Genomic DNA, 114649 nt, shown 5'->3' with positions numbered 1-114649 from the left:
CGGGCCGCCCCGGCCGCAAGGCCTTCGTGTCCGGCAAGAAGAAGCAGAACACCATCAAGACCACCACCTTCAGCGACGGCCAAGGCCGCACCCTGTTCAGCGGCGCGGTCCGTCCCGGCCGCATGCACGACCAGACCGCCGTTCGCACCGAGGGCATCGCCGAACAGTTTCGGCAATACCCCCAGGTCAAGGCCAAGGTCGACGAGGGCTACCGCGGCCTGGCCAACGAGTTCCCCGACCAGGTCGACGCCCCGCCGAAGAAACCGAGGGACGACGTGCCGTCGGGCGAGCACCACGCCTGGCGCGAGCAGCGGCGCCGCCAGTCCTCCGCGCGGATCTGCGTGGAACACACCAACGCCGAGTACAAGCAGTGGCGGCCGCTCCAGCGGTACACCGGACGCCGGAAGACCTACCCCGAGACCCACCTCGCCATCGCCGCACTCGTCTCTGACCGCTCCGCCCGCCGGGCGACCCGACGCAAGCCGAGCACCGAACTGGTCCTCGCCCGTCCGGCCGCCTGCTGATCACCCACCAGCCGCACCGCCAGGTCAGCACGCCCCAACGTCAATTTCTCCCGAGGTCGTAACACGTCCTGCGGTTTACCATTCGTATTCCACTCGTATACCATGGCCTTATGGCTGACACGACGATCAAGGTTTCGACCGAAACAAGGGATCGCCTAGCGACGCTTGCAGCCGAGAGCGGCACGAGCATCGGGCATTTGGTGACCCGCCTGTCCAAACAGCAGTTCACTGCCGAAGAAGTCGCCGAGCGGGTTGCCCGGACCCGGCAGATCTTGCGTGAATCGTTCGGGATGACGCTCACCGACGAGGAACTCGACGCCGGGCCGAACGTTCTCACCCGCGTGTACGAGATCGCCGCGGAAGATGCCCGCGCCAAGCTCATGCCGCACGGGGACGCAGCGTGATCATCCTGGACACCAGTGCCGTGACTGCCTTCGCCACCGGACACCGCAAAATGCACCGTCTCATCAGTGACGCCGCAGCCTCCCCATTCGAGCACCTGCTCATCCCCGCGCTGTGCCTGATGGCCGCCGAAGTCGCGGATGAAGGAGCCGCCAGACGCATCCTGGCCCTCCCAGTTGTCGAGATCGAACCACTGGACGCTGCCCAGGCCGCCGCCGTCGGCACGATGATCCGTGACGGATACGGCAGCCCGGAAACCTGCCACGCCATCGCAGCCTGCCTACCAACACCCCTGCGCCCAACGCAGCAACTGATCCTGACCGACCACCAGGAAAACTACCCACCCGGGATCGTCACCGTTAGCATCAACGACCCACGCCTCAAAGGCTGACGTCCGCCCGCCAGGGAAGCCCACGCGTCAGTGGACGCAGTCACCCACCACTGCGACGTCGTCCTCACTGCGGCCCCGGCTTCGACACCTGGCTCGTACCACCGTCCGGGACCGGCGGATGATCCGCGTCGTCGCGTGCCCCGCCGCCGCATCATGACACGACGTTTCCGGCTGCGCTGATCACCGCTGGGCTGGTGGGCCGCCGGCAGCGAGTCGCCAGGCCGGTAGCGCAGGAGCTTCCGCGGTTCCGCGCCACCGCGCACCGCACCATCGGGCCCCCAGACCTCCGGTCGGCGGCGAGCACCACGATGCGGGCGCCCGCCCCGCTTGTCAGCACCTCGTTATCGCCATGCGATGCGTTTACCCAGGACTGCGGGCAGCCGGGGAGCCTGTACGCGCAGTGCCAGCACCTCTACGGCTGACGCGCACGAACGCGCAGTAGGCCGGTGCGCATGCGCAGCGGGCCTGCCGCGCACCGCGCGCTCAAGGGTTCGCGCTACCGGCTGTCGGCGATGTGTGCAATCAGGATCAGCGCGTAGGTCGACGCGTACCTCGTGATGACGCCCAGGGCGACGGTTCTCACGGAGTCAGTCCAGCGCGAGCCAGGCCGGTTCCGGGGGCGGGGCAGCGGACGGCTGGGCGCCTTCTTCGCGTTCGACTTCTTCGGCTTGGACATGGCTGGCCTCCACGGATCGTGACTCCAGGTCACGTCGGCCCGAAGGCACCGCGCAGGAAGCCGCCCGCACCGGAGCCCAGTCCCTCAACGCCGCAGGCGCGCTGACCGGGCACGGCTTCACCGTCGACAACACCGCGGCGATCGCGGCCGCGAACGCCTACCTCAAAGCGGCCGGCGTGTCCGGCACGGTCACCACGGTCGGCAACCGCATCGAGGTCACCGTGAACGCCCCGTTCACGCCGCTGTTCCCGCTGCTCGGCGCCGGGACCGTCACTGGCCACGGCAGCGCCCTGCTCCTCTACCAGCCCGGAGGCTGAGATGGCTGCCACCAAACTCGTGCGCGCCCTGGCCGCCCTGACCGCGATCGCCCTGCTGGAACTCGGCATCCCCGCAGCCCTGCTGGCCGTCGGCATGCTCCCGACCTGGGCACAGGCTCAGGGTGCGTTGACCGGGCCGGACAACGGCACCCTGTTCCTGGGAGCGCTCACCCTCCTCGGATGGGGAGCCTGGGCCGCCCTGACCCTCAGCTTCGCCCTCGAGGCCGCGGCGGCGCTGCGGCACCGCAGCGCACCCCGACTCCCCGTCCTCGGCGTCACCCAGCATCTGGCCGCGTCCCTGGTCGCCGCGATCGTCGTACTACTCCCCTCCACCGGCGCATTCGTGATGCTTCACCTGGATGCGCCCGGCGCGACTGCCCTGCGGCGGGTGCCCGCGAGCGCACCGTGAAGCCAGGACCTGCCGCTACGCCCCCCGGTGGCTGGTCCGCCCCGAGGGCCCGACGGTGGAACCGGGCCCGGTCCGGGGCCCGGTGCCGTAGGCTCACCGCGGCCCGGACCCACAGTTCGGCCGGGCCGTTGCCTGATCTGGGCGCCGCAGTCGCTGGATGTCGAGGTGCCCCGAAGCCTCCCAGCACGGGGCACCGCCGCTGGGGCCTGGTCGGCGAGAGAGCTGGCGGCACGGGCGTCTGATCGGGCGCCCCGGGTCGCAAGCGCCGCAGGTCAGGCCTACGGCCGGTCGGCGGGTGGGCTGGTCGGTGACAGCGGGGATCGAGTCGGGATCGGCGCCCGGCCCGGGACGCCTGGCGGCCGGAAGGGTCCCGTCGTCAAGGGCCGGGCGGGTAGCGGACGGAGCAGCGCACGCACAGGTCACCGCGGGGCAGGCGGTCGAGGTCCGTGATCGGGCGGGTCTGGGTGGTCGGCGCGAGCGGGGCACCACACAGGGACGCGCTGCCTCCGGCCCAGACGATGTGCCACAACAGCACGGTCCGCCACTCGTACTCGGCCTTCAGCTCGAACCGCACCCCTCCACGCTACGGGCAGCCGCCTCCTGCCCGCGCGCGATGACACCTTCAGCAGCCGGGCCCGCGGGTCGTGGGTGGCGCCGAGGATGTAGAGGGCGTGTTCGAGGAGCGCGGGCTCCATTGTCGGCATGGCGATCGCCAGCGGTTCGACGAGGTCCAGGGGCAGGCGGTGGTGGTTGAAGGCCTCGCTGATGGAGTTCAGGGCGGACTCGCGGACCTTGGTCTCCGGTTCGTTGAAGGCCAGGCTGATCAGGCGTCCGACGACCAGGTGGGCGGTGTCCGTGTCGAGCGCGGTGTCGCGCAGGAGGTCCCCGAGTGTGTCGGCTGCGGCATCCCGACGGTTCGGATCGCGGTCGGTCAGCGCTTCAAGCGCCGTGATCATGTCGCTCATGCTGCCACCTCGGACCGCTCGACCAGGACGCCGTTCTCGAAGCGAGCGCCGGCGCGGACCAGGGACACCAGGTGAGCTCCGGTGATCGCGCGCCATCGCGCCTGAGCGGACTCGACCAGCTTGAACACCATCGCCAGCGCCGCCGCCGGGCTGCCCGCACCGCGGGTGACCTTGGTGCGGAGTTTGACCGTGGAGAAGGTCGACTCGATGGGGTTCGTGGTCCGCAGGTGGATCCAGTGCTCGGCCGGGAAGTCGTAGAACGCGAGGAGCTCGTCCCGGTCGTCGGTGATCTTCGCGACAGCCTTCGGGAACTTGGCCCCGTAGGCCTTCGCGAACGCCTCGATCGCTTTCTCGACATGGCCGCGGTCCTCGGCGTTGTAGATCTCCTGCATCGCCTTCACAGCCCCAGGCTGTGCGGACTTGGGCAGGCAGTTGGTGACATTGCGGGATTTGTGAACCCAGCACCTCTGCGGCCTCGCCGCCGGGAACACCTCGGCCAGCGCCCGCCAAAGGCCCATCGCGCCCGTCGCCGACCACCAGCTCGGGGTCGCGCATGCCCCGTCGGCGGCAGTCGCACAGCAGGTCGGCCCACGACTCGGTCGACTCCCGCAGGCCCTCGGCCAGCGCGATCAGCTCCTTCGTGCCGTCCAGGCGGACGCCGAGCAGGACCAGGACACACGAATGGGCCTGCCCGAGTCGGACCTTCGGGTGCACGCCGTCGGCCCACACGTAGACGAAGTCGCGATCGGACAGGTCCCGGGCCTGGAAGGCGGCGTGGTCCTCGCCTTCCGCGTGCCTGCTGGCACCGATCCACAGGTCTCCAGCATCGCTCCACACAGGCGGCGATCACCTACCTGCGTGCTTGTGCGATTGCTGCGGTCAGGGCTTCACGTATGCGGGATCCGAGCCGCTGGAAGCCGAGTTCGCGCATGGCCGCGCGGAGCAGTTGAGTGTCGTCTAGCTCTGCCTGCTCTTTGAGAAGGCAGCGGATGAGCTCGGCAAGTTCGTCCGGGCTGTAGGTGGTGATGCGCCTAGGCGCTGCTTTGGGCGCGGCCTTCGGAGGAGCAGTCGGACCGCTTGAACGAGAGATGGGGTTATGGGGAGGTTGCGCCGCTGTGGGCGTGGGCCCGCGGAGTGCCCGTGACTGCGTGGGGACCGGGACTTGGACTCGAACGGTGCGAGGAGTCTTGGTGAGAGTGCCGAGCATGACTGCGACGGTGGTGGCTGCAGCGAGACTACCAATGATCAGTGCCGCGTTGAGTCGCTGGTGGCTGACGGAAAGGAGCACGAGTACCAGACAATCCAGGCTGAGGCTGAGGACGGCCGCAAGAGCTGCGGTGTAGGCCGCCATCGACCGTCCCGAGAGGTGGGCAACCCTCTCTCCATGTCTTGTCTTATCGATCGCGTGCAGCAGGGCGAAGCCGGGACAAAAGGCCAAGAACACGACGCTGCCGACCACCCGTACCGGATGCGCGTCGGGAAGCAGCAGGAGACTCATGGCGAGCCAGCCCGACAGCGCCAGCGTGACGGTCCGAGCGATCCGACCTCGCTGCGAGAAATCGATCTGCGGCTTGTACGGCATCCATGAGACCACACGCCACCGCCTCTCACCGAGCTAGTCCCGCTGTACCCTGGGAGACCTCCTCAAACAACCCTCCTCTTGACAGTCCAAAGATGCCACCACAGTCCAGAGAAGCACGCATTTCTGTCCTTCCCCTCGTAGATGGAGTCGTGGCCAGAGGGGAAGTTGAGGATCATGGCGGGGGCAGCGAGCTACAACGCGGAGTTTCGGGAGGGAGCCGTGCGAATCGTGCAGGAGACCGGGAAGTCGGCCGCGCAGGTCGCTCGGGACCTGGGGCTCCACGAAGACACGCGATGCAGAACTGGGTCGCTGCCGCCCGGCAGACGGCCCAGGCCGGAGCTCGCACGGCTGCGCTTGAGGGAAAAGGAGCAGCCCAGGGGCCTTGTCACGTTATCGGGTGCTTGATCGTTTGAGGCTGTGTCGGGGTGCTGGGTCCGGGTGGACGCTCCTGGTCAGGCCGGTGGGTAGGGCGGTGCCAGCGGTGATGACGTGGTCCCAGACGGTGAAGCGGAGGATCATCTCGAGGGGGTGCCGGGTGGCGATCATCGGGTGGCGGCCGGGCCGGAAGTGGGGCTGATGCCGCTCAACGCGGACAGGAACCGCTGCGCGGCGCCAGCACTGCGGAATCCCTCATCGCGCGTTCCTGCTGCCTCGTCGGTTGGTGGCTGTTCTCGGCTCTGTTGTTGAGGTACTGCGACTGCGGGTGCTCCACCGAGACCATTATCTCCCTGGGGGCGGCGCCGTACGGAGTGGAGCTTGTCGGCGACGACGACGCGTGGCACGCTCTGGGTCTTCTTCAGGAGCTTCCAGAAGAAGACCCTGACCGCGGCCTTGTCCGGCGGGACTGGACCAGGATGTCCAGCACGTTCCCCGTACTGGTCGACAGCCAGCCCCAAGTAGTGGCGCTCCCCGCTGATCTTCACGGAGACCTCGTCGAGGTGCCATTTGTCGCCCGGTCGCGGCCTGCGTTGGCGCAGTCGCAGCTTTCCCCGCCGACCATAGCGGTCCGCACCCCGCAACCTGCGCTGCGCAGTAGACCAGGTGGGTGGGGCCCACCGGCGCGGCGCGTGCGCGTCAGGTCGACGGTGCGCGGGTCAGCGGAAGATGCCGGTGTGCCCGAGCGAGTAGCGGCCGGGCTGCGGGTAGACGCAGAGACCGTGCGGGCCGTCGCCGACCGGGATCTTGGCGAGCAGCTTGCCGTCGGCCGTCGACATCGCGTAGACGACGCTGTTGTAGCGGCCGGTGAGCCAGAGCACCTTGCCATCCGCGGAGACACCGCCCATGTCCGGGCTGCCGCCGCCGGGGATCCACCACTTGTGGACGAGCTGCCCGGTCGCAAAGTCCAGGACCGAGACGGAGCCCTCGCCCCGGTTGGAGATGTACAGGTCCTTCGAGTCACGGCTGACGTAGAGGCCGTGCGCTTCGGCCCCGGTCGGCAGCAACTGCGGCTTCGAGAAGACCGCCGCCTGCCCCCGGCAGAGCGCGGTCAGGGCCGGATGGCCCTATCCGCGCCACACCCCAAGCTGGATCACGCACGCATGGACGCACTGGACCGACCCACCCCGCCCGGGCCTGCCCGGGACGCCGGACCGCGCGCCATGCGTCGGCTGGAGAACTCACAGGCCCACTATTGGCCGGTGTGTAGCTGGGACGAGTGGTGTACACGCGCGACGCGCTGCCCGCGATCCGGCCGGTCAACCACCTCGTGGAGAACGGCGAGATCATGATCCGCACCCACGAGGGCGCACCCCTGACCAGCGCCGCCAGCCGGGCCGGCGCGGACGGCGCGTTGTCGCCTACGAGGCCGACCAGATCGACCCCGACACCCACACAGGCTGGAGCGTGGTCGTCACCGGCTACACCCGCCTGATCACCGACCCGGCCGAGACCGAACGGTATGCCTGGCTGCTGCACATCCATGGGTTGACCAGGCCGTGGACTACGCGATCCGCATCCACCCCAACACCGTTGCGTTAAGCCTGTGACCTGCGGCGCAACCCCGCTGTGAACGTGGAACGGGACCCCTGATAGATCATCTTGTGACCAAGCGCGAAGATCATCAGGAGTCCCGTTGCAGGAGCAGTCTGCCATCATGCCCGCGGCCGGGAGTGCACCGGGGGTTCATGCTCCTGGACATCTGGGTGAGTTGACCCAATGCCGTTGCTTGAGCCAGTGAACTATCTCGGGTGAAGCGTGATGACCTTGGGTCCGACGCGCCTGGTCGGCTGCCGGTCGCGGGTTTTGATCCGGTAGGAGAGCTTGGAGGAGTACTTGGAGTCCGGCCGTTTGAGGTGTCGGTCCGCCTCGCGCAGTCTCCTGGCGCCGTTGTCGAGCTTCCGGCGCGCCTTCGCCGCCAAGGCGGCCAGGAAGGTCTTGATCTTCTTGGGTGTGTCCGCGCACTGGCGGACCACGCTGCGCCGCGCGTGCTTGAGGACTCGCACGAACGAGACCCGGTCCGGATCGATGCCGTTGTCGCCGGCCAGCGACATGATGATCCGCGTGAGGCAGTGGTGCACGACCAAGTGCGCCCACACTTCCTGCCGCACCAGATCCGGGTCCCCCGAACGCAGGACCTCGGCCGGACCACGCTGGAAGGTCTTGATCTGCCGGAATGCCGACTCCGCCTCCCACCTGGCGTGATACAGCAGGGCCAGCTCCGCGGCCGGATACGCCTCCGGGTCCAGCAGGTCGGTCAGCAGCCTGACCACCTCGCCGCCGTCCACGCGGTACTCGATGACGCGCACCAGCACCCCGCCGGGATGCGCGCCCTTCTGCCCGCCGAGGTTCATCCGCGCCAGGTACGTGCCATCCGGCAGACGCTCGACCGGACGGGCCGCGACGCACGAACGGGCCCGGATCAGCAGGTGCGCCCCGGCTCCGGTGTAGGCCTTCCACAGCGCTACCCCGGGAAAGCCGCGGTCCATGATGACCAGTATCCCGGCCGCCGAGCCGGCCGCGGTGAGCGCCAACTCGGGCTCACCGCCGTTGAAGCCGCCCACCGCGGCGTCGATCTGCGCGTGCGTGCCGCACTCGGTCAGCGTCACCACCCGCACCTGCGGGAAGCCCGCCGCCTGGCCGTTCTTGGTCGGACCGCCGAACGCGACGCGGTTCGCCCTCGTGTCCGGCGCGTCCAGCACGAACCCGTCCACCGCGGCCAGACGCATCCCACGGTAGAACGAGCCCTCCAAGTCGACTGGGGCCAGCGGGCCGGCCAACTCGCGGAACAAGGTCTCCAGCACCAGCGGACCCAGACGCCTGCGAGCCCGGGTGATGGAGGACTTGTTCGGGATGCTGGCGCTCAACTGCGGATTGCTGCCGACAAGTTGCTCGGCTACATCGTCATAGGAGTCCTGCTGAAACAACGCCAGCGCAAGCGTGTAGTAGACCATGAACCCGGCCGGCAGCGCGCCAGGCTTCTTGTCCCGCACCCCGCACCTACCCAGCACCTCGGCGACCAGCTCCGGAGTCACCCACCGGGTCACCACCCCCAGACGCACCTGATCAGACAACCCCACCCACGGATGCATGCCAGGCCCAACGACCATGCGGCCCCGATGTCACGGACTACTTGATGGCCTCAAGCAACGGGATTGTGAGTTGACCAGATCGTGGACTTCGCGCTGGTGGACGCGGTACTCGCCGAGACCGGTGCCCGGGAGAAGCGGGTGCGGTTGCTGCCCGCGCGTGTCATGGTCTACTTCGTCCTCGCCCTGGCGCTGTTCGAGCACGGCTCGTACCGGGCGGTGTGAGGCAAGCTGACCGCGCACCTGCCCGCCGCGGCTCTCGTCCGCCCGGCCGTCTCCTCTCTTGTCCGTGCCCGTCGCCGTCTGGGCGCGCGCCCGCTCAAGCTGCTGTTCCAGACCCTGGCCGGCCCCGTCGGCGCGCGGGGCCGGCCAGGCGTGCACTACCGGGGCTTGCGGACCGTCGCGGTGGACGGCACCAGCCTGCACCTGCCCGAGGACGAGCAGATCACCTGGCGCTACCCCAAACGGGTCGGGGAGAAGAAGGAGTGCGGCTATCCGCTGCTGCGCTTACTGGTGGTCGTCGAGTGCGGCGCCCGGGCCCTGCTCGCGGCCGCCTTCGGTCCCGAGGCCGACGGCGAGACCGCCTACGCAGCCCGGCTCCTGAGTTGCTTGGACGCCTCGATGCTGCTGCTGGCCGATGCCGCCTTCGACTCCCGTGACCTGCTCGAACAGGTCCTCACCACCGGTGCGCAGTTCCTGGTGCGCTCGGGCGCCCGCCGCTGCCCGGCCATCGCGCACCGTCTGCCGGACGGCTCCTACCTCTCCTACCTGCCCGGGCCCCTACCGGCCAGGACATGGCTACCCGTCACTGCCGGTCCGAGTCGTGGAGGCATGGATCACGGTCACCCTGGAGGACGGCACCGTGCGCCGTGAGCGGTGGCGGTTGATCACCAGCCTGCTCGACCACCAGCGATACCCGGCCTGTGAGTTGGTGGACCTGTATCACGAAAGGTGGCAGGCGGAGACCGTCTATTTCTCGATCAAGGCCTCGTTGCTGGACGGCCACGTCCTGCGCTCGCACAGCATCGACGGCATCGACCAGGAAGTCTGGGCCCTGCCGACCACCTACCAGGCGCTGATCCGGGCCGCAGCCGACGCCGTCGCGGACCAGCCCCGCCTGGACATGGACCGCCTCAGCTTCACCGTGCTGCTGCAGACGGCCGCCGACACCGTCACCCGCGCCTCCGGCATCGCCCCGAGCGGCCCCACCGACCTGGTCGGAGCCATCGGCCGGGCAGCCCTCGCCGCACTGTGGCCCGCCCGCAGACGCCGACGCACCAAAGCCCGCAGCAAGAAGAACGCCACCAGCAAGTACCAGCCGAACTACGGCAAGCACCCCCAACAGGCCCAGCACTACACCATCCACGCCGAGATCCAGATCATGGATGACGGAATCGCCGCCCGACCCCGCCACTGAACCCGGTTGCGCCGCAGGTCACAGGCTTAACGCAACGGTGTGACTCTGTTGGCGATCTTGTGAGGGGGGCTGACGGCGGGTCGGTTTTTGCGGTTCGCTGGTCGGAGCGGGGTGGTGTCTCGGGGAGGGGCCCGGGGATGTCGTTGCGGCCGAGGAGTTATCAGCGGATTCCGACGCGGACGGTGTTGACGGCGTGGGCGGCGTGTCCGAAGGGCACGGCGGCGATGCTGATGCGGGACCGGCTGGATGTGGTGTTCGAGGACGAGGACTTCGCGGAGCTGTATCCGCGTGATGGGCGGCCGGGTCTGTCGCCGGGGCAGTTGGCGCTGGTGAGCGTGCTGCAGTTCGCGGAGAACCTGTCCGATCGCGCTGCCGCGAATGCGGTCCGCACGAGGATCGACTGGAAATACGCCCTCGGCCTGGAACTGGACGATCCCGGCTTCGACCACACCGTGCTGTGCGAGTTCCGGGCCCGGCTTGCCGAGGGGGACGCGGCCGACCGGCTGCTGCAGGTGATGCTGAACCGGCTGGTGGAGGCCGGGCTGCTCAAGTCCGGCGGCCGCCAGCGCACCGATGCCACGCACGTGCTCGCCGCCGTGCGCAGGCTCAGCCGCCTGGAACTGGCCGGCGAGAGCCTGCGGGCCGCACCCGAGCAGCTGGCCCAAGTAGCCCCGGACTGGCTGCTGCCACTGGTGGAGCCGGAGTGGGACAAGCGCTACGGCCGCAAGGTCGAGATCGGTAAAGTCCCCGGTGGGAAGGTGGGAGTCACGGCCCTGGCCGAGACCTTCGGCCGGGACGGGCAGAGGCTGCTGACTGCGCTGTGGGCACCCGACGCCCCGCCCCGCCTGCGCGTGTTGCCGCAGGTGGAGATCCTGCGCCGGGTCTGGGTGCACCACTACTACTGGGACGCGCGCGGGAAGCTGCGCTGGCGCGACGGCCACGCGCTGCCGCCAGCGAGCCTGCGGTTCGACTCCCCGTACGACACCGACGCGCACTACTGCGTCAAGCGGGACACCGCGTGGTCCGGCTACCGCACCCATTTCACGGAAACGTGCACGCCAGACCTGCCGGAGGTGGTGGTGCACGTGGCCACCACGATCGCCCCGGTCCAGGACGGCGAGCTGACCGACCAGATCCACGACGACCTCGCCCAGGCCGGCCTGGCGCCGGGCGAGCACGTGGTCGACGCCGCATACGTGACCGCCCAGCGGATCGAACGCGCCCAGCGCATCCACCGGATCACGCTGCTCGGCCCGGTGGCCCCCGACCCCAGCCACCAGACCAAGGCCGGAAACGGGTTCGACAAGGCCTCCTTCGCCGTCGACTGGGACCACCACCAGGTCGTCTGCCCCCGCGGGCAGACCAGCCGGACCTGGAAGCCACTGCGGATCTCCGGCCACGACTACATCCAGGTCCGCTTCGGCGAAGCGGAATGCCGGGCCTGCACGGACCGGGCCCAGTGCACCAACTCCGAGGCCCGCCCACGCTCGCTCGCCCTGCTGCCCACCCGCGAACTGCACGAGATCCAGCAGGCCAACCGCCTCGACCAGCGAACCCACGACTGGCAGCAGCGCTACGCGATCCGGGCCGGCATCGAGGCGACGCTTTCCCAGAACGTCCGCACCTGCGGCCTCCGCAGAACCCGCTACCGAGGCCTGCGGAAAACCCACGTCCAACACGTCCTGACCGCTCTGGCCTGCAACGTCACCCGGATCGCCGACTGGATCACCACCCCGGCAAGAACGGTGCGGCCACCGAGCCACTTCCATGCCCTCTGCACCGACACCAGCTGACCCTCACAAGATCACCAACAGAGTCACGGTGTTGGCATCCACCCCCCAACTGATCACCGGCTTCCAGCTCACGACCGGCCCACCGAACATGCGATAGCCGGTCCAGGCAGTGCGTGGAGCAGGTGGTGCAACCGCCGCGGGACCAGCGGCCCGAACGGGCGACCCGCCAGCCCTCCCAATTCTCGCCGATCCGGACCTGCCGGTTGTCCGACGGTGGCCAGCCGGCGTGCGCTCAAGGTTCGGCCTGTTCGGGCCCCCGGGGCGGAAACCCCCGCCGGTGCCGCAGGCGGTTCAGCCTCACGCAAACCAGAGCGCGTGCGCATCGCACGCCGGAGCCACCCGGCTCACCCGGTGGTGTATCCCTGGGAGTACACGACCAGCCTTAGGGAGCGCGATGCGCGACGCGTACCACCAGGAGCTCGCCGCGCTCACCGACGGCCTGGAGGCGAGACCTCTTCGCAGCCTCCGCGATCGGCCGCGTGCCGCGCCCGGGGACGTTCTCGGCGTCACATCGCAGGCGATGGCCGCCACTCGGTCGGGTTCCATGGCGCCATCGCGCAGCAGGGCCAGTGCCGCGGACAGGTCCTCCGAATTCCGACCAGATCAAAACCTGGCAGCCGCGCCCGAGCAGTTCATGGGCGATCAGCAGCGCCAGGCCCCGCAAAACACCCTTGACCAGCGCAACCCGTCCTCCACCGCCGAACGGTGTGAGGTTCCCCCGATGACATGGACAGCCTGATACTGGGACGGATGGTCCCGGAGGAAGCAGTCCAGCGTAGTGAGTAAGCAGAGCTCCCTGCGTTGTAGATGGCATGGGCTTCAGGCAGGGTCACGTCGGGGCATTTGAGGTTCAGCTGCAGCGTCAGCGAGTCCAAAATCTTGATGTTGTTCAGATCGACTGCCGGCAACAGTTGAGCGAGACCCTTGGGATCCGCCGGGTCGAGGATCCGCCGGAAGGTGTAGACGACGTCGTCGGCGGTGACGGGCTTGCCGTTGTGGAACTCCAGCTCGGGCTTCAGCCTGATCATCCACGCGGCGGCGTCGACGGACGATTCGATCGATTCGGCCAGCGCGAACTCGACTTCGCAGTTCGCGTTGAAGACGGCGAGGATGTCGTACAGCTGGATGACCCGCGCGATGTCCGGGTAGGACACGGTGGCGTGCGCGTCAACCACGTCCGCGGTCGATCGGCCGGTCACACCCACTCGCAGACTCCCACCCCTGCGTGGCGCGCCCCGCTCGCCCCTGCGCCGGAGGGAGCATGAGAGGTGCAGCCGGCCACCCGCTGCCCGCCGCCATCGCCGCGCCGACGGCCAACCCCAGCACCCCCCCGACGCCGCACGCCGGTCTCCGCCCCAGGCATTTGCCCATCTCGTTCTTCACCGACCTGCTCCCGACCGTTCCAGGGAGCCTCAACATGATCCGCCCCTCGGGGCAGGAACACCGGAACAGACACGCGCTATGCCATCCGACGGAGACCGGGCTTGGGTCGGATGCACGATGCGCATTCGCGGTCGCCCAGGTCCGCGTGCCGCCCCCACCGTCACGTGTAGTTGTGCGTGGGGGGCTTGTCGTTGGCCCTCGTGTCGCCGTCATGACCTTGCCTCCGCGCGAGGCGCGGACCGGTAAGTTGTTGGTCGTTCCGGGACCGCCTCAAGGGCCTGACACCCGAGAACGATCAGGCGCTCCGCCTCGTCGAGGACCCACCTGAGCCGGCCGACGTCCGGTGATCTGGCCCGGCGCTGCGCCGACGGACTGGGTCACGTGGCGGACACGGGCGGCCCGCAAGCGCTGTCCAGTCCGGCCAGCTCTGATCCGCCCGGCAAAGATCGCGCGAGTGGCCCGGCAGGTCGCCGGCCCCGCAACCGTTGGATGACCTCCGCCCAGCCGAACGGGCGGCGCAAGGACTGTTCCGCCGTAGGGCACAGGTGCCCTGCTTTCGCGGTCGTAGTCCCGCCCCACGGAGCGGGCACCCCACCGCATCAGCGACCAGGTCCAGCGCACACCCCGATTGACGTGCCGTCCGCTGCGCGGCGCCCTCCAGCCGCAAGGCCTTACAGTCGGTCCCCCTCCTGCTCCAAGTGTTCGACGCATCCCCACACCTCGGGCTCGACGCGTCCACCGACACGCACCCAGCGGCTGACGGAGGTGTTCGCCACGTCCAACTCGCCCCGTCCAAGCATCGCCAGGAAATCCCGGTCCGGGGTCTCCTCCAGGACGTACCGCAGCAGCATGATCACCTGATGGTGGGCGAATACGAAGACCGGGCACCCTCGGGCCCGCCGGTCCAGGTCGCCAAGCCAGGAGCGCAGCCGCAACACGACATCCGTCCAAGCCTCCCCGCCGGGTGGCCTGTCGTAGAAGACCGCCAGAGCGTCCGCCGGCCCCTCCTGTGGATCGTGAGCGAAACGGAGCAACTGTCCCCCGGACTCCCTTTCCCGGAGCCGCTCGTCGACCCGGTACTTAGGGCAGGCGAGCGAAGGGCGCTTGAGTTCCGCAAGCGCCAGGTCCGCGGTCTGCCGGGCCCGCAGGTAGGGAGAAGTCCACAGCATGGCCGAGTCGTTCCAGCTACGCGCCAGACGCTGCCCCAGTGCGACCGCCTGTACGCGTCCGCGGGTGCTCAGTGCGAGATCGGCGTCAAGCGCGTTTGACCACGCTCCACCCGTTGCGGCTTGGGCCGGAGCGGCGTTGGCGGAGGACTCACCATGCCGGACAGCTGTCAAACTCGACCAGCCGACCGGTGCACCCCATGTACGACGCAGCCAAAGCCGCTTTGGCAAAATCAACACGCCTCCCAGTCCTGCATCTCGCTTGCCGCACAGGGTGCCCGCACACGCTGCCGCGCGGCACGGCCGGGGGAGACGGAACCCCGGGCAGACCCCAAGCCCAGACGGGCATACGCAACGGTCCAGGCGTGACGCCCCAGCCTCAGCTTGAAATTTAACCTCGCAGGTCACCCGACCTGCTGGTTTGCGGTTCTTCCCGGGACAACGAGGGCGACCGTTCTCCACGCTTCGAGATGTCGAGTCATGAAGCACGAGAGAACGGCCGCCGCATATGAGTCTGCCCCTCGTTCCGTCCGCTGGTGACGCGTTGGGCCTGTTGTCCCGCTTTCGAGTTGAGTTCTACGACTGCTTGTACGCCCGTGCGGACTCGCTCTTCGAGCTCACCGACGCAGTGCTGTGCGTGGACAGTCCGGTGAAGACCCTGGTCGAGCTCAGCCTGGCGGTCGAGCACCGGCGCGGGCATGGCGCGTTGTACGCCGCGCTGGACCGGGGCTGGCTGGAGCCGACACGGCTGCGCCGCACCCTCGCGAACCTGCCGCTGCCGAGGGCGGCCGACGGGCGGATCGTGCTGGCTGTGGACGTGTCCAACTGGCTGCGGCCCGACACCCCCACCAGCAGCGATCGGCTGTTCTGCCACTGCTACGGCCGGGGCGGCCGGGCCAGTGACCAGTTCGTGCCGGGCTGGCCCTACTCCTTCGTCGCAGCGGTGGAGCGCGGGCGGACCTCCCCTGGGTCGCCCTGCTGGACGCAGTGCGCCTGGGGCCTGCCGACGACGCCACCGCCGTCACTACCACCCAACTACGCGACGTTGTCGAGCGGTTGATTGCCGCTGGCCACTGGAAGGAGACCGAAGGGGACATCTTGATCGTCATGGACGCCGGCTACGACGGCGCACGCCTGGCCCACGTGCTGGCGGATCTGCCGGTGGAGATCGTGGTGCGGCTGCGCTCGGACCGCGTCATGCTTCGCGATCCGGGCCCGCCCCGCTCCACCGCCCGCGGCGGGCGTCCGCGCCGCCACGGCGGCGTGCTCACCTTCGCCCGCCCCGAGACCTGGCACACTCCCGATGCCACCAGCCGGACCGAGACCACCCGCTACGGCAAGGCCGAGGCGCTGGCGTGGGATCACATGCACCCCCGGCTGCAGCGTCGCGGACCATGGTTGGAGTACACCGACGCCGAACTCCCCCTGCTGCACGGCACGTTGATCCGACTGCAGGTCGAGCGCCTGCCCGGTGAACGAGAGGCCAAGCCGCTGTGGCTGTGGTCCTCGGCAGCCGCCCTGACCAGCGCGGAGATGGATGTGCGGTGGCAGGCGTTCTTGCGCAGATTCGATCTTGAACACACCTTCCGCTTCCTGAAACAGACCTTGGGCTGGACCGCACCCAAGATCCGACACCCCGACGGCGCAGACCTGTGGACCTGGCTGGTCATCGTCGCCTACACCCAGCTCCGCCTGGCCCGCCCCCTCGCAGCCGACCTACGACGCCCCTGGGAGCGGCCGGCGCCGCCGAACAGGCTCACGCCGGCCCGGGTCCGACGCGGGTTCCGCCACATCCACGCGAAGACCGTCTCTCCGGCGGGTGTGCCGCAACCGACACGCCCCGGCCCGGGGCGCCCGCCGGGCTCAAAGAACCGCAGGCCAGCACCCCGCTACGACGTCGGGAAGACCGTAAAACGCGAACTCACGCTCGAGGCTCATCTCGCGAAACAAACGGCCGCCGGTTAAAGATCAAGCTTAGAGAACTCACATCATCGCAGGCCACAAGGCATCTCTTCGTTCGGGCAACCCTCCACTGTGCAGATCACCCGGTAGATTCGAGCTCAGTGCCGGTGGTGTGCGCCCTGCACCGGCTTCGAGAGCGGTTCCACCTCTTCGGCCTGCAGGCCTTTCTGCCCTCGGGTGATGAGGAACCTGACCCGCTGGCCGTCGACCAGCTCCCGGTACTTCCCCGGCTCTACAATGATGGCGCTGTAGTGGACGAACACATCCGGAAGCGGCTTGTCGGGCTCGGAATCCTGGGCGATGAACCCGAATCCCTTCTCCGAATTGAACCACTTGACTTGGCCCTCAGCTTTGTTGTCGTAAGACATCTTTACTCCTGATCGGTCTGCGCACGCCTTGGCCTGTTCGCTTGCACTCACTCCCATGGGGCCCGCGAACCAGCCAGCGGCTGCGGTTGAGGAGAGCCCCCAACCGGATGCCTCCATGGGACGCCTTCCTTCCCGCCTTTCGGAGGAACATCCCGCCGTCCGCGAGCGACGGTGTCTTTGCCCCGATAGGTGTCCTTTCGGACTCGAGGACGCGCAGCGACGCCGGAGGGCGGCCACCTCTCACGTGGGCAGGCGCAGGATCGCGCGGTTCGTCGGGGCGCCCCACCACACCCGCTCAGAGCAAACGTCAGGAGTAGGCATGACCTTCCCCTTCATCCGTGGGAGGGTCGGCTGGCGACGCTGACTCCTCTACCTCCTCGTTCGCAACGACAATGTCGTTGTCCTCCACATCAGTTTCGTCCGCATCCGAAACTTCTGGTGTCACGGAAGGGGAAGGCCCCATTCTGTGAACGCGGGACGTGAGGGGCCTCTTGTTCATGACGCGGAGTTCTTCGTCGTCCTCATTGTCAGAATATTGAGGGCCGGCGTTCGGCAGCCTGTTGCCGCGGAGACTCACTTTGGCCCCGGGCAGCATCTGACATTCCCTGTCGGTGAGGATCGTGGACATCGCCATCCCCTTGGATCGCATCTTCGCCGCCCAGGCCTCTTTGAATGCGTCCAGGTCGATACTTTCGGCTGCCTCCAATGCGCGCATGTATATAGCAGGGGAGGCACCGTACAGTTCGATGCACCGTTCGTAGAGCGGCAGGAACTGCTTCCTCGCTTCATGCTCCGTGAGCTCGTTCGCGCGGTGGTAGAATATTCTGGCGAGCTGGATTTCGGCGGCCATGCCGGTGTGTAGGAATCCTTTCTTGGCTGCCTCGCGGGCCACTGCGTTGCGCGTGCTGAGTTCGGCGTAGGGCACTGGCCCCCCCGCATGGTCCACGGTGTCGGCAACCATACCCGCCAGTGGCTGCTCGTCCCGGTATGTGGTCTCGCCCTCCGAGCGGTCGGTTGCGATGAATTTGACCTGGCTCGAGCGGCGCATGAACTTTTGCCTGACCAGCTCCTGGACCGCGTTCTGCAGGTTCTCCACGAGGGGCCTGTAGTGGCCGCTGTCATTGTCGCAGTCCGTCAGAACGTGGTCCGTGGAGTACACCTGTTCCCATTCCGGTCCGAATTTCTGGGGCGGATCGCTTTCGACCGTGTAGGGGGCTTCTGGCTCGTTCTTGTTCAAATAGAGAGCCTTTCCGTCTCTGGTCGCGGGAACTGTGACAGTGTCGACCCGACATATTCCTGCCCCCAGAACCGGGCCTCCGCCGGTATGACTGCTGTGCCGTAGGACGACGCTGGTCACGTGCGGCACCTCTGCGCCGACTTGATTGTCCTTGAGGAATTTGAGGAGGCTGCCAATATTGCCGAATTTGTCCATCCCGGCGCCTGTGATGCCGGTGAGCGTTTCGGGAATGGTATGCGATACGACCTCTCCTCCCCTGGTTACGATCTCAAACTTCAGTTGGAGGTCACAGTCGAACAGGTAGAGTTGGTTGTCGAGGGTCATCACCCAACCATACTTTCCCACTGGCACCTTCTCGGCGCCTTGCCTGAAAACCCGCTTCGGCGGCCTTTCCTTTGCTTGTACACGTGTTACTCGGCGGGCTTCCGCTGTGTCGGCCGGGAAGTAAAGGACAAGCTGGTTCGCCCGAACATCCGACTCCGCGTAAGAGTCGCCCATGGTCACGCTTCTCTTGACCTTTTCCCTCTCTTGCTTCTTGCTCCTTATAGCCGTGATGCCTTGAGCAAAGAGAATCCCGACATCGCTGAAGTTCTCATCCCCGGAGTACTCCAGTTCGCTCCCGCCTTGACCGTCCGCGACCCGCCTGACCCAGAGCGTCGGTTTCCGGCTGGCCACCTTCCGGGCTCTGCGCAGGACAGTTCCCTTCGCGGGAGCCGGCTGCGGTTCTTCCGGACTACTTTCTGCGGCGTTGACGATGGCCTGTGCGCGGGCCCGGTCCTCCGGGCTGAACGTGGAGTCCAGTGAATATTCCCACTCCACCGTCCCGTACTTGCCGGTGGATTCCCGGTAGAACACCGTTGTGCCGCCGACGTTGTACTCGCCGACTACAGGACCGATGGGGGGAACGGACAGCTCATAGGAGTCTTGGGCGGTCCACAGGAGCGGCACGTCTTCCTCGTAGGCGGTGTATCGCCTGTGCTGTCGGTCGAAACTCTCCAGGTACGGTCTTCCGTGAATACGATCCCCAAACGCTGCGGCGCCGAGGGCCAACTCTTCCAGCAGAGATCCCTCGCTTACGCGTTCTTCCAGTCCCTCGGCGTTTTCTCCCGGATCGGCGCCGGTTATTTCCCGGATGAAGGCCCGCAACCCGCTGCCGTTCAGATCTCCCCACAGCACCGACGGATCCGGAATCCCGTAAGCGGCGCAGAAGTCCTTGTAGAAGACGCTCCATGAAGACGGAGCGACCATGCCGTTGATGAGTGACCTGATCTTCTCGTACTTCGTGTCCAGGACGGCCATGCGTCTTCTCCTCAGCGTAAGGTTCCGCGTCCAGGAGGCTACGGACAGCCGTAGGCCCTGCGTCTCTATGGCGCACCCGGCCGCGATGGGCACGGTAGGGCGGCGCGCATTGCTGCCACCGGGCCTTCGGGCAGCAGATGAGGCAGATCCGATGGCCCCGGTTTTCCTCGACGCGTCAACGGCCCTTGCTAGCTGATCGGCCAGTCGCCGGGCCACAGTGAGCCTTTTCAGCGTTGCCTCTCGAGAGTGAGGACGGCCTTGGCCGCTGACTGGAGCCAGCCTGGGCTGCAGCGTGCATGGCGGAAGATTCGCCGGCGTTTGACGGTGCCGACGCCGCGTTCGACCGGGCAGCGCAGCCGGGCGTGGGCCTTGTTCAGCGACTTCTGCTTCGCGGTGAGCTCCTGCTTGGGTCGGCGGCGGACCACCGGGACGGCGACACCCGGGCCCGCTCCGGTGTACGCCAGGTCGGCGAGCACGGGGACCCGCAGACGCGCGCAGGTGGCTGGGATACGGTGCTGGCGGGCCGCGGTGAGATCATGGGTGCGACCGGGCAGCGGCCTGGAGATCCACAGCAGATTGCCTGCGGCACCGGTAATGACCTGCAGGTTCACGCCGTGGCGGCGGTGTTTGCCGCTGTAGTCGGCGCGGCCGTCGCCGACCCGGTCGCACGGTGCGAGGGTGCCGTCGACGAGCACGTACTCGCTGCTCTCCTCGCGCAGGGCTTGGGTCAGGCCGGGCGCTCTGCGGGCAAGGAGGTCGGTGACCGCATGCACGTAGGCGTGGGCGGTGCCGACACTGATCCCGAAGCCGGCCGCGAGCTGGGCCAGGGTGTCGTGTTTGCGCAGGTACACCAGCGCGATCAGGGCTCGCTGGGACGGGCGGAGCTTGCACCGGCGGTCACCCTCACGGGTGACAATCAGCATGGTGACCCACTCGACGATCGCATGGGGCAGGTCGAGTGCGGCAGGATATGTGACCAACGAGGCCTTCTGGGTGATGAGTTGAGACTTCAAGCACCTCTCTCAACACCCCGAGGGCCCCGGGCGTTCTCTGATGGTCAGCGGTCACGTGGGACATCACCCGATCGGTGCCCACTCTGAAAAGGCGCAGTGCTCCCGCAGGGACCGTGCTTCCAGCCCCGGGTTCAATGCCCGTACGGGTAAAGGCCGGTGCGGACCGTGCGATCACCGATGCCTGATGCGTAGGGTTCGGCGAGTGGGGGAGCCAGCCAGGAAGGACCAGGCCTCAGGAAGACCATTGATGACCATCACCATGACCATTCTGCTGACCCCGCTGTTCGTGCTGCTCATGTGGCTCGCCGCCGAGAGTTGGGCCCACGGGACACACCGGCAGCCCCCTGCCGCCGTCGCGGACTCGCGAACGCTCGAGCCCGCGATACCGGCACCAGCCCAGGCATTGTCGGGCACGTCTGTGCGGGACGGCGGGTAGTGGGCCCGTGGCCGGGACGTGAGGCTCGCCGGTGGCGTCGCAGCATTGGTCCAGGGCCAGTCGGTCACGGGACGGTTACCTGGGTGAGTCCTGCCCGGGCAGACGGTCGATCAGCGCGGCTGCCAGGCTGGTGGTCATCCGTGGCTGGGGCGGTCGGCCGGCCCGTTGTCGGCGAGCACACGTCGCAATGTGACGCGATCCTCGCTCACCAGCGTGCAGGGGACCTGACAGGCGGATGAGAGCTGGTGGATCCGTAGTGCGGCGGTCACGGCGGCAGGTCTGAGGTCCCCGCACCGGAAGTCGACGACGATCTTGCGGCAGGCAGGCGAGCGCAGCTGCTCCTGAACAGCTCGGCACAGCACGGGCCGGTCATCGACGTCCATCGCCTACAGGATGGTGACGATGACGACGCCTTTGGCGTCGTGGGCGACGGTGAAGGCCATGAGCTGCTCCGGGTACGCAGTGGCGGTGCGGCGGGAGCGCGGCTGGGGCGCGTATCGAGTCGTGATCAAGAAGGGGGCTTCGGCGAGCTCTTTGATCCAGATCATCGAGGCGCGTAAGTGGAGGCCGGCGAGGTAGCTCTCGGGGGTCTTGTCGTACGGGGTGGCGATGCCTCGCCAGGCCTTCAGCTTGTTGATCAGGCGCTCGACGGTGTTCCGCTCCTTGTAGAGCTCGGCGTCGTGGCCGACCGGACGACCGCCCGTGCGGCCCTTCCTCCTCCGGTTGGCGACCTGGTCGGTTTTCTCCGGAATCACAGCCTTGGTCTGGCGTTTTCGCAGGTGGGTTCGGTTGCCGCGGGACGAGTAGGCCTTGTCTCCGGCGACTGCGTCCGGCCGGGTGCGGGGACGCCCAACGGGTCCGCGGACCCGGATCTTCTTCAGCACCGGGATGAACTGCGGGCTGTCCGCGGCCTGCCCTGGTCCGCGAAGGGCCACCGGACCGGCACCGCGAACGGAGCCGTGGTGGGACACGAATGCGCTGACCAAGGGTGCCTCATCCAACCGCCTGGCCAGGGCAGCTACGTCATGGCGCAGCGACTGTGCAGTCCAACGCTGCCTGAAAGGATGTCCCGCCGGTCTACATCCGGGCACTCCGCCGAAGGGATCGTCTTCCGGAAACTCCGCACCAGGGCAGGGCAATCAGGGCATCACGACTCGACTGAATTCGCGGGCAAGCCCATTTTTCGCGGGCAGGCGAGGGTTAGGAAAACCGAATGGCCGAATGGCAGGAGTACCTCGACGCATTCAAGTACCTGCTACGCCCGATCACGGACGATGATGATCCCCGCAGAGTGGGCCGGGCCGAGCGTGACCAATGGAACCCGAGGTTTGCCGCGCTGCTGTTCTACGGCGACGAGAACTGGGTTGATCTTGACGACAGAGTACTGATCGAAACGCTACAGCAATGGGGAGCCGGCGCGGGCTACGAATGGGCCTTCTGGGACGAGGTCCTCGCCAGCCATCGCGATGAAAATGTCAGGGCAGGTTATGCGGCGCTTGCGTATCTCGTCGCGGCCTGGGAGCACGGTCAAGGCCGCGAGGCGGCCGTGCCCCAAAAGAATATCTCATGGACAGGGAAACATCCCGCCGAAACAAAGTGGTACAAGTGGGATGGGAAACAATACCTCTACGCGGCCTCCAGGGATTCGACGGTATGGCTGACATGGGACGAGCGCTTCAAAGCCCAACAAGAGCTCCTTCGCACCAAACAGGAGATCCAGCCAGCAGGCCGCGCCGACGGGACCGTCCAGCTCACCGGCTACCTGTACGACGGAGCGGTCTTGCGTGGAACAAAATATTATGCCCTGGCGCCGGACGGCGCATACGTCTACGGCCCAGAAAAGTATGGAACCTACGTCCCAAACTCAGGCGAGGATGCCCAGGGTACAGGCAACTGGCAGACATATGACTACTGGAAAGGGAAGGCAGAAAGTCATCCGGTTGTGTTTACTCTCAACCTTGTGGAAGCCGGAAGGCACGAAGTGTCATTCGCCAACGTCGGCGAAGCGAGCCGTTTCCTGGAGAAATGCAGGATAAGTAACCCGATGCACCTCCTCTCGGGTCTGACACGCCAGCCCGAACCGGGTTTCAAGGTAAATTATCGTGGCAAATTTACGGAGGTCACCTTCACTTTCGACAAGGTTGCCGCTGAAGAAGCCGCTCGGGGAGAGGTCGGGACCCGTGAGGCCTACGTCCTCAATAACCAAATGCTGTTGATCCCCACCACCCTCCGCGCACGAGTGGCACTCGGTCTCGCCAGAAGAGTCAGAACAGCGGGCTTGCTGCGCCAAGTCGACTTGAAAAATCAGAGAGACCGGAGAATCATCAATGAATACGGCGGAGGATGGAAAAGTCCGACGAAAAATCAGGAAAAACCATCTCCGCGGTCGGACGGCCTTCCACGCCGCGACCGCCGCCCTAAAGCAAGCACGTCGACGCCGCAATCAAAATCCCCGGCCTTGAAGCAGGCGAAACCTCTCCCCAAACGACCTGAACCTCACGAGCCCGAGACGGCAGCCCGATCAAGTAAAACCGAAAGTCCCCGGTGGACGAAACCAGAAATCCAGACCGCACGACACCGCACCGCCCCCAGATCAGAAGCCAAAGCTGAGCAAACTCGCATTCCTGGCACTATCGCCCAGCCGACAAAAGAACACTACGAAATCGCAACAAAGGTAAAGGAGTCTCTTCATGCGCGGAATACTTCTGAAGTCGAGATGGCCCAGGTAGCGACGGATCTCCTGCATTCCCTGAAACTGGACTGGGGGCCGCGGGCCCCTCATACTCCAACATAATCCCGTAAAGTTCCAGGACATCACGATGACCCAACCGCCGAAACTAACAATACAAGAGCTTAGAAGCATAATTGACGCTCAGTTCGGTTCGAAAGTCGATGACCCGACCCTGGCGAGAATACTCATCGCCCTAGGTGCGATTCCACCAGTGCCGACTGGGGCTCCGCCGCAACGGCCAGAAACCACCCCTCCACCAGGAAAGCCACAGGGACAGGAAGGAATCCAGCCCCCAAGCGCAATGGACGCCCCCAGTGCACCGGAAATATCATCTACGGTCGAGGAGATATTGCCGAAATGGTGGAATAGTGACAAGTCCCAGTATCGAGAGAGTGCGACTCGGCCACTATCCGGCAACGATAAGTGGGTTGCGAATCATGGCTTGAAACCGGCAATCGGATTTGATTTTGTCTTCAATAAGGATGAAGATGAGTATGTTCTCCATGGCGGCGTAAAATCGGAAGGTCCCCCCGCCTCGCTGCAGGAGCGCCTGATCGAGGTCCACGGGAAGGACGCACTCGAGGGATTGGTGGCCACTGCGCCGTGGAGTGACGCCGGAACCATGATGGCACGTCTCATGACACTTCCAGATTCGATACTGGAAATCGCGCAGGAGAAAATTTCGTCCGGTCCCTCTACTAGCTTTGATATGTTTGATGACGATCGAGGAATCATCATACGGCTCGTCAAGAAAGATCGCGGAGACGAATCCGCTTCCGATCCAAAACATTCCTGCGAAATCCACGTTTCATTGACCCCCGAGCGGATTGAGCAGGACAATACAGTTACCCTTAAAGCCCTCTGCGCGGCAGGTTCGGGTTCGGTCGGTACGTACCATTACTACACGGATCACGCTGTTTTCCTGCTTAGGGGAGAAGATGAGGAGCTACTGAGGCCGAGAGCCGAGAAGGCTGCTCTTCTCCTGCGAAAACTGGGCACTGCAGAACCTAAGAGCGGATATATTCGCCCCTCCGCAAGCGAAAAAAAGAACACCATCATTGTGGATGACCTGGATCCGAAGGTCATCGCTACGATCCAGGGGCTTCCCGGCTATTCCGTGTCGGTAGAGAAATCCGGCCAGGGTGGGGGGCCGGGAAACTACGGGGCGGCCGTGGCCACCGCCAAGAGGGACCGGGTGGAAGCGAAAGCCGCAAAGCGGATCCAGAAAAAACTCGCGAAGCAAATCTCCCGTACGGAACTCGCTTCCCTCGCCTCCCAAGTCTTCATCGATCTCGAGGCAAGCAGCACGAAATAGACCGGCTACCTGATCAAACGCAGGAATGACAACATGACCCAACCACCCAAACCACTCGGCGCAGCTAATCTTCTTGCGATCATCTGCAAGGAGCTCGGCATCGAACCCAGGAGCACGAACGCACTTACCCCGGACGCCAAGGAATCAATCAAACGAGTACTGCTGCACATCGGAGCGGATAGGCCGCCGCTCTTGGCAGAACCCCAAGACGATGCGCCGGCCGATACCATCTCGGGACCTCCACCTCTCCTGAGCCTGGACTCCGAGTCGAGCGTGCGCGCGGAATCCAAGGAGAAGGGTTCCGCCGGAGGTCTTGCAGACGAATTCGAGACGTTGGACGTGTCCTTGCGTGAGCTATTGGCAGCAATAGACCGAGAACAGACTAGCGGGACGGACGCTGTCCGGGCATCTTTGGTAATAGCCATGCAATGTGTCAACGTAGCGAGGAATAAGCGTATCCTTGCCCCTTCGGACGTGAAGCCGAAGGCGGGACTGATGGAAGACGCAGCTAGCCAGGTCTCAGCGCTCCAAAGTACCCTGAAGCAGGTAGAGGATAAGCATGCACGGCTTCCTAGCAAGCTCACAAGGCTCGAACGGGAGGCAAAAGCACTCTGGGCCAGATCGGCGGGTTTCTCAGATTTTGAAACGCGGATTCAAAACCAGGAAGAACGCCTCAAGGAGGCGCAGCTACTCATCGATTATCTGACGAATTCAATGAGTGAAATCGCCAAGTGGGCGGAGAGTGAAGCTGTTGCGCTTCGAAGGGAAAACGCGGAGCGGGCCCAAGAGCCGTCGATGGATCAGCATGTGAAAATGGCAGCCGGCATACCCAAGGCAGAAATCCAGAGCGAATCTTCTTACTCTTTTCGCCTTTGCGACAGTAGATACATGATTCTTCGGGAGAAGAATGCCGCCGAGGAGGAGATCAGCAGTCTCAACCCCGCACTGCTGGGGCTGATCAAGGAAACGGTTTCGGCAAATGAAAAGAAGGCATCCTTTGGCGACCTTGAAATCGAGGTTTACCGAGACCGCGATCGCAGAACATATATTAATGTCGTGAGGCGCATCGTCGGCTTCCCTGAAATGCAGAACATGCTGCTGGTGAAGGCCATGCGCAAAGAGGTCGCCGAGGGGAGCGTGATCTTCTTCATGACGTGCGGGGGGAACCTCTACGTGGACGGTGCCGGAGGCGAGTCACCGAGCGACGCTTTCAAAAAAATGATTGAATTCCTCGGGGGTAGCCGATGGATGCTCAAGGATCTGGGAATGGTAAGAAAAGGGCACCGGCTTCTGGCACGGCACGAATACGAAGTCTCACTAAGAGCGGGCACCGGAGATACTGCGGGCCTGCAGGACCTGGTGGCGAACCTCCTGCGGGTCAAGGACAAGAGCGTGATCAATATCATCTGATGTACCCCAGGCGAGGCGGTGGTCTCCCCGGGGGTGCAGCGCTGCGGCATCAGCAGCAGGCCGCCCAAGCGGACCCTACCGTCGACCCTGGCGCAGCACTGGATCCCCGACCGGATCGGCACCACCGCGCTCTCCGTCAAGGCCGGCCACGCAGCACCCGTCTCCTGGTTGGGCGTCCGGATCCTGGCGATTATTCACCAGCACGCCTCGCAGCCGCCCGGTGCGGTTCGATGGTGAAGGCGCGCTGGTCGCGCTGAGCGCCCGCGACCCTCGGCCGGACCCTCACATCACGGACTGACGCGATGTTCCAGGAACGCCTGGTGCCCGTCATACGGGGACGGGTGGAGTCGGGCGCGCAGTTGGCGGCGACCGGTGAGTTGGAGCTTCTCGTAGACGTGGCCGAGGTGGTACTCGATCGTCTTCGGGCTGAGGAACAGCTCGCGGGCGATCTCCTGGTTGGTCAGACCCTGGACAGCGAGGTGGGCGACGTGCTGCTCCCGCTCGGTCAGCAGCCCCTCCGCGGCGTCGGCGCGCCGGACAGTGCTGGTCATCGGTTGGGCGGACGTCGGCTGCAGGCGGGCGAGTTCGGCGGCGGTGCGCCGCGTGTAGGGAGCGGCACCGAGATCGGTGAACCCGTCCAGGGCGTGCTGGAGGTGCGCGGTGGCCCGTGCACGGTCATCGGCGGTGGTCCCGTACAGGCGGCCGAGGTCACGGTGGAGCAATGCGCAATGCAGAGGGATGTCATCGCCATCGCGGACGGAGGTCGCAAGGCCGGCTCGGTAATGCGCGGTGGCCTGTTGAACGTCGCCGTGGGCTATGGCGAGGCGCCCGTGCAGCCAGGCCGAGGTGGTCGCAAGACCGGGCGCGTCCCTCACGAGATCGTCGAAGAGACCCAAGGCCTGCCGGGCACGCCGGAGCTCGGCACCGGTCGGCTCGGCGGTACCGGTTGCGGCCTCCACCAGGAGCGGCGCCCACTGCACGACGAGTTGGTTGCGCATACCGGGAGCGACAGCATTGGGGTCGTCGATGGCAAGCAGCGCCCGGAGCATGGCTGCGTGGTCGTCCTGGGCCTGGGCCCAGACGGCCTCGGCCAAGATCGGGAAGATCGAGGTCAGCCCGGGGAAGAGGCGCGCGTGGCGATGGCAGGCCTCGAGATGGGTCCGGGTCTGCCGGTCGTGGCCTTGCTGGGCGTGGGCGAGAACGGCGGCCGCGTGCCCAGGGGCGAGGGCCCAGGGCTGGGCCTGGATGTCGGCGGTGAGCAGGGCCTGGTCGGCACTGCTCGCGGCGTCTTCGTAGCGGCCGACGAAATGGCGGGCGAAGGCGAGCATGAAGTGCTCGACTGCCAACGTGGGCAGGCCGGGATCGGTGCGCTGGCGTGCGAGGAGGACGGTCAGGTCCTCGATGCCGGAGGCGAGGTGGCCAGCACGCACCCGCAGCATGCCCCGCCACGTCAGCATGGGGCTGTCCGGGTGGGGGACCTGGGCGGCCTTGTCGAGCAGACCGGCCTCGGCGATGACCCCGAGACCGATACCGGGCCCTTCGGCGCAGCCGACCGCGTACGCGAGCGTGCCCCGGGCATGATGGGCGGTGGCGCCGGACGGCAGTTGGTCGACGACGGGCCGAAGAGCGGCGACAGTCCGGGGGCCGTCTGCCCGCAGATGGTAGGCGATCCCGAGCCAGGTGCCGGCGAGCAAGCGTACGGCGGGGTCGGTGGCGGTGTCCCGAGCATGGATCAACAGGTGCTCGGCGCGGGGTGGATCCTCTCCGGCGAAGGCGAGGAGATAGCCGAGGGCGGCGTCCCGGCGGGGGCTGGGGGCGCAACGGTCCAGGAGGTCGCGCAGGCCGTGAGCCCGGCCGTAGGCCTGGCCGGTGAGGAGACCGGTGGCGGCGGTGACCAGGTGGGTCTCGTACTGTTCGCGCGTAGGGGCCAGGTCGGCGGCCCACAGCTGCAAGGTGGCGGCACGGTCGTACCGGCCCTGTGCGGCCTCGTGCCCTGCTTCCACGGCGAGCTCCCGTTCGAGGTCGCGGTCGCGGTGCCCCACAGTGGCGGCCGCCACACGGTGCGCCCAGGCGTCGTCGGCGCTGACGAGGGTGGCGGCGGTGGTGTGGAGTGCTTGGCGACGGCTGGGGCTGATGGCCTGGTAGACGGCGTCGCACTGAAGCTGGTGATGAATGCGGACGGGGGTGGTGGGCTGGTCGGGCTCCCAAGCCACGAGCCCGACGTCCAGGGCGGGGCCCAGAGCACGGGGGGCGTCCCCGATGCCGGCGAGCCGGCCGGCCGTCGCGAGCGGCGTGGGGACGCCCAGTACGGCCAGCGCCTCGACCAGGCGGCGCGACTCGCCGGGCAGGCGGTCCAGGGTGTGGCAGACAACCGCGTCCAGGCTGGCGGGGACGGGCAACGGGTGGGACAGGTCGGCCAGCTCCGCGGGCGTGATCTGGGTGAGCAGGGAACGCAGGTGCAGCGGATGCCCGGCGGTGCGTTCCAGTAGTCGGGCAGTGACCGGGTCCGGCAGCCGCGGGGCGCCAGGGGCGGTGGCGAGTTGTCCTGTCTCGGCAGCGCTCAGTCCGGTCAGGGAAAAGCGCTGGATGCGGATGCCCCGGAGAATCTGGCGCCAGTCGCGCACCGGGTGACCGTCCGAAGTGCTGACGGCGGCGATGGGCGCTGCGGCGGTGCGGGCAGTGACCACCACCAGGACGGGTTCCGAGTACAGGCGGCGCAGCACGAACGCAAGGGCGTTCAGAGACTGGGGGTCACTCCACGGGATGTCGTCGACAACCAACGCGAGTGGGCCGGTGTCGGTCGCGGACGCGAGCATGTCCAGCAGGTCGACGCCCACCGTGATGGGCGACGCCGTGGGGGTCAGCGAGCGTGCCAGGTCCCGGACGCCGGGTGCGTCGGACGGCAGATGGCGCAGCAACTGGTCCAGTACCCCGTACGGGTAGTCCTGCTCGGCGCGGTCGCAACCGGTCCAGCACACCCGCAAGCCGTCTTCCGCCCCTCCGAGGGCCTGGTGCACCAATGATGTCTTGCCGATCCCGGCCTCGCCCTCGACTGTCACCAGCCACGGCGTTCCCCCCGCCACCTCGGCCCGGCACTTTGCGAACGTTTCCAGCTCCCTGGCACGCCCGACGAAAACCGACCCCCACCGCGCGGACCCGCCATCGGTCGTCCCCACAGACACCCGTGCCGCCCGTATACCGCTGTCCCAAGCCCCGGGGCCCATATCACCACCGGCTTTCCGCTCTCAGGCTTCACGTTCGATCATAGACAGCGCTGGCGGCCGTGGCCGGACCAAACCGAACCCTGAGTGCCGCGGCAGTTTCGCGCGGCACCAAGCCAATTAGCCCAGGGGACGGGCGGGTGGAAGTCCGGGTCAGCGGGTTGCCCGGGTCACCCGCCACCGGGCCGACCGAACCAGCGGCAAGCGGACCCGCGAGAGGGTCAGGGCCAAGCACGACCAGCGGTACCGACTCCACCCCCTGGGCCTTCGCCCAGCTCAGAGCCTTCGTCCACTACAAGCCCAGCGTGTCGGCGTGCCGGTCGTGCACGTCAAAACCGGCCTACACCTCCCGCCAGCGCTCCGCCTGCTGGCACACCCACAAGCAGAACCGAGTGGATCAGAGGACGCGCGGCTGCGTGAGCAGTTCCTGGGCGCGGAGTGGTACCTGTACGCCGCCGCTCGCCGGCCGGGAGGAGGTGCTCGGAGCTGTGAGTCACCTGGCGGTCGGTGAGGGGGTGGGCGGTTGGTCGCCCAGCAGGTAGCGGGCACCGACACCGTGCTCGGCGGCGGTGTCGTCGGGGTTGTAGAGACTGCAGGTCTTCAGCGAGAGGCAGCCGCAGCCGATGCAGCCGCCCAGTTTCCGGCGCAGCAGCTGCAGTTCGGCGATCTGGTCGTCGATGCGGTGCTGCCAGGTACGGGGCGACCGGGGCCGGTCCAGGCGCTGGCGGGTGAGCGCGGACAGTTCGATCTCGGCGATGTTGAGCCAGGAGCCGTTTTTGGGGTGTGGTGGATCTCAAGCGCTGGGCGAGACGCGAAGGCCTTCCCCGGCTCGAACGCCTCGTAGAGCGAGGCGGTGGAGTGGGTGTTGAGGTTGTCCATCACCAGCACGACCGTGGCGGCGTCGGGATAGTCCACGGTCAGCAGCTGCTCGACCTGCTGTGCCCAGTCGACCCTGGTCCGGCGGGGCCGGGCGTCCACGCGCCGCCATCCGCGCAGCGGCTCGACCCAGCAGAAGATCGAACAGGTTCCCGAGCGGACGTACTCGTTGTCCTCGCACCGGTCACGGCCCGGCAGTGTGGGAAGCGGATCACGAACCTGGCCGAGCAGTTGGTACGGCTTCTCGTCCATGCACACCACCGGGCGCGCCGGATCGAAGGGGCGGCGGTAGACCGCCAGGACGTCCTCCATCGCCGCGGCGAAGGCCGCGTTCGCGGCCGGCGGGATGGCCCAGCACTTCTTCACGTGAGGACGCAGTTTCGTTTTTTAACACCCGGCCGATCGTGGAGTGGTCCAGATCCGGGATGTCCCAGGTCAGCGCGACGTGCTTCTCCAGCAGACGCAGCGACCAGCGGGCATGTCCCTTGGGCGGCGTCGAGCACGCCAGCGCGATCAGCCGCGCCTCGACCTCGCCGGTCACCGCGGAGGGCACCGGCGGGAACGCCCGTTCCTTGCGGCCGACCGTGGCCCACACATCGCCACCGGTCTCCGCGTACCGCTTCGAGATCAGGCGGACCGAATCGCACGAGACGCCGACCCGGTCCGCGATCACCGCCAGCGGAGCGACCTCGCCGACCGACGTGTCCAACGCGAGCAGCACCCGCACCCGCCTGATCATCGACGCGCCGCGAACCCCCGTCATCGTCACACGCTCCAACGCCCGACGATCTTCGGCACTCAACACGACCTGGTCAGCGGGGTGGACGTTGCCCAGGCCCGGTCCCCGGTGGGCGACCCGGGTGACTCGGACCGTTCCGAACACGGTGGCGAGCCAGCGCGAGTGCCCGGTCTCCCGCCAGGGCCTCACCCGTCCCTCCGGTCGTCACCGTCGGGCCGGCACCGGCGCGCACCCGGTGCTCTTCCTGGCTGCCGCGCAGGTCCAGGTGGTCTTGCAGCAGCAGGCGAAGCAGTTCCCGCCCGGCCGCATCGAGGTGTTCTTCCAGTCCGGCGTGCGTCCAGGTGGTCGCCGGGCTGCCTGACAGCGTGTGCATCAGCGTCTCGAAGGCGCTGAGGGAGCGCGCAAAGGGGTCAGCGGTGCATCGGGTGTCGTACCTTGTCATCTCCAGGGCTCTTCCCGTCCAGCATCGATTGGGTCGCACCCTCGAACGTAGGCGCGGAAGAGCCCTGCTGTTAACGGGAGTTGGGCGATTTGGCGGTTCGGAGGCGGGCCGGGGTGAACAGCCCTGGCGTGTCCTCGTCCAGCCAGCCGCGTTCCACCAGCCGCTTCAGCTTCGAACGCGTGCCCTCGATCTTCCCGGTTTCGGCCGGCAGGCCGATCCGGGGCACGATCTGTTTGGCGCGGACCGGCCCGGGAGCGTCCGCCACCACCTCCAGAATGTCGCGATATACCTGCGGCAGGACTTCCACCTCCATGCCGGGCTGCCAGTTCGGCACGGTCAGCACCCCGATCACGTGCCGCTCTGCCCCCGCATAGGCAGATGCCGTCGACTCACGGGCAATCGTCTGGTCGAAAGCCGCCGCTGATTTCTCCGGGGTCATCTCCGCGAGCACCTCGGCAACCGTCTCCCGCGCGATCCGCAACCGCTCCAGACTCCCCCGTGCCAGCTCCAGCTTCCCGGACAGCTCGGCGAGCTCGGCTTCGAGCCCCTCCACACGCGCCCGGGCGGCCGCCTCGCATGCTTCCAACTCCTCGAACAGCGAGCCCATCCGCCACCCTCCTCCACCACAAACGTAGAGAGGAGAAGCCGCGAGCACAGCCCCAGTCAGCGTTCTCGGGGTTCAGCCGTTCCCTTCAGAGGAACCGCACCCTTCCCCGATCGGGGCGGGGCAGAGGATTGTGGTCGGGTCATCCAGCCCGCTCGGGTGGCGCCCCACTCAGTTGGGCGAGGACGCAGCACTCACGGATCCGCCGACGAAGTCGGTGTAGATCTCCTTGAAAGCGATTTCCGACGCGCGGGTCTCTCTGATCGCCGAGATGGTGGCCGACACGACCGCGTCATAGCTGTTGCTCGCGTCCCGCGCTGGTACATGGATGGTGAGTGCCAGACCGTCGCAGTCCAACGTAACCGTCCAACCGCCCTTTGGTTTGAACGCCACGGCTCGTCGCCTCCGATCGTTGCTCCACGATGCCGAACTTGGCACGGCAGGGAGGCTAGGAGTACGTCGGACGCATGGCCTTGCCCGATCAGGCCAGGGAAGGCGCAAAAGGCGGACGTCGGGAGCCGGTCAGTGGCTGCTCTCTCGAGAGCGTGGTTGCCCCCCGCAGCAGCATCGAGACGACCGCGGCGAGGTCCTCACCAACGGGCGGGTGGGCTGGTTCAACGTGCCCGGCGCCCCATCCCTCAGAAGCCCAGGAGGGCTTGCCCCTCCCTGACCCGTGAGACCGGGGCGGCGATTTAGTTGAGCCAGCCGTCCTCGCGGGCGATGCGGATAGCATCGAGGCGGTTGCGGGCGCCGAGCTTGGTGACGATCGCGGTGAGGTAGTTGCGCACCGTCCCGGCGGAGAGATAGAGCGCGGCGGCGATCTCGGTTGTGCCCGCGCCCCCCGCGGCCAGCCGCAGGACCTCCAACTCCCGCTCGGTCAGTGGACCTTCAATGCTGTCGAAGGCGACGTACGCGAGCTGTGGATCGAGGACACGTTCGCCGACTGCGACCCGGCGCACCGCCTCGGCCAGCAGCGCCGGCGAAGCGTCCTTGAGCAGGAGTCCGGAGACCTGGGCGCTCAGGGCGCGGCGCAGAGCCCCGGCCTTTCCCAAGCCGGTCAGGATCAGCGTGCGGCAGCTCGGTAGTTCCGCGTGGAGCAGGGCGGCCGCCGAAAGGCCGTCTATCCCGGGCAGGCCCACGTCGATGACGGCGACCTCCGGCCTGCACTCGAGCGCTGCGGCGAGGACTGCGTCCCCGCGCTCGACCTCCGCGACGACTTGGAAGTCCGGCTCCAGTCGGAGCAAGGCAGCCAGGGCGGCACGGACCATGTGCATGTCCTCGGCCAACAGGATGCGCACCATGGAGCTCCCCCAAATCAGTCAGCGCCACCAAGCGGATTCCTGGTTCCGGTAGGAGGAGACCTCCCTCCAAGCCAATGGCGGGCTCGCTGCGCTGCCCCACGCTGCCTCGCCGACACAGTCGCCGTGGAGAGGTGAAGCAGGATAAAAGTGTCTAGTCGCTTGCTGAACCTGGCGGCACGTCTCCCGGCGGCGGTCGCTCCGAGCTGAGCTCACGCCGGCGGCCGAAGACGTCATGCCTGGGCCATTCATCTTCTACTAGAGAGTAGCCTACTGTTCGTTCGAACAGTCGGGGGGGGCAGGTCGAGTCGGTCTCTATCGCAGCGACACTCGGACTGTCCCCCGCGCCTGGCCCGAGCGCGAACAGGGCAGCTTCCCTGCACCCTGAGCGCTCGAGGCCTGCCGTCAACTTGACCCGGCCTGAAGGACCGGGCTTGTGGGTAGGGCGCGACTGGCTGTCGCGTGGCCTCCCACGTCTGAGAGCTGCCGTCAGGCCGGCTCTGGGACGCGTGACTCACGCCCCGCAGTCCACACGTTCGCGCCTTTCGGGCGATGTTGTGGGACACGTTGTCGTCCGCGTGCATGATCACGCCGCAGGCGCGGCACGCGAACGTTGCTTGATCGACGCGGTTGCGCGCTCGATGTGGTGGCACTGGGAGCACTGCTGGCTGGTGTACGCCGGATCGACGTACACCAGCGGCACGCCAGCTCGCTTGGCCTTGTACTCCACGAAGGAGGCGAGCTGGTGGAAGCTCCACGAGTGGAGTTTGGTCCGCTGGTCCTTGCGGTGCCGTACCCGGTTGCGGATGCCCGTGAGGTCTTCCAGGGCGATACCGGAGCCGGTGCGTTCAGCGGTGGTGACGATGGTCTTGGAGATGACGTGGTTGGTGTTGGCGGCGTGCCGCTGTTCCTTGCGAGAGCGCTTCTTGAGGAGACGCTTCGCGGACTTGGTGCCCTTGGCCTGCAACTTCTTCCGCAGTTAACGTTGTCGCTCGCGGTGCCGGTTCAGGCCGCGCCCGGCGGCGCGGTAGCCGGTGGACGCGGTGGCGATGTTGGCGATGCCGAGGTCAACGCCGACGAACCCGGCAGGGTCCTCATTGAGCGGCGTCTCGGGCATATCGCAGACGGCGATCAGGTAGAACACTCCGTCACGTTCGATCAGGTCGGACTCGCCCTTTGCGGTGCTCACGCAGCATCGTGAGGGCATCGGGCGAGCACACGAAGCGCACGCCCTTCAGACGCCCAGCGGTCGTCCAGATCGACACGGTCCACTGGTCGTACTGCCAGCTCAAACACCGGTCATCGTATGGCTGCGCGGCCTGGGGCCGGAACGCAATCGGCTTCGACTCCGCCTTGATGCGGCGCTTGGCCCCCGCCTTGCCCAGGTTCCCGGCGCGGATGTTCGCCTGCAACGTGGTGTACGCGTCACGGGTCTTCTTGATCACGTGCTGCGCGGCCTGCGCCCCGAGCCCACGCGCTCTCAGCTCGGCGTAGGTGTGCTTGCGCAGCTCGAACCCACGCGGCACGCCACGCTCGAACGCCACCCCGGACACCCAGCAAGCCGCCTCGTTGACCGTGCGCAGGGTGGAGCGCAGCACGGCGGCCTGGTCGGCCTCCGGCATCAGCTTCACCTGCCTAACGATCTTCACGGGCATGACAATACCAATTGATCCATGTCACCACGTGGGAACCAAACCCCAGCATTCGCAGGGGCCGTACGGTTGTCCGCACCCTCCAGGCACACTTGGTCCTCACGCCCAAGTACCGGCGCGGACCGTTCACCGACGAGATCCTGCGACGCTGCGAAGAGACCATGCGTGCCGTCCGCGCCGACTTCGAAACCGAGCTGGTCGAGTTCAATGGCGAACGCGACCACGTCCACCTACTGGTGCACTACCCGCCCAAGGTCGCCCTCTCCCGCCTGGTGGGCTCACTCAAGGGCGTCTCGGCCCGCAGGCTCCGCCAGGAGTTCCCCGCCCACATCCGTAAGTACCTGTGGGGCGAACACTTCTGGTCACCCAGCTGCTTCGCCGCATCATGCGGCGAAGCACCACTATCGATCATCAAGGAATACATCGAGAACCAGAAACGCCCACAGTGAAACGGCGGCGCACCGCACCACCGTGGCTCAGGAAGCGATTCCTCCCGCCCGCGGTGGGCGAAGCCCAGCAGGGAGAGCGTCTGCTCGCCGTGAACGGCCGGAGTTCCTCGCTAGATCACGCTGAACGCCCAGTCCACAGTGGCTGCCCACGCCTAGCGGTGGTTTGTTAGACCGGGGAGTAGAGATCAAGCGCGTGGCCTGCGCCGACGTGGTTGATCAGGGCCTGGAGTTCGGGTGGCGGGGGCGCGTTGGTCCAGGCTCGCCAGCAGCGTTGGAGGCTGGTCCAGGGGTCGAGCCAGGCCCGGACGGCGCGGATCGCCTTGGGCCAGCTGGACGGTCGGGGCTGATGGGGTCTGCGCAGGCCCCCTCTCAGCCGGTTCCGCCGATGTGGCGGCGGGCGGGTCCTCGGGGTCCTCGGCGCCGGACTCCTGCAGAGGCCCGGCGAACCAGGTGTCCCAGCAGAACGAGAACGCGCAGGTGACCAGGGTCTGGTGGCGGCGGATAGCAGTGTCGGAGCGGACCTGGAAGTCGGCCCAGCCCAGTTCGTCCTTGACCTGCTTGTAGCTCTGCTCGATCCAGTGCCTGATGCCGTAGATCCGGACGACTTCTGCCAGGCCGGCGGCCGGTTCGGGGCTGTCCGCCTCGCGCGGGCTGCCGGGCCGGGGCAGGTCGGTGGCCAGGTACCAGGTGGACTGCGCGGGCAGTGTGGCCGGGTCGGTGGTGGCCACGACCAGACGGACGTTTCCGTCGGGCCCCCACCAGCCCAGCGTCGCCTCGGCGGCCCACCAGGTCTCGGTGTGCCCGTCGCGGAAGGTTCGCTCGACCGGGGTCCAGTCCCCTGGATCCTCCGCGTCGGTCCAGGTCAGGGCGCGGGCGGCGTCGACGGGCGTGTAGGCGTCCTTGCCGTAGGCCCAGGCGCCGTGGCTGGGTTTCAGGGCCACGACGAACGGCAGCCCGGCCTCCGCGAGATCCCGGCGGAAGCCGTCCTGGTCGCCGTAGGCGCAGTCGGCGGCCACGGCCCGGAAGGTCACTCCGGCGGTCCTGGCGGTGCGGGCCAGTTCCGCGGCGATTCGCAGCTTCGTGCGGAAGCCGGGGTCGCTCTTGCCCTTGGGGAAGTGGTGGGCGGGGCTGTAGGGGCGCTTCCCCCAGGTCGTGGACACCCTGATCATTGGATCGCGAGGATCCGTAGAACAGGAGTTCCCGTTGGGGACGTCGAAGTACAGCCCTGAGTTCAGGGCCGATGCCGTCGCGCTGTACCACGCCACGCCGGGCGGTACGTACGCGTCGGTGGCCCAGGACGTGGGCGTCAACCACGAGACGCTGCGGATCTGGGTGCGTGATGCGGAGGCGGCTGCCCGGCCGGGGGCCGGTGAGGCGAGCGCGATGGAGAAGGAGAACCGGCAGCTGCGGGCGCGGGTGAAGGAGCTCGAGCTCGAGCGGGAGATCCTGCGCAGGGCCGCGAAGTATTTCGCCCGGGAGACCAGCTGGTGAGCAGCCGCTTTCAGTTCGTCGAGGATCACCGGGACGCCTACGGCGTGAAGCGGCTGTGCCGGATGATGCAGGTCTCGCGGTCCGGGTTCTACCGGTGGCTGGCCGGCGCGGACGCGCGCATGGAACGGGCGAGGGCGGACGCGGAGCTTGCCGAGCGGATCGCCCGGATCCACACCGACTCGGACGGGACCTACGGGGTTCCGCGCGTCACCGCCGAGCTGCGGGATGCCGGGGACCGGATTAACCACAAGCGCGTGGAACGCGTGATGCGCACGTTCGGCATCGTCGGGCTGCACCTGCGCAAGAAGGTCCGCACCACGATCCCCGAGCCGTCGGCGACACCGGTGCCGGACCTGCTGGACCGTGACTTCACCGCGGCCAGGCCGAACACCAGGTACGTGGGCGACATAACCTACCTGCCCATCGGTGGCGGCCAGTTCCTTTACCTGGCCACGGTGTTGGACCTGTGCTCGAAACGGCTGGCGGGCTGGTCGATCGCCGACCACATGCGCACGTCCCTGGTGACCGACGCCCTGCGGGCCGCCGCGGCCGCCCGCGGCGCAGCCGGACTGCGCGGGGCGATTTTCCACAGCGACAACGGGGCCCAGTACGGGTCCAGGGACTTCGCGCACGTCTGCGCGGAGCTCGGCGTGACCAGATCGCGCGGCGCAGTGGGCACCAGCGCGGACAACGCCGCCGCGGAGAGCTTCAACGCGACCATGAAACGCGAGACGCTCCAGGGACGGAAACGGTGGAACGGGGCCCGCGAAGCCCGACTCGCCGTCTTCCGGTGGGTGACCCGCTACAACACCCGGCGGCGGCACTCCAGCCTCGGCCAGATCAGCCCGGTCACCTACGAACAACGATCAACTACGCTGGTCGTTGCCGCATGACAACCGGTGTCCACGAACCCGGGGAAACGCCCGTAGGGCACGGCGTGCAGCGGGTAGTAGAGGTTCTCGTCGGCCCAGCACGTGGTCACGGTGACGATGCCGTTGTCGGTCTTGCCCAGCCGGCCCAGCCACTGTCGGCCGACGTGCGCGGTTTTCTTCCCGTCCTTGCGGTCGCCCGAGTCGTCGATCACCAGCACCCCGTCCGGGTGCGGCCTGGTCGCGGGGTCGCCGAGCAGCAGTGCCACCCGGCGGGCATTGATCTTTTCGTGGTCCCAGGTCGACTCGGACAGGAAGAACTGGAGCCGCTGCACCGCCGCGTGCTGGGCGCCGACGACGGGTTCGGTGCCGACCAGGCAGGTCAGCGTCTTGTTGCGGTCCCGCGGCAGCAGCAGCCCCGCAAGATACTCGCGGAACCCGCGCCGCTGTGCCAGATTGGAGAAGAGGTCATCGAAGCGAGCGGCGTAGGCTTCCAGCGGGCCCGGAGCGGGCGGACACGGCACACGACGGGTCATCACAGCTCCCCGGCAGCGAAGCGACGTTCCTCTGCTACCGGCCTACTACGGCCCTGACCCGCCGTCAACAAACCACCGCTAGTGATCCGGTTCTGAGATGCGCGAGCAGTAGCGGCAGATGCGGTCGAGGATCTGGTCGGCGGTCTTGGTCCAGCGGAAGGGTTGGGCGGTCTCGTTCCAGGTGTGGATCCACTGCTCCAGCGTGGTCTTGAGGCTGTCGAGGGAGCAATGGACGCCGCGGGCGAGGCAGCGGCGTTCGAGTTCGGCGAACCAGCGCTCGACCTGGTTGATCCAGGACGAGTAGGTCGGGGTGAAGTGCAGGGTGAATCTCGGATGTGCCAGCAGCCACTGGTGGACGACCGGGGCCTTGTGCGTGGAGAGGTTGTCGCAGATCACGTGGACCGCCAGGCCCTTGTCGGTCTGGCGGTCGATCTCGTCGAGGAAGTCGCGGAAGTCCACCGCCCGGTGCTGGGCCGACAGCTTCCCGATGACCTTGCCGGTCGCGGTGTCCAGCGCGGCGAACAGGTCCACGGTGCCGTGGCGGATGTAGTCGAAGCTTCGTCGCTCGGGAACTCCGGGCAGCATCGGCAGGACCGGTGCGGTCCGCTGTAACGCCTGGATCTGCGGTTTCTCATCCACCGCGAACACTGCCGCGTTCGCCGGCGGAGCGAGGTAGAGGCCGACGACGTCGCGGATCTTGTCCACCAGCAGTGGGTCGGGGGAGATCTTGAAGGTCTCGACCCGGTGCGGTTGCAGGCCGAAGGCGTGCCAGATCCGCAGCACGCTGCTGGGTGAGATGCCCACGACCTTCGCCAGGTCGCGCTTGGACCAGTGGGTGGCCCCGGCCGGGGTCTGTTCCAGGGTGCGGACCACCACCTCTTCCACCTGGGCGTCGGTGATGGTCCGGGGCACCCCGGGACGCGGCTCGTCCGCCAGTCCGTCGAGGCGGTCACGCAGGAAAAGCGCCCGCCACTTCGTCACCGTCGAGCGGTTCACCCGCAGGCGCGAGGCCACCGCGATGTTGCTGCCGCCGTCCGCACAGGCCAGCACGATGCGCGCGCGCAGGGCCAGTCCCTGCCCTGTCGTACGGCGCTTCACCCAGTTCTGCAACGCGCCCGCTCGTCCTTCGAGAGCACAAGGGGCTCAAGCCGAGGGTCACCCACACCAGCAGCACACCGCCAACCAAAGCCACTCGGAAGCCCAACGGCAGAACTCGGTACGCCAGGCAACTCACGAGGCGATGAGCAACCTCAAGACCGGATCACTAGCGGTGGTTTGTTAGACCGGGGAGTAGAGATCAAGCGCGTGGCCTGCGCCGACGTGGTTGATCAGGGCCTGGAGTTCGGGTGGCGGGGGCGCGTTGGTCCAGGCTCGCCAGCAGCGTTGGAGGCTGGTCCAGGGGTCGAGCCAGGCCCGGACGGCGCGGATCGCCTTGGGCCAGCTGGACGGTCGGGGCTGATGGGGTCTGCGCAGGCCCCCTCTCAGCCGGTTCCGCCGATGTGGCGGCGGGCGGGTCCTCGGGGTCCTCGGCGCCGGACTCCTGCAGAGGCCCGGCGAACCAGGTGTCCCAGCAGAACGAGAACGCGCAGGTGACCAGGGTCTGGTGGCGGCGGATAGCAGTGTCGGAGCGGACCTGGAAGTCGGCCCAGCCCAGTTCGTCCTTGACCTGCTTGTAGCTCTGCTCGATCCAGTGCCTGATGCCGTAGATCCGGACGACTTCTGCCAGGCCGGCGGCCGGTTCGGGGCTGTCCGCCTCGCGCGGGCTGCCGGGCCGGGGCAGGTCGGTGGCCAGGTACCAGGTGGACTGCGCGGGCAGTGTGGCCGGCTCGGTGGTGGCCACGACCAGACGGACGTTTCCGTCGGGCCCCCACCAGCCCAGCGTCGCCTCGGCGGCCCACCAGGTCTCGGTGTGCCCGTCGCGGAAGGTGCGCTCGACCCGGGTCCAGTCCCCTGGATCCTCCGCGTCGGTCCAGGTCAGGGCGCGGGCGGCGTCGACGGGCGTGTAGGCGTCCTTGCCGTAGGCCCAGGCGCCGTGGCTGGGTTTCAGGGCCACGACGAACGGCAGCCCGGCCTCCGCGAGATCCCGGCGGAAGCCGTCCTGGTCGCCGTAGGCGCAGTCGGCGGCCACGGCCCGGAAGGTCACTCCGGCGGTCCTGGCGGTGCGGGCCAGTTCCGCGGCGATTCGCAGCTTCGTGCGGAAGCCGGGGTCGCTCTTGCCCTTGGGGAAGTGGTGGGCGGGGCTGTAGGGCACGGCGTGCAGCGGGTAGTAGAGGTTCTCGTCGGCCCAGCACGTGGTCACGGTGACGATGCCGTTGTCGGTCTTGCCCAGCCGGCCCAGCCACTGTCGGCCGACGTGCGCGGTTTTCTTCCCGTCCTTGCGGTCGCCCGAGTCGTCGATCACCAGCACCCCGTCCGGGTGCGGCCTGGTCGCGGGGTCGCCGAGCAGCAGTGCCACCCGGCGGGCATTGATCTTTTCGTGGTCCCAGGTCGACTCGGACAGGAAGAACTGGAGCCGCTGCACCGCCGCGTGCTGGGCGCCGACGACGGGTTCGGTGCCGACCAGGCAGGTCAGCGTCTTGTTGCGGTCCCGCGGCAGCAGCAGCCCCGCAAGATACTCGCGGAACCCGCGCCGCTGTGCCAGATTGGAGAAGAGGTCATCGAAGCGAGCGGCGTAGGCTTCCAGCGGGCCCGGAGCGGGCGGACACGGCACACGACGGGTCATCACAGCTCCCCGGCAGCGAAGCGACGTTCCTCTGCTACCGGCCTACTACGGCCCTGACCCGCCGTCAACAAACCACCGCTAGGCGCAGCTCGCCGAGCTGGACGCCGCGGGCCTGCTGGACCTGGAGCGCTTGGCCGAGGCCTCGGCCAGCGTCTTGTTCCGCGGCGAGAAGACGCTGCTGCGCGCCCACCTCGCCTGGCTGGACCGCTCCGGCTGGCGCTCCCCGGACCGGGCGGCGGCGGCCGTGCGCGGCGCGGCCCTGGCGTTGGGGAACTCCGTCTCCGGCGCAGGATCGACCTGGGCAGGACGCCTTCAGAGCGCGGGGACGGCCGCCTGAGGCGCCTGCGGATCTGACTGCGCGGCCCGTTGCGGGTGTTGCTCCAGTAACAGCAGCCGTGACCAGCGGCTTCACCCCGCCTCGGGTTCGAATCCCGAAGGCGGCTCCTTCGAGGCCCAGGTCACAGATACTGTGAACTGGGCCTTCGGGTTTAGCGGCTTCGTCGGAGGCGCTCGCCTCGGTGAACGCGCGCCGACCCATCGCGCCCGTTTCTCGCGAGGAGCCGACATGGCCAGCATCCCACCCACTTCACGCGCCGTGATCGGCGGCGTGGACACCCACAAGGACCTGCACGTGGCCGCCGTCATCGACACCGACGACCAGCTGCTGAGCACGCAGGCCTTCTCCACCACCCGCGCTGGCTACCGCGCCTTGCTCGCCTGGATGCGCACCTTCGGCGACGTGCGCCGGATCGGCATCGAGGGCACCGGACGTCGCTGGCCCGCTCGGTGATCGCGGCGGTCCGCCTGCGGCGAGGGAAGGCCGCAGACGCGCGCGGCGCCGGCCCGTTCACCGGCGAGGCCCTGGCCACAGCAAGGCAGGCCGGAGCGACCGGCACCGTGGTCGTCCGCGCGGACAGCCAGTTCTACGACGCCGACGTGGTGCCCGCTTATCGCGGTGCGAACGCCCGCTTCTCGCTCACGGTGCGAATGAACCCGCACGTCGCCGCCGCGATCAGCGCGATCGGCGAGGACGCCTGGACGCCGATCCGCTACCCGGACGCGTTCGTGGACCCCGGCACCGGCGAACTGGTTTCCGACGCGGACGTCGCCGAGGTCGAGTACACCGCAGTCACCAGCCACAGGAAGGCCGAGCAGGTCGCCGCGCGGCTGGCGTCGGGTCCGCCGCCTGAACGCCGAGGTGGCGGCCGGGCGGGGCAAGCTGTTCACGGCCTGGCGTTACCACCCCGTCTTCACCGACAGCCCGTTCGAGATGCTCCAGGCCGAGCATTAGCACCGGCAGCACGCCACGATCGAGCAGGTCATCGCGGACGGCAAGAGCTCCGCACTCGCACACCTGCCCTCCGGCGACTTCCAGGCCAACGCGGCCTGGCCCACCATCTGGGCGATCGCCCACAATCTGCTGCGAGCCGCCGGAGCACTCACCGGAACCTTCCAGGCGAAGGCCACCAGCGCGACACTGCGCGCACACCTGGTCCACGTCCCGGTCCGAATCGCCTGCACCGCACGGAAGTTGATTCTCCACCTACCGGAGCGATGGCCCTGGCAGCACGCCTTCGCCGCCCTCTTCCAGGCCGCCCATGCGCCGCCGGCTAGCTGACCTGCCCGACCATCGACCCGCGAGGGCCCGAGACCCCTGAACCTGTGGAAAAGCTGGGCAGACCAGCGGACACCGCACGCCCCCGGGGCTTGAAAACAATGGGGGTGCCCCGGGGGATCGGGGTCCGCCCGGGGCGGCGCCGTTCTCTCCTGTGCCAGAGGACGGCGCAGGGCCCGGTGCTCGAACACCGGCCCCCGGGCCCGCACGAACGCGGGCCTTCCGGCGTGAGCCGACATCCGCCGGGTCATCCATGATGACGGATGTAGAGGTGATCCGCGACCCAGGGCTGATTCAAAGTCCCGGTGATCATGTGGCTCTGCAGGTCGGAGGGGTGGGTCCTGGGCTGGCGAGGCCGTGTCAGAAGGAACGAAACTCCGGTTGGGCAGGTGACCGCCAAGTCGCCTGTGCCAACCGGAGTTTCGATGTGCCGCCAGTCTGCCCCCTTGCTCTGCACCCGCGCGTCAACTCGCATAGGGCACTCGTCTGGTGGATCATCATCACAGGTCACAAGGCAACTCTTCGTTCCAGCGCCCCCACGTCCGAGATCAGCCGGGATTAGGGCTCAGTCGAAGTGCTCGGTGTTAGGAGGGGACAATGGACCACAGTTCGATGGCTGGGCTGTCGTTGGCATTGGGACGTCAGAGGCGAGTGGCATGGACCCGACAGCGACCCAGCTTCCCGTCAAGACCAAGGATGGCCGCACGGGCGCCGCTGTGGTACCCGTTGGGCGGACCTGCCGTCAGAACCAGAGTTGGACCCATCCGCCGGCGACGACTAACGCAGACCTCCTGAGGGCGTTGTCACGTTGTCGGGCACTTGATCGTCTGACGGCGCGCTGAAGGGCGTAGTGGTCCTGGTACCCGTGGTGCGTCAGGCGGCGGCCGCCAGGTCGACAATGGCGGTGATGTGTTCCCAGAGGATGAAGCGGGGGGATCATCTCGAGGCGGTTGCGGGCGGCGCTCATCAGGTGGCGTAGGGGCCAGAAGTGGGGCTGATGCGTCCTGCAATTCGGCGATCGAGCACCACTGGACACGGAAGCAGCCCCTGCCGTCACCGTGCGTCACCTTGGCGCCCGACGAACCCGATTTGGCAGGGCTGATTCAATCCCACGGGGAGGAACCAGGAACCGACCCTCACGCCCCCGCGCAGCGTTGCCACGCGAAGCGTGACAGGGAATCCCCCCATTCATGGGGGAGAGTTCGGGAGTCGAAGGCTTCCGACGCGCCGCCTCGCCGCGTCCGCGACCGCGTCATCCACCATGACAGGGCCTTCGGCCAGTTCGAGGACGAGACCAGCGGTGGCCGGAGTGTCGATCAGGGCGAGGAGCACACGGGCGACATCGTCACGCGTGACCTGGCCGACGCTGCGCTCGGCAGTGATGCGCACGGATCCGGTTCCAGGAGCATCAGTGAGTGCCGCAGGACGCAGCACCGTCCAGCCAAGCCCCTGCTGGGCCATGAGGTACCCGTCAGCCGCGGTCTTGGCGTGAACGTAAGCGGCCCAGACCTCATCGGCATCGGCCGGCGGCGCGCTGCCCGCACCGCGGGTGGAGACCATCACGTACCGCCGAACCCCGGCCGCGAGCGCCGCGTCGGCGAGAAGAACTGCGGCCTGGTGGTCGACGGTGTGCTTACGGGCCGCGCCACTACCGGGCCCCGCCCCGGCCGCGAAGACCACCGCCTCCGCGCCGCTCAGGACTGCAGCAACCTGATCGACCGAGGCGTGCTCCAGGTCCATGAGGACGGGCCGGGCTCCGTCGGCGAGGAGATCCTCGCGGTGCGCGGAGTTGCGGATCAGGCCGCTCACCGTGTCGCCGCGTGCGGCGAGCAGCCTGCCCAGACGGCGGGCAATCTGGCCGTGGCCGCCGGCGATGACGATTTTCAACCTCTGGGTCCTTTCGGGCGAGCGGGCCGGCAGCCCGGCGAATCGGTGGTCGCGGGACGGTCACATGGCGATTCGGACCTTGAGCGCGGTACGCCCGTCCATGGCGCGGTAGCCATCGGGCACCTCGCCGAGACCGATGGTGCGGTCGAAGACGAGGCCCGGTTCGATGCTGCCGGACAGCACGTCGGGGAGCAGCTCGCGGATGTACGCGCGGGCGGGGGCGACGCCGCCGGCAAGGGTGATGTTACGGTTGAACATCTGTGAGATTTCCACGCCCGCACTGCCGCCGTGGGGAACCCCGACGTAGCCGACCGCGCCACCGTCCCTGGTGATGGAGATCGCGGTGCGCATCGACTCCTCGGTGCCCACCGCCTCCAACACGGCGTGCACGCCCTGCCCCTCCGTCAGCTCGTGTATCGCACCGACCGCGTCGCCGCCGCGGGCCGCCACCACGTCGGTAGCGCCGAAGGTGCGGGCGATCGCGGTCCGTGCCTCGTGACGGCCCAGCATGACGATCCGTTCGGCGCCCAGCCGTCGGGCGGCGAGGACACCGCAGAGCCCCACCGCGCCGTCGCCGACGACGGCGACGGTGGCGCCGGACCGGACCCGGGCGGCCAGCGCCGCGTGATGGCCGGTGCTCATCACGTCCGACAGAGCCAGCAGGGAGGGCAGCAGCTTCTCCTCGCCCGCCGTTTCGTTAGGCAGAACGACCAGGGTGCCGTCGGCGAAGGGCACGCGAACCGCCTCGCCCTGGCCGCCGTCCGAACCCACCTCACCCCAGAAACCGCCCTGCGGGCACGAAGTGTGCAGGCCCTCCTGGCAGAAGGAGCACGCCCCGTCAGACCACACGAACGGGGCGACCACGAAGTCGCCGGGCCTGACGGTGGACACTGCGGCGCCAGTCTCCTCGACCACACCAAGGAACTCGTGCCCGATCCGCTGTCCTGGCACCCGGGCCGCAATGCCGCGGTAGGCCCACAGGTCGCTGCCGCAGATGCAGGCATTGACGACCCGCACCACCGCGTCGGTGGGCTGCTGGATCCGGGGGTCGGGGACCTGCTCGACGCGGATGTCGTTCGGGCCGTGGATCACAGCAGCGCGCACGGGGAGCCTCCTGGTGGAGCGGGGACGGTTACCCGGGCACGGTCCGTCCCGGCACAGCGGACCTCATCCGGACTGCCAGCTTCCCTGCGCCTGGGCCTCACGTCCAGCTACATAAACTTCATCCCAGGCTTAAGCTAAACTTATGCTCGATGTGCGAAGGCTCATTCTCCTGCGTGACTTGGCCCAGCTCGGCACCGTGACCGCCGTCGCCGAGGTGCACCAGGTCACCCCCTCTGCCATCTCCCAGCAGCTTCGGCTGCTGGAGCAGGAAACCGGGGTCCAGCTGCTGGAGCGGACCGGCCGCTCCATCCACTTGACCACTGCCGGGCGGCGACTCAGCGAGGACACCGAGGAGGTACTTGCCGCCCTGGAACGTGCCCACGTCCGTGTCCGCAGCCGGGACGCGGCTCCCACCGGCCCCCTCCGCGTGGCCTGCTTTCCCAGCGCGCTCCTCCCGTTGGCCGCTCCCCTGGTCGCCGCCATGTCCGAGGCGCACCCCGGACTGGAACTGCACGTGATCGAGGCCGAGCCCGAATGCGCTTCCCGGCTGCTGCTCCAGCGCGACGCCGAGCTCGCCCTCGTCTACCGCTACGACAATCTCGCCACGCCCGAACTCCCCGGCCTCCTGAACAAGCGCCTGATGACCGACTCCTTCGTCGCCGTACTCCCTGCGGGCCATCCCTCGGCCGCCCTACGAGCACCGCTCGACCTGGAGGAACTCGCTGAAGCCCACTGGGTCACCGCCCCTGCCGGGACAGCCTGCGGCGACGCGGTCCTCCAGGCCTGCCGCGCCGTCGGATACACCCCCAAGGTGAGACACACCTGTGCCGACTTCACCACGATGACCGCCCTGGCCGACCTCGGCGGCCACGTCGCCCTCGTCCCCGGGCTCGCCGCCTCCCACATGCCGCCGACACTCACCACCCGGCCACTGCGGCATGGCACCCTCTCGCGAACCATCGACATCGCCCTGCGCTCCGGCACCGAGCGTGATCCGGCGATCACCGCAGCACTGCGACTCCTGCAAAGCACCGCCCCGGCCCTCCTTGCCCCGGTCCCGGTCAACTCGTCTTCTACAACCGGGGCTTGACACTGCTAATTCGGGGTCAGCAGGACCTTGCCGATGTTCTTGCGGTCTTGGATCCTTTGGTGGGCCCCAGCCGCCTGGCCGAAGGTGTAGGTGCTGTCAATGTGCGGCTCGATGACCTTGGCCTCGTACAGGGCAAGAAGGTGCGTCAGCTGCTCACTGATGATCTGATGCCGGTCCCACAGGTGCCCGATGTTGACGCCGGTCACCGTGCGATTCGCGTTCATCAGGACGAGAGGACTGAACAGCGGGGTCGCCAGCATCTGGCGGGCAACACGTGGAAGGCTGCGGCGCGGGCCCGTAGAGGTGTTGGAGAAGCCGTAGGCAACCAGGCGCCCCGCAGGGCGCAGCAAGCGGTAGCCGGCTTTCCAGTCGCCGCCCCCCAACGGGTCAAGGACGATGTCGACACCTTCCCCCCGCGTCAGGTCCCGCACCCGTTGCGCGTAGGACTCGGTGCGGTAGTCGATGGGGTAGGTGCAGCCCGCCGCGCGCAGGAAGTCGTGCTTGGACGAAGACGCGGTGCCGAAGACAGTGACGTCCTCGACGGTCTTGCACAGTTGCAGGACTGCGAGGCCGACCCCGCCGGCGGCCATGTGGACGAGTACGCGGTCACCTGGATGCAGGGTGCCCACGCGGAAGAGCACATGGTGGGCTGTCAGGTAGTTGACCGGGAGCGCCGCCGCATGTTCGAAGGTCATGGTCGGCGGGAGTTGGAACACCTGGCGGACCGGGGTGCACACCAGCTCCGCTTGGCCTCCGAACCGGGTCATCGCCAGGACCCGGGTGCCCACCGCGGGTGCGGCGACGCCTTCGCCGAGGGCGTCGACGGTGCCCGCCACCTCGTATCCGACCACACACGGGGGCGGCGGCGCATCGGGGTAGAGTCCCATCCGAGCGGAGATGTCCGCGAAGTTGACCCCGGCGGCGTGGACTTTGATCCGCACCTCGCCAGGCCCTGGTTGGGGGTCGGGGCTGTCCCGGACCTCGAGTACCTCTGGGCCGCCAGCCTTGGTGATCCATACAGCTTTCATCGTCGGCTCCTGCCCGCTCACAGCTTGCCTGCGCCTCGGCAGATTGCGAAGCGCTTCGCCCTGGTAGACAGGATGCAGCAGGCAGCCGTCCTCAGCAGCCCGCCGACACGTACATGCCGGCCGCATCCCCGTCACGGCGGCAGGGACGGGGTTCGGAGTACCGCGGAACCGCCGGAGGACGTCCCGCGACCCCTGGAGTCGGACGAGCAGGACAGACACCGGTCAGGCGGGAAGCGGCACGCCAGTTCGCGCAGCGCGGTCGGAACGCTTCGAGCGGCCGAGGCGGCGTCGCTCCTCGGCAGAGAGGCCGCCCCAGACACCCTCGCCTGCGTGCCCCCCCAGCAGAAGGGCCTCATCCCGGCACGCGAGACGCACCGGGCAGCCCGAACAGACTGCCTTGGCCTTGTCCTCCTGGCGCTTGAGCACCACGCCGGTGCCGATCGGGAAGAAGACCTCGGGGTCCACCCCCCAGCAGGCCGGCTCGGCGGCCGGGTTTGGGCGGACCCGCCATGGAGAGTCGGCGGTCCAGGTCGGAAAACGAGCTACGCGTCCCACGGGGCCTCCTTAGGCAAGTCCCAGAGTTATTCCTGGGCAATCGTTGCTTAAGAAAGTGTTGCACTGGCAGGAAAGGTGGGGAGTTAGCATCGTGTATCAAATGACTCTGGCTTCAGAACATCCTGTCAAAGAGCTGCGGCGAGCCGGGAGGCGGGCAGTTCCTGTCTTGTCCCCCAACACCACAGCCGGCGCATGCGACGGGTGCCCGAGAGGTCGGGGGCCGCAGGCGTGCAATGACGTGTGTGAGAGCCGAATCGTCCCCGGCCCTGGCCGGAGCGAGGAGAAGGGCCAGCGAGGACGGGGCGACTCTCGGCCGTCAGATCAATCTTGATGATCAGTCCGCCAGGGACCGTCCAAGGGCACGGTCGTACGGCTCGGCGGGATGGCGTCCCTTAATGTGCACATCAAGGGACACTATCGGGCTGTGTCCCGGCCGCGGCCTCCCGATCCCGTTCCCGCACGTCAGCGTGCCCGACCGGCTCCGGTTCGGACGGCGCCGCCGCTGACGCGGGCGACAGCACCTCATCGACCCGCTGCCGCGCGATCACCCACTCCTGCCAACGCGTCTCGGCCTCCGAGAGCTCACCCAGGATCCGGTCCGCCTCCGCTCGCAGCACCTCCACACGCTCCCGCTCGGCCAACTCCCGCTCCTCCAGCAGACCCACCACCGACGCCACCAAGCACCTCCAGCAAGGACACGATCCGACAGTCCGGACTCTGCCTCACCGACGTCGGCACTATGCCTGACCTGCGGAAACCTGCCGATCACGTTCGATACGACAACGGCTTCTAAAAGTCAAGCTAAGACCGGGAAGCGAACCCGGCAGACCGTCTACGCGCTCACCGACCTGCCCCACTAGCTGGCCCCACCGCAGCGGATCAGCGAGCTGGCCCGTTCGCCATGGACCATCGAGAACCGGCTCCACTTCGTCCGCGACACCGCCTTCGGCGAGGACGCCTCGAAGATCCGCACCAGCCATGGCCTGGAGAACATGGCCACCCTGCGCAACCTCGCGATCAACACCCTCCGGGACCACGGCCACGCCAGCATCGCCGCCGGCCTCGCCGACGCGCGTTCGCGGTACTTCTGTCCGCTCTAGATCGCCGTCAATGCGGCTGCTGCACCGTACGGGGTAATCCTGGAGCATCGGCCCAAAACGAGAGGCTTACACCCGGTAAAAGATGCTTTATCCCTGGTAGACAGGCGTCGTGGATGGACTGATCCTGCCATCGCGGACTCGCGGAACACCCTGGCGACTGCCTGTGTGGGCCCTTCCAGCGGCGCTCGCGTTGTTGCTCGGGCTCTGGCATCTGGGCCGCCCGCTGCTCTGGCGCGACGAGCTCGCAAGCTGGAGCGCGGCGCGGCGCACTACAGGCCAGTTGTGGGGTCTGCTCGACCATGTGGACGCGGTCTCGGGGGCCTACTATTTCCTGCTGCACTTCTGGATCCGGGTCTTCAGCGGATCGGCTGTCGGTCTGCGCCTGCCCAGCGTGCTGGCGACGGCGGCAACGGCGGGGCTGACTGCGCTGGTGGGCAGGCGCCTCTTCCGCCCACGCGTGGGCCTTTGGGCGGGGATCCTTTTCGCGCTCGTCCCCACCGTACTGCGGTTCGCTCAAGAGGCGCGTTCGTATGCGCTGGCCGACACGGCTGTGCTCTTGGCCACTTGGCAGCTGCTGTTCCTGCTGGACCGGGCCGAGCGCCGCTGTCGGTGGCGCGAGGCGGGCGCGTGGGCGGGTTACGGTGCCACGCTGGCCTTGATCGGCCTGCTGCACCTGGTCGGGCTAAGCGTGCTGGCCGCCCATGCGTGGCTGCTAATCACGCGGCGACGTCGTGCGTGGCGCGGCTTCGTCTCAGCGGTAGCCCTGGCCGTGCTGGCCCTGTCACCACTCCTGCTCATCGGCCAGGGGCAGTCTGACAGGCAGACCGGCTGGACTGTGCGCCCGTCACTCAATGCTGTGCCGGGCTTTCTGCAGAACCTCACGAGCGGGGGGCTATTCGGCCTAGCCCTGCTCGTGCTCGCGGTAGTTGGTATGCTATCCAGGTCGGGCCTGATGTACTCGCCAGTCCCGTTCCTGCCGATTGCTACGGTGTGGATCTGTTCCCAGGGGGCGCACTCATACTGGGTCGAGCGCTACCTACTTTTCGTTGTCCCGCTGTGGACAATCCTGGCGGCCGCAGGCGTGGATAAACTGCCCTGGTCCCGCTGGATCGCGCCGTTCGCGGTGTTGCTGGTGGCCGGGCTGGCTTCCGATGGAATCCGCATCGACAGCCTTGAATTCTCTCATACCGGCGTGGACTGGCGGTCGGGTGCCGCAGTGATCGCTCTCGGTTACCAAGCGGGAGATGCGATCGTCCCGGAGCGCGGGGTTGATGCGCTGTTCATGACCGATCTCGGCATTTCCTACTACCTTCCGCAGTCGTCCCAGCCAAGAGATATTTTCGTCAGCATTCCTGCAGTGGCCCGGAATGACCTGTTCGCCTTGGAGTGCACACTGCCCGTCGTTTGCTTGAATGGTGCCCATCGCGTCTGGGTCGTCACTGATGGTCACGCATCGGCTCCGCTTGGCGGTCTCCTACCCAGCCAGCAGGCCGCCTTGCGTTCCAACTATCGCGTCACCGAACTCCATTACGTGAGGGGCCTAACCGTCACGTTGCTAACGCTGAGGACGCAGGGCCCGTAACCCCCGCCTTCGACGAACGGTTTGGGGCTCGTTGGTGCTGACCGGTCACGTCCCTTGATGTGCCTTAATGTGTTGTAGCTGATCACTGAGGCTGAACCTGTGGAGTGGACACCGGTTCATGCCGCGACGAGTGTCAGCGTACGCGGTTGTGTGAGGTGTTGTTCGAACTCGATCGGGGTGCGGTAGCCGAGGCAGGAGTGCCGGCGGTGCCGGTTGTAGTAGGAGAGCCAGCGGAACAGCTCCAGCCGGGTCCCCGCCTTCGAGGTCCACGACCGCCTGTGCAGCAGTTCCCGCTTGAGCCCCTGGAAGAACGACTTGGCCAGGGCATTGTCGTAACTCGACCCGACACGTCCGGTACTGCGCCGGATCCCGTGCCGGTGGCAGACCTAGGCGAAGGTCCTGGACATGTACTGCGACCCGCGGTCGGCATGGAAGATCACGCCGTCGACGTCGTCGCCGCGGGCGGCGACGGCCATCTCCAATTTCTCCCGTACGGGCAGGTGTCGGCTCCGCCAAGACCCACCACGCCGAACGCTCCCCGACGCCAGAACCGTTCCCGGACCCGCTGCCCGACCGGGCCCGCAACAAGGCGCCTGATGTCGCCCGCAGGGGCCGTGACAGGACGGCGCGTGATCTCCAGCATGGCTGCTCAGACTGACAAACCTAGGGCCAGGAGATCGCATGGCGCGGACGAGCAGCACGCCGCACCCGGACTCCCCCCGCGCCCGGCCACGGACCGCGCAACTCCTCGCCGAATCGGAGCATCCGTGTCCGTTGGTGATCGCCCACCGCGGCGGGCGGGGCGACCACCCGGAGAACACCCTGGCAGCCATCCGCGGTGCCCTGGCAGTCGGTGCGGACATGCTGTGGCTCAGTGTCCAGGTCAGCCGCGACGGGGTGCCGGTCCTGTACCGGCCGCTCGATCTTGGCGAACTCACCGATGGCTCTGGCCCGGTGGAAGCCCATACCGCCGAACAACTGGCGAGACTCAACGCGGGATACCACTTCGCCGGTTGTGACGGCCGGTTCCCTTACCGGAGGTCCTCCGCTGCGCAATTGCCCAGCCTGGCAGCCGCCCTCCGCGTCGTCCCAGCCCATGTGCCCGTGCTGCTGGACCTGAAGTCACCCCATGTCGCTGTGCTCGCACCCGCCATCGCGGCGGTGCTGGACACGCCGACCGCCGAGGGGACAACCGGCTGGGGCCGGGTCCGCTTCTACTCCACACAGCGCGAGGCCACCGAAACCATGTCGGCCTTCCCACTCGCCCATTGTTTCGAGCCGCGCGACACCACGCGAGACCGCCTGATGCTCTGCCGTCTCACCCGACAGCGCCCCGCCCCTCCCGCCCCCGGGACCTGGGCCGGCTTCGAGCTGCACCGCAAGGTCGAACTCACCGAGGAGTTCACGCTAGGCACAGGGGCGAGCTGCATCCCAGACGCCACCTTCTGGGACGAGCGGTCCGTCGACTGCTTCCGCGGCGACGGAGGTGTCACCCTCGTCTTCTTCGGAGTCAACACACCCGAGGACTATCTGACCGCCTGGCACCTGGGCGCTGACGCAGTCATGGCCGACTCCCCTCGCCGCATGGTGCAGATCCGCGCCGACCTGGCCCGCATGGTGGAACGGCGAGGCTCCGCGCCAGGTCTCGGCACTCCTGCTGCCCGACTCGTCGGCGCCAGTAGCCGGACGAGTGCGGGCAGTCAGCTGGCTGCGAACCGATGACCCCAAGGCTTCCCCTAAGGGCCAAAACAGATCCCGCTCGCCTAGTTACCGTGCAGCGCCGGGTCGATCGCACCCGGTCCGGCAACCCAGCCTCCAAGGCAAGCGGATCGGTAACCATGCAGGACTTCCAGCCCGAGAGCGGGCGTTTGTTGGCCATCAGCGACACCCACGTGAGATTTCCGGAGAACCGTGACCATCTCGCATCCGTCCGGCCCACCTCACCCGACGACTGGCTTCTGCTCGCCGGCGACGTGGGGGAACGGCTGTCCGAGATCGAATGGGCCCTGACGCTGCTGGCCAAACGGTTCGCTCGCGTGGTGTGGACTCCTGGGAACCATGAACTGCGGATCCCGCCAGGAGACCCCACCGATCTGCGTGGGGAGCAGCGCTATCGGCACTTGGTCGCGTTGTGCCGCTCACTGGGCATCCTCACTCCAGAAGATCCCTACGCGATCTGGCGCGGTCAAGGCGGACCCGCCACCATCGTTCCGGTCTTCCTGCTCTACGACTACAGCCTGCGCCCCGAGGGGATGTCCAAGCAGGAGTCTTTGGCCGGGGCTTTCGCAAGCGGGCGGGTCAGCCCCGACGAGGCTCGGCTGTTCTCGGATCCTTATTTCTCGACAGAGGCATGGTGCCACGCCCGGCTGCGCTACACCGAGCAGCGTCTGCGTCAGGAACTGCCCGGTCGCCCGCCAGCGATCTTCGTCACCCACTATCCTCTGGACTTCCCGCCGCCCGGCTTCGCCGTCGATCCCTTCTATGCACAGTGGTGCGGCACGACGGCCACGCGCGACTGGCATCGGCGCTTCCCGGTCGAGACCGTGGTCTACGGGCACCTCCACTCCCCCGGCACGCACTGGGACGACGGCGTCCGGTTCGAGGAGGTCTCGGTCGGCCGTCCTGAGGAGTGGCAGCCGCGTGACGGCGCACCCGCCCCGCCACGATGTATTCTGCCCGGCCCAGCCCCCGTCGGAACGGGGTCTACCTCCAGCCACCTGTCGCACGCCTGATGTCAATGCGCGCACGGGTGCGGGGTCGTAACAGCAGGCACTGAGCTTCGAGCACCGACCGGCAACGAATCGAACCCTGGCCTCCCCGCCTCCTGGTCCACAATGCGATTCCTCCCGGCCGCAAAACGGCCGGGAGGAATCGCAAGATCACGCTGAACACCGGCTGGATCAAATCGGCCCCGCTGCACCAGTTGCTCGGCTTGCTGCCCGCGCCACGCGCGGTCGACGGCCGGGATCGTGCTGGCCGTGGACGTCTACATCCGGCCGCGGCCACTTCCTGGCGACCCCTGCTGGACGCGGCCCGGCTCGGCCGCCCGACTGCGCGACGTGATCCAGCGGATCATTGCCGCGCGACACCGGTGTAAGGGCGATCCCGAGCTGCTGGTCGTCTCCGACGCCGGCGACGACCTGGCCCGCTTGGCCTTCCTGCTCGCCGACCTGCCCATCTCTCTCCGTGCGTGGGTATCCCCGGCTTCGGCCGGGGAGGGAAACGCATCCCTGGGGTGAGCGCCACGGAGTGACGCAATATCATCAGTGACCTGCTCTCGGGCAGCGGTCAGGGCTTGGCCGTCATGAGGGTCCACGGACCCGGGTGAGAAGCCCCCTCGTTCAGGACTCCGTTGGGAAAGCCGCAAAGCGGGTTGTTTGGTCAGGCTGCCAGGTCGAGTGCGGCGAGGTGGGAGGTTCTGGTCTTGCCGAGTGGTGTGTCGGTGAGCCAGGCGTCGAGGCGGATGAGGTTGAGTGCGGTGGCGGCGAGGACGTTGCCGAGGTGGGTCTTGGCCCAATGCCGGGAAGATTAGGCAGGTCGTCGGGGCAGGTTCACTGGCAGCTCGATGACGATCTTGATCGTGACCTGGTGCATGGGATCGTCCTTGCGGGTGGCGTTGTAGGCGAAGGTCGAGATCGGCCGCTTGACCCGGCGGGGCAGGATACGGAGCCGACGGTGCTCGGGAGCGAGTTCGCGGGGGTCCAGGACGGCCTGGGTGATCCGCGGCATGCTCGGTGAGCCAGGACCGGGCACGGTGGTTCCGGAGGCGTTGACCACGGTGAGCCGTGCCGTGCGCAAAGTGACGGTCAGGGAGATACGGTCGGGGTCGACATCGTTGCTCTGCCCGGCACGGCCGGCGATCTGCCGGGCGGCCTGGTAGACGACAAGCAGGCCGAACAGTTCCTGCCGTACTCCGTCCAGGCTCTGCGAGCGCAGGACGCGGTCGCTGCCCTTGAGTGTGACCTTCAAGCCCAAGAACGCGGTCTCCGCCTGCCAACGCTCGTGGTAGAGCTCGACGAGCTCGGCCGCCGGGTACGTGCGGTGGTCGAGCAACGTGGTGACCAGGCGGATCTCGGAGCTGCGGATGCGCCCGTCATCGGCACGGACGGTGACGGTCGCCTCGATCACCCTCAGTGCCAGGCCCTGGGCCTGCGGCGGGACACCGCGGCGGTGACGTGTCCAACGCGCCAGACGCGCACGCTCGTTCTGGCTGGTGGCCATGGACAGGTAGGTGCCGTCCGGCAGCTGGTGCAACACGGGCGGCAGCCGGTCGACGCTTGTCCTCCACAGCAGATGGGCACCGGTCGCGGCGGCCGCGCAGACGAGCGGAACACCCTTGCTGCCGCGGTCGGCCAGCAGCAGCATCCCCGGCCGCAGCGCGCGGCACAGCACCATGCACTGGTCCTTCTCCGATTGCGTCCACGGGCCGGCGACCACGTCGATCAGGGCACGGGTCCCGCACTCGACCAGGGCGGTCAACCGGAACAGCGGGAAGCCGCCCAGGCCGTACTGCCCGCGGCCGCTTCCGCATTCCGCACGGTTCTCCGGGCTGTCGGGGACCTGCAGTCCGGTGCCGTCCCAGGCCACGGTCCGCAACCCGCGCCACCACGATCCTCGAGCGTGTTCGGATGCCACCGTGCCCTTGACCTCGTCGAACAGGGCCACCAGCGGCGCGGACCCGACGCGGCGACGCGCCTGCCGCAGGGCAGCCGCCGACGGAGCGAGATCCGGAACACCGGGTCCGGCCACCAGGCAGGCCCACACACCGCGATACCCATAGCCCGTGAACAGAGCCATCGCCAGTACGAAGTACACGACCACGCGCGAAGGCAGTTTCCTCACCCGGGACTGCACCCGGCCGGACCCCTCCAGCACGGCGTCGACGAGAGCAGGGGTGATGACCTGCGTCAACTCACCCAAGTGCCCCGCGCCAAAAGCACATCCACCACCACGGGCACGCACAGGCATGCCAGACTGAACCATCGGGGCTCCCCTGCAGACGGTGTCTTGGTCGACTCCCGTCCTACGCGGAGCCCCGTCCCGTCACACGGGCTTCGCCGAACAGCTTGACAACCAGCCCCGACCTCAAACTTCCCGGCATTGGGTCTTGGCCAGTCCGGTGTAGCGGGTGTGGCGGATGCCGGTGCGGCGGACGGCCTGCGAGATGGTTCCCTCGACGCCGGCCCGGACGTTGTAGCGGGCTTTCCAGTCCTCGGTTTCCTGCTCGGCGCGGCGTTGCCACAGGGCCTGCTGCTGCTCGCGGGGACGCAGGGTGAGGGTGCGGCCCCACTCGTGGTTCTTCGCGGTGGTGCAGTCGGGGCGGCGCGGGCAGGGATGGCAGTCGGTGGCCGCGAAGTGGACCTGGCTGATCGCGATGCCGGAGGATCTGCGCTGGTCGGACCAGCTGACGCTGGTCAGCCCCTGCGGGCAGGTGACCTGCTTGGTGTCCCAGTCCACGTGGAAGGCGCTTTGAGGGATGTGCCCGGCTTCCGATCGGCCGTGGACGGTGTCCGCGCCGACCGGTCCGATCACTTCGATCCGGTGCACGGTGCGGGCGGTGACGAGGTGGGCGGCGGTGACGTAGCCGGCATCCACCACATGCTCGCCGGGAAGTAACTCCCGTTCTACCAGGCCCAGATGGACGGCATCGGTCACCTCGGTGTCGGCGACGGTGGCATCGGTGGTGGCCACGTGGGTGATCAGGTGCGGGGCCTCGGGCTCGCAGGTCTCGCTCAGATGCACTCCTACAACGCAATAGGTAACTCGGGGCGGAGTCTGTTCGGCTGGCCGGGATCGAGTGCTTGATCGTGATCTGGTGGGCACCGATGCGGACTTCCTTGACGACGGCTCGCAGGACGCGTTGCCGGTCGCGGACCGACGCGGTGCGCGCGTTCTCGCGCAGACGCGACAGGAAGCTCTCCAGGTTCTCGGCGAGCTTGAGGTAGGCCTGCTGGTCGACGAGCTGCGCGGCCAGAGTGTCGAGCCGGCCCTGGATCTGCTGGCGTCGGGCGCGGAGTTTCGGCACGCGGTCGCGCAGTTCCTCGAGGGTAACCAGGTCTTCCTGGTAGGCGCCGACCAGCCGGTTGATCGCCGCGTCGACGGCCGCCAGCTCGTGCTCCAGGCGTTGGCGGCGTCCCTGCAGCGGGTCGGTGTCGCGCATCTGGGCCAGACGCCGGTCCAGCTCGGCGCGGACCAGGGCGGGATCGGCCAGCAGGGCGACGACGCTCTCCCAGACCATGGTCTCCAGGGCATCGGCCCGCAACGGGCGGCTGGAGCAGACTTTGCTGCCGCCGGGCAGCTGCCAGCTGTTGGTGGCAGGGCAGCGGTAGTAGTGGTACTTCTTCGGACCAGGTCCTTGCGAGGTGCGCTGGTAGGCGTAGCCACAGATGTCGCAGACCAGCAGCCCTTGCAGCAGGGCGGGATGCTTGGTGTTGCGCGGGGAGAACTTCGCGTTCTCCGCCAGTCGGCGCTGGGCCAACTCGAAGACCTCCTCGCTGACCAGCGCAGGCACCGGGATCTCCACCCATTCCTCGCGCGGCCGCCCGGTCACCCCCACGCGTCCGGGCGTCGTGCGACCGGACAGCCGTGAGGTCCGGTTCGGCCTCGGCCCGGCGTCGGCAGTGCGGGTCTTGCCGAACGCCGCCCGCCCCATGTAGGCGGGGTTACGCAGCATCCGGCACAGCGACCCCGCGTCCCAGCTCGGGTTCCCGTTCGGGGAAGGGATCTGGTCGGCGGTCAGCTCCCGGGCCAGGGCCAGCATCGAGACCCCTCCGGCCGCATACCGGCCGAAGACCCGGGCCACGACCTGCGCCTCGGCCTCGACGATCTGGTAGGCGGCCTCCCCGTACTCGGCCCGCGACAGGTAGCGGTAGCCGTACGGAGCCCTCCCCAGGACGCTGGTGGCCCCACTGCGGGCCCGGTGCAGCTTGCCCCGGCGCGTGCGCTCGGCGGTCTGCGCCCGCTCATATTCGGCGATCATGCCCTGGAACTGCACGACCAGGGCCTGCTCGGGCGTCTCGGCCACCGGGTTGTTCACGAACACCAGCTCGGTGCCGTTGCGAGCGAACTCCTCCACCAGCAGCACCTGGTGCGCATAACTGCGGGCCAGCCGGTCCGGCGACAGACACAGCACCCGCTCAACCAGCCGCTGGGCGCTCAGGTCCCGCAGTCGCTCCAGGGCCGGCCGGACCAGGCTCGACCCCGACAACCCGTCGTCCGCGAAGATCCACCCCTGCGGGATCTGCCACCCGCGGGTCTGCGCGTGCTCGCGCACCGCCGCGATCTGGCTCCCGATCGTCTCGCGCTGCCTCTGCCTCGCCGACGACACCCGTGCATACAGCGCCACCTGGATCACGATCGTCACCCCGCCGGACACGACGACGTCCCCGCACCGGGACGAGGACCTGGTAGACCGCGGCCAGCTCTGCGGCCCCCAAACGGTCGAAGACGAACTCGAACACGATCACGGGCTCGTCCATCGATGCTCCGAGCCGACAGCGACCACCCCGCCCGCGGCTCGCCCGCACCCGCCAGATATGGCCGCACTTCGAACGTAGCGCCAGACCGGTCAGCTGTCCCCACCCGCAACCGACCGCGTCCGCAGACCGGATGTGGGACCCGCTACGACCTCGAACTCGAAGTTACCGTTTGCATTGTAGGAGTCTGGATCTTGAACCCGACCCATCCGTAGCCGCGCTTGACGCTGTAGCGGGCGTCGGTGTCGTAGGGCGAGGACAGGCGGCGTCTGCCCGGCGGGAGGTCCTTGCCCTCCCGCCAGCGCACCCCCTGCCCGTCGCGGTGGTACTGCTCGATCCAGGCCCGGCGCAGGACCTGGACTGCGGGGACTTCCCGCAGCCAGACCGGGGCGCCGGGCGCGAACACGGCGTCCAGCACCGCGAACCCGTCCCGGCCGACCTGCTCGGCCCACTGGGCCCGGACGTTGTCGCCCGTCGGGAACCGGTAGGAGTCGATCCAGCGTGGCCAGCCACGCCGGGGCGGCCACAGCCAGGGCCTCCAGCGCGGCGCGCAGGGTCTCGCCGACGAACTCCATCCGGTTCAGCACCCGCACCGAGGCCAGCACGTGCGTGGAGTCGGTCCGCTGCCGGTCGCCCGCCCGGAGCAGCCCCAGCTCGGAGCAGCGGGAAGGGAACAGGTCCAGGACCTTCTCCTCCAGGCCGTGCTCGACCAGCCGGGCCCGGAAGTCGCCCAGGACCGTGAAGTCAAACCCCGGGTCGTTCGGCTCCAGACCGAGGAGGAATTTCCAGTCCATCCGGGCCCGCACCTGGTCGGCGGCCTGGCGGTCGCTCAGACCCTCCGCGTACTGCAAAACGGACACCAGCGCCAGTGCCCCCGGTGAGACGGCCGGCCGGCCCCGTGCGGGGAACGCCTGGGCGAACGCGGCATCCTCGCACAAGGGGCCCAACGCCTCCCGGATCCGGACCGCCTGCGTGCCCTTCGGGAACGAAGCCCGCACCACCCGCGCCGTCAGCTCCGGCACCCCACGGTCAGCCCGCGGCTCCAGCGACATCCAGACCCACCTTCGATCGACGAACACAGCGATCGTCCCAGTCCGGGCCGCCTGCCCTCACCGCTTTACGACATTCCCAACGGAGTCCTTCAGCCGGGGGAGGAGTCATGGAGGTCTGCGGCAGGCTGCGAGCCGGCCGGGTCCTGGCCCGCGACCCGGCCCCGTACAACGCCGGAACCCCGCCGAGTCGGGATCGGCTGACGTCGTCGTGATCGTCGCTGCGGCGACTCAGGGTGCGGGGCTCGGCCGCGAAAGGTGCTGCAGCCCCCGGCGCGGGTCAGGGAACGAGCACGACCCAGGTACGGCCGGGAGCAAGCGGCATGGCCCGGCCGCCCACGGTGTACTGCGTCGGCGAGCCGTCGGTCCCCTTTGTCCACTGGCCGTGCCATACCTTGGCGTCGCGGTAGAAGTCGGCACCGCCGTGGCCGGTGGTCTGCGAGAACACCTCGTTGGCCGGTTGCGCCGCGTTGTAGTCAGTGAACTCACCAGGCAGCACCGACACATGCTGGACGATGACGTTGGTCGTGCTGAACCGGCCCTGGTCCAGCGTCTCGGCGGCATGGCCGTCGACGGAAACCAGCCACGAGTTGCCGGAGGCGGTGAACGCGAACCCTGCGGCCGGCATGTACTCGGAGAAACCTGTCACCGGCGTGCCACCGCTGGGTTGGGCCCCGAAGGTGAAGCCCACGTTCTTGGCGGGAGCCAGGTTGGGGTAGGCCGCGAAGACGCTCGACGGGGAGATGTAGGTCGGCATGGTCCCGCCGTGGCTGAACAGCCCGCTCTGCGGGGTGATGTTCTGCAGGTTCGCCCGGGCCAGATCGGGCAAGAGACCGGATATCGCGCCGCTGTAGGCGAGTCCGACGCGACCGTAGGCGGCCAGCAGAGGGATGTCGGTCTGCCGGGCGCTGCGCACGGGGCCGAGGCGCGAGGGCACATGCTTGCTGTCGAAAATGGCCAGGTAGCGGCTGAGCCCGCCCTCGACCTGAATTGCATATACGATGTCAGCCGAGTTGAGCCCCGACTGCTCGTACTGCGCCGGGCCGACGTTGTCGATCTTCACGGCGAGCACGCGCCCCGCTCCGCCGGGCAGACCCGTCAGGGGAGAATCCCCGGAGGAAGCCGGTGCCGTTCTCACCGGCAGGGTCATGGCTCGTTGTGCCGGTTTGGGCATCGCGGAAGGCGACCCCGGCGAGGCGGCGGCAGGCAGTGTGCCGGAACTGTTCGCAAGGGCGAGTGGAACAGCGACCGACGTGCCCACGAGCGCTAGTGCGACGGCGGTGACGATCGCCTTCGTTCGCTTCGTACTGGCCTGCCAACGTGTCCGTATCTTTTCCAGAAGCTCTCTCATCGGCATCTACCTCAGCCTCGCTTCGCAGGTGCACGGCAGCACGCGAGGGCCTGTGGCGTCGTCTGCCGGGAACGCCCTGGGTCTCGGTGGCCGGGCGTTGCCTGCGACTGTGCCGGGACGACGGGGGTGGACGGATGCGCTTTCGGGCAGTCAAGAGGTCGGCCCGGTCCTGCCCGCCTGCGGGTGGCAAGGTGCCTGCTCGGGCAACCACGCAGCTGACGCGGGACCTCAGTTCCCGGTTCCCCCTACGGTGGGATTACCCTGCAGCGCCGAGCCGAAGTGCAGGACCAGCCAGGGGAAGAACCACCCCCACAACACCAGCCCGAGGACGCCGCCGATGATCAGCAGGAGCAGGAGGCGGACCCAGGCGGGACCGGGAAGTCGGTTGAAGAGGAATGCGGTGATCACTTTGTCGCCCCTTGGGAAGTGGTGCTGGTGGTCTTGGTGAGAGAGCCGAAGACAATGAACCGGCCGGACGAGCCGTAGCGCGGTGTGCAGGTGGTGACGGTGATGAGCCCGGGCTTCGGGTTGGCGTGGCGGCCCTGGTCGGGGTGGAGCACCGTAGTGTCGTCAGGGGTCGTGTACTTCGTCGCCGCGACCGTATAGACGTACTCGGCCGACGCAGTGTCCACGATGATCCGATCTCCGCGGCCGATCGCGCCCGGCAAGTCAGCCAGCGGTTCGAAACCCGTCATCGACGACCGATGTCCCGCCCACGCGAAGTTGCCGGGTTGGCCTGGCCCAGCGGTGCCGCGGTAGTGGCCCAGGCCTTTTCCGAGCACCCGGAGGGAGACACCCTCATAGAGAGGGTATTGCCAGGTCTTGCCGAGGACGGGGATACGGACCAGGGCGATCGCCCCGCCCGGGACGGGTATCCCCTTGTGCTGCCAGGCCTGGCGGATCTGCTGGTTCACGCGCACCTGGGCCGAGCTCGGCAGAGGGCTTTGGCCCCAGTACAGCCACGCGGTGAACATCCCTGTCATCAGGCCCGCAATGATCAGCAGCTCACCCACCTGGTGAAGCACCAGGCCGAACAGCCGGCCCCGGTTCCGTTCCCGCACATGGTCGAGGCACGCATGGGTATTCGATCTGCGTGCTTGTCTGACCGGCAGAGGCTGCCGCACTCCCACCGCCGCAGGATCGGTTACACGCTCGCTTGGTCGCATCTGGTACGCGCCTCCACCGCCTGTCTGCACGATCCCTCGCAGGGGATCGTGCATCAGGCGTAAGGCATGATCTGCCAGTGGTCGGCCTGGTTTCCGGGCAGGGTTCAAGCGCGGCAGCGTGCCTCAAAGGGCTGTGGCCTTCCCCGTTTGATGTTTCTGGAGTTCGCCTCGCTGACTGGATTGTCGTGCCGACCGGGCCCTTTCCCGGGATGTCCGACACCAGAGGAACGTCGATGATGAAGTTCCGCGGCGGTCGAGCCTCTACACGGCCGGTCTGGTGACCGCGGGGCTGCGCGCCGGACCCACCTCGGCGGACTCCTCTCCGGCCCCGGCATGTTCGGCTCGGGCCTGTGCGCTCTCGACGCTGGGCCAGCGGCGATCTATGGCGGCGTTCATCGCGGCGCCGATCAGGACGGCCAGCGCCACCACGAATATCCACAGCAGTACCGCGACAGGGGCCGCGAGCGAGCCGTAGACCGAAGGACCCTCGACCGAGTGGATCAAGTAGAGCCGCAGCGCCTCGCTGCAAAGGATCAAGACGAGTATCGCCGCCAGCGCGCCGGGAATGTGCTCGCGCCACGGGGTGTCGGCGGGAACGGCGACGTGGTACAGCGTGGTGAGAAAGACCACCAGGAGAAGGATCGCGACGGGCCAGTAGAGAATGCCGATAATCCAGGCGGAACCGGGAAGTGCGGCAGCCAGTCCGGATCCAACCAGGACCAGTGGCAGTACCAGCGAGCCGATCACCAGCGCGGCGACGTACATCCCGAGGGACATCAGGCGGGTCTTGATGATGCCGCGTTTGCCGTTCAGCCCGTACATCACGGTGATGGTGTCGATGAAGATGTGGAGCGCCCGCGAGCCGGACCAGAGGGAGAGCAGGAAGCCGATCGAGATCAGGTCCGGACGGCCGGCGCCAAAGACGCTGTTCAGCAGCGGGTCCACGATCTGCTGGATCGAGTTCGTGGAGAGCACGGTCCCAGCTGCTGAGACGATGTCCTGACGCAGCTTGTCGATGGTGCCGGCGCCGACGACGTCATCGAGGTAGCCGAGAGTACCCGCCAGGCAGAGCAGCAGTGGTGGGACGGACAGGAGCGTGAAGAAGGCGGCCTCTGTCGGCGGCCGTGGCAGAGTCCAGGTGTGCGGCCAGTCGAGTCCCGGTTGATGGCCACCAGAAATCCAGGTAGATGGCCTCTAGCCTGCGGTGTTCCTGATCGCTTCCTTATCTGAAGGAGACCCCTTCGTCCGGTTTGCTGGTGTTTGCGAAGCATCAGCGATACCGGTCGAAGAGGTCCTGTGACGAAGTCTGACAGAGAGATCATGGAGATATTCGAGGCGTACGACCTGACCGAGACGGTCTGGTCGGCGGCCGCGCTCACGGGGCACGACCCGAAGACGGTCAAGCGGTATGTCGAGGCCCGCGCCAGCGGGCGGAACCCGTTCGAGCGTGAGCCGCGGCCGAAGATGATCGACGGCTTCCTGGAGAAGATCGAGGAGTGGGTCGAGCAGTCGAAGGCGTCGATCCGCGCGGACGTGGTCCACGACAAGCTCGTGAAGATGGGCTTCCAGGGCAGCGCGCGCTCGACCCGGCGGGCGGTGAACGCGGCGAAGACCGCGTGGAGGGCAGGCAAGCGCCGGACCTACCGGCCGTGGATCCCCGAGCCCGGGAGGTGGCTGCAGTTCGACTGGGGCGAGGGCCCGAAGATCAACGGCAGGCGGACCTGGCTGTTCTGCGCCTGGCTGTCCTGGTCCCGGTTCCGGGTGGTGATCCCGGTCTGGGACTGCACTCTGGGAACGCTGGTGGCCTGCCTGGACACCACGCTGCGGAGGATCGGCGGGGCGCCGACCTACGTGCTGACCGACAACGCGAAGACGGTCACCGTCGAGCACATCGCCGGGATCCCGGTCCGGCATCCGCAGATGGTCGCCGCGGGCCGGCACTACGGCTGTCAGGTCGTCAGTTGCGTTCCCTACGACCCCGAGAGCAAGGGCGGGGCGGAGGCCACTGTCCGGATCGCGAAGGCCGACCTGGTCCCCACCGAGGCGAACCTGCTGCCGGCCTACGACTCCTTCGCCGAGCTCGCGGACGCCTGCCGGATCTGGTGCGAGCAGGTGAACACGCGCCGGCACCGGGCGACCGGGCAGGTCCCGGCCGACCGGCTCGACGTCGAACGCACCACGCTGCACGTCCTCCCGCTGGAGCCGCTGGCGCTCGCGCTGGGCGAGGAGCGGGTGGTCGGCTCGGACCGCACGGTCAGCTTCAACTCGGTGCGCTACTCGACGCCGCCCGGCTACACCGGCGCCAGAGTCTGGTGCCGGGTCGTCGGCGACGAGCTGTCGATCACCGCCCGCACCCCGTCCGGCGACCTGGCCGAGATCTGGCGGCACCAGCTGTCCACGCCCGGCGTCCCGCAGATCATCGACGCCCACTACCCCGACCACTCCGACGGCCGCGGCGTCCACCAGCCCAGGCTCCAGCCCCGCTCCGAGGCGGAGATCGCGTTCGTGGGCATCGGCCCCGGCGCCGGCCGCTGGCTCAAGGAAGCCGGCCCCGCCGGAGCGGCCCGGATCCGCGCGAAGATGGCCCACGCCGTCGAACTCGCCACCGTCCTGGGCAACGACCGGGTCGACCAGGCCCTCGGCCTCGCGGCCGCGGCCGGGCGCTTCGCCGAGGACGACCTGGTCTCCATCCTGGAGCACATCGCCGCCAACAAGCCCGCCGCGCAGGTCGTCCGCGCCGATGAGGCCCACTCCGTCCAGAACGGCACGATCGGCTGGCAGGCCCTGGGCCGCTGAACCACCGCACTCCGTCCCGGCACCGATCCTGACCGCACGTCAACACACGAGAACGGCACGTTCATCATGAGCTTTCCCCACCCGCCGGCGATCCCCGAGGAACTCGACAAGCTGATGCGCCGGATGCGCCTGCCCTACATGCGCAAGGCGGCACCCGACGTGCTGGCCACCGCCCGGGCGCAACGCTGGGATCCCGCCGAGGTGCTGCGGCTGCTGATCTCCGAGGAGGTCACCGGCCGCGACGCGGCCACCCGCCGCCTTCGCCGGCACGCGGCGAACTTCCCGACCGGCAAGACCCTGGCGTCCTGGCGGGCCGAGGACTCCACGATCCCCGAGCCGACCCAGAACTCGCTGGTCACCCTGGAGTGGATCGGCCGGGCGGAGAATCTGGTGATCGCCGGCCCGTCGGGGACCGGGAAGTCGCACTTCACGGAGGGTCTGGCGCAGGCCGCGATCGAGAAGGACCTGCGGGTGTCGTGGTTCACCCTGGAGACCTTGGCCGCCGCGATCGGCAAGTCGAAGGTCGACGGGTCGACCGCTCGGACCGTCGCGCGGATCTGCCGGGCCGACCTCATCGTCGTTGATGATATTGGCCTATTGCCGGTCGGCGAGGATGCCGCCGAGGCGTTCTACCGGATCATCGACGCCGCCTACGAGCGCCGCTCGATCGCGGTGACCAGCAACATCCACCCGTCCGGCTTCGACACGATCATGCCCAAGACCCTCGCCGGGGCCAGCACCGATCGGCTCATGCACCACGCTCACCTGGTCCAGACATCCGGCGACTCGCATCGCCTCGCCGAGGCCCTCGCCGGCAAGGGAGTGGTCCCCTTGAACTGACCCCCACCCCCAGGAACACCACTGGCCACAGGCATGGATTTCTGATGGCCACCAGCCTGGACACCCGAAGACCGCCCACCTGGGCATCTCAATGGCCGTTGACAGCCTCGGCAGCGAGTCCGATCACCCGGAATCCGAGGCAGCTGTTGACGGTGTCCTTGCCCAGGGCCCACAGGGTTCGGAACCAAGCCGCCCGTTTCTGCATGCTACGGGTGCCGTTCGACTCGACTGGTGATGTCCCGCCGCTATGGGAGCCGCGAGGCTGTTGCTGTCGGGGGAGCCGTCGCATTCCTTCGGCAGTCGGCCGGGGCCGACGCCCTGCCGTCGACGCCAGAAGGCGAACAGTGCGCCGGTTGAGGAAACGGACCTTCGATGGAAGCCGCCCGGAGGGTGATCGCGCCTGCGCACCCCAGGGGGTCCCAACTCCGAAGCCCGAGGCTGACCGTGAGCGATGCGACATTGGGGTTTCACCCATGACGGACTCCTCGTCAAGCGAACGGGCCTACACCGGTCCGCGACCGCCCGATCAACGGGCTGCGACGCGCCGAGGCCGAGAGCTTCCCTCCGTGTCCCGCCCGATGCCTGCCCTCCGGTGCTGCATAACGGGCACTCTTGGGTCGCGGTGTGAGCTCGCTCCGCTGTGACGACACAACCGGCCGGGCACCGATCAGGAGCGTCCTAACGCAGCGCGGACCGACCCGTCAGTCCGAAATATGCCCGAACTTGCCCAAGCAGGATCCCCTTCCAAGTCCTTCTTCGCAGGACAGTCGTGGTGACTCCTCCCCCGGATTTATCCGGGGGAGGAGTCACGGATCCCGCCCATGCTGCATCGCGTCTTCGTCCGTGCCAACATCGTCTGTCTCACCTTCCCGACGACCGCAACTCGACGGAGGACGCGTCCGGCCCGCGGCTCCCAGGCTCGGCGGACAACAGCAGCGCTGTGTTCTGGTCCGCGCCGAGTTGCCGAGTCTGCCGGCCGGGAGCACCGTAGGAAGCGCGGTGTCTGCACCGCTTTCCCTCCGCTCGGAGGAAGCAGCGCCTGGTACACAGCCGCGATCGCGGAATCGTACTCGATAGGCGTGGTGGGCGTCACCGCAGCCGACTTCTCTTGTACTCGTTTCAACGTCAATCCCCCCAGTGAGGCGTGACGAGGCCAGGCTCAGGAGCTCTGCCCTGCTCAGACCAGCAGGCCAGCGCCTCGCGGTAGTCGGGGGCCCGGTTGTTCTCGGCGGTGAGCACCCAGGGTGGGTCAACGGGAAGCGGAGCGGCCACCGGGCCAACCCGGCGGTAGTGCCGGCCGGACGGGCCTGGCTGGAGATCATCCAATCCACTCGGCCCGCCGACTCATTGGCCTGCTATCGAATCCGCAGGAAGTGCCCGGCGCAGGAGCGCTCCGAAGTGAGCGCACCGTCGCTCATCCCCTGCCGCAGCGTGCGGTGATCCGAGGTCAATTCCTCAATCAGCAGCGTCCTGCTGGGCGCCGTCCTCGCGCCCGGACGCTGACCACTCAAACTCGCCAGGAGCGCAGTTGCTCCGCCGCGCTGTACACGTCGGCCTTGTAGGTGCGGATTTTCGTTACCAGGTCGGGCAGCGCGCCGTAAGGCGGGTCGATCCCCTCGCCCGCATCGGCCATGTATCCGATGGCGATGAGGGCGGCGTAGAAGCTGTTGCGGGCGGGCAGGGGTTCTTCGCGCGCGATGGTTACCAGGAGGGCGGCGGCTCGCCAGGCGTTGTCCGGCTCGTAGCCGATGCGCGGCGTGTTGACACGGTGCCGTTGCACCGCGGCGGCTAGCACCGAGTAGTCGGACACGTCCAGGTGCTGCGGCATCACCAGGGCCTGGCGCTCCAGGAGCCACGCCAGGTCGATGAGGAGCTCCATCAGGCGGCGTTCGCGGCCGACGCCGGCTCCTCGTCAGGGAAGAACTCGGCGAACTCGTCGGCGTGGTCCCGGGCCCACTGAGCGGCGCGGATCAGGGAGGACGGGTCGGACAGGCGCGGGTCGCGCAGGGCGGCGTCGGTCAGCAGGGCGGTGACGGTCGTGCCGTCGGCTTCGGCGCGCGCCTGCAGGAGGGCATGCACCCCTTCGGGTACGCGGATGGTCACACTCTTTGCCATACCGACGAGCGTACAGCAGATGCTTTACGCTGGGCAGGGGCTTTAAAGACCGGCCGCGCGCCCCGCAAAGTAGCCCATGCCTGTGTCCACCGTTCGTGATGTCGGCCATTGCCCTGGAGCCAGAAGCTTCGTTGAGCCGGTCGGGTGATTTCGTGGACTGGGGCGAGAGGGCTGGGACGTGCGGCAGGAGTGGTCGCCGGAAGACGTGGTGGCGTGCTGGACGCTGGTTGACGGCGACTGGGACCTGGTGGCGAACAAGACCGGGCCGACGCGGTTGGGATTCTCCCTGGTGCTGAAGTTCTTCGAGCTGGAGGGCCGGTTCCCGGAGTCGATTGAGGAGATCCCGCAGGAGGCGGTGGAGTACGTCGCCGTACTGGTGAAGGTGCTGGCCGGGGACTTCGCGGGGTACTCGCTCACCGGCCGGACGGCCGAGTACCACCGTGCACAGATCCGCGAGGCGTAGGGCTTCCGCCCGTCGACGCGGGCAGACGAGGAACGGCTGACTGGATGGCTGGCGCAGGAGGTCTGCCCGGTCGAGCTGGTGGAGGACCAGTTGCGGGCGGCCGTGCTGGTGCAGTGCCGGGTGGACCGGATCGAGCCGCCGGGCCGGATCGACCGGATCATCACCTCGGCCCGGGCCCGGGCGGAGAAGGCATTCTGCGCGCGGACCGTCGAGCGGCTGGGCGAGGTGTGCGCGTCCGGACTGCTGGCGCTGGTGGCCGCGGGCAATGAGGCGGGGACCGCGCTGCTGGCGGACCTGAAGCAGGATCCGGGGTCGGTGGGGCTGGAGTCGCTGCTGGCGGAGATCACCAAGTTGAACTCGGCACGCATGTTCGCCCTGCCCGAGGGGCTGTTCGCGGACAGCTCGGAGAAGTGGCTTGCCGCGTGGCGGGCCCGGGCGATCAAGATGTACCCCTCGGACTTCCGCGACACCGCCGAGGACGCGCGGGCCACCCTGCTGGCCGCGCTGTGCTCCGTACGGCAGGCGGAGATCACCGATGCGCTGGACACGGCAATCGGCAAGCCGGACGAGACCGTGCGACGTGCCCTGTACCCGGTGGTCGGCGAGAAGACGCTGTGGGATCTGGTGGCCGAGGCGAAGGCGAACGAGAAGGTCTTCAAGGCCAAGGTCCGCACCACCCTGCGGAGCTCATACAGCAGCTACTACCGGCAGATGCTGCCGCCGCTGCTGAAGACACTGGGCTTCCGTAGCAACAACACTGCCTACCGTCCGATGATGGACGCCCTGGCGCTGCTGGAGAAGTACGCGACGGTGGACGGCAAGACCCGCTTCTACGACGCCAGCGACGCGGTACCGATGGACGGCGTGGTCCGCAAGGACTGGCGCGAGGCGGTGATGGACGAGAGGGGGAGGATCGAGCGGATCCCGTACGAGCTGTGCGTGCTGGTGGCGCTGCGGGACGCGATCCGGCGCCGCGAGATCTCCATCGAGGGCGCGGCGCGCTGGCGCAACCCGGAGGACGACCTGCCCGGCGACTTCGAGGCCGCCCGCACAGTGCACTACGCGGCGATCCGCCGGCCGATGGACCCGCAGGAGTTCATCACGGACTTGAAGAAGCGGATAACCGCCGGCCTGGACCGCCTGTCGATGGCCCTGGCGGACGGCTCGGCAGGCGAAGAGAAGGTCACCACACGGCACGGTGACCCGTGGATCACCGTGCCGAAGCTGGTGCAGCTACTGGAGCCGACCGGCCTGCAGGCGCTCAAGGACGAGGTGATCCGCCGCTGGGGCGTCCTCGACCTGCTGGACGGGCTGAAGAACGCCGACTTCCTCACCCGGTTCACCGACGAGCTCTCCTCGGTTGCCGCCTACGAGCGCATCGACCGGGCCACTCTCCAACGCCGGCTCCTGTTGGCCCTGTTCGCGCCCGGCACGAACAAGGGTATCCGCGCCATCGTGTCCACCCGCGAGCACGGCGAGAGCGAGGCCGAAGTGCGCGTCCGTGTCGTACGGCGAGTCGAAGCGCAAGCTCGCGGGCGGCAGGGCGTGGCCGTCGCGCCAGCGCAGCTTCCCGCGCACGTCCCAGTAATACTGGTGCACCCACACCCAGCGCAGGATCTCCACCTGCGGCAACACACGCAGCCGGGGCGGGGCGTCGGGGGCCCACAGCGCGGCCAACAGCTTCTGCCCATCCCGGCCGAAGGTCCGGCGCCCACAGCGCTTGTCCCACTCCGGCTCCACCAGCCCCAGCAGCCAGTCAGGTGCGTGCACCGCGAGCTGCTCCAGTGCGGCTCGCAGGCTCTCGCCAGCCTGCTCCAGGGGGCTGAGCTAGCGGACGGCGGCGAGCACGTGGGTGGCGTCGGTGCGCTGGCGGCCGCCGGACTTGAGTAGCCCGGCCTCGACCAGCCGGTTCAGCATCACCTGCAGCAGCCGGCCGGCCGCGTCCCCTTCGGTCAGCCGGGCCCGGAACTCGCACAACACGGTGTGGTCGAACCCGGGATCGTCCAGATCCAGGCCGAGGGCCGTCCGCCCACGGCCTTTACACCACCTCAAGGGACGTCACTGTCCGGCGGGTGCCTCATGTCGCGGAGGGCGGGTACGTCGATCTTGCGTGGGGGTGCCCTTGCTTGCCCGATCCGCTGCTCGAAGGGCTCGGATGCTTCATGTCCTCCCGGCTAGCCTCGCTGGCCCTGGCGTGGGTCAGCCCGACCCTTCGCCAACCGGAGAGTGAGGCAGTACGACTTGAAGAAGCTGTTCGCCGTTTGCATTGCTACCCTGCCCGTCGTGCTCGCGGCAGCACTTCCGTCACAGGCAGCCTCGTTCTCCCGCTCACCTGGGGTCGCGGTGGAATCGCTCACTCCGACCGTCATGACCGCTGGTGTTCCTGCGAGCGCGGTTTTGCGAGTGCGCGCCAATCGGTGCATCTCGGTCTCCAGGATCACCGTGGCTGTGCGCAGCGCAACCGGCGCGAACGACGACTTCCCCGGCTCGCACAGTGCTGTGATCTGTCCGTCTGGGTACACCTACACCTCATCGCAGCGGGCACTGCCTGCAGGGCAGTACCAGGAATTCGGGTCCGTCCAGATTGGCTCCACCTGGCATCAGCTGCCCGCACAGACACTCGATGTCGTCCCCGGGCCGGGTGTGACGGCTTCGCCGTCCCCGAGTCCGACCGGAACTCCGCCGCCGAGCCCCACCAGTAGCGCATCACAGTCGCCGAGCGCCCCGAGCCAGACCTCAGCGCCGCCGACCTCCACGCCGACCTCTAGCGCGCCGTCGAGCCCGACCTCGACCAGCGCCTCGGCCAGCCAGACGGCCTCCGCCACCGCGAGTCCCAGCCAGTTCCCACCCGTCTCCAGCTCCCCTACCGGTTCCCCCTCTGGGCCGACCGGGGTCAGCGGCAATTGGGCCCTCTCCTTCGACGACGAGTTCAACGCCTCCAGCCTCAACACCACTGTGTGGCGTCCCGGCTGGTTCGGCTCCACCGTGTCCGGCCCCGTCAACAGCAATGAGACCCAGCGCTACAACTCGACGAACGTAACCGTGTCCGGTGGCAACCTCAACCTCGCTCTCACCTCCAACTACGGAGCGCTCGTCTCCACCAATCCCCATGACGGGCGTCCCTCCGGCGGCTACGAGTTCACCGGCCCGGCTGTCATGGAGGCGCGCATCTACACCCCCGGCACGACCTCCGTGGACAACTGGCCCGCCTTCTGGTCAGACGGTCAGAACTGGCCTGCTGACGGCGAGATCGACGCCATGGAGGGGCTCGGGGGGCAGCTGTGCTACCACGTGCACGACAACGCCGGCGGTCCGGGCGGGTGTACTGCTCTCAGCCCCGGATGGCACACTTACGGCGCCTACTGGGACTCGACCGCCCAGGTTGTGACCTTCTACTACGACGGTGTCCAGGTGGGCTCGGAGCCGTTCCAGAACGCGGGCTCACCGCAGTACCTGATCCTGGACAACACCAGCGCGTCATCCCCGGTTCCGGGCACGATGCTCGTCGACTGGGTCCGGGTGTGGCAGCCGTCCTGATGCCGAGCAAGTCGGCTAGGCTGACGCGGCAAGTACACGGGACGGATCAGACACGCACCGGCCGGGCCAGCGGCTGGCCCCCTGGTCGTTGCGGTTCCCCAAGCGCCGGACGCGCACGGGAGAGCGACTTCCCCGTCTCGTGCGGTTGCTCGAGACCGGTACCCGGGCTGTCCCCGGGGCAGGGTGTTGATGCCCCTGTGACTCCTCCCCCGGCTGATGCCGGGGGCTTCTCGCTAACCCTTCCGGGCGTCGCGACGGACCAGCCCGGCCCGTAGAACGTTGGTGGCTCCCACTGTGTCGGCGTGCGCGGTGTGGCCGCAGGACCGGCAGTGGAACCTCTCCTGGGTGGGCCGGTTCTCCTTGGCGGTGTGCCCGCATGCGGGGCACCGCCGGGAGGTGTTGCGGGGGTCCACGGCGATCACTTCCCGACCGGCGCTTTCAGCCTTGGCGCGCAGGATCGTCAGGAACACCCCCCAACCGGCATCGTTGATCGACTTGTTCAGTCCGGCTTTGGCCGCCGCCCCCTTGCGCGGGAAGGTGCCCGGCTGGACGGGCTTGGGCGCGGGGGCCTTGACCATGTTGCGGATCTTGAGATCCTCGTGCGCGATGAAGTCGTGCTCGCGAACCAGGGCGAGGGCGGTCTTGTGGGCGTGGTCCAGACGCTGACGCCGGACCTTGCGGTGCAGGTCGGCAACGCGCTGAACGGCTCGCTGGTGGTTGCCGGTGCGCTTGTCCCGGCGCACACGCGGGAACCGGGCCAGGGCCCGCTGTGCTGCTTGGAGCTTCGCGGCGGCCTTACGGGCGTGGCGCGGGTTGGGCACGAACTCGCCGCCCGAGTCGGCGAGGAAGTTGGCTATACCCATGTCGATCCCGACCACGGCCCCGGTCGCGGGCAGCGGTTCGGGCCGCGACTGCTCGGCGGTCAGCACGACGAACCACTTGCGGCCCTCGCGCTTGACCGAGACCGTTTTGACCTTGCCGACCACGGCCCGGTGCTGGTTGACCTTGACGTGCCCGATGCCCTGGAACCGGACCCGGGTGACGGGGTCGTGCGGGGTGGAGTCCCAGCGGCAGCCGTCGCCGTCCTTGGGGAAGTCCACCGTGTCGAACCAGTTCACGCCCCGGAACCGCGGGTAGCCGGGCGTCTCACCGGACTTGACCCGGCGGAAGAACGCCGCGAACGCCTTGTCCAACCGGCGAAGCGTCGCCTGCTGCGAGGAGAACGACCACCGGCCCTGACGCTCCGGGTCGAACGCCCGGATCTCCTTGAGCTGCGCCGACTGCATCCCGTACTTGACGCTCGTCTTCGATGCGTGCCGGTAGGCGTCGCGCCGCTCCTGAAGGGCCCCGTTATAGAGAGAGCAGTGGTCACGCAGCATCTCGGCAAGCGCTTGCGTCTGGCCCACGGTGGGCTTCCCAATGCTGATGTCAAGCCGCTTCGGTGACAGGAGGTGCGATTTGGTAGCACCGTCCGTCACGAATGAGTGCCCAGAGGACGTTCACGCGGCGGCGTGCGAGTGCGAGGACTGCCTGGACGTGCCGCTTGCCTTCGGCCCTCTTGCGGTCGTAGTAGGTGCGGGAGTTTGGGTCGCGCTGGATGCTGATGAGCGCGGAGGTGTAGAAGACCCGCTGGAGGCCCCGGTGGTATCGCTGGGGGCGATGGAGGTTGCCGCTGACCTTGCCGGAGTCCTTCGGGGCCGGGGTGACTCCGGCGAAGGCCGCAAGGCGATCCGCAGTGGGGAAAGCGGCCAGGCTGCCGCCTATTGCGGCGAGGAACTCCGCTCCGAGGGTGGAGCCGACGCCCGGCATCGAGGTGATCACCTCCGCGAGTTCGTGCTCCCGAAACCGTCCCTCGACGAGCTTGTCGGTCTCCGCGATCTTCTCGTTGAGGGCGATCACCTCCTCGGCCAGGGTGTGGACCATCTGGGCGATGGCTTTCTCTCCGGCGACGGCGGTGTGCTGCCGCTCAGCCGCTTCGACAGTCTTGGCGGCCAGCGCCTCCGCGCCGTAGACCTTGCGGTTGCGGAGCCAGGTCGTCAGCCGCTTGGTGCCGGATCGGCGAATGGCCGCTGGTGTCTGGTAGCCGGTCAGAAGCCGCAGCGGGCCGGCGTTGCCGAGGTCCAAGGTCCGTTCCAACGCCGGGAACATGCTGGTCAGCAGGGCACGGAGCCGATTGGTGACGCGGGTGCGCTCGCCGACAAGGTCTGCACGGTGCTCGGTCAGCAGCCGCAGTTCGATGATGCCCTCGTCGTCGAGGCGGACGGGAAGCAGGTCGCGCCGCATCCTGGCCTGGTCGGCGATCACGTGGGCGTCGCGGGCGTCGGTCTTGCCCTGGCCTCGGTAGCTGTCTGCGGCGCGGTTGACCGCGACGCCGGGGATGTAGAGGAGCTCCTGGCCGTGGTTGGCCAGGAGGTTGATCAGCAGGCCGGTTTCACCGCCGGTCATGTCCATCGCCCAGGTCACCGCGCCACCGTCGGCAAGGTCCAGGACGTCGGCGACCAGCTGGAGAAGCTCCGGCTCGTCGTTCGCCACCCGCCGCGACAGCAGCGTGTTGCCCTCGACGTCCAGAACCAGCGTGTGGTGGTGGGTCTTGCCGCAGTCGGTCCCCGCCCATATCCGGCTCATCGCTCTCCATCAGGTCGTTCCTGTCTTGCGTACCACGGACGACCTCGCCGGCATTGCTCTACACAGCGACCTTCTCGCACTTCCCAATCGGCGGCCGAGTCGTCGTGGGGAACCGGGCGGCCAAGCCCACAGAGCCACGGACGGCAGCCGCATGAAAGCCACACCCGGTTCCCCTGGGTGCCACAACCCTACGAATGGCTGGGACGAACCCAAAAGGAAGGTAGAGCCGCATGAGGAACTTGTACGCACGGATCACCCGGCCCACCCCCTGCAAGGTCGACAACAGGATCATACTACAGAACGTGAGCAACCGTCACAGACAGTGGCGCAAGCATCTCCGCCGCTTCACGGCTCCGCGCCAAGGATCCATTCCCTCCCCGACTGAAGCCGGGGATACCCTGCAAGATCATGGATGGATCTGCGCGGTTCTCGGCATGCATATCGGGGTCAACGGCGGCGCGGCGTGGGAGGTTGTGGCGCGCCGGGGCAGGAGCGCGCTGCAGCGGAGTGCGCCGGCGTTCGAGCGCTGGAACGTCTGCTTGCCGAGGGTCGGATGCATCGATCCTGCGGCATCCGCACACCGAATGCCCGAAATAGCCGTTATCAACATCTTTGTGCACAGGTTGTGGATATCCGAAGCGTCCTTGGCGCGCGGCCGCCTCGTTGCCGGGGCGATGCCCCTTTCCTTGGGCGGGGCAGGGCGAGCGCGAGCGGCCGGGGCATCCCTGTGGCTCGGGGTCCGTGCTGCAGCAGGCCCCGGCCTGGGAGCTTCCCAGGTTGCCGGGCTGCGCCGTCCGGGCGATCGTGGAAGGGAGGCGGTCGCGCTCGGGAACCTCACGCACCGCCGCGTCGTCCGCTGTGCCGCGCTCCGTCATTCCCGCGACCTGGCAGAGACGGTGACCGCCCCGCACCCTCCGCAGGCGGGGCGGTCTCACTTTCACCTGGATGCGTTCGGCGCGCCTCCTCCTCGGCGTGCACCCCCAGGGCGCACGGTGAGAGCAGGACGGCTGTTCCCCCCAACGACAACCGTCCGCCCCCTGGGCCGCTGCGGCTGGCCCGTCCGGGGCTCCTCCCGCACGGCAACGGCGTCGGGGCGAGCCCCGGACCCACTGCGGCAGGCACCCATCCGGCCCGGAGTGCACCGACGGGGCCGTACCCTGCGGATATGGCGTCGTTGGAGGATCTGCAGGCCGACCACCTGCTGGCCGACCAGGAAGCTGGTCACCTACGCGGCCGCAATGGCCGGCCGCCCGGCCGCTCAGTGGACCCTGGACGAGCGGGCCCACCTGCACCGACTGGGCGAGACAGCACGGAAAGCGGCCGAGGAACTGTCCCGGGCACACCAGGACTGGGACGAATGGTGCCGTCGATCCCTGAGCTGATCGCGGCCCATCGCGCCGCCGAGGAGGCGGTGCGGGACTACCTCGGCCAGGTACAGGTGGCCCACGAGGCGGCGGGCGATCCCAGCATGCGCGCCTGGACCGCACAGCAGCGCGCCCGACTGCACGAACTGACCGAGACGTCCCGCCGCGCGTGGTCCGCACTGCAGCGAGCGCGGGGCGTGCCGGACGGCGGCGAGCCTGCCAGTGGCGACCAGGAGTAGTCCGTAGGATCCGGCACGTGAGCACCGACGACCTTGAGGCCGCCTACCAGGCCGCCGAAGGCGAACTGCGCGCCTACTACGCGACCACCATGGCCAAGTACCGCGGCACCCTCCACGGGTGCGACAACCAGGACCCCGCAGAGGCGCTGGCCGCGTCCGAGCGGGCCTGGATTGAGGCCGAACAAGAACACCTCGCCCGGCTCCCGTTACCGGGCTTCGGACGCGGCACTCGCCCTCCTCGCCGGTCAGGGCTGGTTCAGCCGCCGCCCCGCCGACGCCTAGCGGGCCGGTTTTCTCCCGCCGTGGGCTGGGCTGGCCGGCTTGCGGCACCGGGGCGTTCGGCGCAGCGTTGAATGACGCGGTCCCGCTGACCAGTCCGGGGACCGCATCCGCCGCGGCGACCCCCCTTGCATCGCCTGCGGCGACCCCGGTGGCCGCCCCGGATGCGTCGGCGGGGCGGCCACTAGTAGGGATTTGTTAGGTTCTGGTGTGTGGTTCGGGGGTGGGTGCGGGTTGGCTGCATATCGAGCAGGCGCCGGTCCAGGTGGCCAGGAGGGCTTGCAGTGCCCGGAGGACCGCGTAGAGGGTCAGTCAGGCCGGCGCAGGGGCTTTTGGGTCGAGTCGCAGGAGGGTGCAGAAGGCCTGGGCGAGGGAGGCGAGGGTGGTGTGGCGGTGCCAGCCGGCGAAGTTGCGGCCCTCGAAGTGGTCCAGGCCGAGGCCGTCCTTGAGTTCGCGGTAGTCGTGTTCGATGCGCCAGCGGATCTTGGCGATCCGCACGAGGTCGCGTAGTGGTGTGTCGGCGGGGAAGTTGGAGTCACACCCACCGAAAGCGGAATCCAGCACTAGAGGGGTGCCGTTAACGAAGGTGTCACCAGCCACCACAGCCCCAAGTGAGCTTTGGGTTCGCGGCGCGTCGATGATCAGGCGGGTGCGGGTGCTGCTCGCGTTGGACACGTCGGTCGGCGAGGTCGCTCCGCGGGCGGTGATCGCGGACCGGGTCGGCGTCTCGTGCGATTCGGTCCGCCTGATCTCGAAGCGGTACGCGGAGACCGGTGGCGATGTGTGGGCCACGGTCGGCCGCAAGGAACGGGCGTTCCCGCCGGTGCCCTCCGCGGTGACCGGCGAGGTCGAGGCGCGGCTGATCGCGCTGGCGTGCTCGACGCCGCCCAAGGGACATGCCCGCTGGTCGCTGCGTCTGCTGGAGAAGCACGTCGCGCTGACCTGGGACATCCCGGATCTGGACCACTCCACGATCGGCCGGGTGTTAAAAAACGAAACTGCGTCCTCACGTGAAGAAGTGCTGGGCCATCCCGCCGGCCGCGAACGCGGCCTTCGCCGCGGCGATGGAGGACGTCCTGGCGGTCTACCGCCGCCCCTTCGATCCGGCGCGCCCGGTGGTGTGCATGGACGAGAAGCCGTACCAACTGCTCGGCCAGGTTCGTGATCCGCTTCCCACACTGCCGGGCCGTGACCGGTGCGAGGACAACGAGTACGTCCGCTCGGGAACCTGTTCGATCTTCTGCTGGGTCGAGCCGCTGCGCGGATGGCGGCGCGTGGACGCCCGGCCCCGCCGGACCAGGGTCGACTGGGCACAGCAGGTCGAGCAGCTGCTGACCGTGGACTATCCCGACGCCGCCACGGTCGTGCTGGTGATGGACAACCTCAACACCCACTCCACCGCCTCGCTCTACGAGGCGTTCGAGCCGGGGAAGGCCTTCGCGTCTCGCCCAGCGCTTGAGATCCACCACACCCCAAAAACGGCTCCTGGCTCAACATCGCCGAGATCGAACTGTCCGCGCTCACCCGCCAGCGCCTGGACCGACGCATCGACGACCTCACTGTGCTCAACACCGAACTCGCCGCCTGCCAGCAACACACCAACCGCAACCAGCGCCAAGTCGACTGGCACTTCACCACCGAGGACGCCTGCGTGAAACTACGTCACCTCTACCCAACCACACAGCGAAAATAAGCCGCGACAATCTACTAGACCGGTCTGCTGGACGGGCCGGACGACGACGCGGTCGGGGACGTGTTCGACGACGAGGACTACGAGTGGTCCCAGCGCTGAGGCAGCCCGCCGGAACCTGACGAGCGCGGCGCGGGCGGCCCACCGACACCACAAGGTGACGGGCCCCGGCCCCGCGACACGCGCTCCCCCTCCAAACGGAAGAGGTCAGCCCACTCTTTCAGAACCGCCCCGGGCGCGGCTATCAGAACGGCGGTTCCGGAGCCCGGTCGCTCGGGTCGCGGGCCGCAAGGTGACCTTACCGGATGCCTGCTGGGGTGTTGGCTTGTCTATGCCTGCAGGATGTGCCAGCAGGCGTCTTCGGCGGTTTCGCGGTCGCTTTGGGGGAGGTCGTTGACCGGGGTGGGGTAGGCGTGGCCGGCCCAGCGGAAGAAGGCGCCGTTGGTGAGGGCGAGGAGTTGTCCGGGGTCACCGGGCCGGATCCTGCCCGCGTCCTGGCCGCGTTGGATGAAGTCGGCGCCCAGTGCGTATATCGCGCGCTGCAGGGCCTGGTTGTCGTCGTTGAGGAAGGCGCTGTTGTCCTGGGACAGGAAGTGGAAGGCGGCGGTGCGCTCGCTGGCGAAGTCGGCGTAGCCCTGCCAGGCCTGGGCGAACTCGGCCCGGATGGAAGGGTGGCGGGCGGCGTGGATCTTCCGCTGTCGGGCGAGGAGGTCGGTGATCGCGTCCTGGTACGCGGCGTTGCCGAGTTCTTCCTTGCCGGGGAAGTAGCGGTAGATGCTGCCGGTTCCGGCCTTGGCCAGTTCGGCGATGAAGGGCATCTGCGCGCCGGCGTAGGTGCGCAGGCAGAACGCGGCGTAGGCGCCGTTGAGAATGCGTCGGCGAACGTCTGAAGCTTCGGACATGGTAATGAATATTCCCTGCAGTCGGGCGGTTCGTCAAACCATCCCTGCAGCCGTCCCTCGGCGCGGGCCCGACCGCGACCCAGTCGCCGACCCCTCGTCGTTCGGGCCAGGACCCGAGGGGCGTGCGAGGAGCGCCCAGACGGCATCGCGGGCCTGATCCGATCCGGGAGGCAGGCTGCCGGGAGTGCAGGGCGGGGTGTGGCGCAGCCAGCCGGTGAAGGCGCCGTGGGCCATCATGATCAGGGTGCGGGGCCGACCGGGGCGGATGGCCCCGGTGGCCTGTCCGCGGCGGATGAAGTCCTTGCCCAGGGTGTGGCACTCGTCCTGCAGGGCCAGGCTCTGGGCGTCGAGGAAGGTGGCGTTGGGCCGGCTGATGAATTCCAGGGCGGCGGGGCGCTCGGTGGCGAACGCGGTGTAGCACCGCCAGATGTGGGCGAACTCCTGCTCGCGGGACGGGTAGGAGCGCTCCTGGAGGTGCTTGAGGCGGGCGACCAGGTCACCGCGGGCGTCGCGGTAGGCGGCGTTGCCGAGCACGGTCTTGCTGGGGAAGTAGCGGTAGACCGTGGCCATGCCGGCCTTCGCCCGCTCCGCGATCAGGGGCATCTGGGCGCCCTCGAAGGTGCGGGCGGCGAAGACGGCGTGCGCCGCGTCCAGCACGCGTCGGCGGGGACCCGACTCGTCGATCTCAACCATGGGAATGGATGTTCTGGCCTGTATTCCCTTCCTGTCAAGGGCGGGGCGCGATGAACTCTCCCGAAAGGGGCCCGGTGAACTCTGCCTCAATGGTGGACTCTGCCGTAATCACCGCAGTTCACAAGGCGTTTCTGCGCTGGTCCGACCCCGGTCCGGCGTCTGCTGCGTGGGCGTGATCGCGGTCTGGCTTGACATCCGCCCGAGTGAGACGAAATATTCATTTCTGTCGCCGGATGCGCGCCTCAGGTCGGCCCTGTGCCGCCCGTGGGGCCGCTGCTGCGGCGGCGCGTGGTGCGCAAGCGGCCCTCGTTGCGGCCCGGCGGCGTACCCGCGGTTCCCCTCCGTGTTCGTTGTGCAGGAAAGGTGTGTGTCGTCATGGGTAACTGGACGGTTGAGACGCGTAACAAGATCGCGGTGCTGACGTTCGGGCGGGTGCCGGACAACCAGATGGACCTGGACTCCCTGGACGAGCTGGCCGGGCATCTGCAGGACATCGCCGGGCGCACCGACGAGGTCAGTGTGGTCATGCTCAAGGGTGGGATCGACGGGATCTTCATCAAGCACGCGGACCTGGACATCCTGCGCCGTGCCGCGGCGGGCACCCTGACCCCGGAGGCCGGGCGGGCCTGGCCGCGGGCGTTGGGTCTGCTGGAGTCGATCCCGCAGCCGGTGGTGGCCGCGATCGACGGGCAGGCCTGGGGCGGCGGCCTGGAGACCGCGCTGGCCTCCACCCTGCGGATCGCCTCCGCGCGTTCGCACTTCTCCCAGCCCGAGATCCGCAACGGCATCATCCCGGGCGGTGGCGGCACGCAGCGCCTGCCCCGCCTGATCGGCAAGGGACCGGCCGCCGACCTGATCCTGACCGGCCGGATCATCGGCGCGGAGGAGGCCCACCGCATGGGCATCCTCAACGCGGTCCTGCCCACCGAGGCCTTCGCCCAGCTCGCCGAGGACTGGGCCGCGCAGCTGACCCGCAACCCCGCCCCCGCCCTGTTCGCCGCCAAGCGCGCCATCCTCGACGGCCTCGCCCTGCCTCTGGACGACGGCATCGCCCTGGAGCGCGACCTGTTCCGCCAGGTCATCCCCACCAGCGCCTTCGCCCACATCTGAACCAGCGCATCGGCGCGCCGGGACCACCCCGGTACCCGCACGAACCGCCTTCCCCCAGGGCCAGGTGGGTGGGTACGGCCCGGACCAGTATCTCCTGGCCGGGACGCACCCGCCCACCGGCCATTCCGCGCAGACGCTTTCCCGGGCGCCAGCGGCATCCGTCGAACAGTGGAGATTTCCCGCAGTGACCGCGACCCGTCACCAGGCCCACCCCCGTGCGACGACCCCAGCCTCTACGCAGGCTCCAGCCTGCTTCCACCCGCTCCGGGGGCGCGCCATGGGAGATGACACGTTCTACCTGAAGGCCACGGCCCGGCTGTACGGCTGGAACGTGACGGCAGACCGGGCTGCAGGTTTGATGCGGGCGGCACGGGGCCCGTGGACACTGCACCTGCACTTCACCGCGTGCGGGGCGTTCCAGCACGCAACTGCCACCGGGCCCCAGAGCCCCCGGGCGCAGCTGGCGCTCGTTGAGGTGGTCCGGTTGCTGGAGTGCGTCGAGGCGCTGGAGTCCCAGAGCGGCTCCCCGGCACCGAAGGCCGTGACCCTGCGAGCGCCACCAACCGTCCCGGTTTCCGTCTGGACCTGACCGCGGCCCGCACCTGCCCCGGCTGGGCCACCGTGGTGGACCCCACCGGCCACGGCCTGCGCCTGTGCCACGGCTGCCAGCACCCGGCTCCCGGCACGACCCGGAACCCGCACGACGGGACCAGGCACACCCACCCCGCGCGAGCCCGGCGCAGCGGGACCGATCCCGTGAGGGGAACCGCGGCGCTACTGCACCTGGCCGACCAGTTCCTGTGGTGAGCACAGGCGCAGGCCCCTCCGGTCCGGCCGCCGCAGTGTCGGCTCGGCCCTCATGTTGTTCCCACGCCGTAGCCCAGCGCGCGGCGTGCCCGAAGGAGTCACCTGTGTGTGCTGAGACTCAGCCGCTCCCTCACTACATGCGCCCGCCCGGCCGGCAGGTCCAGGCGTTCGGGAGCGTCGTCCGGCTGCCGCTGGGCGTGTCCCGTGAGGCCCGGACGTATTCGAGCAGGCGGCTCAACCGCATCCTGGCGGACACCCAGTTCCTGTACTTCCTGTACAAGAAGCTCCAGTGGGGTGCCCACGGCCCGGCCTTCACCGGCCTGCACCCGCTGTGCGGCCAGCATGCCACCCAGCAGCTGGCCCTAGTGGACGTCTTGGCCGAACGCGTCCGGAGTCTGGGCGGTGTGGCCGTGGGCGATCCGCGCCACGCGGCCGAGATCACCGGCATACCGCGCCCGCCGGACGGCACCGAGACCCTCCCCGCGATGGTCTCCCGCCTCCTTGACGCCCACGCGACGATCCTCGCCCAGGCCCGCGAGGCCGTCGCGGACATCACGGCCCTCTCCCTCGGCGATCACGGCACCGCGGACCTTCTGGTCTCCCAGGTGATCCGCACTCATGAGACCCAGGTATGGGTCCTGGCCGAACATCTCACCGCCACCCACGGCTGACGCCCTCGCGCACGACCACTCGACGCCCAGTCAGCACATCCCCGGGAACCACCATGCACCTTCTGCCCCCGTACCGTCACCATCCCGAGCACCATCACCAGCCGGGTGATTCCACCTGGCTCGACCTGGACGCCGGTCTCACCATCGGGAACGCTCGGCCGTTCGGTCTGCCGCTTCGGTTCGGCTACGACACCGCGGACCCGTTCGCTCTCATCCTCGACCTACGCGCCCCGACCGGGACCGTGACGGTGTGGCGGCTCTCCCGTGACCTCGTGTGGGAGGGCCTGCAGCAGCCCACCGGCCTCGGCGACGTACGGATCTGGCCCCCCTGCCCCTGCCACAACCGACCCGACCTGCGGATCACACTCCGCGGACGGCAATCCACAGCCCTGCTCGACATCCCCGCCCAACCGGTGCGCCGCTGGCTCGCCACCCGGGCCTTCGCCCTGGTCCCGCAAGGGGCGGAGGCGGACCTGATCGACTGGGACACCGAACTGAACCGCCTCCTGCCGGGCCCCGCCTGAACACCCCTCACCAAAACCCCGGCCGCCCCCGGAACCGGTGCCCGGCAGCCCGCCAAAACCACAAAGTCCGGCCGCACGCAGACCCCCTGGCGCGGCACCGTCCACAACGGAGAATCCACTGTGTTCCGCCACATTCTGCTCGCCCTCGACTCCAGCCCCGCACGCGACCGGCTTGTGAAGACCGCGGCGTGCCTGGCCGGTCCCTCGCGCGGCACGGTCCACGTCCTGCACATCGACGCCACGGCCGCCGCCGGAACCGGTGCCGTCGCACTGGAAGACCAACTCACAGCACGCCAGGTACTCGACCAGGCGCTGCGCACGCTTCACGAGCAGGGTGTGCCCGCGGACGGCGAACTGCTGGACGGGTTCATCACCGACATCCCCGCGCTGATCTCCAACACGGCCGAACGCCACGGCGCGGACCTGCTCATCCTGGGACCGCACCACCGCGGCCTGTTCGCGAGCCTGTTCAACCCCCGCGTCTCCGACGCCGTCAGCCACACCGCCCGCACACCCGTACTCCTCATCCCCGACAACGAGGCCAGCGCGGCCTGAACGCCGAGTACTTGTTCTTCAAGGAGGCTCACATGACTATGCCGACCATGGTGTCGATCCTGGACCGTGCGCACGCCCGGCAAGGTGTGGACGCCTCCACGACACTGCGCGACACCGTCCGCCTGGCCCAGGAGGCGGAACTGTTGGGCTACCACCGCTTCTGGCTCGCCGAGCACCACGGCGTTCCGGGCATCCTCGGGTCTGCGCCGACCGTCCTTGCCGCCGCGGTCGCCGAGGCGACCGCGGTCATCCGGGTGGGTACCGGAGGGGTCATGCTTCCCGGCCATCGTCCCATGGTCGTCGCGGAGCAGTTCGGCGTCCTGGACGCCCTCTTCCCAGGTCGCATCGACATGGGAGTGGGACGCTCGCTCGGCTTCACCCCCACCGTCCGCAAGGCCCTCGGACAGCAGGACGCCGATTTCGAGCAGTTCGGGCGGCAACTAGGCGAACTGCTCGGATGGCTCACCGGGACCCAATCCGGCTATCCCGGTGTGGCCGCATACCCGTCGCCCGGGCAGGGCGTGCAGCCGTTCGTCCTGGCCCTGGACCAGGCGGCCGGCATCGCCTCCGCAGCCGGGCTGCCCCTGGTGATCGGAGCCGGCCGGGACCGCGCCAAACTGGCGGACACCGTCGTCCAGTACCGCGACGCCTTCCAGCCCTCTCCCTGGCGGCCGGAGCCTCACGTGATCCTGGCCGCCTCCGTCGCCATCGCCGACACCCCGCAAGCGGCCGAGCGGATGCTCCACTCCGAGGCCTGGTCGATCGCCCACTCTCGCACCGGCGGCGCCTTCCTCCCACTGATGCCAGCCGAACGCATCGCCTCCCTGCTGATGACCAGCCGCCAGCGCGACTACTTCCAGCAAGCGCTGCAGGGCTTCATCACCGGCGCCGACGAACAAGTCGCCGAACAGCTCTCCCAGGCTGTCACCGACACGGGCGCCGACGAAATCCTCGTCACCACCAACACCCACGACCTCGCCGAACGCGCCAACTCCTACCAGCGCCTGGCCCGCCTCGCCGCCCTCACCCCCCGGCCGCCCCAACCCGCCGCAGGCAGGCAGCCCTGACCAGCCCACCCGACCGCATCAGGTTTGGCGGGCATCGGGCCGCGCCCCCGCGGCTACTGGCCGTCGAGACTGCCCCTTGGCCCGGACCGTCACCGGGTAACCTCCCAATGACCCACTGAGCCTGACACGGCCCCGCAGCCCACCTGGTTGCGCGATGACGCAACGCTGCTCGCCTTTGGCGGTGTGCCCGCATGCGGGGCACCGCCGGGAGGTGTTGCGGGGGTCCACGGCGATCACTTCCCGACCGGCGCTTTCAGCCTTGGCGCGCAGGATCGTCAGGAACACCCCCCAACCGGCATCGTTGATCGACTTGTTCAAAGCGTGGTGGTGAACCGGTCTGTAGCTCGATGACCTGCGGCTTTCGGGTGAACGCGGTGTCGGGGTGACTGTCTGCGGGCAGCCAACGGAGGGTTGGCCTGGTCGTGGAGGTGTGGTGTGCCGTCGGTGATCGCGTTGCTGGAGCTCCGGGAAGCGCGGGCCCAGGAGGACCTGGAGTCCTGGTTGGAGGTGCTGCGGGAGGCCGAGGTTCAGGCGGAAGCCGCCCGACAGCGGCTCGAGCACGCGCGGATCGCCCGGGCCGAGGTGGCGCTGATGTTCGCCGAGGGAGCCGCCCCGGCCCATGAGGGTGACGGGGCGCCACTCGCCTCGGTCGCGCCGCAGGAGCCCGTTCCCGGGGACCGGCCGGTGCATGCGGGACCGGTGCTGCGGGAGGGCTATGACGCCCGGCCGCCGCAGTGGCAGGCCGACCTGGACGCCGGCGCGTTGTGTGGGGCCTATCGGCAGGTCTTCGAGACGGCGTTGGCCGCGTCGGGGCCGGTCACGGTGCAGGAGCTGACTCGGGCGCTGGGGCGGGACGCCTCGCGTTTGAACGAGGTGGAGAAGGTGCGTCACCGCGCCTACGCACTGGAGGCGCGTGGCTGGCTCGTTCGTGAGCGGGGTGTGTTCAGGCCGGCCGCGGGTCCAGGCGGTCGGGGCGGAACTCAGGCCAGTGCAGGCGCTCTTTCGCCAGCTTCCGGGTCAGCGTGATCAGGCCCGCCCACCACACCATCTGCGTGTGGTGGTCGGGTCGGCGTTCGTGGTCGCGGTTCAGCCGCCGGGCCCGGGAGAGCCAGCCCAGTGTGCGTTCAACTGTCCACCTGCGTGCGAGGACCACGAATCCCCTGGTCTCGTCGGGGCGCTTGACGACCTCGACCCGGACGCTGTGGGCGGCGAACGCGTTCGCCAGGGCCGGGCCCTGGTAGGCGGTGTCCGCCCAGACCAGTTTGAGCAGACGTCCGGGTTCGGCCATGAACGCGTCGATCAGTTCCGGGGCGGCGACCGAGTCGTGCACGTTGGCGGGTGTGACGGTGACCTCCAGGAGCAGGCCGCCGGTGTCGGTCAGGATGTGGCGCCTGCGTCCGTCGCGGAGCTTGTTGCCGTCCATCCCACGCGTGGCCGCGGGGCAGGTCTCCGATCCGTCCACCGACTGCGCGTCCATGACGCCCGCGCTCGGCTCGGCCGCCCGCCCTTCTCTCCGGCGCTGCAGGCGACGTAGTCGCTGGTAGAGCTCGCGCACATACCCGTGGCGTGACCAGCGGCGGAAGAAGTCGTAGACCTTGCGCGAGGCGGGCAGGTCGATGGGCATCGCCCGCCACTTCGCGCCGTTGTCGACGAGGTAGCGCACAGCGTCGACCATCTCGCGGTGGCAATAGGCCTCGGGGCGTCCGCCCCGCCCCTCCAGCCAGGCCGGTACCGGCATCGAGGCCCTGACCTGGGCCCATTCCATGTCCGTCATGTCGGACGGGTAGCGCGGTGCCCGCCGCCCCGCCGCGATCGCCCCGTACTGGTGAACGTAGCAGTCACACGCCGGAGTGGCCGAAGTGGCACCGAAGGCATCGGCAATGGTGAACTGATGCGGCAACGGGCCTCCTGCGGCGGAGTGTTGGTCGACAACCTCATCTCTGCCGAGAGGCCCGTTCGCTTATGCGCACCCACCGGACAGCAACAACGTTCGAGCCATCACCCCACCGCGCCCGCCGAACACCGACCGGTTCACCACCACGCACTCAGCTTGAAATTTAACCTCGCAGGTCACCCGACCTGCTGGTTTGCGGTTCTTCCCGGGACAACGAGGGCGACCGTTCTCCACGCTTCGAGATGTCGAGTCATGAAGCACGAGAGAACGGCCGCCGCATATGAGTCTGCCCCTCGTTCCGTCCGCTGGTGACGCGTTGGGCCTGTTGTCCCGCTTTCGAGTTGAGTTCTACGACTGCTTGTACGCCCGTGCGGACTCGCTCTTCGAGCTCACCGACGCAGTGCTGTGCGTGGACAGTCCGGTGAAGACCCTGGTCGAGCTCAGCCTGGCGGTCGAGCACCGGCGCGGGCATGGCGCGTTGTACGCCGCGCTGGACCGGGGCTGGCTGGAGCCGACACGGCTGCGCCGCACCCTCGCGAACCTGCCGCTGCCGAGGGCGGCCGACGGGCGGATCGTGCTGGCTGTGGACGTGTCCAACTGGCTGCGGCCCGACACCCCCACCAGCAGCGATCGGCTGTTCTGCCACTGCTACGGCCGGGGCGGCCGGGCCAGTGACCAGTTCGTGCCGGGCTGGCCCTACTCCTTCGTCGCAGCGGTGGAGCGCGGGCGGACCTCCCCTGGGTCGCCCTGCTGGACGCAGTGCGCCTGGGGCCTGCCGACGACGCCACCGCCGTCACTGCCACCCAACTACGCGACGTTGTCGAGCGGTTGATTGCCGCTGGCCACTGGAAGGAGACCGAAGGGGACATCTTGATCGTCATGGACGCCGGCTACGACGGCGCACGCCTGGCCCACGTGCTGGCGGATCTGCCGGTGGAGATCGTGGTGCGGCTGCGCTCGGACCGCGTCATGCTTCGCGATCCGGGCCCGCCCCGCTCCACCGCCCGCGGCGGGCGTCCGCGCCGCCACGGCGGCGTGCTCACCTTCGCCCGCCCCGAGACCTGGCACACTCCCGATGCCACCAGCCGGACCGAGACCACCCGCTACGGCAAGGCCGAGGCGCTGGCGTGGGATCACATGCACCCCAGGCTGCAGCGTCGCGGACCATGGTTGGAGTACACCGACGCCGAACTCCCCGTGCTGCACGGCACGTTGATCCGACTGCAGGTCGAGCGCCTGCCCGGTGAACGAGAGGCCAAGCCGCTGTGGCTGTGGTCCTCGGCAGCCGCCCTGACCAGCGCGGAGATGGATGTGCGGTGGCAGGCGTTCTTGCGCAGATTCGATCTTGAACACACCTTCCGCTTCCTGAAACAGACCTTGGGCTGGACCGCACCCAAGATCCGACACCCCGACGGCGCAGACCTGTGGACCTGGCTGGTCATCGTCGCCTACACCCAGCTCCGCCTGGCCCGCCCCCTCGCAGCCGACCTACGACGCCCCTGGGGGCGGCCGGCGCCGCCGAACAGGCTCACGCCGGCCCGGGTCCGACGCGGGTTCCGCCACATCCACGCGAAGACCGTCTCTCCGGCGGGTGTGCCGCAACCGACACGCCCCGGCCCGGGGCGCCCGCCGGGCTCAAAGAACCGCAGGCCAGCACCCCGCTACGACGTCGGGAAGACCGTAAAACGCGAACTCACGCTCGAGGCTCATCTCGCGAAACAAACGGCCGCCGGTTAAAGATCAAGCTCAGTCCGGCTTTGGCCGCCGCCCCGTTGCGCGGGAAGGTGCCCGGCTGGTCGGGGTCGGGCTTGGGCGCGGGGGCCTTGACCATGTTGCGGATCTTGAGATCCTCGTGCGCGATGAAGTCGTGCTCGCGAACCAGGGTGAGGGCGGTCTTGTGGGCGTGGTCCAGACGCTGACGCCGGACCTTGCGGTGCAGGTCGGCAATGCGCTGAACGGCTCGCTGGTGGTTGCCGGTGCGCTTGTCCCGGCGCACACGCGGGAACCGGGCGAGGGCGCGCTGTGCTGCTTGGAGCTTCGCGGCGGCCTTACGGGCGTGGCGCGGGTTGGGCACGAACTCGCCGCCCGAGTCGGCGAGGAAGTTGGCTATACCCATGTCGATGCCGACCACGGCCCCGGTCGCGGGCAGCGGTTCGGGCCGCGACTGCTCGGCGGTCAGCACGACGAACCACTTGCGGCCCTCGCGCTTGACCGAGACCGTTTTGACCTTGCCGACCACGGCCCGGTGCTGGTTGACCTTGACGTGCCCGATGCCCTGGAACCGGACCCGGGTGACGGGGTCGTGCGGGGTGGAGTCCCAGCGGCAGCCGTCGCCGTCCTTGGGGAAGTCCACCGTGTCGAACCAGTTCACGCCCCGGAACCGCGGGTAGCCGGGCGTCTCACCGGACTTGACCCGGCGGAAGAACGCCGCGAACGCCTTGTCCAACCGGCGAAGCGTCGCCTGCTGCGAGGAGAACGACCACCGGCCCTGACGCTCCGGGTCGAACGCCCGGATCTCCTTGAGCTGCGCCGACTGCATCCCGTACTTGACGCTCGTCTTCGATGCGTGCCGGTAGGCGTCGCGCCGCTCCTGAAGGGCCCCGTTATAGAGAGAGCAGTGGTCACGCAGCATCTCGGCAAGCGCTTGCGTCTGGCCCACGGTGGGCTTCCCAATGCTGATGTCAAGCCGCTTCGGTGACAGGAGGTGCGATTTGGTAGCACCGTCCGTCACGAATGAGTGCCCAGAGGACGTTCACGCGGCGGCGTGCGAGTGCGAGGACTGCCTGGACGTGCCGCTTGCCTTCGGCCCTCTTGCGGTCGTAGTAGGTGCGGGAGTTTGGGTCGCGCTGGATGCTGATGAGCGCGGAGGTGTAGAAGACCCGCTGGAGGCCCCGGTGGTATCGCTGGGGGCGATGGAGGTTGCCGCTGACCTTGCCGGAGTCCTTCGGGGCCGGGGTGACTCCGGCGAAGGCCGCAAGGCGATCCGCAGTGGGGAAAGCGGCCAGGCTGCCGCCTATTGCGGCGAGGAACTCCGCTCCGAGGGTGGAGCCGACGCCCGGCATCGAGGTGATCACCTCCGCGAGTTCGTGCTCCCGAAACCGTCCCTCGACGAGCTTGTCGGTCTCCGCGATCTTCTCGTTGAGGGCGATCACCTCCTCGGCCAGGGTGTGGACCATCTGGGCGATGGCTTTCTCTCCGGCGACGGCGGTGTGCTGCCGCTCAGCCGCTTCGACAGTCTTGGCGGCCAGCGCCTCCGCGCCGTAGACCTTGCGGTTGCGGAGCCAGGTCGTCAGCCGCTTGGTGCCGGATCGGCGAATGGCCGCTGGTGTCTGGTAGCCGGTCAGAAGCCGCAGCGGGCCGGCGTTGCCGAGGTCCAAGGTCCGTTCCAACGCCGGGAACATGCTGGTCAGCAGGGCACGGAGCCGATTGGTGACGCGGGTGCGCTCGCCGACAAGGTCTGCACGGTGCTCGGTCAGCAGCCGCAGTTCGATGATGCCCTCGTCGTCGAGGCGGACGGGAAGCAGGTCGCGCCGCATCCTGGCCTGGTCGGCGATCACGTGGGCGTCGCGGGCGTCGGTCTTGCCCTGGCCTCGGTAGCTGTCTGCGGCGCGGTTGACCGCGACGCCGGGGATGTAGAGGAGCTCCTGGCCGTGGTTGGCCAGGAGGTTGATCAGCAGGCCGGTTTCACCGCCGGTCATGTCCATCGCCCAGGTCACCGCGCCACCGTCGGCAAGGTCCAGGACGTCGGCGACCAGCTGGAGAAGCTCCGGCTCGTCGTTCGCCACCCGCCGCGACAGCAGCGTGTTGCCCTCGACGTCCAGAACCAGCGTGTGGTGGTGGGTCTTGCCGCAGTCGGTCCCCGCCCATATCCGGCTCATCGCTCTCCATCAGGTCGTTCCTGTCTTGCGTACCACGGACGACCTCGCCGGCATTGCTCTACACAGCGACCTTCTCGCACTTCCCAATCGGCGGCCGAGTCGTCGTGGGGAACCGGGCGGCCAAGCCCACAGAGCCACGGACGGCAGCCGCATGAAAGCGACACCCGGTTCCCCTGGGTGCCACAACCCTACGAATGGCTGGGACGAACCCAAAAGGAAGGTAGAGCCGCATGAGGAACTTGTACGCACGGATCACCCGGCCCACCCCCTGCAAGGTCGACAACAGGATCATACTACAGAACGTGAGCAACCGTCACAGACAGTGGCGCAAGCATCTCCGCCGCTTCACGGCTCCGCGCCAAGGATCCATTCCCTCCCCGACTGAAGCCGGGGATACCCTGCAAGATCATGGATGGGGACGGCGACGCTGACCAACAACAGCGACTACACCGAGACGCTCACGACGCGGGCGGTCTCCAAGGCCGTCACCGAGACGGTGTCCACCGCGGTCACCGTAGGGGCGAAGTCCACCAACTCGGCCAGTGTGAGCGCGAGCCTCAAGCTCAGACCGGTGACCCTGGGCGGTGGGGCATCGACCACACAGGAGGTGAGCATGGGCCTCATCGAGGGCAACGCCACCACCGTCACCGACACGTACACCGCCCCCAGCAGAACATCACCCTGCCCCCGCACAGCACCGTCACCGTCACCGTCACCGTCACGGAGATGCTGAACCAGCAGATCGAGAGCGGGAACGTCGCCCTCCACGCCGAATACGGCGGCCAGCTGCCCGTTGCTGGTCTTCTCCGCCACGCCGTACTGGCTCGTGCAGAACTGGGAGAACCTTCAGCATCGCCCCATGCCCATGCCTGCGAGTCTCTCCCCGAACGACCAGAACCAGACCCTGCAGTTCAACGGCACCGGCACCTTCACCAACGAGCTCGGCAGCGCCTTCACCGAGAGCATCCCCATCGCCACCGCCCAACCGCCCCACGCCGGCAGCAACCGGGCGCCCGCATGGACGCCGCCGCGCCGACCACCCAGACCATCACCTACACCATCCCCGTCACCGCCAAGGACGTCCACCAGAGCCACCGCTGACAGCTACATCAGCCAGGGGTGTGGCCCCGGAGCGAGTGCCGGGGCCACCCCCCTCCAGCGAGCGAACCCGTACCCACCACCCTCCGGGGCCAATTCAACACAAGACTGCCGCCACCACACGAACCACGTCACACGCCCCAGGTCGCCAACTCCCGACAGCAGGAGAGCGTATGAACGGGCATCACCCCATTGCCAAGGCAACCGCGGACAAGACTGTCCTGGGGAGGAGGGGGAGGCGCGCAGTTGGTCCTTTCGGTGCTCGCTGGACAGTCCACGCAATCATTGTCTTGACAACTCTTGCTTGGGCAACTTATTGTTGGAGGGGAAGCCATCCAGGCCGACAGCGCTCCGGGGGCTGGTCCGGCGACCGTCCGTATCAGCGGTGCATGGAGGAAGACTGCGTTGAATGACCTGAAGATTGCCATCATCCTTGGCAGCACCCGCCCCGGCCGCAATGGCAAAGCTGTCGCTGACTGGGTCCTGGACCGGGCCGGCGCCCGAACCGCTGCCGAGTACGAGCTGGTTGATCTCGCCGATTACCCCCTGCCCCACCTCGACGAGGCCACCCCTCCGTCCATGGGTCAGTACGAGGGCGAGCACACCAAGGCCTGGGCCACGAAGATCGCCGAATTCGACGGCTACATCTTCGTCACCCCCGAGTACAACCACTCCACCTCCGGCGTCCTGAAGAACGCCATCGACTATCTGTACGCCGAATGGAACAACAAGGCCGCCGCCTTCGTCTCCTACGGCTCTCTCGGCGGTGCCCGCGCCATCGAGCACCTGCGCACCGTCGCCAGCGAACTCCAACTCGCCCACGTCCGCCAACAGCTGTCCTTCTCCCTGTTCAGCGACTTCGAGAACTTCTCCGTCTTCAAACCCGGTCCGCAGCACGACGATGCTGCCATAGCCCTGTTCGACCAGCTGGAGTCCTGGACCAGTGCCCTGAAGACGACTCGGGCCTGACCAGAACGCCTGTGCACCGCCCCGGGTGTCGAAACGTTCGCAGGAACGTCGCCGGTACCCGCCTGGCGGTCCGGCCCCGGCCGCCCCTTCCCCTATGAGGCGCGCCGGGCCGGTGTTGAGGGTTCGATGCTCGAGGCTCGGGCTCGGATAGGGGGCGCGGCCGCCGCATTTCGGACTGGAGTTCCAGTTTGATGGCGTCCCGCTGATACAGAACTCAAAACAAAAGGCCGATCCGCCCGGAAACGTGCGGTCGCCGTCCCCGGCAGGCCCCGCAGACTTCGGGTGCGCGGGGCGCCAGGCGCGAAGGATGGGAGTGCGAGCGTTGGACATCGTCGTCAAAGGTCGCAGGACCGAGGTCTCGGAGCGGCTCCGCCGGCACGTCGCCGAGAAGCTCCAGCGGATCAGCAAGCTGGACCACAAAGTGATCAGTGTCGAGGTGGAGCTGTCGAGGGAGAATAACCCGCGCCAGTCCGACCACGCCGACCAGGTGGAGATCACCCTCCGCAGCCGCGGCCCTGTGGTCCGGGCCGAGGCGAGCTCGGCCGACCCGTACTCCGCGCTCGACCTCGCCTCCGCGAAGCTGGAAGCGCAGCTGCGCAAAGCCGCGGACCGGCGGCGCATCCACAAGGGGCCGCGGGCGCCGATGAGCGTCGCTCGGGCGACCGCCGCACTGTCGCCTACGGCTACGGCTACGGCTACGGCTACGGCTACGGCTACGGCTACGGTGTCATCCATGTCAGCTTGACCGGCCATGAATGACTGGGCTTGCGGGTAGGGCGCGGCTGGCTGCCGCATGGCCTCCCCCGTGTGAGAGCTGCCGTCAAGCCGGCTCTTGGACGCGTGACTCACGCTCCGCCGGTCTACACCGCAGCGCTCTTGCGGGTGATGTCTTGGGAAGGCGCGGCACGTGAACGTTGCTTGACCGACGCGGTTGCCCTGCTCGATGTGGTGGCGCTGGGAACTGCTGGCTGGAGCATGGGTCGCGTCCCAGGATCCAACGGTGGACATGAGGAAGGGGGCACGGCTGTGCAGGGCTGATTCAAAGTCCTGCTGATCACGTGGATGCCCAGGTCGGAGGGGGAGGCGCTGGGCTGGCGGGGCCGTGTCGGGAGCATCGAAAATCCGGTCGGCCCATCGGGCGCGCAGTACCGTTCCCGGGCACACTTGGGTCATGGGGCGTCCGAACCCACAGACGGCGCCACTGCCCTTGCTGGCGCCCATGCTCGCCACGGCCGGACCGCTCCCGGGAGCCGACCGCGAGGCCGAGTACGCCTACGAGCCTCTCTGGAACGGGGCCCGCATCCTGGCCCACCTCCCCGGCAACGGCACCGCGATGCTGCTCAGCGCGGGCGTCGATGTCACCGCCGACTACCCAGAACTGGCCCGCCTGCCCGAACTCCTGCCCCACGGCCTGGTCACCGTCCTGGACGGCGAGATCATCGCCCCGGACAACCGGGGACGGCCCAGCGTGGAGCGCCTGCAACTGCGGCGCTCCTGGCATCACCCCACCGCCGTCGCCCATGGCGCCCGCGACCTGCCGGTACGGCTCGTGGTCTACGACGTGCTCCATCTCGCCGGGCCCACCGTGCACCTGCCGTACACCGCCCGCCGCGCCCTCCTGGACGACCTGGCCCTTATCGACCGATATGTCCAGGTGACGTCCTCATGGCCGGCGATGGCCAAGGAAGCCTGGCACTTCACCCGCGAGGAAGGTTACGAGGGCATCGTCGCCAAACGTCTGTCCAGCCTCTACCTCCCCGGCAGACGCAGCCGCGACTGGATCAAGATCAAAGCCCCGGTCCCGCGGTGAGCGTCCGGCCGCGCCGGTCGCAGCCCAGGTCGTGTGGGAGTATGCAAATACCTCGGACCGAACCCCGTCCAGCCGGATCACTCCGTTGCGAGGGGATCCCGGTCGCAACGACGTTGGGCCTTCGCCCAATGTCGGGTAGTTAGCGGGTTTCTGCTGGTGGCATGGGTGTTGATGTCCGCTGGTGGCTGCGTAGAGGCCGGGTCCGAGTTTGTGGATGATCCCGGTTTCGGCTCATCGGGACAGCTGCCGATACATGGTGTGCAGGGTGACGTCGCCGAAGTGGGCGGCGATCTCCGCGGGTCTCCAGAAGCGCGTCGGGTCCTGTTGCAGGAGTTCGAGGATGCGGTGCCGTCGGCGCTGGCCGGGGGAGACGTTCCGGTCGTCGCGGGAGACGGTAGGTAATGGCGGCTGGTCGGGGCGGGGTTCGAGGACGGTGACGGTGAGGTCGGTGATGGTGCCGCTGTGGTCGGGGCGGCCGTCGTCCTGTCGTTCGGCGTACCGGGAGACCGGCGAGCGGAACGGTGTCGGTGGGGCCGAACACCGCGCCGATCAAGGATCTGGTGCCGGTCTCCACCAGCGTCATCAGCTCCAGCATGGGGCAGCCGCCCCGGCCGCCGGGGCCGAACCAGCCCACGTTGCGGGCGGTGTCAGCCAGCCGGATCGAGCTGCAGCCGTCGAAGGACACCGTCCGGAAGCGTCCGAACCGGACCCCGGCCGTCGCCGGTCGTGCCAGTGGCCCGGCCAGGACCTCGAACAGGCGGCGGACCGGCACTGCACCGAACCGTCGGCGCAGGTCACGCAGGGCCTTCGCGGTCGACCCGGCAACATCGAGCCCCGAGCTGGTCAGCGCCGCGGTGAGGTTGTTCCAGACCAGCCGGTAGCCGACCTCCGGGAACAGGCACATCGCCAGCAGGAAGTAGACCCCGACCCGCGACGGAAGATCCTGCAGGCGGCGTTGCACGCAGCCCGACCCCTCAAGGACCGCATCGACGAGCTCAAACGGCACGACCTGCGTCAACTCGCCCAGACGACCCGGCCCGAACGGCCCCGCGGCCACAACGAGCTCATGCGAGAGCCTTGCCAGACCGGGTGGTGCGGCACAATGACGTACGGGCAACGGGGCACCTCGAAGATCAGCAGTCTTGGCGGACCATTTCAACGTGGCCCCGTTGCCCGCGTCACGATCCGACGCTGAAACCCCTTGCCACCAGCGGAAATCCGATAACTACCCAGCATTGGGCACCACCGGGGAACCGACTCCCCGGTGGCGTTCCATGACGGCGCCGCGCCCCCGCTAGAGCCGGAGCACCCTACTCCCCCGGTGTGCGCGCCCTTGGCGCCGCCCGAGAAGCCGACGGGTTGTCAGGCTGCCTTTCACCCAGGCGGTCGAGCAACGCACCCCCGATCGGGTCGTTGTGCAGAGCACCAGCGAGGAGGCGCGCTGGAGGGCCAGCTCGGGCGCAACCCTGGTCCCCCTGACCTGACGGAAGCGAACCGGCATGCCTGACGCGACCACTGAGACGCCGGACCGGCAGCGAGTCCTCTGGACAGCCATGGTCCTGGCGGTCTACCTCGGCGAGGTCGCGTTCCGGATGTACCTGGTCCGAGACCGCGCTGTACCGAGTATCCACGCGGACGAGGAGGCGTACCTGGTCATCGCCAGGGTGCTGGCGGGTGGCAGTGCCACCGCCAGTCCGGCGGGGGTGGTGGTCCCGGGCGGGTACTCAATGATCATCGCGCCCGCGCTGGCGGTCACGAGCAGTCCGGTCACTGCCTACCGACTGGCGCTGGTCATCAATGCCCTGGTCAGCGCTTTGGTGGTGCCGCTCGCCTTCACGGCGTTGCGGCGGAGGCGTATCGGACATGCGGCGGCCCTGGTGATCGCGGGCACGACCGCGCTGCTCCCGCCGGTCGTCTTCTACTCACAGTTCGCGCTGACCGAGACGGTCCTCCCTTCGGTCGTGCTGGCCTGGCTGCTGTGCCTGCACGGACTGCTGGTGGACGGTTCGGTCCGAGTGCGGGCGCGGTACGGCGTGGGGTTCGGCCTTGCGGCGGGATACGCCATGTCGGTGCACGACCGGGGGACGGTGCTGGTGGTGGTCAGTGGCGCGGTGCTGCTGACGGCTCTGGTTCGCCCCCGGGTGCCGTGGCCGGCAGGACTCGCCGCCGGCACAGCACTGGCCCTCGGTGTGCTGGCCGCCGAACTACTCGCCGCCTATCTGCACAGACAGTTCTTCTACAGCCCTCCCTCGGCCGTGGGCCAGAAGGCGCTGGACGGCCTGCTGAACACCGGGCTGCTGGGCCGGAACACCGGCCGGATGCTCGGCCAGATCTGGTACCTCGTCACCTCGACGTGGGGCACCGGCGGCTTGGGCGCGGTGGTGTGTGCGGCGACGGTGGCGCGCCGGCGGGCAACCCCGGCCGACCGGATCGTCAGCGCCGCGCTGCTGATCGCTGTGCTACTCGTGGCAGGTGCGGCCGCCGCGGCCCTACCCGATGACCACCGGCTGGACGACAACGTCTACGCCCGGTATCTCTCGGTCTTCGCCCCGGCGCTGTTCGTGGTCGGCGTCGCTGCCTTGTACCGCCTCGGGCGCAAGGCTCTGCTCCGGCATGCGGCGGCAGTCTTCGCGTTGGTCGGGCTGTGCGGCGCAAGCGTGCTCCTGTTGGCGGGTTCACTGCTGCGCACGGACAATTTCGTACTCTGGGCCCTGCCGGACTCGTCCTTCCTCGCGGGCGACTGGCACGCCTTTGATCTGCCGCGGTCTACAGCGGCCGCAATCATGGTGTTCTCTCTGTGCGTGGGGGGTGCCTTGCTCGGACGCCGGGGCGTCCGCTGCGTTGTGGCCTTTTTGGCCGGGTTCGCCGTATTCGCGACCACTGTCATTACGGTGGAGGTGTCCCGGCCCGGGCACGAGTCGCTGTGGGTAGCCACGGGCTTTCCCCGCGCGGCAGGACTGCACAGTGGCGACCGGGTGGCCATAAGTACCAGCCTGCCCTGGGCACTTCGGTGCGAGCAGACGTATCAGATCTATCGGGGAAGACTGTGGGACGTCGACTTCATCCGGGACCGCGTGCCGTTGACGGCGAACGTCGCTGTGCTGAAGGCGCCACCAGGAGTCCCGGCCAAGGCGAGTTGGCCCGGCCACCCGCGCGGTTGGACCGTCGCAACGGCGCAGCCTGCCTACGGCTTCGTAGTCTGGCGCCGCTGAGCGACGGCCGCCAAGGCCCGGGAGGAAATCGCGGACCACGAACAGCGGCGTCGGTCCACATGCTCCAGTCTGGCCCACCATCATGCAGGCACGGAACCCGGGCCTCGGCGTCGTCCAAAGGCCGCCACGTTGACCCGTTGGGACGTCGGCCCCGCCATTGTCGGCGTGTCGCGGCCGAGCGGGGCACGAATGCGCAGAGATGATCTGCCGTTGGAGGGGTCAACTTGACCCAGAAAGAGCAGCAGGTGTGGTCATCCTGACGGGTGGGCGGCATGGTCGCAGTAAGGCATGGCAGCGGTCGGTCCGCCCTGCGGCGGCGAAGCGAGGGGCGTGAGGGCGTTGCGCGGATACGGGTTCGGGATGGCCGTCCGGCTGTCCGCAGTACTGGTCTCCGTGGCGGTCTGGAGCGCGTCAGGCCATTACGCCGTGTGCGGCACAGCGAGTGCGGCCGAGCTTACCGCAGCCGCTGGAGTGCCTAGGGCTCCGGAGACCGTCAGCAACTTTGTCTGGACCGCCGTCGGAGGGGCGTTGACCGCCTTGCTCATCGCCGGGCCCCCTCTTCTCCTGTGCTACTGGCGGCTGGTACCGCTGGGGGGAGCGTGCCGCCGGTGGCGGCGGGCTTGGGCTGCTGTTCGGACCCGCCAGCAGGACGCCGCGCGCAGGGCAGATGTCCGGCCGTGGTCGCACATGGCTCCGCACCGGGTCGCGAGCCTGGCGCTCGAAAGCACGACCGCCGGCTCCCGTCCCTCACGACTCGTCCGGGCCAGCCGCGCCTCCGGGCACTGATCCCGGTGATCGCGGACGTCCGGATCGTCCGTCTTGCCGGCATGGGGTTTCTGGCCGGGCGAGGTGGGAGTACCGGGGGCTCGGAAGTCCTGGCCGTCACCTCGCGTACACGGCGACGAAGTCGCGGGTGGCCTGGGTGTAGTATCGGTCGGCGGCCTCGCCGAAGTCGAGGAGGTTGGCGGGCTTGGGGTTCGCCGGGTTGACGCTCGCGTCGTAGCTCATGAACGAGGGCCAGGCGCCGTTCATGTCGAGCGGCATGGCCCTGACCGCGCCCGCGTGCTGCATGAGTTCGGCCAGCGTGCGGGCAGAGAGGGCCTGGCCGACCACCATGACGATGTCCCCGTTCGCCGTTACGCCGACGCCCGAGCGTTCCACGTACTTCTTGCCCTGGTAGGCCCAACCGTAGGCGTACGGCACATCGATGTCCGACGCGAGCAAGCCGCCGTCGACCATCAGTTGCAGACACTGGCGCACGCCGACGACCTGCGGAGTCATCGTGACGTCGCGGCCCCAGGTTCCGACGCGGATGGAGCCGTCGCGGTAGAAGACCTCGGAGGCGGCGCCGACGCGCAGGGTGGAGTCGGTGCGACCGTCGAGGTAGAAACCTCCCTTGGAGGTGCCGTCGGTGATCCTGAAGCCGCCGTTCCAGGTGGCGATGAGGCCGTTGCGCTGCCCGACGGGAATCGTCGGCGGCACAGAGAAGGAGCCGCCCGGCTCGCGGAAGCCCGGGTGGAGGAAGAACCTTGCGTGGGAGGCGCTGATCCACGCGATGGCGGCCTCGTAGGAGGAGTGCTCGGCGTCGGGGCGGACGTAGGTCCCCTGGACCAGCGGCAGGCCGTGGGAGGTGACCAGGGCTCGCCAGACGCCCTCCCCCGGAAGACGGGGGGTGATACTGGTCGGCATCGGGACGCGCAGCGGTACGGCCCCGCCCTGGGGTGCGGCTTCCTGCGTCGCCCTCATCCGGGCCAGTTCGGCGGCCGTGAGCGAGCCGCCTACCCTGGGCGGGTTCAGCGCGTACTGCCAGTCCTCCAGCTGATTAACAGCCAGGCCGAGGTGGTGGTCCCGGCCCCACTCGGCGAGACGGGCCTCGACACCGTCGCGGCCCGGGTAGGTCAGCGCCTGGCCGATCGACCAGCCGAGCCAGCCCGCGCAGGCCAGGCCTGTCGCCAGGAGACCGCGGGTGACGATCCGGCGCCGGTGGCGCTGAGTGCGCGTCAGGTCCCTCGGGTGCTTCCACGGCAGCATTCGGCGGCGGCCACGTCGTCGCGGCGGCGGCGCCGTGGCGCCGTGGCGCCGTGGCGCCTGTCGCAGGATCGGTTCCGGCGGCGTCGGACGCCCCGCATGCGTCGGGGGGATGTCGGCGTCGTGGTTCGTCATGGTGAATCCTCGTGGCGCGCGAGCGCAGTACGGCGCATCGGATGATGTGTATGCGTTTCCGGCGCCGAGACACCGTTCACCGCCCAGGCGGTGAATCACCCGCACGCGGGAGGGGTGTGGGCGCAGTCGGCGGCGAGGGCTTGACCTGCACCGGGGGGGTGTACCCGATGACGGGATGGTCGCTCGACTGCTGGATGCGGAACGCGTCCTGGCGGATCCCAGGGAGCGCGGCGTAGAGCGTCGAGCCGGGGCAGTAGGTGCAGTCCGCGTCCATGTGGCCGGAGACGGCCGCGAAGCGGGCGCGGCTGCCGGCCTGGTAGCGGCTGTCGGAGTCGGAGCAGGTCAGCGTCGTCGACGCGTGGGCGTCGACACCGTGGAGGCTCAGCTTCCACGCGGCCAGGGCGCCGATGGCGCGCAACATCGCCGTGGTCGGTTCCGCGCCGTCGGCGAAGGTGCCGATCGCGGCGATGCCAGCAGTGTCGATGTTGAAGCCGCTGCAGTGGGCACCGATCACCGGCTTGTCCACCCCGCCGTGGCGGCCCTCGTAGACCGTGCCGAAGCGGTCGACCAGGAAGTTGTAGCCGATGTCGTCCCAGCCCCGCCGCCCCGTCTGGTCGTCGTGAATACTCCAGATGATGCCCGGGACGTCGGCCAGCGCGTAGTTGTTGCCACTGTCGGTGTGGTGAATGAAGACCGCTTTCACGGCCTGCGCGTAGCGCGGCGGCGGCAGCGGGCGGACCGGGGCGACTGTGTCCCAGTAGGAGCGGCGGACAATCACCGGCTGGTCGGCGACCCACTGCGGGCCCACCGGATCGGCCCAAACGCGGTCGGGGGAGGTATCCGGTCCGGACGCGGTGGAGGCGCGCGCCAGCGCGGCGGTGACCGCGCCGATCAGGGTGGTCTGTGCGGCCCGACGCAGGATCAGACGCCGTTCGACGTGCATGACAAAGAAGATAGGCAGACGAACCGCCTAAGGCGCGGTCCGCCGGTGATCACCGCGTGTCGTGGCCGCAACCCAATCGGAATTGGACGTACGGCACGCCCCCCGCACATCTCACCGTGTCCCGGCCCGCCTGGCTCTGCCGTACCACCAGCACCTGCGCTATCCCGGTCCCGATCGCGTGCCCGCCAACCGAGGCGTCCTGAGCCGCCCACTCGGGACGGGCGGACGGTTCAAGCGCCGTGCCCCGGCCCGGGCGAGCCCGGCAGCCCAGGATCGGCCGGTCCTCCAAAGCCACCGCCTGGTCGGCTTCGGCGGCCCGCCCAGGTAGTTGGGCTCACCCAGAGCGAAGCTCCACGGCCCTTCCCACGGGCCGTTGCCGGCTGCCCACAACGCGCCCGCTCCAGCGACTCTGTGCCGTCGTCTCTGCGCACCGTGCCGCTCTTCTGGCCCAGCTTGTACCCCTTCGCTCCCGTAAATGGACCCTGACGGTGCCCGTGCCCGGGCACGACCTGGCAAGGGGCCAGCCCTGCTCAGTGGCGGTGGGCTTCGATCCATTGCGCGCCCGCAGGCGCGAGAACGGGCAGAGGCAGCGCGAGAAGCCCAATGACCTGCTGCTGTTTGCCGTGGGCGCAGATCGCCCCGATGACTCTCGTCTCCGTCCCCAAGACCGTCGTGGCGAATGGCAGGGCCAGATGCTCCCGGAGCATCGTGAACAGGCCCGGGATTTCCTCGTCCCGGCCGTAGGCGCCGACGGCGGCCTCGTCGGCGAGCTGGGTCAGCTCGGCACAGCTCCAACTCTGCATGGCGGGCACTATACCGGCCAACTTGATGGGCCATCTGCTGAATGACGAGTCAGCCAAGGCCCCCCTTACAGACAAACACGCAATCTTCCAGCAAGGCCAACCCGGGGCGCGCTCCCGCAACCGAGACGCCCTCATGGGGAAGACCCCCGATCGGGGAGCACATCCCCTCCTTTTGGCGGGTACGTCATGACGTCTACCTGCCAGTAGCTTTTGCGCTGTTGTGATCATCCAAAGAAGTCAACCCGCTGGGTGGACGACCAGTCAGATGGCCAAGCAAGCGACTGCGCCGCGGACGGAGAGCTCTGCAGGGCGGCTCACCCGCACCGGGATGGTCATATCCAAGCCGGCACGGCCCCGTTGGCCGGCGTCCGGGGCTTTCTTCAGGACTGCGGGCTGTGCTGCCCGCTCGAATCGATTGGGACTTCAATGGCAGACGTGACGGCGCGGACTCCTCAGCAGATCTTCCAGAGCCACGGCAAGGCACTCCTTGCCGAGGACGTGGACGCGATCGTGGCGAACTTCGCCGAGGACGCGGTGTTCATCACGCCTACGAGCGTGCGCGAGGGGCGCGAGGGCGTCCGTGAGGCCTTCACTCAGCTCTTCGCCGACCTGCCCCACGCGAGGTGGGACCTGAAGATCACCACTTTCGCGGGCGACGTGCTGTTCCTGGAGTGGTCCGCCGAGTCCGACGCTCATCTCGCCGATCACGGCGTGGACACCTTCGTCTTCCGCGACGGTTTGATCCAGGCTCAGACGGTCCGCTACACCCTCACTCCCAACAGCTGACACCGGGCCCCAGCGGCGCCTGACTCCTAGTCACACACGGGAGGCAGATGCCGCCTTCACGGCGAACCTTTCGGCCGGCGGGATCTTCAGTCCGGACTCCGGTCCGGGCAGCGAGGGCAAGCGGCGGCCACGAGGAGGCAGCTTCTGCGGTTTCCGTGTCGATACGTCGCGGGCGGGCTACGGGATGCCGACCCTTGGGTGGCCCGTGCTCCAGGGTGCGAGCTGGTGGAGGAACTCCTGGACGTTGCGGCGGTAGTCGAAGCGTTGCAGCAGCTCTTCCCCGGCGACACGCATCCGCTCGCGATGCGCGTCGCCGAGTTCCAGGGCCTTGGCGAGTGCCCGTGCGAGCTCGACGGGATTACAGGGCGGTGCCGTGAACCCGGTCTCGCCATCGACGACGAGATCGACGAGGCCGCCGGTGCGGGTGGCGACCACCGGCACCGCGCCGGCGGCGTACGCCTCCAGCGGGATGCGCCCGAAAGGCTCGACCCGTGACGGCACGACCACCGCGCGAAGTCCCGGCAGAGTCAGCAGACCGCGCACCTGGGCGCTGAACTGCGTCAGCAGGGAGACCGGTGCACGGCTGCGTTGGGCCAGCGCCTGCAGGTGACGCTGATAGCGCGTCGGTGCGGCCTGCTCGGACACCGCGGCCAACACCAGGTGGGGCAGCGGGTGTCCGCTGGAGTGCAGCAAGTCCCAGGCTTCCAGAAGTTCGTCGAAACCCTTCCACGGGACGGCTCTGCCCATCGCCAGCACAAAGCCGGGCTCCGCTTCGGGAGGCAATAGCCCCGCGGGATCTGCGAAGCGGCGGTCGGCGTCAGTGAGACCGTTGTAGAGGTTGATCAGGCTGTGATCGGGCAAGGCGAGGTCGTCGCGCAGGTGAGAGCGCATGGCCGGCGAGATCGCTCCGATCCGGGTGCCGGTATCGGCCGCACTGTGCAGTCGCCTGCGCTCCCACCCGACTCGCTCCCGATTGTCGGGACAGTGCAGAGCTGCGCTGGAGCGTGGCAGGACCAGGGCTTGCCAACCGGGGGTAGGCACGAGCCTTGCGGCGGCACCGAACAGGGGCACGTCCAGCAGTACGGCCAGGCCGAGTTGGTAACGGCTCTGCACCTCCGCGATCCGTGCCGCGGCGTCACCGGCCAGGACGTCGAAGGCCTCGACCCCCACGAACCGGTCCCGGCCACCGGTGCCGTTGTCCAAGGGCACCACCTCGATGCGGCGCCGGGATGTCGCCAGGTCCGCGCACACTTGGGCGTGCCATTCCGGATCGGCGTGCGGGCTGGACGTCTCGAGCGCCACGGGGAGGATCACGAGGTCGGTGTCGTGGGGCAGGAGTTCGTCCAGCAGTGCGATGAAGCGCCGATTGCTCTGCCCGGCCCCGGTCCCGCAGCCGAAGAACCCGTCGTGCAACGCGACCACCGCAACCCGGTGGGCCCTGTCGGATATGTGCGGAGTGCTGTCGTCGACCGCGTGCGCGGTACTCATGGGCATTTCCCCTCGCAGCGGTGTATGGGGCGCATACCGGGCTGTTGGAGGAACCAGCAGGAAATTGGCCGGGCCCGGCATTTCTCGGACTGCTCGAGCCTATGTGCCAACTCGCTTGCGGCAGCCGCTCCGAAGGAATCCGGATGGGCAGGGAAGGGGGTTCTGCAGGGCAATGATCCGAGCCGAGAATTGTACGGGCATCTGCCCGGGCGAGCGGCGGGTCTGCCCGGCGCGGAGGAATACTCGCCGCACAGCCTCGGCGGAAAGGATCGGGCCACATGGACGGCACAGTGCGATGTTATGTTTCGGGTGCGGGCCTCATGGAACCTGCTGTCCGCTTCTCGGACGAACTTGCATCTCTCAATGTGGACGCCGATGACATCATCCGGATCAATGCCGAGGAAGTACTTGCCGCCGCAGCCCTGACGGCGAACAGCGCTCTGCCGCCCCGGGTCCTTACGGCGATTCTGGAGTGTATCGCCGAACTGCTCCGCGAGATCCTTCTGGTCACGCGCGAGAGACGAATGAGTCCGGAGCTGTCCAAATGTGTTCGGGAGAACAGTACGACTATCCTGACGATCGTCTCTCAAATCATCGCCGGTAGCGGCGTCCTGGCACCGTCGTGCGGATGGAGATACGTTCTGCCTGCCGGCTGAGACTCCCAGGAGCCCCCGGCGGCCCGCGCCTGGTCCTCGGAGCCTCGACCGACGGCAAGACCATTACCCACATGTACGACTGCGGGACCAGTCCGGTCGGACCGAACGCGGGCGCGGGCGACTATTTCGACCACCCTCTGTCAGCCTGGATCCACCGACCGATGACGGGCTTCGGGAGGGACTGACGCAGAGAGGTGCCTGCTGAGCTGGGAAGATGGGTGTTCTCTACGCAACCATCGGCCCGACCAGTAAGGCACCTCGTAAGTGAAATCCTCCCACAGCCCTGCAGCGACGTTCGCCGTGTTCGACGACCCGAGTCTGCTGGCGCACGGCGGGCTGGCTCCGGCGGTGCGCCTGGCCGAGCGGTGCGGCCTGCCGGGTCTGGTCCGGGAGAAGGTCCGCCTGGCCGGTGCCGTGAACGGCGCCGGGGCCGCGCCGGGCGCGAAGGTCATGTCGCTGGTCGCCGCGATGCTCGCGGGGGCGGACAGCATCGACGACACCGCCGTGCTACGGCACGGCGCGATGGCCAAGGCGTTCGGCGCGATGCGCGCGCCCTCGACGCTGGGCTCGTTCCTGCGGGCGTTCACCTGGGGCCATGTGCGGCAACTTCAGTCCACCGCCCGCGCGTTCACCTGCCGCCTGGCCGGGCACTGCAACCTGCTGCCCGGAGCGGACCAGATCGTCTACCTGGACATCGACTCCAAGGTGAAGCAGGTCTACGGGGCCGGCAAGCGGGGCGCCGGGCATGGCTACACCAAGGTCCGGGGCCTGCACTTCCAGATCGTGGTCGCCTCCACCCCGCTGGCCGCCCCGGTCATCGTGGCCGAGCGGCTGCGGAAGGGCTCGGCCGGCTCGGCCAAAGGCGCCGCGTCGCTGATCGCCGAAGCGATCAGGACCGTGCGGGCGATGGGAGCCACCGGCCTGGTCGTCGTCCGCGCCGACTCGGCGTTCTTCTCCCACAAGGTCGTGGCCGCCTGCCGCCGCCACAAGGCATGCTTCTCCCTGGCCGTCGCCCAGCGCAAGAGGATCCGCGAGCTGATCACGACGATCCCCGAGAGCGCCTGGACGCCGATCAAGTACCCGAAGGCGATCTGGGACCAGGACGAGGAACGCTGGGTCTCCGACGCCGAGGTCGCCGAGATCGAGCACACCGCGTTCACCGGCAAGGCGAAGAGGTACCGGGCCACCGCCCGGCTCCTGGTCCGCCGGGTCAGGCGACTGAACGATGCCCACGCACCGAACGGGCAGGGCGAGTTGTTCAAGGTCTACCGCTTCCACGCGGTCTTCGCCGACACCCCGTTCCCGCTCGTGGCGGCGGAGAAGATCCACCGCGCCCACGCGATCGTCGAGCAGGTCTTCGCGGACCTTGAGGACTCCGCGCTCGGGCACCTGCCGTCGGGAAAGTTCACCGCGAACGCCGCCTGGCTCACCCTGGCCACGCTCGCCCACAACCTCACCCGCGCCCTCGGCACCCTCGCCTCCGCGTTCCACGCGAAGGCCAGAACCGCCACCATCCGCCGCCAACTGGTCGCCGTCCCGGCCCGGCTGGCCACCGGGGCCCGCACCCTGACGTTCCACCTGCCTCAACACTGGCCCGGGCAGAACGCGTTCGAGGCCCTGTGGACGGCGGTCGACTGTCGCCTGCGGACCTGATCCCACCGAGCAGCCCCACCCATCCACGACCGAAGGACCAGGAGACCCCGCCACCGGGACGGTCACCCGGCGATCACCCACACCCACCGGCAGAAGCCCAGCCCAGCCCGGCCTCGAATTCACCCGAAATCGCTCACCCGAATGCCGCCGGTGGATCCAGGGTCAGGGGATCACCAGCTGGGCCATGGCCTTCGCGTTGGAGAGGTCCAGTTCCTCGCGGGCCAGGGCGAGGACCTGTTCGCGCTGGCCCAGGGCGGCGTGGGCCAGCGCGGGCCGAAGGCCGGTACCCGATCGCCATCGGCACCGACCGCGTCATGTACGCCAGTAACGACACCAACCCCGTCACCGCCTGCCCCGCCGGCCTGCGCCTGGGCGACGGCCTGGGCCAGTTCGGCCACTACGGCACCGCCCCGCTGGAGGAGATCGCCCCGCTGCTCCCAGCAGCAGGCAAAATCGGTCCCTCCGCCAAGGCTGCCCCGATCCTCGAGGCCGTCGCCGCGGCCTACAAGGCCAGGGCGGAGGCGTAACCCATGTCCAAGAACCCCATGGACCCGGACGACGCCCTCTGGCAGGCCGTCACCCACAACAAGCGCCAACCCGACCCCGAGCAGCTGGGCGACATCGTCGCCAGCCTGGAACGCGCGGGCCTGTCCAAGAAAGAGATCGGCGCCCGCCTCGGCGTCTCCGCCCGCTCCGTCCAGCGCTGGACCACGGCCATGGGCCGGCGGAGCCAAGCCCGAGACGCTGGAGAAAGCCCGCCACTTGCTGCATACAGCCCCCGAGGTCCGCCGGCAGGGCCTGTCCACCCGCCGTGAGGCCCGCATCCGCAACCAGGGCAGCTACATCCGCGTCACCGGGAAGATCGGCAAGAAGTCCCCCGGCGCCGCCGACGGATTCAGCGGACGCGAGCGCACCATCGGAGGCGACTCCGACCGCCCGCTCTACCTGAAACTCGAGCAGATAGCGGCCATCATGGACGCCTACCTGGCCGGGGACGACGCCAGAGCCTGGGAAGCCCTCTCGGACGCCCTCGGGGATCAGTACTTCGGCGGAGTCGAGATGCGCGACATCACCGCCATGGACTTCCTCCGTGACTACGGCGGCGAAAGCCCCGAGATGTAGCGTGGGGCCCATACGTCAAGGGTGCGGCAGGTTTTACAGCCGCACCCACTGAGCCTTTTCAGAGTGGGCACCGATCGGGTGATGTCTCCCGGCACCGCTGACCGCAGGAGAACGCCCGAGGCCCTCGGGGTGTTGAGAGAGGTGCTTGAAGTCTCAACTCATCACCCAGAGGGCCTCGTTGGTCACATATCCTGCCGCACTCGACCTGCCCCATGCGATCGTCGAGTGGGTCACCCATGCTGATTGTCACCCGTGAGGGTGACCGCCGGTGCAAGCTCCGCCCGTCCCAGCGCGCCCTGATCGCGCTGGTGTACCTGCGCAAACACGACACCCTGGCCCAGCTCGCGGCCGGCTTCGGGATCAGCGTCGGCACCGCCCACGCCTACGTGCATCAGGTCACCGACCTCCTCGCCCACCGGGCGCCGGGTCTGACCCGGGCACTACGCGAGGCCAATGAGGAGTACGTGCTGGTCGACGGCACCCTCGCACCGCGCGACCGGGTCGGCGACGGCCGCGCCGACTACAGCGGAAAACACCGCCGCCACGGCGTGAACCTGCAGGTCATCACCGGTCCCGGCGGCAACCTGCTCTGGGTCTCCCGCCCGCTGCCGGGCCGCACCCACGACCTCACCGCCGCCAGGCGTCACCGCGTCATCGCCACCTGCGCACGGCTGCGGATCCCTGCCCTCGCCGACCTGGCCTACACCGGAGCGGGCCCGGGTGTCGCCGTCCCGGTCCGCCGCCGACCGAAGCGGGAGCTCACCGCGAAGGAGAGGTCGCTGAACAAGGGCCACGCCCGGCTCCGCTGCCCGGTCGAACGAGGCGTCGCGACCCTCAAGCGCTGGCGGATCTTCCGCCATGCCCGCTGCAGCCCCAGCCGACTCGCGTCAGCAGCCAAGGCGGTGCTCACCCTGGAGAGGCAACGCTGAAAACGCTCAGTGACTGCCGGCCCGCGCGAGACAGTGCGTCTGCCAGACGGCTAACATCTGCACGTCTTCCGGTCACACAGCCAAGCGAAGACCTGGTGGCTCCGTTTCATCTGGTTCTCAGGGTCCAGAAGAGTATCGGGCGCTGGCGTTCATGCCGTCTGTTTATCAGTCTTTGAATTCCACGGCCAGTCCAGTGATTTCCCCGAGCAAACGTGATATTCCGTCCCTCTTTGCATCGGCAGGGATGGTGACACTGAGACTTCGACCCTTCATCGTTGCCGTACATTTCATGAGTGTCGCATCAAGGAATTCTTTTTTAGCGGGAGCGTTAGCCGCTGTACCGTAAACCAACTCCTTGCAGTCGGCTCCAGTCCAGAAGGTGGTTGTTCTCCCTGATTTGAATGCGGACGTCCAATTGTCCTTTGTGAGGAGGCGAAGGTCTTTTACCGTGGCGCATATTTTTCCGCTGCTCGGCGCGAAGGTGATTCCTCCTTCAAACTCGGTATACCCTCTTTCCATTAGAAGTTCTTTGAGGCCGCGGGTTTGCAATTGTTTTTCCGGGACACCAGCTTTTTCGAGGGCTTGACGGATGTCAAGCTGCTCAAGTGCCAGAAGGGCTTTTCGGGAGTCGACTTTCAGCTCGGCACCCCGGCCCCTGACGAAGAATTCCACCTCGCTGGCGCCAACCTCGAGCCGCCTTTCCGCACCGCTGCTTTTCTTGTTTCGCTGGGCACCGATGACTTCGCGTCGGACAATGTTTCCCTCGCGCTGGTACCTCTGCACGTTCTTCAATGCGTCCGCGAGGAAGCTGGCCCGGTCGCTCGGGTATGCCTGGGCGAGGCGTTCATTGGTCAGGCAGTATCCGCCGAATCGGACTGCGCCGGCGAGTATCTTCTCGGCTGACGCCGTTTGCTCGGCCAGCTTTTTCTTGAGCTCCATGCGTTGCGGTGATTCCCAATTTTCTAGATTATTGATCTTTTCCAGTGCTGGGATCACCTTTGTTTCAGCTTCTTCCATCCACCATTGAACAACTGATGCAAGCCGTGTTTCTGCGGCCTTTCTCGCCGTGATGACTATCCCTTTTAGACTTCGCTCGAATTTATCGTCTGGGAGCTGCTTTAGCCTGTCGTTCATAGCGTTTCGCTGCTCTTGCAATGAGGGGGATGCGGTGAACAGCTCCAGCTCCCTGGTTTCGGCGGAGCGGATCTTGCTAATCTCGTTGTTCAGGTCCACGCGCTTGGCGAGTTTCCGATGCAGTTCCTGCCAGCGGGTGAAGATTCGCTCGTAGTCTTGGTCCGGTAGGTCGGGAGCCCACGCCCTCAAGGCTTCCCGAGTGCTGCGGATTTCCGCGAGCAGGACGTCGTTGTCAGCTTGGGTCCAGTTGATTTCTTGCTTGCAGCGGTTGTACCTGCGCAGGGCTTCAGAGCGTTTCTCGCCTGATTTTTCTCTGACCTCCTGTACGTCGGGTGCTTTAGCGGATGGACGTGCGGGGCTCAGGTACTTTTTCAGGAGTCCGGGTGTTTCATCCGGCACCCAGATTTTTGTCAGTTCCTTCTTCTCCTTTGCCCCCTTAATATTGGCCATCTCTGCCAGTTTTAGTACGAGTTTTGCTTTGGGAGTGGTGGGGGTCAGCAGGTTCGGGGTTTGGAGAGGGAGGAGGACGGTGCCGAGGAGGTAGGCCTTCGCTTCGGGCGTGAGGTTCCGGTTGGCTTCTCTAGCATCGGCTTCGGTGTACTGCACGGTGATGTCGCGGATGCTGCCTATGCGGCTTACGCGTGTGAATCCCGCCGATGCTCCGGTGCGGGCGTACAGAACGGTCTGGCCCATGCCGCAGGTATCCAATAGGACGGCGGCTTGCTGTAGGCCCATGGGGTTGATTTCGTAGGTGGACCCGCCGACCATGAGTGAGAAGCTGACTCGGGCTTCATTCTGCCAGTACTCGTACGGCTGCCATTCCGTTCGCTCGTTCTCGCGGTAGACATAGATGCCGTCGGCTCTCATGGCGTAGAACTTGGTGCCGTAGATGGTGGCTCCGTCATTCAGGTAAGCCTTGAGCCGGGTCTCTCCCGGGAGCAGAGCGCCCTCAGACGCCGCCTGGCCGCGCTGGACCCTCTGCTGCTGCTTGAAATGCTCGTCCCACGTGAGCCACTTTCCCTCTGGTGCGCGCGCTGTTTCGGCGTACAGGTACCCCCGCTTGTTGTCCCACTTGTAGTACTGCGTTCCTTTCGGGTCCTCCCCCGCGCGGTAGTCCAGGTTCTTCTGCGGCTTGGCCGCGGCTTCGACCCGTTCCCAGGCAGCAACGAGGCTCTCCAGGGCCTGGTATGCGTTGTCATCCCCCGTCCGGACGCTCGCAAGGATGGTTTCCCAGTACTGCCATTCGGCGCCGGCATCCTGGCCCCATGCCCGAAGTGTCGATATCAGGGAGGTGTCGTCGAAGTCGGTCCAGTTCTCGTCGCCGTAGAAGAGCAGTGCGGCAAACCTTGGGTTCAGCCTATCGCGCAGGTCCTGGAAGGGGCGGCGTGGGTCGGTGTTTCCGGCTACGGGCCGTAGAAGGTACTTGAACGCATCGAGATAGTCAGGCCAGTCGGCCATGCGCTTGCCTGCCTTAGGGGTACCGGGGGTGTGTGGTGCTTGCTGCGCGGCCCACGATTCCCTCGATGCGACTGCCTGTGCAGGGACGCGGAGGTGTCCAATCGGGCAAACACAGGAGGGTGTCAGGGTGCCCAGCGGGCCAGGGTGGAGTCGTTCCGAGGATCCGTCCGGGTTGATGCTGGTTCAAGTGGCTGGCATGGCAGGTGTGTTCGCGGGACGGAACGAACGGAAGCAGGCACGGCTTCCGGGTGATCATGAGGTGTCGAGTCCCTGATCACCGCAACGGAAGACCGTGCCTGCCAGATCATCATCGCTCATCCCGACTGGCCTGCGCCAACTCACCACCGCGTCACCGCCCGCTCCCGGCGAGCATCCGGGGCTGCTCCAGCGTCTGGCGGCCGTACCCGATCCGCGCCGGGCTGCTGGCCGTCGCCATCCCCTGGCCTTCGTCCTGGCACTGGCCGCATGTGCCGTTCTCGCCGGCGCGAAGTCCCTGACGGCGATCGCGGAGTGGGTCTCCGACGCACCGCCGGCCGTGCTCACCTCACTTGGCGGGCCCCTGCGCGAGCCGACTGGGCCGGTCGCCCCGGCCGGGGCCACAGTGCGCCGCCTCCTGCAGCGCGTCGACGGCGACGCCCTCGACGCTGCGATCGGCACCTGGCTCGCCGACCGAAGCCGGAACCGACACACGCTGCGGACGGGCAACCTCTGCGTGCGCTGGCTGTCGACGGCAAAACCGTCCGAGGCGCCCGAGGAACCCGTCGAGGACGGTGGGGCGGTACTGAAGCCGTTTGAGCCGGTTGCGCACGAGGGCTTCCAGGTGGTCGAGCGCGACGCTGGCGAGGTTCGCGAGGCTGTGCTTCACGTGGGCCCACAGGTACTCGACCGCGTTCAGTTCCGGCGCGTACGCGGGCAGGGTGAACACGGTCAGCCACTCGCGCGCCTCGACCAGGTCGCGCATCGCGTGGGAGACGTGCGTGTTCAGCCGGTCCCACACGAGCACGAGCGGGGCCTTGACCAGGTGGTGCATCCCATCGATCAAGTCGATGTAGTCGCGTTCGGACAGGCTGCGGCGCTCGCCCTTGTGCCCGGTGTGCCTGCGCAGCCGGTGACACAGCCTCGTGCGCGAGCCTGGACGCATCGCGATCAGCCCGGCTACCGACACCTTCCCCGAGCGGCGGCCGGACACCTTCACGACCGGGGTGACCCCGCACCGCCCCCAGGTCCGTCCGGTCGGCGGCCTGCGCGTGAACCCGGCCTCGTCCTCGAAGCAGATGAACCCGCCGCAGGCCGCCCTGGTGGTTTTACCTACGCCCAGGTCGCCTCCTTCCACGCCGCCACGGCCTGCTCGTCGCGCTCCGCGGCCCTGCGGGCCGGAACCTGAGGAGTGAATCCGAGGCGGTGCATCAGGCGCGTGGCGCCCGAGACGCTGTAGGAGACGTGGAACTTCCTGCCGATCAAGGTGGCCACCCGCGCACCGGTCCACACCTGGTCCTGGTCCTGGTCCTCGCGAGCCTGGCGTTCGATAAGCCCGACCGAAGCGACCTCCGGATCGGTGAATGTCACCTGCGGCACGGCTCGATGGGCTTCCGCCGTGCTCAGCTCGGCGGCGATCCGCCCGGCGGGCTGCCGCCGTTGGCCCGGGCGGCGATGATCTCGCCCGCGATCCGGGCCTGGTACTTGCCCATGTGCGTGAGCAGGGCCCGGCCGCATACGTCGCCGATGGCGTAGAGCTACTGTCCTGACACGCCCTTGACGGTCTGCTGATCGTCGACGGCGAGGTAGCCGCCGTCCGGCAGCCCGACGGAGGACAGGCCGATGTCGCCGGTGCCCGGGGTGCGGCCCAGCGCGACGAAAATCTCGTCCACCGTCAGCTCCGCGCCGTTGGCAACTCTCAGTGCCACCGGACCGCCGTGCGGGAACCCGGTGCCCGCCTGGGTCACCTGGTCCCGGTACACACTGACGACGGTGCGGCCCAGCGCGAAATGCACCCCTGTGTTCTGGAGTTCTTCTCCCCGCCAGTTCGCCGGCGAACGGCTCATGCTTGTTGAGCAGGCCGGAGCCGCGGTGGATCAGGGTCAACTCGGCGACCCCCAGGCCGCGCAGCCAGGTAGCAGCCTCGCGAACCACCACTCCGCCCCCAGCACGGCGACGCGCTGCGGAACCTCGTGCATCTGCGTGACGTCACGGGAGGTCCATGGTCGCGCATTGCGCAAACCGGGGACGTCCGGGACGGCGGGGGTGGGTCCGGTGTCGATGGCCACAGCGTGCCGGGCGGTGATGGTGCGCACCGAGCCGTCCGGCTTTGTCACCTCGACCGAGCGTTCTCCTGCGAGCCGCCCGAGCCGCGCACGACGTCGATTCCGGTGTCCGGCGCCCACTTCGCCTGGCCGGCGTCGGACAGGTTGTTGATGATGGCGTCCCGGCGGGCCAGCACCGCATCGACGTCGGGACCGGAGCGGCCCACGAGCGAGGAAACGCCGGGCAGATGCCGCGCGCTGTTCAGCACCTCGACCGGGCGCAGCAGTCCCTTGCTGGGCATGCACGCCCAGTACGAGCACTCGCCTCCCAGCAACTCGGCCTCGACCAGGACCGACTCCAGCCCGGAGAACTGGGTTGCGTATTGCGCGGCGTTCTCACCGGCCGCAGCGCCCCGAGCACGAGGACGTCCCATTGTGACCTGTCGGGGTCGACTGCAGTCGCCATGAGCACTCCTGATCTTCGGTCTCGAAGGTAGGCCTTCCTACCGCTCTGCAATGGCCTTTTCGTCCTGCCATGGTGTTTGCGCGGATTTGGCGCCGGCCGGCCCACTGCCCGACGCCTGAGGTCATCGTCGGATCAATACAGTGCCCAATGCAGCGCCCCGGCCCCGTACCCCGCCGATCCGACCGAGCTGGTTGGCCCGGGCAGCGGGGTCATGGGCCGGGGATTCCGTCGGCGGGAGCCGGTGCCTGCGGGGCCGTGTAGGGAACCACGGGGCCCGTGCCGTCGTCGGTAGTCAGGGGCGGGCCTTGGAGGACGATCACGTTGCCTTTGATGACGCCGATCTGGGTGCCGGTGTAGCCGCCGTGCGAGGTCTGGCTGTAGTCGAAGGGAGTGAGCCCGAATCCGGGGGAGAGTTGGCCGCGTTCCACTGCCGCGACCAGCGCCTGACGGGTCAGGTTCCTTCCAGCCTGCTGCAGGGCCTGGACGAAGGTGTACGCGCTCGCCACACCGATCTCCACGTACTGATCCAGAGGCAGGGTCGGCAGGTACGTGTCGTGGATTTTCTTGATCAGAAGGCTCCAGCTGCTGGAGGTGTCGGACAGCGGCGTGAGCCACGCGTCAGTGATGATGCCCTGGATGAGCGGGTTGCCCTGCGTGTTCCCGCTCAGTGCAGTTGACGGCAGGAGGCTGGAGAGTGTCGCCGGGTCGGAGCCTCCCTGATAGACGACCAGTCGCGCGGTGTTGCCGATCTTCTGCTGGGCCAGGCGCAGCAGCGCGGTGTAGGCCGCGATGGAGAAGCAGACGATCACGTCCGACTTGGCGTTGGCGATGGCCTCGGCCTGGGGGGTGATGTTGTTGTAGCCGAGCTGGTAGGACTGACGGATGACGACTTGGGAGGCCGGGATCTCGCTGTCCAGTCCCTGGACCCCCTGCTGGCCGAAGGCGTCGTTCTGGTAGAAGTAGGCGATTCTCTTGCCCGGGAAGCTCTTTGCCACGTAGGAGCCGAGGATCTTTCCCTCACGCCGATAGTCGGTGGTGTATCCGAAGGTGTACGGCAGCTTGACCGGGTCGTTCCAGCAGGTGCAGCCGGAGCCGGGGAACAGGTCCGGCACCTTTTGCGCGTTGAGGTAGTCGACGACCTGCTGATGGGTCGGGGTGCCGAAGCCGTTGAAGATGGCGAACACCTTGTCCTGCTCGACCAGCTTGCGCACCAGGACCGGGGTGTTGGCCGGGTTGTATGCGTCGTCCAGGTACTCGTAGAAGATCTCGCGACCGTTGACGCCGCCGTGGGCGTTGACGTAGTCGAAGTACGCCTTGGAGGCTCGGGGGATCTCGCTGTACCCGGCCGAGGCCGGCCCGGTCAGCGGCTGGTGGCTACCGATGGTGACCGTAGTGGCGGTCACCCCGGGTGTGGTTGCCGCCTCGCCGCCGTGTGATCGTGCGGGGCCG

Annotated in this window: 102 protein-coding genes and 20 pseudogenes (2 of these 122 cut by a window edge); 59 read left to right on the top strand and 63 right to left on the bottom strand. The window is 68.1% G+C overall.

Annotated elements, in window-relative coordinates:
• The 3 genes from BS83_RS02820 to BS83_RS46215 form a co-directional block, all read left to right on the top strand.
• A protein-coding gene (locus BS83_RS02820; RefSeq protein ID WP_198035120.1) for a transposase family protein crosses the window boundary here: on the top strand, nucleotides 1–524 show its 3' portion. 454 nt of this gene lie to the left of the window's left edge; only the last 524 of its 978 coding nucleotides appear in the window; its start codon lies off the left edge, out of view; its stop codon occupies nucleotides 522–524.
• A gap of 110 nt (nucleotides 525–634) precedes the next feature.
• The gene (locus BS83_RS02815; RefSeq protein ID WP_051942512.1) at nucleotides 635–928 is read left to right on the top strand and encodes a hypothetical protein; all 294 of its coding nucleotides are present in this window, start codon (nucleotides 635–637) and stop codon (nucleotides 926–928) included.
• Nucleotides 925–1317: a PIN domain-containing protein gene (locus BS83_RS46215; protein WP_037600104.1), complete on the top strand. Its 393-nt coding sequence runs from the start codon at nucleotides 925–927 to the stop codon at nucleotides 1315–1317. The genes BS83_RS02815 and BS83_RS46215 overlap by 4 nt, the downstream gene beginning before the upstream one ends.
• A 496-nt stretch (nucleotides 1318–1813) precedes the next feature.
• Here BS83_RS46215 and BS83_RS02800 read toward each other — a convergent pair whose 3' ends face one another.
• A complete protein-coding gene (locus BS83_RS02800; protein ID WP_037600102.1) occupies nucleotides 1814–1993 on the bottom strand; it encodes a hypothetical protein in 180 nt (59 codons plus the stop codon).
• Nucleotides 1994–2169: 176 nt separating this feature from the next.
• Between BS83_RS02800 and BS83_RS45015 the strand changes: the two genes are divergently transcribed.
• Together BS83_RS45015 and BS83_RS02795 are read left to right on the top strand one after the other, a co-directional pair.
• Nucleotides 2170–2310: a hypothetical protein gene (locus tag BS83_RS45015; protein ID WP_157596835.1), complete on the top strand. Its 141-nt coding sequence runs from the start codon at nucleotides 2170–2172 to the stop codon at nucleotides 2308–2310.
• 1 nt (nucleotide 2311) lies between these two features.
• The gene (locus tag BS83_RS02795) at nucleotides 2312–2719 is read left to right on the top strand and encodes a hypothetical protein (protein WP_037600101.1); all 408 of its coding nucleotides are present in this window, start codon (nucleotides 2312–2314) and stop codon (nucleotides 2717–2719) included.
• Between the two features lie 419 nt (nucleotides 2720–3138).
• On the opposite strand, the gene BS83_RS46210 is transcribed toward BS83_RS02795, so the two are convergent.
• From BS83_RS46210 to BS83_RS45010, 3 genes and pseudogenes are all read right to left on the bottom strand, one after another.
• Nucleotides 3139–3684, bottom strand: a complete 546-nt coding sequence (locus BS83_RS46210) for a hypothetical protein (protein WP_198035119.1) — start codon at nucleotides 3682–3684, stop codon at nucleotides 3139–3141.
• Nucleotides 3681–4467: pseudogene (locus BS83_RS02785) on the bottom strand (IS256 family transposase); the annotation flags it as partial. The pseudogene BS83_RS02785 and the gene BS83_RS46210, both read right to left, overlap by 4 nt.
• Before the next feature lie 67 nt (nucleotides 4468–4534).
• Nucleotides 4535–5266, bottom strand: coding sequence for a hypothetical protein (locus tag BS83_RS45010; protein WP_157596834.1), 732 nt, complete (start codon nucleotides 5264–5266; stop codon nucleotides 4535–4537).
• Between the two features lie 141 nt (nucleotides 5267–5407).
• Between BS83_RS45010 and BS83_RS48510 the strand changes: the two genes are divergently transcribed.
• Nucleotides 5408–5671: a transposase gene (locus tag BS83_RS48510; protein ID WP_332262302.1), complete on the top strand. Its 264-nt coding sequence runs from the start codon at nucleotides 5408–5410 to the stop codon at nucleotides 5669–5671.
• A 137-nt stretch (nucleotides 5672–5808) separates the two neighbouring features.
• Here BS83_RS48510 and BS83_RS43400 read toward each other — a convergent pair whose 3' ends face one another.
• A complete protein-coding gene (locus BS83_RS43400; protein WP_198035118.1) occupies nucleotides 5809–6189 on the bottom strand; it encodes a hypothetical protein in 381 nt (126 codons plus the stop codon).
• Nucleotides 6190–6360: 171 nt separating this feature from the next.
• A pseudogene (locus BS83_RS02775) lies at nucleotides 6361–6723 on the bottom strand (YncE family protein); the annotation flags it as partial.
• Between the two features lie 188 nt (nucleotides 6724–6911).
• Between BS83_RS02775 and BS83_RS46205 the strand changes: the two are divergent.
• Nucleotides 6912–7251: pseudogene (locus BS83_RS46205) on the top strand (pyridoxamine 5'-phosphate oxidase family protein).
• Between the two features lie 192 nt (nucleotides 7252–7443).
• Here BS83_RS46205 and BS83_RS02770 read toward each other — a convergent pair.
• A complete protein-coding gene (locus BS83_RS02770; RefSeq protein WP_269664828.1) occupies nucleotides 7444–8793 on the bottom strand; it encodes an IS4 family transposase in 1350 nt (449 codons plus the stop codon).
• A gap of 81 nt (nucleotides 8794–8874) precedes the next feature.
• Here BS83_RS02770 and BS83_RS43390 point away from each other — a divergent pair, with 81 nt between their 5' ends.
• The 4 genes from BS83_RS43390 to BS83_RS02760 all read left to right on the top strand — a co-directional run bounded on the left by BS83_RS43390 (nucleotide 8875) and on the right by BS83_RS02760 (nucleotide 12000).
• Entirely contained in the window at nucleotides 8875–9015 is a 141-nt protein-coding gene (locus tag BS83_RS43390) for a transposase domain-containing protein (RefSeq protein WP_198035116.1), read from the top strand.
• Between the two features lie 165 nt (nucleotides 9016–9180).
• A complete protein-coding gene (locus BS83_RS48200) occupies nucleotides 9181–9663 on the top strand; it encodes a transposase (RefSeq protein ID WP_198035115.1) in 483 nt (160 codons plus the stop codon).
• Nucleotides 9614–10207, top strand: a complete 594-nt coding sequence (locus BS83_RS48195) for a transposase (RefSeq protein WP_051942509.1) — start codon at nucleotides 9614–9616, stop codon at nucleotides 10205–10207. The genes BS83_RS48200 and BS83_RS48195 overlap by 50 nt, the downstream gene beginning before the upstream one ends.
• A 137-nt stretch (nucleotides 10208–10344) precedes the next feature.
• The gene (locus BS83_RS02760; RefSeq protein WP_037600083.1) at nucleotides 10345–12000 is read left to right on the top strand and encodes an IS1182 family transposase; all 1656 of its coding nucleotides are present in this window, start codon (nucleotides 10345–10347) and stop codon (nucleotides 11998–12000) included.
• Nucleotides 12001–12632: 632 nt separating this feature from the next.
• Here the strand turns inward: BS83_RS02760 and BS83_RS02755 are convergent.
• On the bottom strand, nucleotides 12633–13205 hold the full coding sequence (locus BS83_RS02755; protein ID WP_037600081.1) for an ABC transporter substrate-binding protein: 573 nt from the start codon (nucleotides 13203–13205) through the stop codon (nucleotides 12633–12635).
• Nucleotides 13206–14054: 849 nt separating this feature from the next.
• Entirely contained in the window at nucleotides 14055–14789 is a 735-nt protein-coding gene (locus tag BS83_RS02750; protein WP_198035114.1) for a histidine phosphatase family protein, read from the bottom strand.
• A 268-nt stretch (nucleotides 14790–15057) separates the two neighbouring features.
• Here BS83_RS02750 and BS83_RS02745 point away from each other — a divergent pair.
• A pseudogene (locus BS83_RS02745) lies at nucleotides 15058–16514 on the top strand (NF041680 family putative transposase).
• A 95-nt stretch (nucleotides 16515–16609) separates the two neighbouring features.
• On the opposite strand, the gene BS83_RS02740 reads toward BS83_RS02745, so the two are convergent.
• From BS83_RS02740 to BS83_RS02730, 3 genes are all read right to left on the bottom strand, one after another.
• Complete coding sequence (locus tag BS83_RS02740) at nucleotides 16610–16879, bottom strand: cold-shock protein (RefSeq protein WP_051942507.1); 270 nt, start codon at nucleotides 16877–16879, stop codon at nucleotides 16610–16612.
• 307 nt (nucleotides 16880–17186) lie between these two features.
• The gene (locus BS83_RS02735) at nucleotides 17187–19415 is read right to left on the bottom strand and encodes a hypothetical protein (protein WP_037600079.1); all 2229 of its coding nucleotides are present in this window, start codon (nucleotides 19413–19415) and stop codon (nucleotides 17187–17189) included.
• A gap of 227 nt (nucleotides 19416–19642) precedes the next feature.
• Nucleotides 19643–20395, bottom strand: a complete 753-nt coding sequence (locus tag BS83_RS02730) for an IS5/IS1182 family transposase (protein WP_037600605.1) — start codon at nucleotides 20393–20395, stop codon at nucleotides 19643–19645.
• Nucleotides 20396–20675: 280 nt separating this feature from the next.
• Here BS83_RS02730 and BS83_RS02725 point away from each other — a divergent pair, with 280 nt between their 5' ends.
• Entirely contained in the window at nucleotides 20676–20864 is a 189-nt protein-coding gene (locus tag BS83_RS02725) for a hypothetical protein (RefSeq protein WP_037600078.1), read from the top strand.
• A gap of 134 nt (nucleotides 20865–20998) precedes the next feature.
• Here BS83_RS02725 and BS83_RS44995 read toward each other — a convergent pair whose 3' ends face one another.
• The gene (locus BS83_RS44995; protein WP_157596823.1) at nucleotides 20999–21247 is read right to left on the bottom strand and encodes a hypothetical protein; all 249 of its coding nucleotides are present in this window, start codon (nucleotides 21245–21247) and stop codon (nucleotides 20999–21001) included.
• Nucleotides 21248–21376: 129 nt separating this feature from the next.
• A pseudogene (locus tag BS83_RS02720) lies at nucleotides 21377–21829 on the bottom strand (transposase); the annotation flags it as partial.
• 248 nt (nucleotides 21830–22077) lie between these two features.
• Between BS83_RS02720 and BS83_RS44990 the strand changes: the two are divergent.
• The 4 genes from BS83_RS44990 to BS83_RS02705 all read left to right on the top strand — a co-directional run bounded on the left by BS83_RS44990 (nucleotide 22078) and on the right by BS83_RS02705 (nucleotide 26557).
• Nucleotides 22078–23658, top strand: coding sequence for a hypothetical protein (locus BS83_RS44990; RefSeq protein ID WP_157596821.1), 1581 nt, complete (start codon nucleotides 22078–22080; stop codon nucleotides 23656–23658).
• A 379-nt stretch (nucleotides 23659–24037) separates the two neighbouring features.
• Nucleotides 24038–24910, top strand: coding sequence for a hypothetical protein (locus tag BS83_RS44985; protein ID WP_157596819.1), 873 nt, complete (start codon nucleotides 24038–24040; stop codon nucleotides 24908–24910).
• A gap of 33 nt (nucleotides 24911–24943) precedes the next feature.
• A complete protein-coding gene (locus BS83_RS44980) occupies nucleotides 24944–26320 on the top strand; it encodes a hypothetical protein (RefSeq protein WP_157596817.1) in 1377 nt (458 codons plus the stop codon).
• An 18-nt stretch (nucleotides 26321–26338) separates the two neighbouring features.
• On the top strand, nucleotides 26339–26557 hold the full coding sequence (locus BS83_RS02705) for a hypothetical protein (protein WP_037600075.1): 219 nt from the start codon (nucleotides 26339–26341) through the stop codon (nucleotides 26555–26557).
• 50 nt (nucleotides 26558–26607) lie between these two features.
• Here the strand turns inward: BS83_RS02705 and BS83_RS02700 are convergent, their stop codons facing one another.
• From BS83_RS02700 to BS83_RS43375, 3 genes are all read right to left on the bottom strand, one after another.
• On the bottom strand, nucleotides 26608–29544 hold the full coding sequence (locus tag BS83_RS02700; RefSeq protein WP_037600074.1) for a helix-turn-helix transcriptional regulator: 2937 nt from the start codon (nucleotides 29542–29544) through the stop codon (nucleotides 26608–26610).
• Nucleotides 29545–30141: 597 nt separating this feature from the next.
• Nucleotides 30142–30669 (bottom strand): transposase, encoded by a 528-nt coding sequence (locus BS83_RS02695; RefSeq protein ID WP_198035112.1) that lies wholly within the window; start codon nucleotides 30667–30669, stop codon nucleotides 30142–30144.
• Entirely contained in the window at nucleotides 30629–31186 is a 558-nt protein-coding gene (locus BS83_RS43375; protein ID WP_232248017.1) for a helix-turn-helix domain-containing protein, read from the bottom strand. The genes BS83_RS02695 and BS83_RS43375 overlap by 41 nt, the downstream gene beginning before the upstream one ends.
• A gap of 91 nt (nucleotides 31187–31277) precedes the next feature.
• On the opposite strand from BS83_RS43375, the gene BS83_RS43370 reads away from it, so the two are divergent.
• Complete coding sequence (locus BS83_RS43370; RefSeq protein ID WP_157596813.1) at nucleotides 31278–31517, top strand: hypothetical protein; 240 nt, start codon at nucleotides 31278–31280, stop codon at nucleotides 31515–31517.
• A 151-nt stretch (nucleotides 31518–31668) separates the two neighbouring features.
• Here the strand turns inward: BS83_RS43370 and BS83_RS02685 are convergent, their stop codons facing one another.
• From BS83_RS02685 to BS83_RS02670, 4 genes and pseudogenes are all read right to left on the bottom strand, one after another.
• Nucleotides 31669–32205 (bottom strand): hypothetical protein, encoded by a 537-nt coding sequence (locus BS83_RS02685; RefSeq protein ID WP_037600072.1) that lies wholly within the window; start codon nucleotides 32203–32205, stop codon nucleotides 31669–31671.
• A 168-nt stretch (nucleotides 32206–32373) separates the two neighbouring features.
• On the bottom strand, nucleotides 32374–32595 hold the full coding sequence (locus BS83_RS02680; protein WP_037600071.1) for a hypothetical protein: 222 nt from the start codon (nucleotides 32593–32595) through the stop codon (nucleotides 32374–32376).
• 299 nt (nucleotides 32596–32894) lie between these two features.
• Nucleotides 32895–33503 (bottom strand): response regulator transcription factor, encoded by a 609-nt coding sequence (locus BS83_RS02675; protein WP_037600070.1) that lies wholly within the window; start codon nucleotides 33501–33503, stop codon nucleotides 32895–32897.
• A 486-nt stretch (nucleotides 33504–33989) separates the two neighbouring features.
• Nucleotides 33990–35161, bottom strand: a pseudogene (locus BS83_RS02670) (RNA-guided endonuclease InsQ/TnpB family protein).
• Between the two features lie 41 nt (nucleotides 35162–35202).
• Between BS83_RS02670 and tnpA the strand changes: the two are divergent.
• Nucleotides 35203–35601 carry an IS200/IS605 family transposase gene (tnpA, locus tag BS83_RS02665; RefSeq protein WP_084713083.1) on the top strand — a complete coding sequence of 133 codons (399 nt, stop codon included), beginning with the start codon at nucleotides 35203–35205 and terminating at the stop codon, nucleotides 35599–35601.
• Nucleotides 35602–35786: 185 nt separating this feature from the next.
• Here tnpA and BS83_RS02660 read toward each other — a convergent pair whose 3' ends face one another.
• Entirely contained in the window at nucleotides 35787–36761 is a 975-nt protein-coding gene (locus BS83_RS02660) for an IS701 family transposase (RefSeq protein WP_198035110.1), read from the bottom strand.
• 43 nt (nucleotides 36762–36804) lie between these two features.
• On the opposite strand from BS83_RS02660, the gene BS83_RS02650 reads away from it, so the two are divergent.
• Nucleotides 36805–37985 (top strand): IS3 family transposase gene (locus BS83_RS02650; protein WP_157596645.1). Its coding sequence is split into 2 segments (ribosomal slippage): nucleotides 36805–37075 and nucleotides 37075–37985, totalling 1182 coding nucleotides; the frame shifts between segments, so codons are not numbered across the junction.
• A 32-nt stretch (nucleotides 37986–38017) separates the two neighbouring features.
• On the opposite strand, the pseudogene BS83_RS02645 reads toward BS83_RS02650, so the two are convergent.
• The 3 genes and pseudogenes from BS83_RS02645 to BS83_RS02635 form a co-directional block, all read right to left on the bottom strand.
• Nucleotides 38018–38497: pseudogene (locus tag BS83_RS02645) on the bottom strand (IS701 family transposase); the annotation flags it as partial.
• 78 nt (nucleotides 38498–38575) lie between these two features.
• Nucleotides 38576–39660: pseudogene (locus BS83_RS02640) on the bottom strand (IS630 family transposase).
• A 134-nt stretch (nucleotides 39661–39794) separates the two neighbouring features.
• Complete coding sequence (locus tag BS83_RS02635) at nucleotides 39795–41219, bottom strand: IS701 family transposase (RefSeq protein ID WP_051942505.1); 1425 nt, start codon at nucleotides 41217–41219, stop codon at nucleotides 39795–39797.
• Nucleotides 41220–41349: 130 nt separating this feature from the next.
• Here BS83_RS02635 and BS83_RS02630 point away from each other — a divergent pair, with 130 nt between their 5' ends.
• The 3 genes and pseudogenes from BS83_RS02630 to BS83_RS48735 all read left to right on the top strand — a co-directional run.
• A complete protein-coding gene (locus BS83_RS02630) occupies nucleotides 41350–41556 on the top strand; it encodes a hypothetical protein (protein WP_037600067.1) in 207 nt (68 codons plus the stop codon).
• A 228-nt stretch (nucleotides 41557–41784) separates the two neighbouring features.
• Nucleotides 41785–41988 (top strand): annotated as a pseudogene (locus tag BS83_RS02625) (IS110 family transposase); the annotation flags it as partial.
• Between the two features lie 534 nt (nucleotides 41989–42522).
• Nucleotides 42523–42837 (top strand): annotated as a pseudogene (locus BS83_RS48735) (transposase); the annotation flags it as partial.
• Nucleotides 42838–44022: 1185 nt separating this feature from the next.
• On the opposite strand, the gene BS83_RS02615 reads toward BS83_RS48735, so the two are convergent.
• Nucleotides 44023–44721: an NAD(P)H-binding protein gene (locus BS83_RS02615; RefSeq protein ID WP_051942504.1), complete on the bottom strand. Its 699-nt coding sequence runs from the start codon at nucleotides 44719–44721 to the stop codon at nucleotides 44023–44025.
• A 60-nt stretch (nucleotides 44722–44781) separates the two neighbouring features.
• Nucleotides 44782–45825, bottom strand: a complete 1044-nt coding sequence (locus tag BS83_RS02610) for a zinc-dependent alcohol dehydrogenase family protein (RefSeq protein ID WP_037600061.1) — start codon at nucleotides 45823–45825, stop codon at nucleotides 44782–44784.
• A 142-nt stretch (nucleotides 45826–45967) separates the two neighbouring features.
• Between BS83_RS02610 and BS83_RS02605 the strand changes: the two genes are divergently transcribed.
• Nucleotides 45968–46915 (top strand): LysR family transcriptional regulator, encoded by a 948-nt coding sequence (locus BS83_RS02605; protein ID WP_063774072.1) that lies wholly within the window; start codon nucleotides 45968–45970, stop codon nucleotides 46913–46915.
• 5 nt (nucleotides 46916–46920) lie between these two features.
• Here the strand turns inward: BS83_RS02605 and BS83_RS02600 are convergent, their stop codons facing one another.
• The 3 genes from BS83_RS02600 to BS83_RS02590 form a co-directional block, all read right to left on the bottom strand.
• A complete protein-coding gene (locus BS83_RS02600; protein ID WP_037600059.1) occupies nucleotides 46921–47943 on the bottom strand; it encodes a synaptic vesicle VAT-1 family membrane protein in 1023 nt (340 codons plus the stop codon).
• Between the two features lie 222 nt (nucleotides 47944–48165).
• Nucleotides 48166–48498 carry a WhiB family transcriptional regulator gene (locus BS83_RS02595; protein WP_084713059.1) on the bottom strand — a complete coding sequence of 111 codons (333 nt, stop codon included), beginning with the start codon at nucleotides 48496–48498 and terminating at the stop codon, nucleotides 48166–48168.
• A gap of 404 nt (nucleotides 48499–48902) precedes the next feature.
• Nucleotides 48903–49175, bottom strand: a complete 273-nt coding sequence (locus BS83_RS02590) for a hypothetical protein (protein WP_051942501.1) — start codon at nucleotides 49173–49175, stop codon at nucleotides 48903–48905.
• Between the two features lie 183 nt (nucleotides 49176–49358).
• Here BS83_RS02590 and BS83_RS48190 point away from each other — a divergent pair, with 183 nt between their 5' ends.
• Nucleotides 49359–49598, top strand: coding sequence for a transposase (locus BS83_RS48190; protein WP_332262306.1), 240 nt, complete (start codon nucleotides 49359–49361; stop codon nucleotides 49596–49598).
• A gap of 109 nt (nucleotides 49599–49707) precedes the next feature.
• Nucleotides 49708–51180 (top strand): glycosyltransferase family 39 protein, encoded by a 1473-nt coding sequence (locus BS83_RS02585; RefSeq protein WP_084713057.1) that lies wholly within the window; start codon nucleotides 49708–49710, stop codon nucleotides 51178–51180.
• A 116-nt stretch (nucleotides 51181–51296) separates the two neighbouring features.
• Here BS83_RS02585 and BS83_RS42740 read toward each other — a convergent pair.
• Nucleotides 51297–51674: pseudogene (locus BS83_RS42740) on the bottom strand (transposase); the annotation flags it as partial.
• 187 nt (nucleotides 51675–51861) lie between these two features.
• On the opposite strand from BS83_RS42740, the gene BS83_RS02575 reads away from it, so the two are divergent.
• The 3 genes from BS83_RS02575 (at nucleotide 51862) to BS83_RS02565 (ending at nucleotide 54419) form a co-directional block, all read left to right on the top strand.
• Nucleotides 51862–52902, top strand: a complete 1041-nt coding sequence (locus BS83_RS02575; protein WP_051942498.1) for a glycerophosphodiester phosphodiesterase family protein — start codon at nucleotides 51862–51864, stop codon at nucleotides 52900–52902.
• 116 nt (nucleotides 52903–53018) lie between these two features.
• A complete protein-coding gene (locus tag BS83_RS02570) occupies nucleotides 53019–53912 on the top strand; it encodes a metallophosphoesterase family protein (RefSeq protein WP_037600054.1) in 894 nt (297 codons plus the stop codon).
• A gap of 246 nt (nucleotides 53913–54158) precedes the next feature.
• Nucleotides 54159–54419, top strand: coding sequence for a hypothetical protein (locus BS83_RS02565; RefSeq protein ID WP_157596809.1), 261 nt, complete (start codon nucleotides 54159–54161; stop codon nucleotides 54417–54419).
• Between the two features lie 289 nt (nucleotides 54420–54708).
• Here BS83_RS02565 and BS83_RS02560 read toward each other — a convergent pair whose 3' ends face one another.
• The 8 genes and pseudogenes from BS83_RS02560 to BS83_RS02525 form a co-directional block, all read right to left on the bottom strand.
• Complete coding sequence (locus tag BS83_RS02560) at nucleotides 54709–56100, bottom strand: IS4 family transposase (RefSeq protein ID WP_198035074.1); 1392 nt, start codon at nucleotides 56098–56100, stop codon at nucleotides 54709–54711.
• Nucleotides 56101–56265: 165 nt separating this feature from the next.
• A complete protein-coding gene (locus BS83_RS46200; RefSeq protein WP_051942496.1) occupies nucleotides 56266–56922 on the bottom strand; it encodes a transposase in 657 nt (218 codons plus the stop codon).
• Between the two features lie 538 nt (nucleotides 56923–57460).
• Nucleotides 57461–58525 (bottom strand): annotated as a pseudogene (locus BS83_RS48730) (recombinase family protein); the annotation flags it as partial.
• A 222-nt stretch (nucleotides 58526–58747) separates the two neighbouring features.
• Nucleotides 58748–59707: a transposase gene (locus BS83_RS43350; RefSeq protein ID WP_232247999.1), complete on the bottom strand. Its 960-nt coding sequence runs from the start codon at nucleotides 59705–59707 to the stop codon at nucleotides 58748–58750.
• Nucleotides 59708–59984: 277 nt separating this feature from the next.
• Nucleotides 59985–61055, bottom strand: a complete 1071-nt coding sequence (locus tag BS83_RS02540) for a DUF3048 domain-containing protein (RefSeq protein ID WP_198035109.1) — start codon at nucleotides 61053–61055, stop codon at nucleotides 59985–59987.
• A 228-nt stretch (nucleotides 61056–61283) separates the two neighbouring features.
• A complete protein-coding gene (locus tag BS83_RS02535; protein WP_037600046.1) occupies nucleotides 61284–61463 on the bottom strand; it encodes a hypothetical protein in 180 nt (59 codons plus the stop codon).
• A complete protein-coding gene (locus tag BS83_RS02530) occupies nucleotides 61460–62068 on the bottom strand; it encodes a sortase (RefSeq protein WP_198035108.1) in 609 nt (202 codons plus the stop codon). The genes BS83_RS02535 and BS83_RS02530 overlap by 4 nt, the downstream gene beginning before the upstream one ends.
• A gap of 414 nt (nucleotides 62069–62482) precedes the next feature.
• Nucleotides 62483–63352 (bottom strand): YihY/virulence factor BrkB family protein, encoded by an 870-nt coding sequence (locus BS83_RS02525; RefSeq protein ID WP_269664829.1) that lies wholly within the window; start codon nucleotides 63350–63352, stop codon nucleotides 62483–62485.
• Nucleotides 63353–63541: 189 nt separating this feature from the next.
• Here BS83_RS02525 and istA point away from each other — a divergent pair, with 189 nt between their 5' ends.
• Nucleotides 63542–65017 carry an IS21 family transposase gene (gene istA / locus BS83_RS02520; protein ID WP_037599589.1) on the top strand — a complete coding sequence of 492 codons (1476 nt, stop codon included), beginning with the start codon at nucleotides 63542–63544 and terminating at the stop codon, nucleotides 65015–65017.
• A 66-nt stretch (nucleotides 65018–65083) separates the two neighbouring features.
• Entirely contained in the window at nucleotides 65084–65857 is a 774-nt protein-coding gene (istB, locus tag BS83_RS02515) for an IS21-like element helper ATPase IstB (RefSeq protein WP_037599587.1), read from the top strand.
• Between the two features lie 1507 nt (nucleotides 65858–67364).
• On the opposite strand, the gene BS83_RS02510 is transcribed toward istB, so the two are convergent.
• The gene (locus BS83_RS02510) at nucleotides 67365–67736 is read right to left on the bottom strand and encodes a hypothetical protein (RefSeq protein WP_037600044.1); all 372 of its coding nucleotides are present in this window, start codon (nucleotides 67734–67736) and stop codon (nucleotides 67365–67367) included.
• On the bottom strand, nucleotides 67736–67972 hold the full coding sequence (locus tag BS83_RS02505; protein WP_037600043.1) for a hypothetical protein: 237 nt from the start codon (nucleotides 67970–67972) through the stop codon (nucleotides 67736–67738). Before BS83_RS02505 ends, BS83_RS02510 begins: the two co-directional genes overlap by 1 nt.
• Before the next feature lie 178 nt (nucleotides 67973–68150).
• On the opposite strand from BS83_RS02505, the gene BS83_RS46185 reads away from it, so the two are divergent.
• Both BS83_RS46185 and BS83_RS02500 read left to right on the top strand, forming a co-directional pair.
• A complete protein-coding gene (locus BS83_RS46185; protein WP_051942486.1) occupies nucleotides 68151–68435 on the top strand; it encodes a DUF4158 domain-containing protein in 285 nt (94 codons plus the stop codon).
• Nucleotides 68436–68513: 78 nt separating this feature from the next.
• Nucleotides 68514–70325 carry a hypothetical protein gene (locus tag BS83_RS02500; RefSeq protein ID WP_051942485.1) on the top strand — a complete coding sequence of 604 codons (1812 nt, stop codon included), beginning with the start codon at nucleotides 68514–68516 and terminating at the stop codon, nucleotides 70323–70325.
• Here BS83_RS02500 and BS83_RS44975 read toward each other — a convergent pair.
• On the bottom strand, nucleotides 70263–70487 hold the full coding sequence (locus tag BS83_RS44975) for a transposase (RefSeq protein ID WP_157596808.1): 225 nt from the start codon (nucleotides 70485–70487) through the stop codon (nucleotides 70263–70265). The genes BS83_RS02500 and BS83_RS44975 overlap by 63 nt on opposite strands.
• Before the next feature lie 548 nt (nucleotides 70488–71035).
• Nucleotides 71036–71338, bottom strand: a complete 303-nt coding sequence (locus tag BS83_RS02495) for a hypothetical protein (protein WP_157596806.1) — start codon at nucleotides 71336–71338, stop codon at nucleotides 71036–71038.
• A 139-nt stretch (nucleotides 71339–71477) separates the two neighbouring features.
• Here BS83_RS02495 and BS83_RS02490 point away from each other — a divergent pair, with 139 nt between their 5' ends.
• A complete protein-coding gene (locus BS83_RS02490) occupies nucleotides 71478–71972 on the top strand; it encodes a LamG domain-containing protein (protein ID WP_198035107.1) in 495 nt (164 codons plus the stop codon).
• 233 nt (nucleotides 71973–72205) lie between these two features.
• Here BS83_RS02490 and BS83_RS02485 read toward each other — a convergent pair whose 3' ends face one another.
• Together BS83_RS02485 and BS83_RS02480 are read right to left on the bottom strand one after the other, a co-directional pair.
• Nucleotides 72206–73399, bottom strand: a complete 1194-nt coding sequence (locus BS83_RS02485; protein ID WP_037600571.1) for an RNA-guided endonuclease InsQ/TnpB family protein — start codon at nucleotides 73397–73399, stop codon at nucleotides 72206–72208.
• Nucleotide 73400: 1 nt separating this feature from the next.
• Nucleotides 73401–74597, bottom strand: coding sequence for an IS110 family RNA-guided transposase (locus BS83_RS02480; protein ID WP_037600031.1), 1197 nt, complete (start codon nucleotides 74595–74597; stop codon nucleotides 73401–73403).
• A gap of 1357 nt (nucleotides 74598–75954) precedes the next feature.
• Between BS83_RS02480 and BS83_RS02475 the strand changes: the two genes are divergently transcribed.
• Nucleotides 75955–76200, top strand: a complete 246-nt coding sequence (locus BS83_RS02475; protein WP_037600039.1) for a hypothetical protein — start codon at nucleotides 75955–75957, stop codon at nucleotides 76198–76200.
• A 17-nt stretch (nucleotides 76201–76217) separates the two neighbouring features.
• A complete protein-coding gene (locus tag BS83_RS44970) occupies nucleotides 76218–76553 on the top strand; it encodes a lysozyme inhibitor LprI family protein (protein ID WP_157596804.1) in 336 nt (111 codons plus the stop codon).
• A 238-nt stretch (nucleotides 76554–76791) separates the two neighbouring features.
• Here BS83_RS44970 and BS83_RS43340 read toward each other — a convergent pair.
• Nucleotides 76792–77013 (bottom strand): annotated as a pseudogene (locus BS83_RS43340) (transposase); the annotation flags it as partial.
• 115 nt (nucleotides 77014–77128) lie between these two features.
• Here BS83_RS43340 and BS83_RS46180 point away from each other — a divergent pair.
• Both BS83_RS46180 and BS83_RS46175 read left to right on the top strand, forming a co-directional pair.
• A complete protein-coding gene (locus tag BS83_RS46180; RefSeq protein WP_198035106.1) occupies nucleotides 77129–77644 on the top strand; it encodes a helix-turn-helix domain-containing protein in 516 nt (171 codons plus the stop codon).
• Nucleotides 77604–78134 carry a transposase gene (locus BS83_RS46175; protein ID WP_198035105.1) on the top strand — a complete coding sequence of 177 codons (531 nt, stop codon included), beginning with the start codon at nucleotides 77604–77606 and terminating at the stop codon, nucleotides 78132–78134. Before BS83_RS46180 ends, BS83_RS46175 begins: the two co-directional genes overlap by 41 nt.
• Before the next feature lie 364 nt (nucleotides 78135–78498).
• Here BS83_RS46175 and BS83_RS02460 read toward each other — a convergent pair whose 3' ends face one another.
• Both BS83_RS02460 and BS83_RS02455 read right to left on the bottom strand, forming a co-directional pair.
• Nucleotides 78499–79071 carry a TetR/AcrR family transcriptional regulator gene (locus tag BS83_RS02460; RefSeq protein ID WP_037600037.1) on the bottom strand — a complete coding sequence of 191 codons (573 nt, stop codon included), beginning with the start codon at nucleotides 79069–79071 and terminating at the stop codon, nucleotides 78499–78501.
• 33 nt (nucleotides 79072–79104) lie between these two features.
• Nucleotides 79105–79764 carry a TetR/AcrR family transcriptional regulator gene (locus BS83_RS02455; protein ID WP_037600036.1) on the bottom strand — a complete coding sequence of 220 codons (660 nt, stop codon included), beginning with the start codon at nucleotides 79762–79764 and terminating at the stop codon, nucleotides 79105–79107.
• A gap of 375 nt (nucleotides 79765–80139) precedes the next feature.
• Between BS83_RS02455 and BS83_RS02450 the strand changes: the two genes are divergently transcribed.
• The 6 genes from BS83_RS02450 to BS83_RS02425 all read left to right on the top strand — a co-directional run bounded on the left by BS83_RS02450 (nucleotide 80140) and on the right by BS83_RS02425 (nucleotide 84498).
• A complete protein-coding gene (locus BS83_RS02450; protein WP_037600035.1) occupies nucleotides 80140–80874 on the top strand; it encodes an enoyl-CoA hydratase/isomerase family protein in 735 nt (244 codons plus the stop codon).
• Nucleotides 80875–81151: 277 nt separating this feature from the next.
• The gene (locus BS83_RS46170; RefSeq protein ID WP_198035104.1) at nucleotides 81152–81463 is read left to right on the top strand and encodes a hypothetical protein; all 312 of its coding nucleotides are present in this window, start codon (nucleotides 81152–81154) and stop codon (nucleotides 81461–81463) included.
• Nucleotides 81464–81785: 322 nt separating this feature from the next.
• Entirely contained in the window at nucleotides 81786–82352 is a 567-nt protein-coding gene (locus tag BS83_RS02440; RefSeq protein WP_037600033.1) for a Dps family protein, read from the top strand.
• Nucleotides 82353–82405: 53 nt separating this feature from the next.
• The gene (locus tag BS83_RS02435; RefSeq protein ID WP_051942480.1) at nucleotides 82406–82876 is read left to right on the top strand and encodes an SsgA family sporulation/cell division regulator; all 471 of its coding nucleotides are present in this window, start codon (nucleotides 82406–82408) and stop codon (nucleotides 82874–82876) included.
• A 120-nt stretch (nucleotides 82877–82996) separates the two neighbouring features.
• Nucleotides 82997–83431: a universal stress protein gene (locus tag BS83_RS02430; RefSeq protein ID WP_037600032.1), complete on the top strand. Its 435-nt coding sequence runs from the start codon at nucleotides 82997–82999 to the stop codon at nucleotides 83429–83431.
• 32 nt (nucleotides 83432–83463) lie between these two features.
• Entirely contained in the window at nucleotides 83464–84498 is a 1035-nt protein-coding gene (locus tag BS83_RS02425) for an MsnO8 family LLM class oxidoreductase (protein ID WP_051942477.1), read from the top strand.
• Nucleotides 84499–84672: 174 nt separating this feature from the next.
• On the opposite strand, the pseudogene BS83_RS43330 reads toward BS83_RS02425, so the two are convergent.
• A pseudogene (locus BS83_RS43330) lies at nucleotides 84673–84816 on the bottom strand (zinc ribbon domain-containing protein); the annotation flags it as partial.
• A gap of 117 nt (nucleotides 84817–84933) precedes the next feature.
• Here BS83_RS43330 and BS83_RS44955 point away from each other — a divergent pair.
• Nucleotides 84934–85524: a Sec-independent protein translocase family protein gene (locus tag BS83_RS44955; protein WP_157596801.1), complete on the top strand. Its 591-nt coding sequence runs from the start codon at nucleotides 84934–84936 to the stop codon at nucleotides 85522–85524.
• Here BS83_RS44955 and BS83_RS02420 read toward each other — a convergent pair.
• Nucleotides 85442–86272: an IS5 family transposase gene (locus BS83_RS02420; RefSeq protein ID WP_051942533.1), complete on the bottom strand. Its 831-nt coding sequence runs from the start codon at nucleotides 86270–86272 to the stop codon at nucleotides 85442–85444. The genes BS83_RS44955 and BS83_RS02420 overlap by 83 nt on opposite strands.
• A 400-nt stretch (nucleotides 86273–86672) precedes the next feature.
• Here BS83_RS02420 and BS83_RS02415 point away from each other — a divergent pair.
• A pseudogene (locus BS83_RS02415) lies at nucleotides 86673–88129 on the top strand (NF041680 family putative transposase).
• Nucleotides 88130–88136: 7 nt separating this feature from the next.
• Here BS83_RS02415 and BS83_RS02410 read toward each other — a convergent pair.
• Both BS83_RS02410 and BS83_RS02405 read right to left on the bottom strand, forming a co-directional pair.
• Nucleotides 88137–89072, bottom strand: a pseudogene (locus BS83_RS02410) (RNA-guided endonuclease InsQ/TnpB family protein); the annotation flags it as partial.
• 1 nt (nucleotide 89073) lies between these two features.
• Entirely contained in the window at nucleotides 89074–90270 is a 1197-nt protein-coding gene (locus tag BS83_RS02405) for an IS110 family RNA-guided transposase (protein WP_037600031.1), read from the bottom strand.
• A gap of 412 nt (nucleotides 90271–90682) precedes the next feature.
• Here BS83_RS02405 and BS83_RS48725 point away from each other — a divergent pair, with 412 nt between their 5' ends.
• The 4 genes and pseudogenes from BS83_RS48725 to BS83_RS02385 all read left to right on the top strand — a co-directional run bounded on the left by BS83_RS48725 (nucleotide 90683) and on the right by BS83_RS02385 (nucleotide 94147).
• Nucleotides 90683–91003: an ETX/MTX2 family pore-forming toxin gene (locus BS83_RS48725; RefSeq protein ID WP_084713051.1), complete on the top strand. Its 321-nt coding sequence runs from the start codon at nucleotides 90683–90685 to the stop codon at nucleotides 91001–91003.
• A 770-nt stretch (nucleotides 91004–91773) separates the two neighbouring features.
• Complete coding sequence (locus tag BS83_RS02395; RefSeq protein ID WP_037600028.1) at nucleotides 91774–92337, top strand: NADPH-dependent FMN reductase; 564 nt, start codon at nucleotides 91774–91776, stop codon at nucleotides 92335–92337.
• Nucleotides 92338–92659: 322 nt separating this feature from the next.
• A pseudogene (gene hpf / locus BS83_RS02390) lies at nucleotides 92660–92948 on the top strand (ribosome hibernation-promoting factor, HPF/YfiA family); the annotation flags it as partial.
• 560 nt (nucleotides 92949–93508) lie between these two features.
• Nucleotides 93509–94147: an ATP-dependent DNA ligase gene (locus tag BS83_RS02385; protein WP_084713050.1), complete on the top strand. Its 639-nt coding sequence runs from the start codon at nucleotides 93509–93511 to the stop codon at nucleotides 94145–94147.
• Between the two features lie 139 nt (nucleotides 94148–94286).
• Here the strand turns inward: BS83_RS02385 and BS83_RS43320 are convergent, their stop codons facing one another.
• The gene (locus tag BS83_RS43320) at nucleotides 94287–95204 is read right to left on the bottom strand and encodes a transposase domain-containing protein (protein WP_269664826.1); all 918 of its coding nucleotides are present in this window, start codon (nucleotides 95202–95204) and stop codon (nucleotides 94287–94289) included.
• A 442-nt stretch (nucleotides 95205–95646) separates the two neighbouring features.
• Between BS83_RS43320 and BS83_RS02375 the strand changes: the two genes are divergently transcribed.
• Nucleotides 95647–97359, top strand: coding sequence for a hypothetical protein (locus BS83_RS02375; protein WP_037600024.1), 1713 nt, complete (start codon nucleotides 95647–95649; stop codon nucleotides 97357–97359).
• A gap of 882 nt (nucleotides 97360–98241) precedes the next feature.
• Here the strand turns inward: BS83_RS02375 and BS83_RS02370 are convergent.
• The 3 genes from BS83_RS02370 to BS83_RS02360 form a co-directional block, all read right to left on the bottom strand.
• Entirely contained in the window at nucleotides 98242–99522 is a 1281-nt protein-coding gene (locus tag BS83_RS02370; protein ID WP_084713048.1) for a phosphodiester glycosidase family protein, read from the bottom strand.
• Between the two features lie 76 nt (nucleotides 99523–99598).
• Nucleotides 99599–100465, bottom strand: coding sequence for a peptidoglycan recognition protein family protein (locus BS83_RS02365; RefSeq protein ID WP_051942471.1), 867 nt, complete (start codon nucleotides 100463–100465; stop codon nucleotides 99599–99601).
• 530 nt (nucleotides 100466–100995) lie between these two features.
• Complete coding sequence (locus tag BS83_RS02360) at nucleotides 100996–101268, bottom strand: hypothetical protein (protein ID WP_037600545.1); 273 nt, start codon at nucleotides 101266–101268, stop codon at nucleotides 100996–100998.
• Between the two features lie 426 nt (nucleotides 101269–101694).
• On the opposite strand from BS83_RS02360, the gene BS83_RS02355 reads away from it, so the two are divergent.
• Nucleotides 101695–102054, top strand: coding sequence for a nuclear transport factor 2 family protein (locus BS83_RS02355; protein WP_037600020.1), 360 nt, complete (start codon nucleotides 101695–101697; stop codon nucleotides 102052–102054).
• A gap of 177 nt (nucleotides 102055–102231) precedes the next feature.
• Here the strand turns inward: BS83_RS02355 and BS83_RS02350 are convergent, their stop codons facing one another.
• Nucleotides 102232–103542 (bottom strand): glycosyltransferase family 4 protein, encoded by a 1311-nt coding sequence (locus BS83_RS02350; RefSeq protein WP_037600018.1) that lies wholly within the window; start codon nucleotides 103540–103542, stop codon nucleotides 102232–102234.
• Between the two features lie 278 nt (nucleotides 103543–103820).
• Here BS83_RS02350 and BS83_RS02345 point away from each other — a divergent pair, with 278 nt between their 5' ends.
• The 6 genes and pseudogenes from BS83_RS02345 (at nucleotide 103821) to BS83_RS02320 (ending at nucleotide 107902) form a co-directional block, all read left to right on the top strand.
• On the top strand, nucleotides 103821–104198 hold the full coding sequence (locus BS83_RS02345) for a hypothetical protein (RefSeq protein ID WP_157596799.1): 378 nt from the start codon (nucleotides 103821–103823) through the stop codon (nucleotides 104196–104198).
• Nucleotides 104199–104462: 264 nt separating this feature from the next.
• The gene (locus BS83_RS02340) at nucleotides 104463–105851 is read left to right on the top strand and encodes an IS1380 family transposase (RefSeq protein WP_037600015.1); all 1389 of its coding nucleotides are present in this window, start codon (nucleotides 104463–104465) and stop codon (nucleotides 105849–105851) included.
• Between the two features lie 314 nt (nucleotides 105852–106165).
• A complete protein-coding gene (locus BS83_RS02335; protein ID WP_037600013.1) occupies nucleotides 106166–106378 on the top strand; it encodes a hypothetical protein in 213 nt (70 codons plus the stop codon).
• 3 nt (nucleotides 106379–106381) lie between these two features.
• Nucleotides 106382–106666, top strand: coding sequence for a helix-turn-helix domain-containing protein (locus BS83_RS44950; protein ID WP_157596797.1), 285 nt, complete (start codon nucleotides 106382–106384; stop codon nucleotides 106664–106666).
• Nucleotides 106614–106973, top strand: a complete 360-nt coding sequence (locus tag BS83_RS02325; protein ID WP_037600009.1) for a hypothetical protein — start codon at nucleotides 106614–106616, stop codon at nucleotides 106971–106973. Before BS83_RS44950 ends, BS83_RS02325 begins: the two co-directional genes overlap by 53 nt.
• A gap of 178 nt (nucleotides 106974–107151) precedes the next feature.
• Nucleotides 107152–107902, top strand: a pseudogene (locus BS83_RS02320) (transposase family protein).
• 165 nt (nucleotides 107903–108067) lie between these two features.
• Here BS83_RS02320 and BS83_RS44945 read toward each other — a convergent pair.
• Entirely contained in the window at nucleotides 108068–110494 is a 2427-nt protein-coding gene (locus BS83_RS44945; protein ID WP_157596796.1) for a hypothetical protein, read from the bottom strand.
• A 292-nt stretch (nucleotides 110495–110786) separates the two neighbouring features.
• Between BS83_RS44945 and BS83_RS43315 the strand changes: the two are divergent.
• A pseudogene (locus BS83_RS43315) lies at nucleotides 110787–111098 on the top strand (transposase family protein); the annotation flags it as partial.
• A 135-nt stretch (nucleotides 111099–111233) separates the two neighbouring features.
• Here BS83_RS43315 and BS83_RS02310 read toward each other — a convergent pair.
• The 5 genes and pseudogenes from BS83_RS02310 to BS83_RS02295 form a co-directional block, all read right to left on the bottom strand.
• Nucleotides 111234–111991 (bottom strand): annotated as a pseudogene (locus BS83_RS02310) (IS630 family transposase); the annotation flags it as partial.
• A gap of 236 nt (nucleotides 111992–112227) precedes the next feature.
• Entirely contained in the window at nucleotides 112228–112485 is a 258-nt protein-coding gene (locus BS83_RS41255) for a hypothetical protein (protein WP_051942469.1), read from the bottom strand.
• An 87-nt stretch (nucleotides 112486–112572) separates the two neighbouring features.
• On the bottom strand, nucleotides 112573–112806 hold the full coding sequence (locus BS83_RS41250; protein WP_051942467.1) for a hypothetical protein: 234 nt from the start codon (nucleotides 112804–112806) through the stop codon (nucleotides 112573–112575).
• Nucleotides 112803–113036: a hypothetical protein gene (locus BS83_RS44940; RefSeq protein ID WP_157596794.1), complete on the bottom strand. Its 234-nt coding sequence runs from the start codon at nucleotides 113034–113036 to the stop codon at nucleotides 112803–112805. The genes BS83_RS41250 and BS83_RS44940 overlap by 4 nt, the downstream gene beginning before the upstream one ends.
• A gap of 373 nt (nucleotides 113037–113409) precedes the next feature.
• On the bottom strand, nucleotides 113410–114649 hold the 3' portion of the coding sequence (locus BS83_RS02295; protein WP_037600002.1) for an ABC transporter substrate-binding protein. Its footprint extends 65 nt past the window's final position; only the last 1240 of its 1305 coding nucleotides appear in the window; its start codon lies beyond the right edge, outside the window; the stop codon is at nucleotides 113410–113412.

The organism is Streptacidiphilus rugosus AM-16 (assembly GCF_000744655.1).
Lineage (GTDB): Bacteria > Actinomycetota > Actinomycetes > Streptomycetales > Streptomycetaceae > Streptacidiphilus > Streptacidiphilus rugosus.
The sequence above is the reverse complement of the archived record's forward strand: the minus strand, read 5'-3'. Positions and strand labels throughout refer to the sequence as shown.

Coding starts and splice junctions, on each gene's coding strand:
- BS83_RS48725 (WP_084713051.1), top strand. CDS start 90,683: ATGGGGACGGCGACGCTGACCAACAACAGCGACTACACCGAGACGCTC.
- BS83_RS43350 (WP_232247999.1), bottom strand. CDS start 59,707: ATGTCGCTGGAGCCGCGGGCTGACCGTGGGGTGCCGGAGCTGACGGCG.
- BS83_RS02360 (WP_037600545.1), bottom strand. CDS start 101,268: ATGCAGAGTTGGAGCTGTGCCGAGCTGACCCAGCTCGCCGACGAGGCC.
- BS83_RS02725 (WP_037600078.1), top strand. CDS start 20,676: ATGACCATCACCATGACCATTCTGCTGACCCCGCTGTTCGTGCTGCTC.
- BS83_RS02375 (WP_037600024.1), top strand. CDS start 95,647: ATGCCTGACGCGACCACTGAGACGCCGGACCGGCAGCGAGTCCTCTGG.
- BS83_RS02605 (WP_063774072.1), top strand. CDS start 45,968: ATGCTCGATGTGCGAAGGCTCATTCTCCTGCGTGACTTGGCCCAGCTC.
- BS83_RS02700 (WP_037600074.1), bottom strand. CDS start 29,544: ATGGGCCCCGGGGCTTGGGACAGCGGTATACGGGCGGCACGGGTGTCT.
- BS83_RS02435 (WP_051942480.1), top strand. CDS start 82,406: ATGCACCTTCTGCCCCCGTACCGTCACCATCCCGAGCACCATCACCAG.
- BS83_RS02475 (WP_037600039.1), top strand. CDS start 75,955: ATGGTGCCGTCGATCCCTGAGCTGATCGCGGCCCATCGCGCCGCCGAG.
- BS83_RS46210 (WP_198035119.1), bottom strand. CDS start 3,684: ATGAGCGACATGATCACGGCGCTTGAAGCGCTGACCGACCGCGATCCG.
- BS83_RS02685 (WP_037600072.1), bottom strand. CDS start 32,205: ATGGGCTCGCTGTTCGAGGAGTTGGAAGCATGCGAGGCGGCCGCCCGG.
- BS83_RS44950 (WP_157596797.1), top strand. CDS start 106,382: ATGTCCAAGAACCCCATGGACCCGGACGACGCCCTCTGGCAGGCCGTC.
- BS83_RS44995 (WP_157596823.1), bottom strand. CDS start 21,247: ATGGACGTCGATGACCGGCCCGTGCTGTGCCGAGCTGTTCAGGAGCAG.
- istA (WP_037599589.1), top strand. CDS start 63,542: ATGGAGATATTCGAGGCGTACGACCTGACCGAGACGGTCTGGTCGGCG.
- BS83_RS02405 (WP_037600031.1), bottom strand. CDS start 90,270: ATGAGCCGGATATGGGCGGGGACCGACTGCGGCAAGACCCACCACCAC.
- BS83_RS44990 (WP_157596821.1), top strand. CDS start 22,078: ATGGCCGAATGGCAGGAGTACCTCGACGCATTCAAGTACCTGCTACGC.
- BS83_RS02735 (WP_037600079.1), bottom strand. CDS start 19,415: ATGGCCGTCCTGGACACGAAGTACGAGAAGATCAGGTCACTCATCAAC.
- BS83_RS44945 (WP_157596796.1), bottom strand. CDS start 110,494: ATGGCCGACTGGCCTGACTATCTCGATGCGTTCAAGTACCTTCTACGG.
- BS83_RS02335 (WP_037600013.1), top strand. CDS start 106,166: ATGTACGCCAGTAACGACACCAACCCCGTCACCGCCTGCCCCGCCGGC.
- BS83_RS02365 (WP_051942471.1), bottom strand. CDS start 100,465: ATGCACGTCGAACGGCGTCTGATCCTGCGTCGGGCCGCACAGACCACC.
- BS83_RS02420 (WP_051942533.1), bottom strand. CDS start 86,272: ATGACGGACATGGAATGGGCCCAGGTCAGGGCCTCGATGCCGGTACCG.
- BS83_RS46175 (WP_198035105.1), top strand. CDS start 77,604: ATGGACGAGAAGCCGTACCAACTGCTCGGCCAGGTTCGTGATCCGCTT.
- BS83_RS02800 (WP_037600102.1), bottom strand. CDS start 1,993: ATGTCCAAGCCGAAGAAGTCGAACGCGAAGAAGGCGCCCAGCCGTCCG.
- BS83_RS45010 (WP_157596834.1), bottom strand. CDS start 5,266: ATGCCGTACAAGCCGCAGATCGATTTCTCGCAGCGAGGTCGGATCGCT.
- BS83_RS02695 (WP_198035112.1), bottom strand. CDS start 30,669: ATGGACGAGAAGCCGTACCAACTGCTCGGCCAGGTTCGTGATCCGCTT.
- BS83_RS02370 (WP_084713048.1), bottom strand. CDS start 99,522: ATGACGAACCACGACGCCGACATCCCCCCGACGCATGCGGGGCGTCCG.
- BS83_RS02740 (WP_051942507.1), bottom strand. CDS start 16,879: ATGTCTTACGACAACAAAGCTGAGGGCCAAGTCAAGTGGTTCAATTCG.
- BS83_RS02425 (WP_051942477.1), top strand. CDS start 83,464: ATGACTATGCCGACCATGGTGTCGATCCTGGACCGTGCGCACGCCCGG.
- BS83_RS02770 (WP_269664828.1), bottom strand. CDS start 8,793: ATGCATCCGTGGGTGGGGTTGTCTGATCAGGTGCGTCTGGGGGTGGTG.
- BS83_RS02450 (WP_037600035.1), top strand. CDS start 80,140: ATGGGTAACTGGACGGTTGAGACGCGTAACAAGATCGCGGTGCTGACG.
- BS83_RS02570 (WP_037600054.1), top strand. CDS start 53,019: ATGCAGGACTTCCAGCCCGAGAGCGGGCGTTTGTTGGCCATCAGCGAC.
- BS83_RS02675 (WP_037600070.1), bottom strand. CDS start 33,503: ATGGTGCGCATCCTGTTGGCCGAGGACATGCACATGGTCCGTGCCGCC.
- BS83_RS02350 (WP_037600018.1), bottom strand. CDS start 103,542: ATGAGTACCGCGCACGCGGTCGACGACAGCACTCCGCACATATCCGAC.
- BS83_RS02575 (WP_051942498.1), top strand. CDS start 51,862: ATGGCGCGGACGAGCAGCACGCCGCACCCGGACTCCCCCCGCGCCCGG.
- BS83_RS02345 (WP_157596799.1), top strand. CDS start 103,821: ATGGACGGCACAGTGCGATGTTATGTTTCGGGTGCGGGCCTCATGGAA.
- BS83_RS02460 (WP_037600037.1), bottom strand. CDS start 79,071: ATGTCCGAAGCTTCAGACGTTCGCCGACGCATTCTCAACGGCGCCTAC.
- BS83_RS44980 (WP_157596817.1), top strand. CDS start 24,944: ATGACCCAACCACCCAAACCACTCGGCGCAGCTAATCTTCTTGCGATC.
- BS83_RS02540 (WP_198035109.1), bottom strand. CDS start 61,055: ATGAGAGAGCTTCTGGAAAAGATACGGACACGTTGGCAGGCCAGTACG.
- BS83_RS02795 (WP_037600101.1), top strand. CDS start 2,312: ATGGCTGCCACCAAACTCGTGCGCGCCCTGGCCGCCCTGACCGCGATC.
- BS83_RS02505 (WP_037600043.1), bottom strand. CDS start 67,972: ATGGCAAAGAGTGTGACCATCCGCGTACCCGAAGGGGTGCATGCCCTC.
- BS83_RS02815 (WP_051942512.1), top strand. CDS start 635: ATGGCTGACACGACGATCAAGGTTTCGACCGAAACAAGGGATCGCCTA.
- BS83_RS44940 (WP_157596794.1), bottom strand. CDS start 113,036: ATGCCCAGCAAGGGACTGCTGCGCCCGGTCGAGGTGCTGAACAGCGCG.
- BS83_RS02510 (WP_037600044.1), bottom strand. CDS start 67,736: ATGGAGCTCCTCATCGACCTGGCGTGGCTCCTGGAGCGCCAGGCCCTG.
- BS83_RS02760 (WP_037600083.1), top strand. CDS start 10,345: ATGTCGTTGCGGCCGAGGAGTTATCAGCGGATTCCGACGCGGACGGTG.
- BS83_RS48510 (WP_332262302.1), top strand. CDS start 5,408: ATGGAGTCGTGGCCAGAGGGGAAGTTGAGGATCATGGCGGGGGCAGCG.
- BS83_RS02635 (WP_051942505.1), bottom strand. CDS start 41,219: ATGACCCGTCGTGTGCCGTGTCCGCCCGCTCCGGGCCCGCTGGAAGCC.
- BS83_RS02385 (WP_084713050.1), top strand. CDS start 93,509: ATGGGGCGTCCGAACCCACAGACGGCGCCACTGCCCTTGCTGGCGCCC.
- BS83_RS02480 (WP_037600031.1), bottom strand. CDS start 74,597: ATGAGCCGGATATGGGCGGGGACCGACTGCGGCAAGACCCACCACCAC.
- istB (WP_037599587.1), top strand. CDS start 65,084: ATGAGCTTTCCCCACCCGCCGGCGATCCCCGAGGAACTCGACAAGCTG.
- BS83_RS02600 (WP_037600059.1), bottom strand. CDS start 47,943: ATGAAAGCTGTATGGATCACCAAGGCTGGCGGCCCAGAGGTACTCGAG.
- BS83_RS02355 (WP_037600020.1), top strand. CDS start 101,695: ATGGCAGACGTGACGGCGCGGACTCCTCAGCAGATCTTCCAGAGCCAC.
- BS83_RS02455 (WP_037600036.1), bottom strand. CDS start 79,764: ATGGTTGAGATCGACGAGTCGGGTCCCCGCCGACGCGTGCTGGACGCG.
- BS83_RS46170 (WP_198035104.1), top strand. CDS start 81,152: ATGGGAGATGACACGTTCTACCTGAAGGCCACGGCCCGGCTGTACGGC.